The sequence below is a fragment of the Ruegeria sp. BE10 genome (assembly GCF_056538905.1).
Map to the genome: position 1 here is coordinate 167,285 of NZ_JBQFTX010000005.1, position 110,554 is coordinate 277,838.

General features: G+C 58.8%; 113 protein-coding genes (1 of these 113 only partly in view). 65 read left to right on the top strand and 48 right to left on the bottom strand.

Annotated elements, in window-relative coordinates; genetic code table 11:
- The first annotated feature begins 89 nt into the window (after positions 1-89).
- A complete protein-coding gene (locus ACR0M2_RS13175) occupies positions 90-554 on the top strand; it encodes a DUF1203 domain-containing protein (RefSeq protein ID WP_480705462.1) in 465 nt (154 codons plus the stop codon).
- Here the strand turns inward: ACR0M2_RS13175 and ACR0M2_RS13180 are convergent.
- A complete protein-coding gene (locus tag ACR0M2_RS13180; RefSeq protein WP_170550482.1) occupies positions 551-1,543 on the bottom strand; it encodes an ABC transporter ATP-binding protein in 993 nt (330 codons plus the stop codon). The two genes, ACR0M2_RS13175 and ACR0M2_RS13180, sit on opposite strands and share 4 nt — an antisense overlap.
- Positions 1,544-1,630: 87 nt before the next feature.
- Here ACR0M2_RS13180 and ACR0M2_RS13185 point away from each other — a divergent pair, with 87 nt between their 5' ends.
- The 3 genes from ACR0M2_RS13185 (at position 1,631) to polA (ending at position 5,396) form a co-directional block, all read left to right on the top strand.
- Entirely contained in the window at positions 1,631-1,810 is a 180-nt protein-coding gene (locus ACR0M2_RS13185; protein ID WP_170396688.1) for a zinc-finger domain-containing protein, read from the top strand.
- 34 nt (positions 1,811-1,844) lie between these two features.
- Positions 1,845-2,507: a YrbL family protein gene (locus ACR0M2_RS13190; protein ID WP_480705464.1), complete on the top strand. Its 663-nt coding sequence runs from the start codon at positions 1,845-1,847 to the stop codon at positions 2,505-2,507.
- Between the two features lie 90 nt (positions 2,508-2,597).
- Positions 2,598-5,396, top strand: coding sequence for a DNA polymerase I (gene polA, locus ACR0M2_RS13195; RefSeq protein ID WP_480705466.1), 2,799 nt, complete (start codon positions 2,598-2,600; stop codon positions 5,394-5,396).
- Between the two features lie 58 nt (positions 5,397-5,454).
- Here the strand turns inward: polA and ACR0M2_RS13200 are convergent, their stop codons facing one another.
- Both ACR0M2_RS13200 and ACR0M2_RS13205 read right to left on the bottom strand, forming a co-directional pair.
- Complete coding sequence (locus ACR0M2_RS13200) at positions 5,455-5,685, bottom strand: DUF2798 domain-containing protein (RefSeq protein ID WP_170349700.1); 231 nt, start codon at positions 5,683-5,685, stop codon at positions 5,455-5,457.
- A gap of 62 nt (positions 5,686-5,747) precedes the next feature.
- Positions 5,748-6,503: a hydroxypyruvate isomerase family protein gene (locus ACR0M2_RS13205; protein WP_480705468.1), complete on the bottom strand. Its 756-nt coding sequence runs from the start codon at positions 6,501-6,503 to the stop codon at positions 5,748-5,750.
- Between the two features lie 181 nt (positions 6,504-6,684).
- Here ACR0M2_RS13205 and ACR0M2_RS13210 point away from each other — a divergent pair, with 181 nt between their 5' ends.
- The gene (locus ACR0M2_RS13210; RefSeq protein WP_480705470.1) at positions 6,685-7,620 is read left to right on the top strand and encodes a DMT family transporter; all 936 of its coding nucleotides are present in this window, start codon (positions 6,685-6,687) and stop codon (positions 7,618-7,620) included.
- On the opposite strand, the gene ACR0M2_RS13215 is transcribed toward ACR0M2_RS13210, so the two are convergent.
- Positions 7,617-8,195, bottom strand: coding sequence for a DUF1285 domain-containing protein (locus ACR0M2_RS13215; RefSeq protein WP_170349702.1), 579 nt, complete (start codon positions 8,193-8,195; stop codon positions 7,617-7,619). The two genes, ACR0M2_RS13210 and ACR0M2_RS13215, sit on opposite strands and share 4 nt — an antisense overlap.
- A 64-nt stretch (positions 8,196-8,259) precedes the next feature.
- On the opposite strand from ACR0M2_RS13215, the gene ACR0M2_RS13220 reads away from it, so the two are divergent.
- From ACR0M2_RS13220 to ACR0M2_RS13235, 4 genes are read left to right on the top strand one after another with little or no spacing between them, the layout of a single operon-like run.
- Complete coding sequence (locus ACR0M2_RS13220; protein WP_170360874.1) at positions 8,260-9,267, top strand: AAA family ATPase; 1,008 nt, start codon at positions 8,260-8,262, stop codon at positions 9,265-9,267.
- The gene (locus tag ACR0M2_RS13225; RefSeq protein ID WP_170349704.1) at positions 9,264-10,139 is read left to right on the top strand and encodes a DUF58 domain-containing protein; all 876 of its coding nucleotides are present in this window, start codon (positions 9,264-9,266) and stop codon (positions 10,137-10,139) included. The genes ACR0M2_RS13220 and ACR0M2_RS13225 overlap by 4 nt, the downstream gene beginning before the upstream one ends.
- Positions 10,136-12,901, top strand: a complete 2,766-nt coding sequence (locus ACR0M2_RS13230) for a DUF4159 domain-containing protein (protein WP_480705471.1) — start codon at positions 10,136-10,138, stop codon at positions 12,899-12,901. Before ACR0M2_RS13225 ends, ACR0M2_RS13230 begins: the two co-directional genes overlap by 4 nt.
- Entirely contained in the window at positions 12,898-14,940 is a 2,043-nt protein-coding gene (locus ACR0M2_RS13235) for a hypothetical protein (protein ID WP_170360871.1), read from the top strand. Before ACR0M2_RS13230 ends, ACR0M2_RS13235 begins: the two co-directional genes overlap by 4 nt.
- Here ACR0M2_RS13235 and ACR0M2_RS13240 read toward each other — a convergent pair whose 3' ends face one another.
- Positions 14,941-15,789 (bottom strand): 2-keto-4-pentenoate hydratase, encoded by an 849-nt coding sequence (locus tag ACR0M2_RS13240; RefSeq protein ID WP_480705473.1) that lies wholly within the window; start codon positions 15,787-15,789, stop codon positions 14,941-14,943. It abuts the gene before it with no gap.
- 117 nt (positions 15,790-15,906) lie between these two features.
- Here ACR0M2_RS13240 and ACR0M2_RS13245 point away from each other — a divergent pair, with 117 nt between their 5' ends.
- Together ACR0M2_RS13245 and ACR0M2_RS13250 are read left to right on the top strand one after the other, a co-directional pair.
- Complete coding sequence (locus ACR0M2_RS13245) at positions 15,907-18,108, top strand: response regulator (RefSeq protein ID WP_480705475.1); 2,202 nt, start codon at positions 15,907-15,909, stop codon at positions 18,106-18,108.
- Positions 18,109-18,116: 8 nt separating this feature from the next.
- Complete coding sequence (locus ACR0M2_RS13250) at positions 18,117-18,575, top strand: VOC family protein (protein WP_480705477.1); 459 nt, start codon at positions 18,117-18,119, stop codon at positions 18,573-18,575.
- On the opposite strand, the gene yaaA is transcribed toward ACR0M2_RS13250, so the two are convergent.
- The 3 genes from yaaA to ACR0M2_RS13265 form a co-directional block, all read right to left on the bottom strand.
- Complete coding sequence (yaaA, locus tag ACR0M2_RS13255; protein ID WP_480705479.1) at positions 18,566-19,336, bottom strand: peroxide stress protein YaaA; 771 nt, start codon at positions 19,334-19,336, stop codon at positions 18,566-18,568. The two genes, ACR0M2_RS13250 and yaaA, sit on opposite strands and share 10 nt — an antisense overlap.
- Positions 19,337-19,369: 33 nt before the next feature.
- Positions 19,370-21,409 (bottom strand): DNA helicase RecQ, encoded by a 2,040-nt coding sequence (gene recQ, locus ACR0M2_RS13260; protein WP_480705481.1) that lies wholly within the window; start codon positions 21,407-21,409, stop codon positions 19,370-19,372.
- A 78-nt stretch (positions 21,410-21,487) separates the two neighbouring features.
- Complete coding sequence (locus tag ACR0M2_RS13265; RefSeq protein WP_170349712.1) at positions 21,488-21,775, bottom strand: YggT family protein; 288 nt, start codon at positions 21,773-21,775, stop codon at positions 21,488-21,490.
- Positions 21,776-21,905: 130 nt separating this feature from the next.
- Here ACR0M2_RS13265 and ACR0M2_RS13270 point away from each other — a divergent pair, with 130 nt between their 5' ends.
- The 10 genes from ACR0M2_RS13270 to smpB all read left to right on the top strand — a co-directional run bounded on the left by ACR0M2_RS13270 (position 21,906) and on the right by smpB (position 30,036).
- A complete protein-coding gene (locus ACR0M2_RS13270) occupies positions 21,906-23,273 on the top strand; it encodes an MFS transporter (RefSeq protein WP_170349713.1) in 1,368 nt (455 codons plus the stop codon).
- A complete protein-coding gene (gene mepA, locus ACR0M2_RS13275; RefSeq protein WP_170349714.1) occupies positions 23,270-24,133 on the top strand; it encodes a penicillin-insensitive murein endopeptidase in 864 nt (287 codons plus the stop codon). Before ACR0M2_RS13270 ends, mepA begins: the two co-directional genes overlap by 4 nt.
- Positions 24,106-24,987: an esterase-like activity of phytase family protein gene (locus ACR0M2_RS13280; protein ID WP_480705483.1), complete on the top strand. Its 882-nt coding sequence runs from the start codon at positions 24,106-24,108 to the stop codon at positions 24,985-24,987. Before mepA ends, ACR0M2_RS13280 begins: the two co-directional genes overlap by 28 nt.
- 93 nt (positions 24,988-25,080) lie before the next feature.
- Entirely contained in the window at positions 25,081-25,725 is a 645-nt protein-coding gene (locus ACR0M2_RS13285) for a queuosine precursor transporter (RefSeq protein WP_480705485.1), read from the top strand.
- Positions 25,726-25,988: 263 nt separating this feature from the next.
- The gene (gene arfB / locus ACR0M2_RS13290; protein WP_170360851.1) at positions 25,989-26,408 is read left to right on the top strand and encodes an alternative ribosome rescue aminoacyl-tRNA hydrolase ArfB; all 420 of its coding nucleotides are present in this window, start codon (positions 25,989-25,991) and stop codon (positions 26,406-26,408) included.
- Positions 26,409-26,462: 54 nt separating this feature from the next.
- Positions 26,463-27,209, top strand: a complete 747-nt coding sequence (locus ACR0M2_RS13295) for an SDR family oxidoreductase (RefSeq protein ID WP_170360849.1) — start codon at positions 26,463-26,465, stop codon at positions 27,207-27,209.
- Between the two features lie 9 nt (positions 27,210-27,218).
- On the top strand, positions 27,219-28,235 hold the full coding sequence (locus ACR0M2_RS13300; protein ID WP_480705487.1) for a P1 family peptidase: 1,017 nt from the start codon (positions 27,219-27,221) through the stop codon (positions 28,233-28,235).
- 112 nt (positions 28,236-28,347) lie between these two features.
- Entirely contained in the window at positions 28,348-28,761 is a 414-nt protein-coding gene (locus tag ACR0M2_RS13305) for a c-type cytochrome (protein WP_170349719.1), read from the top strand.
- Positions 28,762-28,969: 208 nt separating this feature from the next.
- Entirely contained in the window at positions 28,970-29,512 is a 543-nt protein-coding gene (gene idi / locus ACR0M2_RS13310) for an isopentenyl-diphosphate Delta-isomerase (RefSeq protein ID WP_170349720.1), read from the top strand.
- Positions 29,513-29,559: 47 nt separating this feature from the next.
- The gene (gene smpB / locus ACR0M2_RS13315; RefSeq protein ID WP_170360845.1) at positions 29,560-30,036 is read left to right on the top strand and encodes an SsrA-binding protein SmpB; all 477 of its coding nucleotides are present in this window, start codon (positions 29,560-29,562) and stop codon (positions 30,034-30,036) included.
- A 13-nt stretch (positions 30,037-30,049) separates the two neighbouring features.
- Here smpB and glpK read toward each other — a convergent pair whose 3' ends face one another.
- The 3 genes from glpK to panB all read right to left on the bottom strand — a co-directional run bounded on the left by glpK (position 30,050) and on the right by panB (position 33,275).
- Positions 30,050-31,528 (bottom strand): glycerol kinase GlpK, encoded by a 1,479-nt coding sequence (glpK, locus tag ACR0M2_RS13320; RefSeq protein WP_480705489.1) that lies wholly within the window; start codon positions 31,526-31,528, stop codon positions 30,050-30,052.
- 68 nt (positions 31,529-31,596) lie between these two features.
- Positions 31,597-32,439: a pantoate--beta-alanine ligase gene (gene panC / locus ACR0M2_RS13325; protein ID WP_480705491.1), complete on the bottom strand. Its 843-nt coding sequence runs from the start codon at positions 32,437-32,439 to the stop codon at positions 31,597-31,599.
- Positions 32,436-33,275, bottom strand: coding sequence for a 3-methyl-2-oxobutanoate hydroxymethyltransferase (panB, locus tag ACR0M2_RS13330; protein ID WP_480705492.1), 840 nt, complete (start codon positions 33,273-33,275; stop codon positions 32,436-32,438). Before panB ends, panC begins: the two co-directional genes overlap by 4 nt.
- 171 nt (positions 33,276-33,446) lie before the next feature.
- Here panB and ACR0M2_RS13335 point away from each other — a divergent pair, with 171 nt between their 5' ends.
- From ACR0M2_RS13335 to ACR0M2_RS13360, 6 genes are read left to right on the top strand one after another with little or no spacing between them, the layout of a single operon-like run.
- Positions 33,447-34,934, top strand: a complete 1,488-nt coding sequence (locus tag ACR0M2_RS13335; protein ID WP_480705494.1) for an ABC transporter substrate-binding protein — start codon at positions 33,447-33,449, stop codon at positions 34,932-34,934.
- A 55-nt stretch (positions 34,935-34,989) separates the two neighbouring features.
- Positions 34,990-36,057, top strand: a complete 1,068-nt coding sequence (locus ACR0M2_RS13340) for a ligand-gated ion channel (RefSeq protein WP_480705495.1) — start codon at positions 34,990-34,992, stop codon at positions 36,055-36,057.
- 40 nt (positions 36,058-36,097) lie between these two features.
- Complete coding sequence (locus tag ACR0M2_RS13345) at positions 36,098-37,045, top strand: ABC transporter permease (protein ID WP_170550037.1); 948 nt, start codon at positions 36,098-36,100, stop codon at positions 37,043-37,045.
- A complete protein-coding gene (locus ACR0M2_RS13350) occupies positions 37,042-37,857 on the top strand; it encodes an ABC transporter permease (RefSeq protein WP_480705497.1) in 816 nt (271 codons plus the stop codon). The genes ACR0M2_RS13345 and ACR0M2_RS13350 overlap by 4 nt, the downstream gene beginning before the upstream one ends.
- On the top strand, positions 37,854-39,452 hold the full coding sequence (locus ACR0M2_RS13355) for an ABC transporter ATP-binding protein (protein WP_480705499.1): 1,599 nt from the start codon (positions 37,854-37,856) through the stop codon (positions 39,450-39,452). The genes ACR0M2_RS13350 and ACR0M2_RS13355 overlap by 4 nt, the downstream gene beginning before the upstream one ends.
- A 31-nt stretch (positions 39,453-39,483) precedes the next feature.
- Positions 39,484-40,935 (top strand): aldehyde dehydrogenase family protein, encoded by a 1,452-nt coding sequence (locus ACR0M2_RS13360; RefSeq protein ID WP_480705500.1) that lies wholly within the window; start codon positions 39,484-39,486, stop codon positions 40,933-40,935.
- 3 nt (positions 40,936-40,938) lie between these two features.
- On the opposite strand, the gene pncB is transcribed toward ACR0M2_RS13360, so the two are convergent.
- Positions 40,939-42,231 carry a nicotinate phosphoribosyltransferase gene (gene pncB / locus ACR0M2_RS13365; protein WP_170376285.1) on the bottom strand — a complete coding sequence of 431 codons (1,293 nt, stop codon included), beginning with the start codon at positions 42,229-42,231 and terminating at the stop codon, positions 40,939-40,941.
- A gap of 166 nt (positions 42,232-42,397) precedes the next feature.
- Here pncB and ACR0M2_RS13370 point away from each other — a divergent pair, with 166 nt between their 5' ends.
- The gene (locus ACR0M2_RS13370) at positions 42,398-42,931 is read left to right on the top strand and encodes a hypothetical protein (RefSeq protein ID WP_170376283.1); all 534 of its coding nucleotides are present in this window, start codon (positions 42,398-42,400) and stop codon (positions 42,929-42,931) included.
- Here the strand turns inward: ACR0M2_RS13370 and pncA are convergent.
- Positions 42,928-43,521 carry a bifunctional nicotinamidase/pyrazinamidase gene (gene pncA / locus ACR0M2_RS13375; RefSeq protein WP_170349733.1) on the bottom strand — a complete coding sequence of 198 codons (594 nt, stop codon included), beginning with the start codon at positions 43,519-43,521 and terminating at the stop codon, positions 42,928-42,930. The genes ACR0M2_RS13370 and pncA overlap by 4 nt on opposite strands.
- Positions 43,522-43,638: 117 nt before the next feature.
- Here pncA and trhO point away from each other — a divergent pair, with 117 nt between their 5' ends.
- A complete protein-coding gene (trhO, locus tag ACR0M2_RS13380) occupies positions 43,639-44,544 on the top strand; it encodes an oxygen-dependent tRNA uridine(34) hydroxylase TrhO (protein ID WP_480688752.1) in 906 nt (301 codons plus the stop codon).
- Positions 44,545-44,619: 75 nt separating this feature from the next.
- Entirely contained in the window at positions 44,620-45,123 is a 504-nt protein-coding gene (locus ACR0M2_RS13385) for a potassium channel family protein (protein WP_170550021.1), read from the top strand.
- A 4-nt stretch (positions 45,124-45,127) separates the two neighbouring features.
- On the opposite strand, the gene ACR0M2_RS13390 is transcribed toward ACR0M2_RS13385, so the two are convergent.
- Positions 45,128-45,457 carry a hypothetical protein gene (locus tag ACR0M2_RS13390; RefSeq protein ID WP_170360821.1) on the bottom strand — a complete coding sequence of 110 codons (330 nt, stop codon included), beginning with the start codon at positions 45,455-45,457 and terminating at the stop codon, positions 45,128-45,130.
- 182 nt (positions 45,458-45,639) lie between these two features.
- Between ACR0M2_RS13390 and betB the strand changes: the two genes are divergently transcribed.
- The 3 genes from betB (at position 45,640) to ACR0M2_RS13405 (ending at position 51,022) form a co-directional block, all read left to right on the top strand.
- Positions 45,640-47,094, top strand: coding sequence for a betaine-aldehyde dehydrogenase (gene betB, locus ACR0M2_RS13395; protein WP_480662829.1), 1,455 nt, complete (start codon positions 45,640-45,642; stop codon positions 47,092-47,094).
- Positions 47,095-47,240: 146 nt separating this feature from the next.
- Positions 47,241-49,682, top strand: a complete 2,442-nt coding sequence (locus ACR0M2_RS13400; protein ID WP_480705503.1) for a GcvT family protein — start codon at positions 47,241-47,243, stop codon at positions 49,680-49,682.
- Entirely contained in the window at positions 49,679-51,022 is a 1,344-nt protein-coding gene (locus ACR0M2_RS13405; RefSeq protein WP_480705505.1) for an MmgE/PrpD family protein, read from the top strand. Before ACR0M2_RS13400 ends, ACR0M2_RS13405 begins: the two co-directional genes overlap by 4 nt.
- A gap of 65 nt (positions 51,023-51,087) precedes the next feature.
- Here ACR0M2_RS13405 and ACR0M2_RS13410 read toward each other — a convergent pair whose 3' ends face one another.
- Genes ACR0M2_RS13410 through ACR0M2_RS13430 form a run of 5 tightly spaced genes read right to left on the bottom strand, consistent with a single transcriptional unit; the run spans position 51,088 to position 55,722 of the window.
- Complete coding sequence (locus ACR0M2_RS13410; protein WP_480705507.1) at positions 51,088-53,232, bottom strand: hypothetical protein; 2,145 nt, start codon at positions 53,230-53,232, stop codon at positions 51,088-51,090.
- Positions 53,229-54,098 (bottom strand): flagellar motor stator protein MotA, encoded by an 870-nt coding sequence (gene motA / locus ACR0M2_RS13415; RefSeq protein WP_170360811.1) that lies wholly within the window; start codon positions 54,096-54,098, stop codon positions 53,229-53,231. The genes ACR0M2_RS13410 and motA overlap by 4 nt, the downstream gene beginning before the upstream one ends.
- Positions 54,099-54,136: 38 nt before the next feature.
- Entirely contained in the window at positions 54,137-54,712 is a 576-nt protein-coding gene (locus ACR0M2_RS13420; RefSeq protein ID WP_170550004.1) for a MotE family protein, read from the bottom strand.
- Positions 54,709-55,215, bottom strand: coding sequence for a hypothetical protein (locus ACR0M2_RS13425; RefSeq protein ID WP_480705509.1), 507 nt, complete (start codon positions 55,213-55,215; stop codon positions 54,709-54,711). Before ACR0M2_RS13425 ends, ACR0M2_RS13420 begins: the two co-directional genes overlap by 4 nt.
- Positions 55,216-55,224: 9 nt before the next feature.
- Positions 55,225-55,722: a flagellar basal body-associated FliL family protein gene (locus tag ACR0M2_RS13430; protein ID WP_480705511.1), complete on the bottom strand. Its 498-nt coding sequence runs from the start codon at positions 55,720-55,722 to the stop codon at positions 55,225-55,227.
- A 119-nt stretch (positions 55,723-55,841) separates the two neighbouring features.
- Here ACR0M2_RS13430 and fliF point away from each other — a divergent pair, with 119 nt between their 5' ends.
- The 4 genes from fliF to fliP are packed head-to-tail and all read left to right on the top strand — an operon-like array spanning position 55,842 to position 59,038.
- A complete protein-coding gene (fliF, locus tag ACR0M2_RS13435) occupies positions 55,842-57,431 on the top strand; it encodes a flagellar basal-body MS-ring/collar protein FliF (RefSeq protein WP_480705513.1) in 1,590 nt (529 codons plus the stop codon).
- Positions 57,431-58,027: a FliH/SctL family protein gene (locus ACR0M2_RS13440; protein ID WP_480705515.1), complete on the top strand. Its 597-nt coding sequence runs from the start codon at positions 57,431-57,433 to the stop codon at positions 58,025-58,027. Before fliF ends, ACR0M2_RS13440 begins: the two co-directional genes overlap by 1 nt.
- Positions 58,020-58,307 carry a FliM/FliN family flagellar motor switch protein gene (locus tag ACR0M2_RS13445; RefSeq protein ID WP_480705517.1) on the top strand — a complete coding sequence of 96 codons (288 nt, stop codon included), beginning with the start codon at positions 58,020-58,022 and terminating at the stop codon, positions 58,305-58,307. Before ACR0M2_RS13440 ends, ACR0M2_RS13445 begins: the two co-directional genes overlap by 8 nt.
- Positions 58,307-59,038, top strand: coding sequence for a flagellar type III secretion system pore protein FliP (fliP, locus tag ACR0M2_RS13450; RefSeq protein ID WP_480705519.1), 732 nt, complete (start codon positions 58,307-58,309; stop codon positions 59,036-59,038). The genes ACR0M2_RS13445 and fliP overlap by 1 nt, the downstream gene beginning before the upstream one ends.
- A 4-nt stretch (positions 59,039-59,042) precedes the next feature.
- Here fliP and ACR0M2_RS13455 read toward each other — a convergent pair whose 3' ends face one another.
- Together ACR0M2_RS13455 and ACR0M2_RS13460 are read right to left on the bottom strand one after the other, a co-directional pair.
- A complete protein-coding gene (locus ACR0M2_RS13455) occupies positions 59,043-60,494 on the bottom strand; it encodes a sensor histidine kinase (RefSeq protein WP_480658560.1) in 1,452 nt (483 codons plus the stop codon).
- Positions 60,491-61,228 carry a response regulator transcription factor gene (locus ACR0M2_RS13460; protein ID WP_170410803.1) on the bottom strand — a complete coding sequence of 246 codons (738 nt, stop codon included), beginning with the start codon at positions 61,226-61,228 and terminating at the stop codon, positions 60,491-60,493. The genes ACR0M2_RS13455 and ACR0M2_RS13460 overlap by 4 nt, the downstream gene beginning before the upstream one ends.
- A 219-nt stretch (positions 61,229-61,447) precedes the next feature.
- Between ACR0M2_RS13460 and ACR0M2_RS13465 the strand changes: the two genes are divergently transcribed.
- From ACR0M2_RS13465 to ACR0M2_RS13480, 4 genes are read left to right on the top strand one after another with little or no spacing between them, the layout of a single operon-like run.
- Entirely contained in the window at positions 61,448-62,692 is a 1,245-nt protein-coding gene (locus tag ACR0M2_RS13465; RefSeq protein WP_170349751.1) for an ABC transporter substrate-binding protein, read from the top strand.
- A gap of 57 nt (positions 62,693-62,749) precedes the next feature.
- Complete coding sequence (locus ACR0M2_RS13470) at positions 62,750-63,622, top strand: carbohydrate ABC transporter permease (protein WP_170349752.1); 873 nt, start codon at positions 62,750-62,752, stop codon at positions 63,620-63,622.
- On the top strand, positions 63,615-64,514 hold the full coding sequence (locus ACR0M2_RS13475; protein WP_170349753.1) for a carbohydrate ABC transporter permease: 900 nt from the start codon (positions 63,615-63,617) through the stop codon (positions 64,512-64,514). The genes ACR0M2_RS13470 and ACR0M2_RS13475 overlap by 8 nt, the downstream gene beginning before the upstream one ends.
- Positions 64,515-64,517: 3 nt before the next feature.
- Positions 64,518-65,615, top strand: a complete 1,098-nt coding sequence (locus ACR0M2_RS13480) for an ABC transporter ATP-binding protein (RefSeq protein WP_170349754.1) — start codon at positions 64,518-64,520, stop codon at positions 65,613-65,615.
- Positions 65,616-65,673: 58 nt separating this feature from the next.
- On the opposite strand, the gene ACR0M2_RS13485 is transcribed toward ACR0M2_RS13480, so the two are convergent.
- Positions 65,674-66,282 carry an MlaC/ttg2D family ABC transporter substrate-binding protein gene (locus ACR0M2_RS13485; protein ID WP_170349755.1) on the bottom strand — a complete coding sequence of 203 codons (609 nt, stop codon included), beginning with the start codon at positions 66,280-66,282 and terminating at the stop codon, positions 65,674-65,676.
- Complete coding sequence (locus ACR0M2_RS13490) at positions 66,272-67,051, bottom strand: MlaA family lipoprotein (RefSeq protein ID WP_170349851.1); 780 nt, start codon at positions 67,049-67,051, stop codon at positions 66,272-66,274. Before ACR0M2_RS13490 ends, ACR0M2_RS13485 begins: the two co-directional genes overlap by 11 nt.
- Positions 67,052-67,379: 328 nt before the next feature.
- Between ACR0M2_RS13490 and ACR0M2_RS13495 the strand changes: the two genes are divergently transcribed.
- Genes ACR0M2_RS13495 through ACR0M2_RS13510 form a run of 4 tightly spaced genes read left to right on the top strand, consistent with a single transcriptional unit; the run spans position 67,380 to position 70,122 of the window.
- Positions 67,380-67,835 carry a RidA family protein gene (locus ACR0M2_RS13495; protein WP_170396603.1) on the top strand — a complete coding sequence of 152 codons (456 nt, stop codon included), beginning with the start codon at positions 67,380-67,382 and terminating at the stop codon, positions 67,833-67,835.
- Positions 67,832-68,599 carry a glycerophosphodiester phosphodiesterase family protein gene (locus ACR0M2_RS13500; RefSeq protein WP_480705521.1) on the top strand — a complete coding sequence of 256 codons (768 nt, stop codon included), beginning with the start codon at positions 67,832-67,834 and terminating at the stop codon, positions 68,597-68,599. Before ACR0M2_RS13495 ends, ACR0M2_RS13500 begins: the two co-directional genes overlap by 4 nt.
- A 45-nt stretch (positions 68,600-68,644) precedes the next feature.
- A complete protein-coding gene (locus ACR0M2_RS13505) occupies positions 68,645-69,832 on the top strand; it encodes a GNAT family N-acetyltransferase (protein ID WP_480705523.1) in 1,188 nt (395 codons plus the stop codon).
- Positions 69,829-70,122, top strand: a complete 294-nt coding sequence (locus ACR0M2_RS13510) for a 4a-hydroxytetrahydrobiopterin dehydratase (protein ID WP_170349758.1) — start codon at positions 69,829-69,831, stop codon at positions 70,120-70,122. The genes ACR0M2_RS13505 and ACR0M2_RS13510 overlap by 4 nt, the downstream gene beginning before the upstream one ends.
- Here ACR0M2_RS13510 and ACR0M2_RS13515 read toward each other — a convergent pair.
- The 4 genes from ACR0M2_RS13515 to ACR0M2_RS13530 form a co-directional block, all read right to left on the bottom strand.
- A complete protein-coding gene (locus ACR0M2_RS13515) occupies positions 70,119-70,430 on the bottom strand; it encodes a hypothetical protein (RefSeq protein WP_170376246.1) in 312 nt (103 codons plus the stop codon). The genes ACR0M2_RS13510 and ACR0M2_RS13515 overlap by 4 nt on opposite strands.
- A gap of 15 nt (positions 70,431-70,445) precedes the next feature.
- Entirely contained in the window at positions 70,446-70,793 is a 348-nt protein-coding gene (locus tag ACR0M2_RS13520) for an EF-hand domain-containing protein (RefSeq protein WP_226689088.1), read from the bottom strand.
- A gap of 11 nt (positions 70,794-70,804) precedes the next feature.
- Positions 70,805-71,050, bottom strand: a complete 246-nt coding sequence (locus ACR0M2_RS13525; protein ID WP_058282649.1) for a glycine zipper 2TM domain-containing protein — start codon at positions 71,048-71,050, stop codon at positions 70,805-70,807.
- A 103-nt stretch (positions 71,051-71,153) separates the two neighbouring features.
- Positions 71,154-71,639, bottom strand: a complete 486-nt coding sequence (locus tag ACR0M2_RS13530; protein ID WP_170349761.1) for a peroxiredoxin — start codon at positions 71,637-71,639, stop codon at positions 71,154-71,156.
- A gap of 100 nt (positions 71,640-71,739) precedes the next feature.
- On the opposite strand from ACR0M2_RS13530, the gene ACR0M2_RS13535 reads away from it, so the two are divergent.
- The 4 genes from ACR0M2_RS13535 (at position 71,740) to ACR0M2_RS13550 (ending at position 74,431) form a co-directional block, all read left to right on the top strand.
- Positions 71,740-72,951 (top strand): NAD(P)/FAD-dependent oxidoreductase, encoded by a 1,212-nt coding sequence (locus ACR0M2_RS13535; protein ID WP_170349762.1) that lies wholly within the window; start codon positions 71,740-71,742, stop codon positions 72,949-72,951.
- Complete coding sequence (gene rsmD, locus ACR0M2_RS13540; RefSeq protein WP_480705525.1) at positions 72,948-73,505, top strand: 16S rRNA (guanine(966)-N(2))-methyltransferase RsmD; 558 nt, start codon at positions 72,948-72,950, stop codon at positions 73,503-73,505. The genes ACR0M2_RS13535 and rsmD overlap by 4 nt, the downstream gene beginning before the upstream one ends.
- Before the next feature lie 86 nt (positions 73,506-73,591).
- Complete coding sequence (locus ACR0M2_RS13545; RefSeq protein ID WP_480705526.1) at positions 73,592-74,227, top strand: HAD family hydrolase; 636 nt, start codon at positions 73,592-73,594, stop codon at positions 74,225-74,227.
- Positions 74,228-74,251: 24 nt separating this feature from the next.
- The gene (locus tag ACR0M2_RS13550) at positions 74,252-74,431 is read left to right on the top strand and encodes a hypothetical protein (RefSeq protein WP_170349765.1); all 180 of its coding nucleotides are present in this window, start codon (positions 74,252-74,254) and stop codon (positions 74,429-74,431) included.
- Here the strand turns inward: ACR0M2_RS13550 and map are convergent.
- Positions 74,419-75,231, bottom strand: coding sequence for a type I methionyl aminopeptidase (gene map, locus ACR0M2_RS13555; RefSeq protein WP_170349766.1), 813 nt, complete (start codon positions 75,229-75,231; stop codon positions 74,419-74,421). The two genes, ACR0M2_RS13550 and map, sit on opposite strands and share 13 nt — an antisense overlap.
- A 191-nt stretch (positions 75,232-75,422) precedes the next feature.
- Between map and ACR0M2_RS13560 the strand changes: the two genes are divergently transcribed.
- Positions 75,423-77,111, top strand: coding sequence for a tetratricopeptide repeat-containing sulfotransferase family protein (locus tag ACR0M2_RS13560; protein ID WP_480705528.1), 1,689 nt, complete (start codon positions 75,423-75,425; stop codon positions 77,109-77,111).
- 37 nt (positions 77,112-77,148) lie between these two features.
- On the opposite strand, the gene ACR0M2_RS13565 is transcribed toward ACR0M2_RS13560, so the two are convergent.
- Both ACR0M2_RS13565 and sfsA read right to left on the bottom strand, forming a co-directional pair.
- The gene (locus ACR0M2_RS13565) at positions 77,149-78,291 is read right to left on the bottom strand and encodes an amidohydrolase (RefSeq protein WP_480705530.1); all 1,143 of its coding nucleotides are present in this window, start codon (positions 78,289-78,291) and stop codon (positions 77,149-77,151) included.
- 105 nt (positions 78,292-78,396) lie between these two features.
- Positions 78,397-79,104 carry a DNA/RNA nuclease SfsA gene (sfsA, locus tag ACR0M2_RS13570; protein ID WP_480705531.1) on the bottom strand — a complete coding sequence of 236 codons (708 nt, stop codon included), beginning with the start codon at positions 79,102-79,104 and terminating at the stop codon, positions 78,397-78,399.
- A gap of 52 nt (positions 79,105-79,156) precedes the next feature.
- Between sfsA and ACR0M2_RS13575 the strand changes: the two genes are divergently transcribed.
- Genes ACR0M2_RS13575 through ACR0M2_RS13595 form a run of 5 tightly spaced genes read left to right on the top strand, consistent with a single transcriptional unit; the run spans position 79,157 to position 82,840 of the window.
- Positions 79,157-79,879 carry a competence/damage-inducible protein A gene (locus tag ACR0M2_RS13575; RefSeq protein ID WP_480658566.1) on the top strand — a complete coding sequence of 241 codons (723 nt, stop codon included), beginning with the start codon at positions 79,157-79,159 and terminating at the stop codon, positions 79,877-79,879.
- Complete coding sequence (locus ACR0M2_RS13580) at positions 79,876-80,604, top strand: GNAT family N-acetyltransferase (RefSeq protein ID WP_480705533.1); 729 nt, start codon at positions 79,876-79,878, stop codon at positions 80,602-80,604. The genes ACR0M2_RS13575 and ACR0M2_RS13580 overlap by 4 nt, the downstream gene beginning before the upstream one ends.
- Positions 80,601-81,173 (top strand): peroxidase-related enzyme, encoded by a 573-nt coding sequence (locus ACR0M2_RS13585; protein ID WP_170549945.1) that lies wholly within the window; start codon positions 80,601-80,603, stop codon positions 81,171-81,173. The genes ACR0M2_RS13580 and ACR0M2_RS13585 overlap by 4 nt, the downstream gene beginning before the upstream one ends.
- Positions 81,170-82,072, top strand: coding sequence for an OmpA family protein (locus ACR0M2_RS13590; protein ID WP_480705535.1), 903 nt, complete (start codon positions 81,170-81,172; stop codon positions 82,070-82,072). Before ACR0M2_RS13585 ends, ACR0M2_RS13590 begins: the two co-directional genes overlap by 4 nt.
- A gap of 48 nt (positions 82,073-82,120) precedes the next feature.
- A complete protein-coding gene (locus tag ACR0M2_RS13595; protein WP_170410774.1) occupies positions 82,121-82,840 on the top strand; it encodes an SDR family NAD(P)-dependent oxidoreductase in 720 nt (239 codons plus the stop codon).
- A 167-nt stretch (positions 82,841-83,007) separates the two neighbouring features.
- On the opposite strand, the gene ACR0M2_RS13600 is transcribed toward ACR0M2_RS13595, so the two are convergent.
- Positions 83,008-84,333, bottom strand: a complete 1,326-nt coding sequence (locus tag ACR0M2_RS13600; RefSeq protein WP_480705537.1) for a methyltransferase family protein — start codon at positions 84,331-84,333, stop codon at positions 83,008-83,010.
- A 24-nt stretch (positions 84,334-84,357) separates the two neighbouring features.
- Entirely contained in the window at positions 84,358-85,269 is a 912-nt protein-coding gene (locus tag ACR0M2_RS13605; protein ID WP_170349776.1) for a LysR family transcriptional regulator, read from the bottom strand.
- Positions 85,270-85,497: 228 nt separating this feature from the next.
- Here ACR0M2_RS13605 and ACR0M2_RS13610 point away from each other — a divergent pair, with 228 nt between their 5' ends.
- Together ACR0M2_RS13610 and ACR0M2_RS13615 are read left to right on the top strand one after the other, a co-directional pair.
- Positions 85,498-85,938 (top strand): DUF4399 domain-containing protein, encoded by a 441-nt coding sequence (locus ACR0M2_RS13610; RefSeq protein WP_170349777.1) that lies wholly within the window; start codon positions 85,498-85,500, stop codon positions 85,936-85,938.
- A gap of 78 nt (positions 85,939-86,016) precedes the next feature.
- Positions 86,017-86,625 (top strand): LysE family translocator, encoded by a 609-nt coding sequence (locus ACR0M2_RS13615; protein ID WP_170349778.1) that lies wholly within the window; start codon positions 86,017-86,019, stop codon positions 86,623-86,625.
- Between the two features lie 13 nt (positions 86,626-86,638).
- Here the strand turns inward: ACR0M2_RS13615 and ACR0M2_RS13620 are convergent, their stop codons facing one another.
- The gene (locus ACR0M2_RS13620; protein ID WP_480705539.1) at positions 86,639-88,666 is read right to left on the bottom strand and encodes a 2,4-dienoyl-CoA reductase FMN-binding domain-containing protein; all 2,028 of its coding nucleotides are present in this window, start codon (positions 88,664-88,666) and stop codon (positions 86,639-86,641) included.
- A 137-nt stretch (positions 88,667-88,803) separates the two neighbouring features.
- Between ACR0M2_RS13620 and ACR0M2_RS13625 the strand changes: the two genes are divergently transcribed.
- Positions 88,804-89,289 carry an RNA pyrophosphohydrolase gene (locus ACR0M2_RS13625; RefSeq protein WP_480705541.1) on the top strand — a complete coding sequence of 162 codons (486 nt, stop codon included), beginning with the start codon at positions 88,804-88,806 and terminating at the stop codon, positions 89,287-89,289.
- Here ACR0M2_RS13625 and ACR0M2_RS13630 read toward each other — a convergent pair.
- The gene (locus ACR0M2_RS13630) at positions 89,277-89,963 is read right to left on the bottom strand and encodes an NYN domain-containing protein (protein WP_480705543.1); all 687 of its coding nucleotides are present in this window, start codon (positions 89,961-89,963) and stop codon (positions 89,277-89,279) included. The genes ACR0M2_RS13625 and ACR0M2_RS13630 overlap by 13 nt on opposite strands.
- Positions 89,964-90,107: 144 nt before the next feature.
- On the opposite strand from ACR0M2_RS13630, the gene ACR0M2_RS13635 reads away from it, so the two are divergent.
- Both ACR0M2_RS13635 and ACR0M2_RS13640 read left to right on the top strand, forming a co-directional pair.
- Positions 90,108-91,481, top strand: a complete 1,374-nt coding sequence (locus tag ACR0M2_RS13635) for a radical SAM protein (protein ID WP_480705544.1) — start codon at positions 90,108-90,110, stop codon at positions 91,479-91,481.
- Positions 91,478-92,311: a DUF547 domain-containing protein gene (locus ACR0M2_RS13640; RefSeq protein ID WP_480705546.1), complete on the top strand. Its 834-nt coding sequence runs from the start codon at positions 91,478-91,480 to the stop codon at positions 92,309-92,311. The genes ACR0M2_RS13635 and ACR0M2_RS13640 overlap by 4 nt, the downstream gene beginning before the upstream one ends.
- 13 nt (positions 92,312-92,324) lie before the next feature.
- On the opposite strand, the gene ACR0M2_RS13645 is transcribed toward ACR0M2_RS13640, so the two are convergent.
- The 3 genes from ACR0M2_RS13645 to nth are packed head-to-tail and all read right to left on the bottom strand — an operon-like array spanning position 92,325 to position 94,835.
- The gene (locus tag ACR0M2_RS13645) at positions 92,325-93,176 is read right to left on the bottom strand and encodes a glycosyltransferase family 2 protein (protein WP_170549921.1); all 852 of its coding nucleotides are present in this window, start codon (positions 93,174-93,176) and stop codon (positions 92,325-92,327) included.
- Positions 93,177-93,204: 28 nt separating this feature from the next.
- Positions 93,205-94,194: an adenosine kinase gene (locus ACR0M2_RS13650; RefSeq protein WP_170349786.1), complete on the bottom strand. Its 990-nt coding sequence runs from the start codon at positions 94,192-94,194 to the stop codon at positions 93,205-93,207.
- Entirely contained in the window at positions 94,191-94,835 is a 645-nt protein-coding gene (nth, locus tag ACR0M2_RS13655; protein ID WP_170349787.1) for an endonuclease III, read from the bottom strand. The genes ACR0M2_RS13650 and nth overlap by 4 nt, the downstream gene beginning before the upstream one ends.
- 118 nt (positions 94,836-94,953) lie before the next feature.
- Between nth and ACR0M2_RS13660 the strand changes: the two genes are divergently transcribed.
- On the top strand, positions 94,954-95,805 hold the full coding sequence (locus ACR0M2_RS13660) for a methylated-DNA--[protein]-cysteine S-methyltransferase (RefSeq protein WP_480705548.1): 852 nt from the start codon (positions 94,954-94,956) through the stop codon (positions 95,803-95,805).
- Between the two features lie 52 nt (positions 95,806-95,857).
- On the opposite strand, the gene ACR0M2_RS13665 is transcribed toward ACR0M2_RS13660, so the two are convergent.
- Positions 95,858-97,297, bottom strand: coding sequence for an aldehyde dehydrogenase family protein (locus tag ACR0M2_RS13665; protein ID WP_480705549.1), 1,440 nt, complete (start codon positions 97,295-97,297; stop codon positions 95,858-95,860).
- 183 nt (positions 97,298-97,480) lie between these two features.
- Between ACR0M2_RS13665 and ACR0M2_RS13670 the strand changes: the two genes are divergently transcribed.
- On the top strand, positions 97,481-98,131 hold the full coding sequence (locus tag ACR0M2_RS13670) for a peroxiredoxin (RefSeq protein WP_170360748.1): 651 nt from the start codon (positions 97,481-97,483) through the stop codon (positions 98,129-98,131).
- A gap of 68 nt (positions 98,132-98,199) precedes the next feature.
- Here the strand turns inward: ACR0M2_RS13670 and ACR0M2_RS13675 are convergent, their stop codons facing one another.
- The 4 genes from ACR0M2_RS13675 to ACR0M2_RS13690 all read right to left on the bottom strand — a co-directional run bounded on the left by ACR0M2_RS13675 (position 98,200) and on the right by ACR0M2_RS13690 (position 100,647).
- Positions 98,200-98,931 carry a glycosyltransferase family 25 protein gene (locus tag ACR0M2_RS13675; RefSeq protein WP_480705551.1) on the bottom strand — a complete coding sequence of 244 codons (732 nt, stop codon included), beginning with the start codon at positions 98,929-98,931 and terminating at the stop codon, positions 98,200-98,202.
- A 71-nt stretch (positions 98,932-99,002) separates the two neighbouring features.
- A complete protein-coding gene (locus tag ACR0M2_RS13680) occupies positions 99,003-99,692 on the bottom strand; it encodes an outer membrane protein (RefSeq protein ID WP_170410732.1) in 690 nt (229 codons plus the stop codon).
- Positions 99,693-99,823: 131 nt separating this feature from the next.
- Entirely contained in the window at positions 99,824-100,351 is a 528-nt protein-coding gene (locus ACR0M2_RS13685) for a helix-turn-helix transcriptional regulator (RefSeq protein WP_170360743.1), read from the bottom strand.
- Between the two features lie 23 nt (positions 100,352-100,374).
- The gene (locus ACR0M2_RS13690) at positions 100,375-100,647 is read right to left on the bottom strand and encodes a PepSY domain-containing protein (RefSeq protein ID WP_170360740.1); all 273 of its coding nucleotides are present in this window, start codon (positions 100,645-100,647) and stop codon (positions 100,375-100,377) included.
- A gap of 252 nt (positions 100,648-100,899) precedes the next feature.
- On the opposite strand from ACR0M2_RS13690, the gene ACR0M2_RS13695 reads away from it, so the two are divergent.
- Positions 100,900-101,535: a DUF1326 domain-containing protein gene (locus tag ACR0M2_RS13695; protein WP_170360738.1), complete on the top strand. Its 636-nt coding sequence runs from the start codon at positions 100,900-100,902 to the stop codon at positions 101,533-101,535.
- A gap of 52 nt (positions 101,536-101,587) precedes the next feature.
- Here the strand turns inward: ACR0M2_RS13695 and ACR0M2_RS13700 are convergent, their stop codons facing one another.
- Both ACR0M2_RS13700 and pnp read right to left on the bottom strand, forming a co-directional pair.
- Positions 101,588-101,926 carry an NIPSNAP family protein gene (locus ACR0M2_RS13700; protein WP_170360736.1) on the bottom strand — a complete coding sequence of 113 codons (339 nt, stop codon included), beginning with the start codon at positions 101,924-101,926 and terminating at the stop codon, positions 101,588-101,590.
- 124 nt (positions 101,927-102,050) lie between these two features.
- A complete protein-coding gene (pnp, locus tag ACR0M2_RS13705) occupies positions 102,051-104,201 on the bottom strand; it encodes a polyribonucleotide nucleotidyltransferase (RefSeq protein ID WP_480705552.1) in 2,151 nt (716 codons plus the stop codon).
- Positions 104,202-104,483: 282 nt separating this feature from the next.
- Here pnp and ACR0M2_RS13710 point away from each other — a divergent pair, with 282 nt between their 5' ends.
- Together ACR0M2_RS13710 and ACR0M2_RS13715 are read left to right on the top strand one after the other, a co-directional pair.
- Positions 104,484-105,245, top strand: coding sequence for a DUF3299 domain-containing protein (locus ACR0M2_RS13710; RefSeq protein WP_480705554.1), 762 nt, complete (start codon positions 104,484-104,486; stop codon positions 105,243-105,245).
- 196 nt (positions 105,246-105,441) lie between these two features.
- Positions 105,442-107,043 (top strand): BCCT family transporter, encoded by a 1,602-nt coding sequence (locus tag ACR0M2_RS13715; RefSeq protein WP_170376187.1) that lies wholly within the window; start codon positions 105,442-105,444, stop codon positions 107,041-107,043.
- 117 nt (positions 107,044-107,160) lie between these two features.
- Here ACR0M2_RS13715 and ACR0M2_RS13720 read toward each other — a convergent pair whose 3' ends face one another.
- From ACR0M2_RS13720 to ACR0M2_RS13735, 4 genes are all read right to left on the bottom strand, one after another.
- Positions 107,161-108,282, bottom strand: a complete 1,122-nt coding sequence (locus ACR0M2_RS13720) for a Hint domain-containing protein (protein ID WP_480662789.1) — start codon at positions 108,280-108,282, stop codon at positions 107,161-107,163.
- Positions 108,283-108,536: 254 nt separating this feature from the next.
- The gene (gene rpsO, locus ACR0M2_RS13725) at positions 108,537-108,806 is read right to left on the bottom strand and encodes a 30S ribosomal protein S15 (RefSeq protein WP_008757925.1); all 270 of its coding nucleotides are present in this window, start codon (positions 108,804-108,806) and stop codon (positions 108,537-108,539) included.
- A 144-nt stretch (positions 108,807-108,950) separates the two neighbouring features.
- A complete protein-coding gene (locus ACR0M2_RS13730) occupies positions 108,951-109,979 on the bottom strand; it encodes a calcium-binding protein (RefSeq protein WP_480705557.1) in 1,029 nt (342 codons plus the stop codon).
- A gap of 94 nt (positions 109,980-110,073) precedes the next feature.
- Positions 110,074-110,554 carry the 3' portion of a DUF1643 domain-containing protein gene (locus tag ACR0M2_RS13735; RefSeq protein WP_480705559.1) on the bottom strand. Its footprint extends 23 nt past the window's final position, so 481 of the gene's 504 nt are visible here — the last part of the coding sequence; its start codon lies off the right edge, out of view — the gene reads right to left on this strand; its stop codon occupies positions 110,074-110,076.

Here is a 110,554-nt window from a genome sequence, read left to right on the forward strand (position 1 = left end):
ACGTTTTGTTCTTTTTCGAGTCCTTTGCGCAGGAAACGGGTCGATTGGGATTTTCCGGGTGGGCATGATTGGGCAAAAGGAGACGCAAAATGTTCAAGATCACCGCATTGACAACCGACGAAGTGCGCGCCCTTCAGGCTGGTCACCCGGATGCTTATGGTGCCACGCCAGAGCGCGCGACATCCACAGGCACAGGCAATCCATGCCGCCATTGCCTGCAGAATATTCCTGAGGGCGAAGAGATGCTGATATTGGCGCACCGGCCTTTTCTAGAGACACATCCTTACGCGGAAACGGGTCCGATATTTCTATGCGCTGCACAGTGTGAGCGGTACGAAGGGAAAGGGCTGCCTGAAATTCTGACCACGTCACCCGACTATCTGATCAAGGGCTACGGAACCGATGACCGGATCGTCTATGGCACCGGAGCGATCACACCCACAGACCAGATTGCCACTGCGGTCAGGGATATCTTTGCCCGCCCCGACGTGAGCTATATCCACGTCCGATCCGCGCGAAACAATTGCTACCAGGCTCGAATCGACCGGGTCTAAAGCTTGACCCGGTGCAGGCCCCGGCGCGGCTGATCCTGATCGTCTGCTGGGGTCTCATTCGCGCGGGATGAGGTAAGGGCGAGGAAGACATCCTCGAGATCAGCTTCTTCGGTACGAACATCGCGGATGCGGATGCCGGCAGAGCGTACGGATTCCAGAACCTGTTCGGCGCTGGTCTGGGCGCTGCGATAGCTCAATACCAGGGTGCCATCGTCTCGCAAAGCGGCTTCGACGCCTTCGGTCGTCGGCAAATCGGTCACCGGGCTATCCGGAGCAATCACCATGGTGCGACTGTCCACCCGGCCCAGCAGGTTGGCGGTGCTGTCCTGCGCGATCATTTCGCCGTGGTTGATGATGGCGATCTCGTCACACATTTCCTGTGCTTCTTCCAGGTAATGCGTGGTCAGGATGATGGTCATGCCCTGTTCGTTCAACTTGCGCACATTGGCCCACAGCATCTGACGCAGTTCGATATCCACGCCCGCCGTCGGTTCATCCAGCACAAGGATCTTAGGATGATGCACCAGCGCCTTGGCCAACAGCAGCCGCCGCCGCATCCCGCCCGAGAGGGTTCGCGCATAGGCCTCGGCCTTGTCGCTGAGGCCAACCAGCTCCAGGATCTCATCGCTGCGGCGCTGTGCTTTGGGCACGCCGTAAAGGCCAGCCTGTACCTCAAGCGCACCGCGCGGGGTGAAGAACGGGTCGAGGTTCAGTTCCTGCGGCATCACGCCAATGGAAGCACGGGACTGGCGCGGACTCTGGTCCTGATCGTAGCCCCAGATCGATACATGGCCCGAGGTTTTCACCACCAGCCCGGCCAGGATGTTGATCAGGGTCGATTTTCCGGCCCCGTTCGGCCCCAGCAGGCCAAAGACTGACCCTCGTGGAACGGTCAGGTCGATGCCTTTCAATGCGCTCTTCTCGGGCTGGCCCTTGCCGCCACGATAGGTTTTGCGCAGCCCTTCGATCCTGATTGCCGCATCGGCCATGTGACCCTTGCCCCCGGTTTGCTCATCGCTCATAAACGCAACTAATGCATGCCCGCGAGGCCGACAACCGAAGAAGGATCGCCAGCCGTGACAATCGAAGCGCCGGAAACCAAGATCGTCGAAACCGCCCGTGTCGCCTGTGACGGCGGCGAAGGCGCATTGGGCCATCCGCGCGTCTGGCTGCAAATCCCCGAGGATATCGGTTGGGTCGAGTGTCCGTACTGCGATTGCAAATATGTGCTGTCCGGCAGCCAGGCACAAAGCTGACAGAGTGGCAGGTGCCGCGCGAAACGGAGGCCGGATGCCATATGCAGTGCAGCTTTTGAGGCTATCGGATCAGGAGCCACTGGCAACAGGCGGCCACAGAAATGTGTATGCCTACCCGGATCAGCCCGCGCTTTTGATCAAGGTGACACGGCCCCGTACACGCCGGAACCGCTCGTTCTCTAAACGGTTGGTGCGGCGGATTTTGCCGGACACCGCCTTTCGCAACGCTTTGAAAGAGATCGAATGTGAGATGAAAGCCGCGCTGAAAAGCGGTGAGGAAATCGCGCAGCTGCCATTGGCACGGTCGTTCGGCGTTGTGCAGACAGATGTCGGGCCGGGGGTTGTGGTTGAACGGATTCAATCCAGCGATGGCCAGCTTGCGAACCATCTTTTGTCGATGTGCCGACAGCAGGGGCTGAGCGATCAGATGCTGGGTGACCTCAACCGTTTTGTGGAAAAGTTGTTCGAACTGCAGATTGTGGGCCGTGACATCCACGCGGAAAACATCGTCTACGGGTTGCGCGGTCAGACCCGGATGTTTCTTCTGATCGATGGGTATGGTGAGCGTAACCTTGTTCCCTTGCGGTCACTGAGCCGTCGTTTGAATGATCGGTCCCTAAACAAGCAGATGCAGCAAATCGCAGATCGTACAGGGCTGGTCTGGGATAAGGCGCGCAGGGTATTCAACCTCGGCTAAGCAAGCGGATCCGCAGTTTGTTTGTCTTCTGCGCTGGTCACCTGCACAACCCTGTGGCAGAACCGTTCCCAACCAGAACGGAGCGCGTACATGAGCAATTTCGGAAAAGGATGCCATCTGCATCTGATCGACGGATCAGCTTTTATTTTTCGGGCCTATCACGCGCTGCCCCCACTGACGCGGAAATCCGACGGGTTGCCGATTGGCGCTGTGTCTGGGTTCTGCAACATGCTGCAGAAATATGTCGAAGGAAACGCCGGGCCGGACGCGCCGACTCATGTAGCGGTGATTTTCGACAAGGGATCGCACACCTTCCGCAATGACCTGTATGACCAGTACAAGGCCAACCGCGAGGCGATGCCCGAAGATCTGCGCCCGCAGATGCCGCTGACGCGCGAGGCGACGCAGGCGTTCAACATCGCTTGCAAAGAGTTGGAGGGCTATGAAGCCGACGACATCATCGCGACCCTCGCCGTGCAGGCGCGCGATGCCGGCGGACGGGTGACAATCGTTAGCTCGGACAAGGATCTGATGCAGTTGGTCGGCGGCGGCGTGGAAATGCTGGACGCGATGAAGAACAAGCGCATCGACCGCGATGGGGTGTTCGAAAAGTTCGGTGTTGGGCCGGAACGGGTGGTCGACGTACAGGCGCTGGCAGGTGACAGCGTCGATAACGTGCCGGGCGCGCCTGGGATCGGGATCAAGACGGCGGCGCTGCTGATTAATGAATATGGTGATCTGGAAACCCTGTTGGACCGCGCCGAAGAGATCAAACAGCCCAAGCGGCGTCAGACGCTGATTGAAAAGCGTGATCAGATCGAGCTGTCGAAAAAGTTGGTGCAGTTGGACGAACAGACGCCGCTGGATTTCACCCTTGATGATCTTGAGGTGAAAGACCCCGAACCGGACACTCTGCTGGGTTTTCTGGCCGAGATGGAGTTCCGCACCCTGACCAAGCGCATCGCCGACAAGTTGGGGGCCGAGGCCCCGGTAATCGCTGATGCGCCCGCACCTGCGGTCGAAGAGGCCGAGGCTGAGGCCGTCCCGTTTGATGCGTCGAAATACGAATGCGTACGCGATGCCGGGGCGCTGCAAAAGTGGATTGATCAGGCGTATGAGCGTGGCTGGGTCGCGGTGGACACCGAAACCACCGGTCTGAATGAGATGATCGCTGAACTGGTCGGCATTTCGCTTTGCGTTGAGGCGGGCGAGGCCTGCTATGTCCCGTTGATTCACCGCGAAAGCGCAACAGATGATCTGTTCGGGTCGGATGCGTTGGCCGAGGGGCAGATGCCGCTGGATGAGGCTCTGAACCTGCTAAAACCGATGTTCGAAGACCCGTCGATCCTGAAAATCGGGCAGAACATGAAATATGATGCCAAGATTTTTAAGCGGTACGGCGTCGACGTGGCACCGATCGATGACACCATGCTGATGTCCTATGCGATGCATGGGGGCGAGCACGGACATGGTATGGATACCCTGTCCGAGCGGTATCTGAGCCACACGCCGATCCCGATCAAACCATTGCTGGGCTCGGGCAAGTCGGCGATCACCTTCGACAAGGTTCCGATTGATGAAGCTACGGCTTACGCTGCCGAGGATGCGGATATTACACTGCGCCTGTGGAAGCTGTTCAAGCCGCAGCTGCATCAGGTGCAGGTGACGAAGGTATACGAGACGCTCGAACGCCCACTGGTGCCAGTTCTGGCCGAGATGGAGATGCATGGCATCAAGGTCGACCGCGATGTGCTGAGCCGCATGTCCAACGCATTCGCACAGAAAATGGCCGGGTTAGAGGCTGAAATTCACGAACTGGCCGGTGAGAACTTTAATGTCGGCTCACCTGCGCAGCTGGGTGAGATCCTGTTCGACAAGATGGGTCTTGAGGGGGGCAAGAAGGGCAAGACCGGTAAATATTCGACCGGGGCCGATATCCTGGAAGATCTGGCAACCGAGCATGAATTGCCGCGTCGTGTGTTGGACTGGCGTCAGCTCAGCAAGCTGAAATCGACCTACACGGACGCGCTGCAAACTCATATCAACCCTGATACAGGACGGGTGCATACGTCTTATTCGATTACAGGAGCGAACACGGGGCGTTTGGCCTCGACCGATCCCAACCTGCAAAACATCCCGGTGCGCACGGAAGAGGGCCGCCGTATTCGCGAGGCATTCATTGCTGAGCCTGGCAATGTGTTGGTCAGTCTTGACTATAGCCAGATCGAATTGCGGATTCTGGCGCATATCGCCGATATTTCGGCTCTGAAAAAAGCGTTTTCAGATGGTTTGGACATTCACGCTATGACCGCGTCCGAGATGTTTGATGTGCCGCTGGACGAGATGACGCCGGATATCCGCCGTCAGGCCAAGGCGATCAACTTTGGTGTGATCTATGGCATCTCGGGTTTTGGACTGGCGCGCAACCTGCGCATCCCACGAGCCGAGGCGCAGGGTTTCATCGACCGTTATTTCGAGCGGTTCCCCGGTATTCGCCGCTACATGGACGACACCGTCGCCTTTGCTAAAGAGCATGGTTACGTGCAGACGCTGTTTGGGCGCAAAATCCATACGCCCGAAATCAATGCCAAGGGACCGCATGCAGGATTTTCACGCCGGGCGGCGATCAATGCCCCAATTCAGGGCACAGCAGCGGATGTGATCCGGCGCGCAATGGTTCGAATGCCGGATGCGATCAATGGGTTACCCGCAAAGATGCTGTTGCAGGTGCATGACGAATTGCTGTTCGAAGTGGCCGAGGACGCGGTGGATCAGGTGATCGACGTGGCGCGCGATGTGATGGAAGGTGCATCGGACCCGGCGGTGAAGTTGGATGTGAAGCTGAGCGTGGACGCGGGGCAAGGGGCCAACTGGGCCGAGGCGCACTAGCTGCTAAAAACAAGGGCGGCGCAGTTCATTAGGCCCGGCGGGCCCTCTTCACAGCGGGTCAGTCCTGTGGCCTGACCAGGCGGTTGACCAACCGTTGCACGGATGGGCCAAGCAGCAGTATGACGGTGAAGGCGATGGGCCAGCAAAAGGCCCAGGACGCTATCCAGTCGCTGACGGTGTTGGGGCCAAACCCGATGGCTTTTACCGTCGCGATCCCTGTCACCAGGCAGGACATGAGGCCCGACATGATCAGGCTGAACAAGGCGCGGGAAAAGCGGGCGGGGATCATTGCGGGCATCCTGATGGTCTTGTTTCCCCTGATGTGCTGTATTTTCCGTCAAAACGCCAGAGCTAGCCCCGCATCCAGTCAAGGCTGTCCGTTGTTCGTGACGTGGAGGCAATATATTCGGCGCTGACCCAGCCGGAATAACCCGTTGCGTCCATCGCTGCGAACAGACGTTGGAAATCTGTCGGTCCGCGCCCCGGTTCACAGCGGTCGGGGGCGGCGCCGATCTGGGCGTGAACGATCCGCGGGTGAAAGCGATTCCAGACAGTTTCCGCGTCATCGTGGATCATATGAGCATGAAAGCTGTCATATTGCAGGCCGACATTGGGGCGGTTCACATGGTCCAGCACCTGCATTGCCAGACCGTAATCGTTCAGAAAGTACCCGGGCTGGGAAACCGGATTCAGCGGTTCGATCGTGAACTGCTGTTGCGGGGCGAAATCGGCGGCCCATTGCAGGTTGCGCACGAAACAGTCCTGCGCGTCGGAACCCGTGGTATAACCTGACATGATGTGGATCAGCCCTGGTCGCAGGATCTCGGCATAGCGCAAGACACGGCGGATATCGGATTGAAACCGCGCCTCGCCGCCCGGAACTGCGGCATAGCCGGGCTCACCCCCGGTGTAATTGGGCGGCGGCGCGTTGATCAGAACAAGTTCCAGTCCATTTGCCAGCAGGGCGCGGCGCGTTTCCTTTGCAGCCAGTTCATAAGGAAACAGAATTTCGACCGCTTTGAATCCGGCGTCGGCCGCCGCCTGGAAACGCTCCAGATACGGAAGCTCGGCAAAGAGCAGTGAGATATTGGCAGCAAATTTGGGCATGGGCGGTCTCGGGCAGTTGTTGGCCGGACCTTAACGGGACGGCGATTTTTGGGGAAGGGGATCAAAAACGACAGATTGTCGAAAATCGGCCAGATCGCCTGGATCAAATCAGAGACTTTTGGGGCATCGCGGCGAATCATTTTTGCGCGCCGTGCCAACAGAAGGTTTGAACACGATGGCAATGAGCCCTGACCCCGTGCGCGGGAACGCCCTTACTGTGTCTGGCGGACGGACATCCGCGGTGTCTGGCAATGGTCTGGCGGTTGCATCCATGCTGACTTGGGCGGCGGGATTTCCGTCCGCCGAGGTGCTGTTGCAAAGCTGGCCTCCGGTGGCCCTGTTTGCCGCACGACTGGTATTGGCGGTGGCGTTTCTGGTTCCGGTCTGGTTGCTGATTGACGGGCCGTCACGCGTATTGCGCGCCCGTTGGGGACATGCGTTGTTTGTTGGCGGGACGCTGGGCGCTGGCATGTTCCTGATCATTGTGGCGCAAAAACTGACTGACCCGGTGACAGTGGCCATCATCGCCTCTTGCGCGCCTTTGTTCGCGACGCTGTTGGAACTGGCGACCGGCACACGGCGGTTGCGGTGGAATTTTGCGGTAGGTCTGGTCGTGTCGATCGTCGGCGGGCTGATTGCCACCAGTGCGGTAGCTCCGGCGCAGCTGGGGTTGGGTGCGGGCTGTGCCATCCTGTCAACCGGACTGTTTTGTTGGGCCAGCATGGCGACAGCGCGGGATTTCCCCGAACTCAGCCAGACCGGGCGCAGCACGATTACCTTGGTTGGGGGGCTGATCGTGGCTGCATTCCTGTTCTTTGCGGCGGGTCAGGCTGGCATGGATATCTTGCCCTCGGCACCGATTGATGTGCAGCAGATGGGGATGCTGGTCATCTATGCGCTGGTTTCGCTGGGGCTGAGTCAGGTGCTGTTCATCGCGTCGGTGGGCAAGCTGGGCGTGGCGTTGGCCTCGTTTCATATTAACATCGCGCCCTTCTATGTGATGCTGATCATGCTGGTATTGGGCGAAGAGTGGAATTGGACCCGCGCGCTGGGCGCGAGCATCGTCGCTGTCGCTGTGGTTCTGGCGCAGGATCGCCGGGTCCCGCGACGGGCTTAATCCGGCAGGTCCTCGGACGGAATCAAAGGAAAAAACCGCCCCCCCGACCGAACGCCGAACCAGCCATCCTGATGCTGGGCAAGGTCCACGAGGCGGTAAAAGCTTTTACGATCAATCCGCGCCTCAAGGTTTGTGCGCACCAATACATAGGGCGACGGCTCTTCTGTTTCCTCGTCGATGACAATGCGAATGGGATGATCCGGCCCCGCCACAGCCCGGTCACCGACATGCGTGCTAAAAGTCACGCTTTGCCCGTCACCTTCCCCCTCGACATCGAAATCGACGGCCACAAAGGGCGCATCCTCGACGGTGATTCCAACCTTTTCCACCGGGGTTACCAGGTAATACTTCCCGTCTTCTTTCTTAAGAATTGAGGAAAAAAGCTTCACAAGCTCGAACCGGTTGATGGGCGACCCTAAATAACTCCAGGTGCCATCTTTTGCGATCTTGATGTCCAGATCGCCGGAAAACGGAGGATTCCACAGGTGAACAGGCGGCAAACCCTTGGATTTGGTTGCTTTGACTGATGCAGCCAGACCATCAGGTGAAGGGGTCACAGGTTTTTGTCCGCTCATTGCTTTTGCCATTTCCTCTCAGCGCGATACACTTCAATCATAATAGTCCACGGAAGGGAAAGTCATGAGCGAACCTGCCGACCTCGTGTCCGAGATCGAAGCGCTGGAAAACAAGCTGCAAGAGGCCAAGGCCTCGATCACCCGTCGCTTTATCGGACAGGAACGGGTCGTTGACCTGACCCTGACTGCGCTGTTGTGCGGCGGTCACGCTTTGTTGATCGGCTTGCCGGGGCTGGGTAAGACGCGATTGGTTGAAACCTTGTCGACGGTGATGGGCCTGCATGGCAATCGTATCCAGTTCACGCCCGATCTAATGCCTGCCGATATTCTGGGGTCCGAGGTTCTGGACACCGCTGATGACGGCACCCGCCACTTCCGCTTCATCTCTGGCCCGATCTTCTGTCAGTTGCTGATGGCGGATGAGATCAACCGCGCCAGCCCGCGGACTCAGTCGGCTCTGCTACAGGCAATGCAGGAACGCACCGTAACCGTGGCGGGCGAAGATCGCTCGCTGGGCGAGCCGTTCCACGTTCTCGCCACGCAAAACCCGATTGAACAGGAAGGCACCTATCCCCTGCCTGAGGCGCAGCTGGACCGGTTCCTTGTTCAGGTCGATGTTGAATACCCTGACCGACAGACCGAACGAGACATTTTGCTTGCAACCACAGGGGTCGAAGAAGACGAAGCCCATCAGATTTTCACCAAAGATGAACTGCTGGCCGCGCAGGTTTTGCTACGTCGCATGCCGGTGGGAGAGTCGGTTGTGGAGTTGATTCTTGATCTGGTTCGTGCGTTCCGCCCAGAAGAGGCAGGTGCGTCCGAGCGCGTCGCAGAAACAGTTGCCTGGGGTCCAGGTCCCCGTGCGGCGCAGGCGCTGATGATGACGGTGCGGGCCCGCGCGATGTTGCAGGGGCGGTTGGCGCCAAATGCCGAAGATGTCCTGGACATGGCCCGCCCGGTGCTCAGCCACCGGATGGCGCTGAACTTCGCGGCGCGCGCGCGTGGTGATAGTCTGGCTGAGCTGATCGACTCGACGGCCGCCGGGTTAATCCGTACCGAGGCCGCGGCGTGAATGCCGCGCTGACCCTTCGAGAAAGATCCGAAGCCGAGGCATCCCGGCTACCGCCGCTGTTGGCGCGCGCCGAACATCTGGCCGGAACCGTTTTGCTGGGCGATCACGGGCGCAGGCGCTCGGGCCTTGGCGATGATTTCTGGCAATACCGCCCGGCGCAGATTGGTGACAGCCGCCGGATGATCGACCACCGGCGCTCGGCCCGCGGGGATCAGCAGTTTGTGCGTGAACGGGAATGGCAGATCGCGCAATCGGTGATGCTGTGGGTGGATCAGGGTGCCTCGATGCGGTTTGCGTCCAACAAGAACCTTCCCACGAAAGGTGACAGGGCCCGTTTGCTGGGTTTGGCAATCTCGATCCTGCTGGTACGCGGTGGAGAGCGCGTGGGCCTAACCGGCACCACGCTGCCGCCCCGGCGCGGAAACGCGCAAATCATCCGACTGGCGCAGGCCTGGTCAGGCGATGTGCAGGACGATTATGCCTCGCCCGAGCATCGCGCCATGATCCCGCGCGCGCGTGCCGTGTTCATATCGGACTTTCTGGGCCCGATGAGCGAGGTGGAACTGGCCCTGACCAAAGCTGCCGACCGTGGTGTGCGGGGCGTTTTGATGCATGTTCTGGACCCGAGCGAGGAATCTTTTCCCTATCACGGCCGCACCGTGTTCGAGAGTGTCGGACGAACCCTGAAACACGAGACACTGAAAGCTGGCGCTTTGCGTGGCCGGTACCTTGAGCGGCTGGCGGAGCGTAAGGAAGCGCTACAGCAATTGTGCCGGGCGACAAATTGGCAATATGGCCTGCACCACACTGAAGACAGCGCACAGGCGGCGCTGCTGTGGCTGTACCGCGCTTTGGACGGGAGCTTGCGATGACGGCATTTCTGTCAGTGATCAGCTTCACATCCCCTTGGGTATTGCTGAGCCTGCTGGCCCTGCCGATCCTGTGGCTGATTCTGCGCGCGGTTCCACCTGCACCGATCCGCCGCTTGTTTCCCGCGGTCACTTTGCTTTTGGGACAGAAGGACAAGGAAAGCGTTTCGGACCGTACCCCGTGGTGGTTGCTTTTGCTGCGGATGTTGGCAGTTGCCGCGATCATCATCGGATTAGCCGGACCGGTATTGAACCCGTCACGTATTCAGGCCGGGTCCGGCCCGTTGCTGTTGGTGTTGGATGCAAGCTGGGCCGGGGCTACGGGATGGCCAGCAACGCTGGAGCAAATTGACGCCCAGTTGGTTGAGGCCGGACGCGCGGGCCGTCGGGTATCCATTTTGCGCCTTACAGAGCCGGAAACCCCTGTCTTTCAGGCGGCAGAGGCCTGGCGCGGGCGGTTGCCGGGGATGGTTCCGGTGCCGTGGCAACCAAGCGAAATCCAGATCACGCAGGCAATTGACGTGCTGGATCAGATCGAAGAGGACTTTGACACATTCTGGTTCAGCGACAAGCTGGCTTACCCGAACAGCGCCCGAATTCTGGACACTTTGCAATCGCGTGGTGACGTGACGGTGTATCAATCTGCCGCCCCGGTGCTGGCGATGGTTCCGGCAGTGTATCAGGATGGGGTTATTCAACTGACTGCAAGACGATCTGAACCCGGGCCGGCGACGGCTGTCACGCTTGTGGCTCAGGGCCGCGACCCGGCGGGTGTCATGCGCATTCTGCACAGCGCTGATGCCGTTTTCGAAGAAAATGAAACAACTGCGCAGGTGGAGCTTGCCCTGCCATCCGAATTGCGGGGACGGATCACAAGGTTCGAGATTCAGGGGCAGCGTTCGGCCGGTGCGGTAACGCTAACGGATGACAGCCTTCGCCGACGCGAGGTCGCCCTGATCGCCGGAACGTTGAACCGTGAAGGGTTGGAACTGCTCTCACCGCTGCACTATCTGACCCAGGTCCTGAGCCCCACTGCGGATTTCGTGGATGGAGGGTTGCTGGAAGTTTTACCTGCCAATCCTGATGCCATTGTTCTGGCCGATGTGGCCAAACTGTCGCCCGGGGAACAAACGGCATTGGTGGAATGGGTCGAACAGGGCGGATTATTGCTGCGCTTTGCCGGTCCGCGCATGGCCGCCAGCGACCTGGGCCGCGATTCCGAAGATGTATTGCTGCCGGTACGTCTGCGCAGCGGCGGTCGCTCGGTCGGTGGCGCGATGAGCTGGGGTGAGGCCAAGGGGCTGGCACCCTTCCCGGAAAACTCGCCTTTCTACGGCTTGCAGGTGCCCGGCGATGTTACGGTCACAACACAGGTCATGGCGCAACCAGACCCTAACTTGGCGGATCGGGTGATTGCGTCGCTGTCCGACGGCACGCCCCTGGTCACACGCAAGGCGCTGGGCTTGGGTCAGGTGGTTCTGTTCCATGTGACGGCGGATGCAGAATGGTCCAGCCTGCCGCTTTCGGGGCTGTTTGTTGAGATGTTGGACCGTCTGGCCGTGGCCTCGGCTGCGAAATCCCGGCAGGATTCGCAGCTACAGGGCACCACGTGGGAGCCGTTGCAAGTGATGGACGGCTTTGGCGCCCTGTCCGATGCGGGCAATCTGGCTGGCGTGGACGGGGTCGAGCTGATCTCGGGCACAACCGGCCCCGATTTGCAGCCCGGCCTTTATGAAAGCGGCAAACAGAAGCTGGCCTTGAATGTTCTGTCGGAAGAAGTTGTGATTAGCCCGGCAATCTGGCCTTCGGATGTACCGATCAAAGGGCAGGAGGTGAACTCTGAGACACCTGTCGGGGGCATCCTGCTCAGCCTCGCTCTGCTATTGCTGACGATTGATGTGATCGCCTCATTGGCCTTGTCTGGCCGCCTTGGTCTGGCCAAAGCGGCGGCGGTTGCGCTGGGTGCCATGCTGTTGGTACCCGAGGCGCAGGCGCAGACGCCCGAGGATACAGAATTCGCACTGAATGCCACGCATGAGCTGGTGCTGGCCCATGTGCTGACCGGAAATGCGCAGGTTGACGATGTGGCAGGTGCTGGCCTGCGTGGCTTGTCGCAAACGTTGTTCTATCGCACATCGGTCGAACCTGCCGAGCCCTTTGGGGTGGATCTTGAGCGCGATGAACTGGCGTTTTTCCCGCTGCTGTATTGGCCGATCACTCCGGATCAGCCGCAGCCTTCGGCTGAGGCCTATGTTAAACTGAACGCTTATTTGCGGTCGGGTGGCATGATCCTGTTCGACACACGTGATGCGGATATCGCGCGCTTTGGGGCCTCGAGCCCCAATGGGCGCAAACTGCAACAACTGGCGGCTCCGCTTAATATTCCCGCGTTAGAGCCTGTTCCAGGTGATCATGTGCTGACTCGTGCCTTTTACCTGTTGCAGGATTTCCCGGGTCGCTACGCTGGTACAGAAATCTGGGTCGAGGCCGCCCCGGTGGATGCCGAGCAGATCGAGGGCATGCCATTTCGCAATCTCAACGACAACGTCACCCCGGTGGTGATTGGCGGCAATGACTGGGCCGGGGCTTGGGCAATTGACCGCAACGGACAGGCGCTGTTGCCAGTCGGGCGTGGTTATGCCGGGGAACGTCAGCGTGAACTGGCCAATCGCTTTGGGGTCAATCTGGTGATGCATGTGCTGACCGGGAATTACAAATCGGATCAGGTACACGTGCCTGCGCTTTTGGACAGGTTGGGACAATGACCGGAACAGTCATCTTTGATCCGCTGATCCCGTGGCCAGTACTGGCCATTGTCGCCGCGATTGCGGTCACAGGGGTTCTGCTGGCCCTATGGCGCGGCCTGTCTGGGTGGGCCTTGCGCGGGCTGGCGGCGCTGGTGGTGATCGCGGCCTTGGCGGGTCCGGTCTATCAGGTCGAAGACCGTGCGCCGCTGACTGATATCGTGCTGATGATCGAGGATGAAAGCGCCAGTCAGGCCCTTTCGGATCGCGCCGACCAAACAGCGCAGGCGGCCGAGGGTCTGGCTGCTGAAATCGAAGCCCGTGACAATACCGAGCTGCGCCGGATCAAGGTCGCCGACGGAGACGGTGACGAAGGCACGCAGGTTATGGCCGCGTTGAGCGCCGCACTGGCCGAAGAGCCGCGCGCACGGATTGCGGGTATTCTGGTGGTTTCAGACGGTCTGGTGCATGATGTCGAGCAGGCCCCCGACCTGCCCGCGCCGATGCACTTGCTGCAAACCGGACGTGAAAGCGACTGGGATCGCCGCCTGATCGTCCGCAATGCCCCCGCCTTTGCCATTATCGGTGAACCTGTCACCCTGACCTTGCGCGTGGAAGACAGCGGCGCTGCGCCTACCGGGGCGACCACTGCGCCGCTGGAGATATCAGTAGATGGGGCCGAGCCGGAACAATTCACCATTCCCATCGGCGTCGATGTCGAATTGCCCATCGCTCTGCCGCATGGTGGGCGCAATGTCATTCAGTTCACTGTGCCTCAGGCCGAGGGCGAATTGACCGACCGCAACAACACCGCGCTGATCCAGATGAACGGGGTGCGTGACCGGTTGCGTGTGCTGCTGGTGTCGGGTGAGCCGCATCCGGGTGGGCGGACCTGGCGCAATCTGCTGAAATCCGACAGCTCGGTCGATTTGGTGCATTTCACCATCTTGCGCCCGCCCGAGAAACAGGATGGCGTGCCGGTGGACGAGTTGTCCTTGATCGCTTTCCCAACGCGCGAGCTGTTTCTGGAAAAGATCAACGATTTCGACCTGATCATCTTTGATCGCTACAAACGGCGCGGCATCCTGCCCGCGATCTATCTGGACAATGTCACCAATTATATCAACGAAGGCGGCGCTGTTTTGATTGCGGCGGGGCCGGATTTTGCCAGCGCCGACAGCATCTTCCGTTCACCTTTGGCGCCGATTCTGCCGGCACAACCCACTGCCCGAGTGATCGAGGAACGTTTCGTGCCCATGGTGACCGATCTGGGCCATCGCCACCCGGTGACGACAGATCTGGGGGATTCCGAGGATTGGGGCGCATGGCTGCGCCAGATCGACGTCAACCACCGCACGGGTGAGCTGTTGATGACCGGTGTGGATGAGCGGCCCCTGCTGGTGCTGGACCGCGTGGGCGAAGGGCGCGTGGCGCTCTTGGCGTCGGACCATGCCTGGTTGTGGAGCCGGGGTTTTGAGGGCGGCGGGCCGCAATTGGAACTGTTGCGCCGTCTGGCCCATTGGATGATGAAAGAACCCGAGCTTGAGGAAGAAGCCTTATGGGCCGAAGCCAACGGGCAGGTCATGCGTATCATCCGTCAGACATTGGAGGATGAGGTCGGACCGGTGACCATCACCCGCCCCGATGGCGAAACGCTTGAAATAACGCTCGATGAGGTCTCCCCTGGGCGGTTCGAGGCGACCTATTTTGGACCCGAGATTGGCCTCTACCGTCTTCAGGAAGGTGACCAGATGGCAGTAATCGGGCTGGGCCCCGCTGCGCCGAAAGAGTTTGAGCGTACCATCGCCACTGATGAGGTGCTGAAACCCGTACTGGCCGAACTGCGCGGGGGTACAATCCGACTGGAAGACGGGTTGCCGTCTATCCGCAATGTCCGCGCCGGGCGCCCAGCTGCTGGGCGCGGATGGATCGGCCTGACCCCGCGAGAAGCCTATGAGACGCGCGATGTCACACAGGCCGGGCTTTTACCGCCCTGGCTGGTGCTGGTGCTGGCCGGTGGCTTCTTGCTGGCCGGATGGTTGCGCGAAGGGCGACGTTGATTACTCGAACACCACTCTGACCGTGGGATCACCGGGCAGACCCGCATAGGTGACGGACGCCCCGCCTTTTCCCTTTGCAGGCGGCACAAGCGGGCCGAAAGACCCGACGGAAATCAGGTCGCCGGCTTGAAACTCGATACCTTTCGACATCAGCCATAGGGCCGCATTTGCCGGGTGCCCCAAAACGGCCGCCCCTGGGGCTTGCGCCAGTACCTCGCCATCCGCGGCGCGGAGTGTGACCGTCATATCCTGCAACGCCTGCGTCATCGCTGTAGGATCGGATACGGGAATTTCAGAGCCTAACACGCCGAGTTTCGGGGCAACGCCAATGGCGGTTAGGGTAACCGGCGTGATTGGCTCACCCTCGGCCAGGGTAAGATCCGGCAGCTCGATAAAGGGGCGGATGGCTGAGATATGGGCAAGAACTTCGGCCGGGGTAGTCGCCTGATTGATGCCAGCGTCGCCGACAACCAGCACCAAATCGGCCTCAAAAACCGGACGCGCACCCCATGTGGCGGGTACAGTGGCCCCGTCGTCCAGCATCATATCGCGGTACAGAACGCCCTGAACCGGTTCAGATGCGCCGAACCGCTCTTGCGCGGGGGCGCTGGTCAGGCCTGCCTTATAGCCGATGATCGGCCCCAAATGTGGCTCTAACACACTGACTATCTTGGCCTGTGTACACAGCGCGTCTTCCATGCTGCCATCCGCAGAAAGGGCCGTCGTCGGTGTGTTGGTCAGATAGTCCTGCACATATTGGTCAATCTGCGCTTCTGTGGCGCAATCCGCCACCGCATGAGAACCCAGCGTGATGGCGCAGAGTATTGGCAAGTATGTTTTTCGCGGCATGGCAGACCTCCGGGTTTTCGAAAACTCTGGCACGATGGTCTGTGTTCGGGCAACGGCTTAAACACTTTTTCACGCTCTGTCGGGATGCTGGGCGCAAGTTACCTGGGATCAGAAACGATGAGTCTAGCAACCAAACTGGCACAGGAACGGCGTGCGCGGCTGGCGGCCGAGCGGCTGTTGGAAATGAAACAGGTCGAATTGTCAGCCGCCAATCGCAAGCTCGGTTTGCATGCGATGGCCCTGACCAAACGCATAGGTGAAACCCAGGCCGAGGTCGAAACGGTTCGGGATGAAAACGAAAAGGTCAAATCCGACCTGACCGAAGCCAATGCCAAGATCGAAGTGGCCGAGCGCCGCTTGTGGCATTCGATGCAGACCATTCAGGACGGATTTGCCTTTTTCGATGATCAGTGCCGCATGATTGGGGCCAATGGGGCTTATCTCAGCCTGTTTGATGGGTTGGATGAAGTGTCGCCGGGTATTTCCTATGCCCGTATCCTTGAGATTCTGACCGACGAAGGGTTGATTGACATTGGCGCGGAATCTCCAGCCGATTGGCAGGCCAGAATGCTGAATCGCTGGGCACAACCCCAGCCGGAATCGGTGGTGATCAAGCTGTGGAATGGTGAATACTTCAAGTTGATCGACCAGCGCGGCAATGGCGGTGACGTGGTCAGTTTGGGCCTGAACATCACCGCCTCGGTTCGGCATGAGGCTGAGTTGAAGGCCGCCCGCGAACGGGCCGAGGCCGCAAACCGGGCCAAATCTGCCTTTCTGGCCAATATGAGCCATGAAATCAGAACCCCGATGAACGGCATTGTCGGCATGACCGAGTTGATGTCGGAAACCCCGCTGGACGAGGAACAGCGGCTCTATCTCAACACCATCCGCAACTCGGGCGAGGCGTTGTTGGTGATCATCAACGACGTTCTGGATTATTCCAAGATCGAGGCGGACAAGCTGATCCTGCACCCTGAACAGTTCGATTTTGAACGCTGCATTCTTGAGGTTGCGATGCTGATGCAACCCAGCGTGCGCGACAAAGGGCTGTCCTTGTTGGTCGATTATGATTTGTTCCTACCGACCTTGTTCGTGGGCGATCCCGGTCGCGTGCGGCAAGTATTGACCAATCTGGTGGGCAATGCGGTCAAGTTCACCACCGAAGGCCATGTGTTGATCCGCGTCACTGGTGTGCCGAATGCAGACACGAACACATGCGATATTCACGTTGCGATCGAAGACACCGGTATCGGCATCGAAGAGGACAAGATCGGGCACATCTTCGGTGAATTCAATCAGGTCGAAGATGAAAAAAACCGCGCATTCGAGGGTACAGGGCTGGGGTTGGCGATCACCAAGCGGCTGATCACACTAATGGGCGGGTCGGTCTGGGTGGAAAGCGAACCTGAGCAGGGCTCCTGTTTTGGATTTCGCATCTCGTTGCCCACCATCGAAGGCCCGCAACCCACACCGCCTGATTTGGCTGGTCGGTTGCGCCACGTGGTCGTTGTCGAGGATCTGGCGGTGAACCGTGCCATCCTGTCGAAACAGCTAGGGCGATTGGGATCGAAAGTCACCGTTTGCGCCTCGGGGGGTGAGGCGCTGGCCGCTGTTGATGGCAGTGTGGACCTGTTGCTGTGTGATCACGACCTGACGGACATGGATGGGTTGGAACTGGCGACCACGCTGAAAGACCGGGGCTGGGGGGATTTGCCCGTGGTGGTGATGTCGGCCAATCCCGGTGTCATCCACGCCAACCCGGCACGTAACCTGATTGACGGGGTTTTGCAGAAACCTATTCCCCGCGCCGAACTGTTTTCGCGCTTGACGACATTGGGGCGGCTGCCTGTCACGCCTGAAGCTGCTTCAAGTGACCCCGAGGCCCCGTCAGAGCCGCAGGGTGAACGCCAGATGCGTGTTTTGGCAGCCGAGGACAATCGGACCAACCAGTTGATCTTGCAAAAGATGGTCAAGGATTTGAATATTGACCTGCAATTCGCCGCGAATGGGCTGGAAGCCGTGGACCAGCATCAGAAATTCGACCCGGACCTGATTTTCATGGATATTTCGATGCCCAAGATGGATGGGAAACAGGCCACGGCGGAAATCCGGCGGCGTGAGATTGACACGGATCGGCATGTACCGATTGTCGCATTGACGGCGCACGCCATGGCTGGGGATGATCAGGGCATTCTGTCGGCCGGATTGGATCACTATCTGACCAAACCGCTGCAAAAGCGGAGAATCCACCAGATGATATTGGACCATCAGCCCGAGGGTGTTTTGCCTGTCATTGCCGAAGATGCACAGGCTGAATAGGGTAAGCCATGACTGATCGTGGATTTCAGCCTCGTGCCTTGGGTGAGATTGCCATTCGCTGTGCCGATATGGACGCGATGGTGGCGTTTTATGAAGATGTGATCGGGCTGGAACGCCTGAGCGGTGATCACAACAGCGCCATCACCTTTTTCCGCATCGCCGAAGGGTTTGGCGGACATACACAGGTGTTGGCTTTGTTCCACCATGCGGCCGCCCCGCGGCCTGGGGTGCACCCGACCGGCGCCGACAAGCCCACTACCGGCGCCGGGTCATCGCTGCATCATATTGCTCTGTCATTGCCCTTTGCTGAGCAAGAGGCCGTGATGCGCTGGTATGACAAAATCAGTCAGCCTTACCGCGTTGAACAGTTCGGCTGGATCGGATGGCGCGGCATTTTCACCGAAGACCCCGAGGGCAACACGGTTGAGTTGGTTGCTTATGACCCATTGATGCTGGATCAGGCCTGATAAGGGCGCACGAAAACGGGTCTGTCCTCTTGCGACAGGTCTGAGCGGTATTCATATCCACCAGTGTCGAAATCCAGCAACCCTTTGGGGTCGGTCAGACGGTGTTGAACGATATATCGGGCCATCGCACCCCGCGCTTTCTTGGCGAAGAAGCTGACGATCTTGGGCGTACCTGCCTTGTCTTCCATAAAGACCGGCGTGACCACCCGCAGTTTTAGCGCCTTCAAGTCGACTGCGCCGAAATATTCCTGACTGGCGCAATTCACCAGAATGTCCGATCCAACCTCATCAGCTTGTGCGTTCAGCGCTTTGCTCAGTTGGTCGCGCCAGTATTCATACAGGTTCTTACCGCGCCGGGTTTTCAGCTTGCTGCCCATTTCAAGACGATAGGGTTGAATCGCGTCCAGCGGGCGTAACACCCCATACAGACCGGACAGGATACGCAGGTGTTCCTGCGCCCAGGCCATTTCTTCGGCATCCAGCGAGGTCGCTTCCAGCCCCTGATAGGTATCCCCAGCAAAGGCCAGCGCTGCAGGTCGGGTCAATTCAGCGCCCGGCGAGTCCGAAAATGCTCGATACCGGTCACGGTTCAGACGGGCCAGATCATCGCTGAGGTCCATCAGTTTCTTCAGATCGCCCAGTGTCAGATTGCGGGCGGTTTTCGACAGTCTGATCGCGTCGTCCTGAAAGTCGGGTTGCGTGACCTCAACGTCCCGCTCTGCCCAATCCAGCCGCTTGGCCGGGGAAACCACTACCAGCATATCCGCCCTCGTTTCTTGCCTGATGCAGGGTATCTAGCCCGCCTGACGCAGCACGTCCAGAAACGCGGCACCAAACCTTTCGTGACGACGGTTGCCCAGCACCTGTTCCATCCCGCGCGGGTCATTGGGGCGCAGTTGTGCGACCTTGGCCAGTTGTGAGGCCGAACAGGTCAGCGGTTTGTCAATCCCGTCGGAGCCGCGTGAAAGCCGTGTTTGAACCTCAAGCAGTCGGTCATAGATATCCCCTTGTTCGCGGCCCGCCAGTTTGCGGCGTGCTGGGTGCAATTCTTCAACCGCGCCGGTCAGCACCTCAAGGAAGGTGTCGCCGTACCGTTCCAGCTTTTTTGCGCCAACTCCGCTGATCCGGGCCATATCGTCCAAAGAGGCCGGGCGTTTTTCGGCCATTTCAATCAGGGTGCGATCGGGAAAGATAACATAGGCCGGAACTCGCGCGCTTTCCGCCAGCGCGCGACGTTTGGCCTTGAGCGCAGATAGCAGCGGCGCGTCTTCCTCGGACACCATCATCTTGACGGCGGGTCTCCGGGTGGCCTTGCGGATCGTGTCTTTGCGCAGGTTGATCTGCGCCTCACCCTTCAGGATCGGCTTGGCTGCTTCGGTCATGCGCAACGCGCCGTGGCGTTCGGGATCGGGGCGGACAAGGTCGTGCCCCATCATCTGTCGGAAGATCGCCTGCCATTGCGGGCGCGACCAGTCCTTGCCGATGCCCCATGTGGACAGGTTGTCGTGCCGCCGGGCGCGAATCTTGTCGGTTTCATTACCCAGCAGAATGTCGATCAGATGGCCCGCGCCGAACCATTCCTCGGTGCGCAGGATCGCCGACAAGGCCATGCGAACGGGGGTGGTGCCATCGAACACTTCCGGAGGGCTGTCGCACAGGTCGCATTTACCGCAAGGTTCGATCTGTTCTCCGAAATACCCCAGCAGGGTCTTGCGTCGACATTCGAGCGCCTCGGCCAGCCCGAGCAGAGCGTTCAGCCGCGCATGATCCGCCATGCGCCGTTCCGGTGGTGCGAGCCCCTCGTCGATCTGGGACCGGCGCAAGCGAATGTCGTCGGGGCCGAACAGGGTCAGGGTTTCAGCAGGCCCGCCGTCGCGGCCGGCGCGGCCGATTTCCTGATAATAGGCTTCGATGGACTTGGGCAGGTCCGCATGCGCGACCCAGCGGATATCGGGCTTGTCGATGCCCATTCCGAACGCAACGGTGGCAACCACGATCAGCCCATCCTCGCGGGCAAAGCGGGTTTCGACGATGCGGCGGTCTTCGGCCTCCATTCCGCCGTGATAATGACAGGCGGTGTGGCCTTCGGCGCGTAAGGCCTGGGCCAACACTTCGGTTTTGTTGCGGGTGCCGCAATAGACGATACCGGATTGGCCTTTACGCGCTTCGGCGAAGTCGAGGATCTGTTTGCGTGGGCCGTCCTTGGCAGCAAAGGCCAGATGGATATTGGGCCGGTCAAAGCCGCGCAGGAACTTACGCGGGGCGGTGCCGTCGAACAGTTTTTCGACAATCTCGTCCTGCGTTTCGGCATCCGCAGTGGCGGTGAAAGCGGCCAAAGGCACGTCCAATGCGCGTCGCAGCTCTCCGATCCGCAGATAATCTGGGCGGAAATCATGGCCCCATTGGCTGACGCAATGGGCCTCGTCCACGGCGATCAGGCTGACATTGATCCGACGCAACATGCCCAAGGCTGACCCGGCGGCCAGACGCTCGGGGGCTATGTAGAGCAGTTTCAGACGCCCGGCCTCCAACGCCTCCCACACGGCGTCGGTTTCTTCGGGGGTGTTGCCCGAGGTCAGCGCACCGGCCTCGACCCCGGCCTCTTGCAGCCCGCGCACCTGATCGCGCATCAGGGCAATCAGAGGAGAGATAACCACCGTCACCCCGTCGCGCATCAAGGCAGGCAGCTGAAAACACAGGGATTTGCCGCCGCCCGTGGGCATGATCGCCAGCACGTTTTCACCCAGCGAAACGGCGTCGACGATCTCTTCCTGACCGGGGCGGAAATCGTCGAATCCAAAGACATCTCGCAGCAAAGGCGCGGCGTCGAACATGTGCGGGGTTGCCCTGTTTTAAGGTTTATCTGCTCTTAAGACAGGACAATCACATACTAAGATTCGGTGAACAAGAGGTCAGACGAAATAGCCCATATTGTTAATTAGAATGATCCGCAGCGCGTAGACCCCGATCAGCACCACCAAAGGCGTCAGGTCCAGCCCACCCATCGCGGGCAGGACGCGGCGGATTGGGCCATAGATAGGCTCTAATATCCGGTTCAGGCCATACCAAATTTGCGCCACCAGTTGCTGGTGCAGGTTGAGAACCTGAAAGTTGATCAGCCAGCTCATGATCACATGGGCCAAAATGATGAACCAGACAATGTCCAGGATCAGCAGCAGAATTTGGATCAACGACAGCATGGGGCCTCCGGTAAATACGTGAGATGAGAGGTAAGCGCCCCCGCGACAAAGAGCAAGCCCGCGCCAACACAACGCTTGCGAATTGGGTTAAAGCCCCGTCTTATGAATGCAACAATAAACAGGGGCAGTTATGGCAGAGATTTCCAAGCGCAAGCGCATTTGGGGTTGGTGGTTTTTCGACTGGGCCAGTCAACCATATCACACCCTTCTGGTCACCTTTGTGTTCGGCCCCTATTTCGCCGGGGTTGCGGCGGGGTATTTTTCAGGAACCGGGTTGGATGCCGAGGCTGCGGCCGCGCGGGCGCAGACGGTTTGGGCCAATTGCCTGACCATCACCGGGTTGATCATCGCCTTTGGCGCACCTTTGCTGGGTGCGATGGCGGATGTGTCGGGGCGGCGCATTCCGTGGATCTTTGCCTTTTCGGCGATGTACGCGGTGGGATCTGCCGCGCTTTGGTACACGCTGCCAGATGGATCGAACATGTGGCTGATGCTGTCGGCCTTTGGGCTGGGTTTTGTCGGCGCGGAATATGCGCTGATCTTCATCAACTCTCAGCTGCCTGATCTGGGCAATGACAATGAAGTGGGCGAAATTTCGGGTTCGGGCTTTGCGTTTGGCTATTTCGGCGGGTTGATTTCATTGGCGATCATGCTGTTGCTGTTCGTCGAACAGCCCAACGGCAAGACACTGATTGGGATGGACCCGATGTTCGGGCTGGATGCGGCGAGCCAGCAGGGCACGCGGTTCGTCGGTCCCTTTACCGCCGGTTGGTTCATCCTGTTCATGGTGCCCTATTTCCTGTGGGTGCGTGATGACCCGGACAGTAACAAGACTGGCAGCCTGCGTGAGGCATTGCGACTGCTGGGCAAATCCATCTCAGACTTGCGGCACCGGGTCAGTCTGGCGACCTATCTGGGTTCCTCCATGTTCTACCGAGATGCGCTGAACGGGCTGTACAGTTTCGGCGGTGTCTATGCACGGCTGGTATTGGAATGGGGGCTGATCAAGATCGGAGTGTTCGGGATTGTCAGCGTTCTGGCCTCGGCCATCTTTGCGTGGGTCGGTGGCAAGATGGATAAGAAATACGGCCCTAAACCAGTTATTCTGGTCGCGATCTGGGTGCTGATCTTTGTCTGCATCACCGTGGTGTCGATGGATCGGACGCAGATTTACGGCATCTCCTTGCCCGAAGGGTCAGGCCTGCCGGATCTGGTGTTCTTTGGCTGCGGAGTTTTGATCGGCGGTATGGGCGGTATCCTGCAATCGGCCAGCCGATCCATGATGGTGCGCCATACCGACCCAAAAACGCCAGTCGAAAGCTTTGGCCTTTACGGCCTGTCCGGCCGCGCGACATCTTTTGCCGCGCCTTTGCTAATCGGGATTGCCACAACTGTTACGGGCAGTGCGCGGTTGGGGGTGTCACCGATCATTCTGTTGTTTATTCTGGGCCTGTTCCTAATGCGCTGGGTTAAACCGGAAGGGGATCAGAGCAGATGATTTTACTACGTTTTTTAGCAATAATCGCCGCGATGACATTGGCAGGAGCAGCCGGGGCGCAGCCCTTGGCCAAGCAATTGTTCGGGGCGCAAAAGCAAAGTTCACAGCAAAAACCAGCCGCGTTCGGCAGTTATTCGCGCGGATGTGCCGCGGGGTCGGTGCAACTGCCCGAAACGGGGCCGACATGGCAAGCCATGCGCCTGTCGCGTAATCGCAACTGGGGCCACCCGGAGGCGGTGGATTACGTACAGGACCTCAGCAAGTTTGCGGCTCGGCAACCGGGGTGGAATGGTCTCTATGTCGGGGATATCAGCCAACCGCGTGGTGGTCCGATGACTTCTGGTCATCGCAGCCACCAGTTGGGGTTGGACATCGATATCTGGATGCTGCCCGGCGACAACATGCGGCTGTCGCGCAAAGCGCGCGAGAATATCTCGTCGATTTCTCTGCGCCGCGCCAACGGGGCCTATGTGAATGGCAATTGGACGGCACAACACCACGCCGTGCTGCGTGAGGCGGCAAAGGACAAGCGCGTGGCGCGGATTTTCGTCTTTCCCGGCGCCAAGGTTCAGATGTGCAATGATGAGAAAGGCAACAAGGCCTATCTGCGCAAGATCAGGCCATGGTGGGGGCATCATTATCATTTCCACGTGCGTCTGAAATGCCCCAAGGGCTCGCGCGGCTGTGTCAATCAGGACGCGCCGCCCAAAGGTGATGGGTGTGCCGAGGCGCAGCAATGGGTGCGCAACATCCTCAACCCGCCGCCACCTGACCCGAACGCGCCTGCGCCGAAGAAACGCCGCGAGTATGTTCTGACCGATTTGCCCCAGCAATGCGCCGCAGTCTTGCAATCCAACTGATTGCTATTTTGCTGGCGGGTGCGGTTTGGGCGGTCGAGGTCAAGACGGCCACATACTTAAACAGCTTTGTCTGGCGCCACCCGGCGGAATGGTTTGGCGGGTTTTCGGCCCTGCATATCTCGGACAACGGTCGGCATATGTTTGCGCTTAGTGACCGTTCGGTTCTTGTCCGTGCGACCATTGCGCGGGATGAGGATGACGTTACAGGGGTCCGGATCACCGGGAACTGGCCGGTTCTCTCCAGCACAGGACGGCCCCTATCCGGCGAAGCAGGGGATTCCGAAGGCATTGCGGTCGCACCGGACGGTAGCCATTACATCTCATTTGAGTCAGTGCATCGCGTTGCCCGATACGCGACTCCCGACGCCGAAGCGCGGGTGCTGCCGCGCCCAAAGGCGTTTGAAAATCTGAAACTCAATGGGTCGTTCGAAGCCTTGGCAATCGACAATCAGGGGTGGCTGTATACCCTTCCCGAAAGAAGCCGGACCGAAGCAGGCGACATCCCCGTTTATCGCTGGGACGGGCAGGGTTGGTCGACCCCTTTCGTGTTGCCACAGCGGGGCAAATTCTTGCCTGTATCTGCCGATTTTGGTCCCGATGGTCGGTTCTATTTATTGGAACGAGCCCTGTCCCTGACAGGGTTCCGCACCCGCCTGCGGCGGTGGCAGGTCACAGAGGATTCAGTCGGTGCCGAAGAAAACCTGTTTACGACCGGCACAGGCACGCATGACAACCTCGAAGGGTTGTCAGTTTGGCGCGATGATCAGGGGCAGTTGCGCGCCACGATGATCTCGGACGACAACTTTCTGGTCCTTCAGCGCACTGAACTGGTGGAGTATCTGCTACCGGATTGACTCATCCCAACCAAAGGTCTAAACGCACGGCTTGCCTTGGGACGGTCCCTTGGCCAAGTCGCCGCTACCTTGTCAAAACGGGCATCTGAAAACATGCAACGCGCTTATATACCCGGCATTATTGCCATGGCCGCCATTGTTGTGGCCTCGAACATTCTGGTTCAGTTCCTGATTTTTGACGGGCTGCTGACCTGGGGTGCTTTTACCTATCCGCTGGCCTTTCTGGTCACCGACATCATGAACCGCGTCTATGGCGTGGCCACGGCCCGCAAGGTGGTGTTCGCCGGGTTTGTCACCGGCATCATCTGTTCGCTGATCGGCAGCCAGATCATACTGCAAGGTGACGGGTTCACCTATGCCGCCGTACCGCTGCGGATCGCTGTTGCCTCGGGGACGGCGTTTCTGATTGCACAGCTGACCGATGTCACCGTGTTCAATTCGCTTCGCGGTGGTCGCTGGTGGCGCGCGCCGCTGGTGTCGACCCTGGTTGGCTCGGCGCTGGACACTGCGCTGTTTTTCACCATCGCATTCTCAGCTTCTGTCACGGTTTTCGGTGCCAATGCTGATGCGGCGATCAACTGGGCGTGGGAGCCTGTGCCCTTCATGTTGACTGGTCCGATGGTGCCCCTGTGGGTGACGCTGGCCTTTGCTGACTGGCTGGTGAAGTTGTCGCTGGCGATGATTGCGCTGATCCCGTTCAAGGTGATCGTTGCGCGGTTGACCGCGCAGCCTGCGTAAAAAAGTGCTTTGAGAATGGCGCATCTTGTGTCAGGCTCAAAGTTAACCGCAACAGATAGAAAAGGAGGTGATCCAGTGTCGAGAAAGAGATTGGAGAGAGGTGTCGGAACAACCGGGGGGATCGCCTGTTAGGGCAGCCCTTGGCGGAGCGCTCGCTCCGGCTGGTCGATTGATCTAACCGACCCAACCTCCTGTACTTTCGAAGGGCCGTCCCGCCGGGGCGGCCCTTTTTGTTTCTGCTTGTGCCGGATAAGGTCCACTTCATGTTGCGCATCACCGACGATATCACCCTGCAGGACTGGGAAATGACCGAGAGCTTTGTCCGCTCGTCCGGTCCCGGTGGTCAGAACGTGAACAAGGTCTCGACCGCAGTTGAGCTGCGGTTCGAGGCTGCGCGCTCGCCCTCCTTGCCCGATCCGGTCAAAAACAGGCTGAAACGGTTGGCCGGGCGGCGCTGGACCAAAGATGGCGCGATCATCATTCAATGCGAAGAAACCCGCAGCCAAGCCCGCAACCGCGAGATTGCCCGCGCCCGTCTGGCTGAACTGATTGTCCGCGCGCTGGTGAAACCCAAGCGGCGGATTGCGACGAAACCCACCTATGGCTCGGTCAAACGGCGGCTGGCGGCCAAAAAAGCGCGCTCGGATGTGAAGGCGCTGCGCGGCAAGGTCGCAGAAGATTGAACTGGCAGTTTCACGGTGCCTTGCTAGTTTGAAAAGGCAAGGGAGAGCAAGATCATGAGGTTAGAGGGGAAAACCGCGATTGTAACCGGTGGCGCGTCTGGCTTTGGTGCCGGGATCGTGCAGAAATTCCTGTCCGAAGGCGCGCGGGTCATGATTGCCGATATCAATGGTGACGCGGCCGAGGTTCAGGCAAATCAGCTTGGGCCGAATGCGATTGCTCAGATGGTCGACGTGGCGAATGCAGTCTCGGTGCAGGCCATGGCGGATATGGCGATGGATCGGTTCGGGCAATTGGATATTTTGGTGAACAATGCCGGTGTCACGCATCTGCCGACGCCGCTAGAGGATGTCACCGAAGAGGAATTTGACCGCGTCTTCAACGTGAACATGAAATCAGTCTATCTGACCGCACGGGCGCTGGTGCCAGCGATGAAAGCGCGCGGGGCGGGTGCGATCCTGAACGTGGCCTCGACCGCGGGGCTATCGCCACGTCCGAACCTGAATTGGTACAACGCGTCCAAGGGCTGGATGATCACGGCCACCAAGACAATGGCGGTGGAACTTGCGCCTTCGGGTGTGCGTGTAAACGCGCTCTGCCCGGTGGCCGGGGAAACACCACTGCTGAAATCCTTCATGGGAGAAGATACGCCTGAAATGCGTGCCAAGTTCCTGTCGACCATCCCGCTGGGGCGTTTCTCGACCCCCGACGACATGGCCAACGCCGCCTGTTTCCTGTGTTCGGACGAGGCGAGCATGATCACCGGCGCTGCATTGGAGGTCGACGGTGGCCGTTGTATCTGAGGTTTATCCATGATCCCCGGACCCCGTAATCTGATCACTGATGTCCCTGGCCTGAGGGTCGGAAATGCGCAGGACGCTGCGTTGAAAACGGGAACAACTGTCCTGACGGCAGATCAGGCCTTTACCGCCTCGGTTCACGTGATGGGGGGCGCACCGGGCACGCGGGAAACCGATCTGCTGGCGCCGGATAAATCGGTCTCGCAAGTGGATGCAATTACTTTGTCCGGTGGGTCGGCCTTTGGACTGGATGCCTGTTCTGGCGTCTCGGATGCATTGCGGTCGCGGGGCAGGGGGTATCCAGTGGGCGATACCGTGGTGCCCATTGTGCCCGGAGCGATCCTGTTTGATTTGTTGAACGGCGGAGACAAGGATTGGGTTGAAAACCCATATCGCGCGCTGGGACGAGCGGCTTTTGACGACGCAGATGTGGATTTTGCGTTAGGCACAGCGGGGGCCGGAACCGGCGCTTTGGCGGCGCGGCACAAGGGGGGGCTCGGGTCCGCCTCATTGGTTCTGGACAATGGGGTGACCGTCGGTGCCCTGGTTGCGGCCAACCCGTTGGGCAGTGTGACAACACCCGGCGACCGCCATTTCTGGGCAGCGCCGTTCGAGTTTGGAGACGAATTTGGCGGTTTAGGATCTGATTCAAGTGCCGGTCTTGGCTTTCCTGCTCCCAGCCTCAAGGCGCAGGCGATGCGACTTGCCGAGCCGGATAAGGGCAACACGACAATCGCTATTGTGGCCACGGATGCTGCCTTGTCGAAATCGCAGTGCCAGCGACTGGCAGTGGCAGCACATGATGGCATTGCCCGCGCCATTCTGCCGGCACACACACCAGGGGACGGAGATCTGGTCTTTGCGGTCAGCACTGGCGCGCAGACTATCGACGCCGAAGCCGGCTTGGGGCTGATCGGACATGCGGCCTCGGTCTGTCTGGCACGAGCTATTGCGCGGGCTATTTATCTGGCGACCCCGGCAGCGGGCGATCTATTGCCCTGTTGGACCGCACCACATGACAAAAGTTAAGGACTGTCTTTATGCCGCAGGGCACATTACCCTCGCGCGGCAATCTGCGCGTTGACTCTTTTTTGCGCCGACGGTCCATTCGGTGCAGCCAATTCGTATCGGAGCAAAACTCATGAATCGTATCCTCGCTACCGCAATTGTCGGCCTGCTGGCCCTTCCTGCCTATGCGGAAGGTGACGCCGAGGCCGGCAAAAAGGCCTTCAATAAATGCAAATCCTGCCATCAGATCGCTGACCCGGCCGGTGAAGTCATCGTCAAGGGCGGTAAGACCGGTCCGAACCTTTACGGTATCGCGGGCCGCACCGCGGGTACCGTCGAAGGGTTCAAATACGGAGACAGCATCGTTGAGGCTGGTGAAAACGGTCTGGTCTGGGATGAAGCCACCTTTGTCGAATACGCGCAGGATCCCAAGGCGTTTTTGAAAGATTACCTGGGTGAGACATCGGCCAAGTCGAAAATGACCTTCAAGTTGAAGAAGGGCGGCGAAGACGTCTATGCCTATATCGTCAGTGTCTCGGGCGAATAACGTCTGAAAAACCAGACCATTCGAAAGATTGCAAAAGGCCGCAGCCCCCTGCGGCCTTTCGTGCGATTGATAACAGCTTGGATCAAGGTCACCTTGGGGATACGCGGTTCATCATGCCCTTGCATGACTTCGCAAAGCCAAGCCGGTCCGGCGGCAGCCAATTCCATACATCCCGCCGCCCTGGCGGATCGGCAGCAGGAGACGACAGATGGGAATCATGATCCCGGCCTGGGTTGATGGTGAATTGACCCCCGTGGACAAGCTTGAGGCGCATGAAAAGGGCCTGCGGCACAAGGCAGTGTCGGTCTTTGTCGTGCGCGGCACCGAGATCTTGATGCAACGCCGGGCTTTGGGCAAATACCATACGCCGGGCCTGTGGGCGAATACCTGCTGCACCCATCCCGATTGGGGCGAGACGCCCTCGGAATGTGCCGTGCGTCGTTTGCGCGAAGAGCTGGGGATCACCGGCTTGTACCCGGAATACCGGCACCGGCTGGAATATCACGCCGATGTTGGCAACAACATGATCGAACACGAAGTGGTCGATATCTTTCTGGCTCATGTTCGTGGGCCGCTTAAAATCGAGCCTAATCCAGACGAAGTCATGGATATCCGGTGGATCGACTACCATGATCTGCTGGCTGAAGTGCAACGACATCCGCAGCGGTTCACGCCGTGGCTGAAGATCTATCTGCACAGTCACGCCGACACGATTTTCGGTCCTGATCTGATCATCTCGGCCACGTCCTGACCGCAACGGCTTGCAAGGGCCGCCCAAGCCGCCTAAATCAACGCGTCATGGCCAAGCAAAAGACAGACCCGAATTACAAAGTTATCGCCGAAAACCGGCGTGCGCGCTTCGATTACGCGATCGAGGACGATATCGAGTGCGGCATCGTGCTGGAAGGGTCCGAGGTCAAATCCCTGCGCGTTGGTGGGTCAAACATTGCCGAAAGCTATGCTTCGGTCGAGGATGGCGAGCTGTGGCTGATCAACAGCTATATCGCGCCTTATGAGCAGGCGAAGGTTTTCAAGCACGAAGAACGCCGCCGCCGCAAGCTGCTGGTGTCGCGCAAAGAGCTGTCGAATCTGTGGAATGCCACCCAGCGCAAGGGCATGACGCTGGTGCCGCTGGTTTTGTATTTCAACCACAAGGGCCGGGCGAAGCTGAAGATCGGCATCGCCAAAGGTAAAAAGCTGCACGACAAGCGTGAGACTCAGGCCAAGCGGGACTGGTCACGGCAGAAACAGCGGCTGATGAAGGATCACAGCTAATCCTTCGCCCGGTTCAGAACGCCATGGCTGCGGAAACGGCGCGTTTCCAGCGCTGATAGGCGGCGTCGCGTTCCTCGGCGGACAGTTCCGGTTCAAAACGGCGATCCAGCGCCCAGGTTTCCGAAAAGCCCTGTTGATCCGGGTAAACCCCTGCGCGCATTCCAGCCAACCAGGCCGCGCCTAATGCAGTGGTTTCCTGCATCACCGGGCGGTCGACTTCGGCCCCCAGATAATCCGACAGCCCCTGCATCGCCCAGTCCGAGGCGCTGGCCCCGCCATCCACGCGCAGTGTCACGTCGGTATCCGCGCCCCAATCGCCCTGCATGGCGTGCCAAAGGTCGCGCGTTTGATAGGCAATGCTTTCCAGCGTGGCCTTGGCGAATTCTGCGCGGCCGGAATTACGGGTCAGGCCAAATATCGCGCCACGGCAATCAGGTTTCCAATAGGGCGCGCCAAGGCCAGTAAAGGCGGGGACCAACACGACATGCTGGTTCGGATCGGCTTGTTGCGCCAACTCGCCGCTTTCGGGGGCCGATTCGATGATCTGCAGCGCATCGCGCAGCCATTGCACGGCGGCCCCAGCGACAAAGATCGACCCCTCCAGCGCATAGGTCCGCTTACCGTCCAACTGATAAGCGATGGTGGTCAGCAGGCGGTTCTTCGATTCAACCGGTTTGTCTCCGGTGTTCAGCAAGGCAAAGCAGCCCGTGCCATAGGTCGATTTCATCATTCCGGGCTGGAAACAGGCCTGCCCGATAGTGGCAGCCTGCTGATCCCCCGCCACGCCTAGAATCGGGATATTTCCCCCAAATAGGGTCGTATTTCCGAAATCCGAGGCGCAATCGTGTACCTCTGGCAGCATGTTCATCGGCACGTCCAACAGATCGCAAATCTCGGCGCTCCACGCGCCTTTGTTGATGTCGAACAACAGGGTGCGTGCAGCATTGGTGGCGTCAGTGGCGTGGCTGCGCCCCTCGGTCAGACGCCAGATCAGGAAACAGTCGATGGTGCCGAACATCAACTCTCCGGCCTCGGCGCGGTCGCGTGCGCCGGGCACGGTGTCCAGCAGCCATTTGACCTTGGTGCCCGAGAAATAGGGGTCCAGCAACAGCCCGGTCTGGGCGGTCACGTCATCTTCGCACCCCGCCCGTTTGTAGCGCGCGCAAATTTCGGCGGTGCGGCGGTCCTGCCAGACGATGGCGTTGTGGAGTGGTTGACCGGTGGCGCGGTCCCAGACCACAGTGGTTTCGCGCTGGTTAGTGATGCCGATGCCTGCGATCTGGTCGGCGGTGACGCCGGTGGTTTCCATCACCTCGCGGCAGACGCGTAGAACGCTCTCCCAGATTTCTTCGGCGTCGTGTTCGACCCAACCTTCCTGCGGGAAATGCTGTGTGAATTCGTGCTGCGCGGTGCCTGCGCGCTGCATTTCCGCGTCAAACAATATGGCCCGTGATGATGTGGTGCCCTGATCAATGGCAAGAATATAGGTCACGCCTGCGCCCCCCTCCGGTCTGGTTTTGCCGGACTTTAGCGCAAACAATGACGATCGTGCCAGAGCGTTCAGACAGGAATATTGTCGATCAGCCGCACGCCATCCGCCCAAGCCGCCGCAAACAGCCGGGCGGGCCGTGTGGCATGGGTCAGCGGGTCCAGTGTGTCGGCGCAGCGCAGTTGAATATATTCAACTTGAGTGAAGCCTGCCGCCAGCAGATCAGACTCGGCCCGCGCGGCCACAGTTTCAAACGCGGCCCCCGCTTTCAGCGACTGGACCACACCCTGCATGATCCGGTGCTTGTTGGCCGCAATGTTCAACCCCTCGGGCGAGAGGAGGAGGTTGCGCGATGACATCGCCAACCCCGAGGGTTCGCGCACCGTGGGGCAGCCGATCACCTCGATGGGGATGTCCAGATCGCGGGCCATGCGGCGGACGATCATCAATTGTTGATAGTCTTTTTCCCCGAAATAGGCTCGATCTGCCTGCGTTTGCAGGAACAGCTTAGCGACAACAGTGGCAACGCCATCGAAATGGCCAGGGCGGAATTCACCCTCCATCACATCGGTCAAACCGGCGACTGATACGGTGGTGGCAAAGCCCTGCGGATAGATCTCCTCGGGATCGGGGACATAGATCGCGTCGACACCGTAAGGGGCCAGTTTCTGCGCATCTTCGTTCTCGGTCCGCGGGTAATTGGCCAGATCGTCGGGGTTGTTGAACTGTTTGGGGTTCACAAAAACCGTAACGATCAGCCGGTCGGTTCCGGCCTTCGCGGCCTCGGCCAATGAAAGATGCCCCTGATGTAGCGCGCCCATGGTGGGGACGACGCCGATCGTTTCGCCGTTGCCGCGCCATTTGGTCGTCAGCGCGCGCAAATCACTTAGGCGGCGCAGAATGGGTGCGGTCATGTCTTAGGTCCTTTGGACGGAGCCTGATCGGCAAAGACATGTTCATCCGCTGGAAAGCTGCGGGCGCGCACATCGGAGGCATATTCCGCGATGGCGGCCTCGGCTTGCGGACCAAGTTCGGCATAGCGTTTGACAAATTTCGGTTTAAACGCGGTGAAAAAGCCCACCATGTCGTCCACGACCAGAATCTGCCCATCACATCCGGCTGAGGCGCCAATGCCGATGGTCGGAATCGCGACCTCGGCGGTGATCTGATCAGCCAGGCCTTGCGGTACCTTCTCAAGCACAACGGAAAATGCACCAGCCTCGGCCACCGCATGGGCATCGGCCAACACCGCCTTCGCCTGTTCGTCGCGACCCTGCACCTTGTAGCCGCCCAGCGTGTTGATCGATTGTGGCGTCAGGCCGATATGCGCCATCACCGGGATACCGCGCTTGACCAGAAAGCGGATGGTCTCGGCCATTTCCACGCCGCCTTCCAGCTTGACCGCGCCTGCGCCGGTTTCGGCCATCAGGCGAGCGGCATTCTTGAAGGCATGGGCCGGGTCGTGTTCGTAACTGGCAAAGGGCATATCGATAACCATCATCGCCCTGTCCAGACCGCGCGCAACGGCCTGACCATGCATCACCATCATCTCCATCGTCACACCCAGGGTCGAGGTCATCCCGTGCAGAACCATACCGACGCTGTCGCCGACCAGAACAAAGTCGCAATGGGCATCCATCAGCCGCGCCATCGGTGTGGTATAGGCGGTCAAACTGACCAATGGTGTGCCGCCTTTGCGGGCGCGGATATCCTCGGCATTCGGGGCTGTTTTGCGGGCGGTGGCGCTCATGATCGCTCCTGCGGGGTTCATGTTGCAGTGCGGCATAGCAGATTGCACAAGGTTATAGAAACCCCGGTTGCGCGAACATTTCCTTGATTGACCCGAGGTTTAAAGGGACATTGAATGCAGAAAAGCCTGTAAAACAGCCGGTTCCAAGGATTCAAACAGGGAGAGTTTTTCATGACAAAGCAGATGTTTCGGAGCATTGCGTCGGCTCTGGCGGTGGGCGCCAGCCTGTTTGCCTCGCAGGCTTTGGCCAAATCGGACATTACGATTGCGATGCAGTTGGAGCCGCCACACTTGGACCCGACCAGCGCCGCCGCGCAGGCCATTGATTCGGTGGTTTACACAAATATCTTCGAGGGTCTGACCCGCTTTATGGGTGACGGCTCGGTCGTGCCCGGCCTGGCCGAAAGCTGGGAAATTTCCGAGGACGGTACGGTCTATACATTCAAGCTGCGCGACGGGGTGACTTTTCATGACGGCACCGTCATGGATGCCGAGGACGTCAAATTCAGCCTCGACCGCGCCACGGCAGAAGACAGCGCAAATGCACAAAAGGCGCTGTTTGCAGGCATCGAAAGCGTTGAGGTTGTGGACCCGCTGACCGTAAAGGTTACCCTGTCCGAGCCGAACGGCAATTTTCTGTTCAACATGGCTTGGGGGGATGCAGTGATCGTCGCGCCCGAAAGCATCGACAACATCAAGACCAACCCGGTGGGGACCGGTGCCTTTACCTTTGGTGACTGGGTACAGGGCGATAGCATCACGCTAAACCGGAACCCCAACTATTGGGGCGAACAACCTGCGCTAGAGACTGCTACGTTCAAATTCATCTCGGACCCCACTGCCGCCTTTGCCGCGGTGATGGCCGAAGATGTGGACGTCTTCGACAACTTCCCCGCACCCGAAAACCTGCCTCAATTCGAGGCTGACCCGCGTTTTCAGGTGCTGGTGGGGTCGACCGAGGGGGAAACCATCCTGTCGACCAACAACAAGAAACCTCCGTTTGATGATATCCGCGTGCGGCAGGCGCTGGCCCATGCCATCGACCGGCAGGCGGTGATTGACGGGGCGATGTTCGGCTATGGCACGCCCATCGGCACTCATTTCGCACCGCACAACCCTGCCTATATCGATCTGACCGGCACCTCGGCCCATGACCCGAAACAGGCCGCCAAACTGCTGGCCGATGCGGGGTATGAAGAGGGGTTCGAGACCACCCTGCACCTGCCGCCGCCCTCTTATGCCCGACGCGGAGGCGAGATCATCGCCGCGCAACTGGCCGAGGTTGGCATCAAGGCCGAGATCATCAATGTGGAATGGGCGCAGTGGTTGGAATCTGTGTTCAAGGGTAAGGATTACGGCCTGACCATCATCAGCCATACTGAGCCAATGGATATCGGCATCTATGCCCGCCCCGACTATTATTTCCAGTATGACAGTCTGGATGCCCAGACGTTGATGGAGACATTGAACGCGACCACCGATCCGGAGGAGCGTAAAAAGCTGTTGGGCGATATGCAGCGCCTGATCGCCACGGACTATGTCAACGGCTACTTGTTCCAATTGGCCAAGCTGGGGGTCGCCAAGGCCGGCGTTCAGGGCCTGTGGGAGAACGCGCCAACGGCCGCCATCGACCTGACCCAGATCAGTTGGTCCGAATAATCGGGTCCGGGGCCGATATCGGCCTCGGATTACCTGTTTCCGAGTGAGCCTGAAAATGAATCTGGTCCGTTTCTTGTGTTTTGTTGCTGTGACTGCCTGCCTGTGTGCGCTGGGCGGCAAGGGACAGGCGCAGAATGTGCTGGATGGCGGGCTCGGTGGTTTGGTTGGCACGCCGGAAAACCCGCTAGAGGTGGGGATCGGCATCCGTATCGATCAGGTTACCAGCGTGGATCAAAAGGCCGAGAATTATGGCGCCGTCGTCGTATTGCGCGCCGAATGGACCGATCCCGCGCTGGCCTTTGACCGCGACACTGTCGGGCGCGAGTTTCAGGTTTTCAATCCGAGGACGCTGGCTGAACATGCCACGGATATCGGGGCGGTGGTTCCGGCGTTTGTCATTCACAACCAGCAATCCAACAAATGGATACATGAATCTGCAGCCTCGCTGCACTATGACGGGCATGTGGTCTATGTCGAGAAGTCCTCTCTGACGTTGCAGGCCCCGCATTTCGATTTCCGAAAATACCCGTTCGACACCCAGGAGTTTTTCTTCGAAGTTGTTTCGATCTTCCCGTCCGAATACGTATCCTACTATCCGCTGGAAAAGTATTCTGGCCTGGGTGATCTGCTGGGCGAGGAAGAGTGGATACTGGACAACCCACAAGTCCTGCATTCGACGGTCATTGGCCTTTCGGGCCGGGACAGCGATCAGGTTGTGCTGGCGTTCGAAGGAAAGCGGCATCTGACTTATTATGTGATCCGGGTGTTCCTGCCGATGCTGGTTCTGGTTTCGGTGGGTTGGGCGCTGTTTTTCCTCGACGAATACCGCCGCCGGATCGAGATTGCCGGGGGCAACCTGCTGGTCTTCGTAGCCTTCAACTGGGCGATCTCTGCTGACCTGCCCAAGCTGGGCTACCTGACGTTTCTGGATTTCATCCTGCAATGCATGTTCCTGATGACAGGGGCACTGATCGTGTTCAACGTGGCCTTGCGCAAACTGAAAGTGTCCGGGCATGAGGACGGGGCCAGAAAGCTGGACAATTACGCAATTAAGTGGATTTATCCGCTGGGCTATGCGTCCATCGTCGCTTACGCGGTTTTTGCCTATCTGTTGGTGCCTTAGGTGCTGGACCCGCGCGATATGTGATCCTAACGTGGCCTCAATGCTCCGCTATGCCCTGAAACGTCTGATATCGCTGTTTATCAGCCTTGTGGTCGCCTCGGTGGTCATCTTCGCCGTGATCGAGGTGGCGCCAGGCGATCCGGCCTCGTTCATGTTGGGCGTCAACGCGCAAGAGGACACACTGGCCGCCCTGCGGGCCGAGCTGGGATTGGACGGGTCCAAGATCCAGCGCTATTTCAACTGGGTTGGCGGTATGATGGTGGGGGATTTTGGGACCTCTTACACCTATCGAACACCGGTGTCGCAGATGATTTCGGACAGGCTATGGGTGTCATTGCCGCTGGCGCTTTATGCCCTGACCTTATCGACCCTGATTGCCTTCCCCGCCGGTATTTACGCCGCAGCCCGTCGTGGCAAGCCGGGGGATCTGACGGTGATGGGGGTGACGCAATTAGGTATCGCAGTACCGAATTTCTGGTTCGCGATGATGCTGGTGCTGATCTTTGCCATCAACCTTCGCTGGTTCAACGCCGGAGGTTTTGCGGGTTGGGACAAAGGCGTCTGGACCGGCCTGCATTCTCTGACATTGCCCGCCATTGCGCTGGCCTTGCCGCAGGCGGCGATCTTGGCGCGGGTCATGCGGTCTTCGCTGCTGGATATACTGGGTGAAGATTTCATGCGCACTGCCCGCGCCAAGGGATTGTCACGCCGTCAAGCACTGTGGCGGCACGGTGTGCGCAACGCGCTGATCCCGGTTCTGACCATCATCGGGCTGCAGTTCTCGTTTCTGTTGGCGGGGTCGATCATTATCGAGCAGGTGTTTTATCTGCCCGGACTCGGGCGGCTGGTGTTTCAGGCGATCTCGGCCCGCGATTTGGTCGTGGTGGAATCGGTGGTCATGTTGCTTGTTTTTGCTGTCATCACCGTGAACTTTCTGGTCGATCTCGCTTATGCCGCCGTGGACCCAAGGTTGAGAGGTCGGTCATGAGCCGCAACCTGCTTCTTGGTTCATTATTGTCCTCGTTGGTCTTGCTGGCGGCGCTGATGTCCTTTGTCTGGACGCCGTATGATTATGCGGCGCTGGATATCCCCAACAAGCTGGAGCCGCCTAATGCACAGCATTGGTTCGGCACAGATCATTTCGGGCGTGACATGTTCTCGATGATCATGGTGGGGGCTCGTACGTCCATCGCGGTGGCATTGGTGGCGGTGGGGATCGGTATGGCGCTGGGCGTACCGCTGGGCCTGACGGCGGCAGCGCGTAAAGGATCATGGCTGGATGAGGTGATCATGCGCGGCAACGATTTGGTCTTTGCCTTCCCCTCGCTAGTCATCGCCATTCTGATCACAGCGGTGTTCGGAGCAGGCGCGATCAACGCGATCATCGCGATCGGTATTTTCAACATTCCCGTCTTCGCCCGCATCACCCGTGGCGCGGCCTTGTCCCTATGGGAACGCGAGTTCATTCTGGCCGCGCGTGTCGCGGGCAAAGGCGCAGCGCGGATATCGGCAGAACATATTCTGCCCAATGTTGCGAACCTGCTGATCGTTCAGGGGACCATCCAGTTCTCGCTGGGTATCCTGGCCGAGGCGGGCTTGTCTTATGTCGGTCTGGGTGCGCAGCCGCCGACACCCAGTTGGGGTCGAATGCTGGCTGATGCGCAGACAATGGTCAGTTTTGCCCCGCATTTGGCTCTGATTCCGGGGCTGGCAATTATTGTCACTGTGCTGGGACTGAACCTGTTAGGCGATGGGTTGCGCGATTGGCTTGATCCCAGAATACGAGTCGCGCGCGCATGAGCTTGCTGGAGATCGAAAACCTTTCTCTGACCATCCATGAGACCGAGATTCTGAAGCGGGTCAGCTTGTGTATTGGTGCCGGACAAATTGTTGCCGTGACCGGTGAAAGTGGCTCGGGCAAGTCGCTGACCGCGCTGGCCGTGATGCAATTGCTGCCAAATGGCGCAAAGACAGAAGGCGCGATCTGGCTGGTACGTCAGAATCTGCTGAAACAGTCTGAACGCGAAATGTGCGCCCTGCGCGGGGCCAAAATTGGGATGGTGTTTCAGGAACCCATGACTGCCTTGAACCCGGTCAAAACCATTGGCGATCAGGTGATCGAAACCATTCTGGTCCACAAGGCCATGTCGCGCACCAAAGCGTCGGCCCGCGCACACGAGGTTCTGAGCCGCGTTGGCCTGCCACCTGACCGTTTCCCGCTGTCGCGATATCCGCATGAACTGTCCGGCGGTCAACGGCAGCGTGTGGTAATCGCCATGGCAATCGCACTGCGCCCCAAATTGTTGATCGCGGATGAGCCGACAACCGCGCTGGATGTGACGACACAGGCGCAGATACTCGACCTGCTCAAAGGGCTGGCGCGCGAATATGGCATGGGGCTGCTGATGATCACGCACGATCTGGCGGTGGTGGCAGACATGGCCGACCAGATCGTCGTGATGCGCCATGGAGAGGTGGTCGAAAGCGGTGCAACCACTGACCTGCTGCACAATATGCAGCACCCCTATACACGGAAGCTGTTTCAGGCCTCGGGGCATCAGGTTTCGCTGCCTGAACCGCCCGAGTCCCAGCCATTGCTAGAGGTGAGAAATGTGGTGCGCGACTATAGCTTGCCGCGAAAAGGTCTGTTTAGCAGGCCGGATCACCACCGCGCGGTCGATGAAGTCAGCTTTACCCTGCACCGGGGTGAGCGGTTGGGCCTGGTCGGAGAATCTGGTTGTGGAAAATCGACCCTAACACGGGCAATTTTGGGTTTGGAGGACGTGCAGAGCGGTGAAATTTTACTGGACAACCAGCCTGTCTTTGCCGGTCACAAGCCGAACCCCGTTGTGCGACGTAAGATGCAGGTGGTGTTTCAGGACCCCTATGGCAGTTTCAACCCGCGCCACCGCGTCGCCCGCCTGATCACCGAGCCGTTTCACCCGTTGGACAACCCGCCCACCGGCACAGAGCGGCAAGACCGTATCGCCGAAATGCTGACCGCCGTGGGCCTCAGCCCGGATGATGCGAACAAGTACATCCATGAATTCTCGGGCGGGCAACGACAGCGGATTGCCATTGCCCGCGCCTTGATCATTCGCCCCGAACTGATCGTGTTTGATGAGGCGGTCTCGGCCTTGGATGTATCGGTCCGGGCGCAGATTCTGGACCTGCTGGCCGAACTGTGCGCCACATACAATCTGACCTATCTGTTCATCAGCCACGACCTAAGCGTTGTGCGCACGATCACCGACCGGGTGATGGTGATGCAGGCGGGCAGAATTGTTGAACAGGGTGAGACCGAACAGGTATTCTCTTCCCCGCGGCACGCTTACACTCGGACCCTGATCGATGCCGCACCGGTCTTGCCCGGTATCGGTGCAAATGTCGCGTAATTCCTTTGTTAGAGTCGAAATGGAGGCCAAAATGCCCAATTCTCTCTGGTTCAATCCCGGCCTTTGCCTGATCGGCGGCGATTGGGTCGCGCCTGCGTCACAGCAGACGATTTCGATGATCAATCCATCTGACGGATCCGAGATCTGCCGGATTGCCCGCGCGAATGCCCCAGATATAGATGCCGCTGTGCAGGCCGCCCAAACGGCGTTGGATGGGGATTGGGGGCGAAAGACGGCGTTGGAGCGCGGCCGCGTCCTGACCCGACTTGGCCAACTGGTTTTGGAACGCGTAGAGGACTTGGCGCAGCTTGAGGCGATGGATGTAGGAAAACCGCTGACACAGGCCCGTGCGGATGCCGTGGCGTTGGCGCGGTACTGCGAATTCTACGGCGGCGCGGCGGACAAGGTGATGGGCGAGACGATCCCCTATCTGGACGGCTACACCGTGTACACGCTGCGCGAACCGCACGGGGTGACCGGGCATATAGTGCCGTGGAACTATCCGATGCAGATCATTGGCCGCTCTGTCGGGGCAGCTTTGGCGATGGGCAACGCCTGCGTGCTAAAGCCAGCGGAAGAGGCGTGTTTGACCGCGCTTGCCTTTGCCCATCTGGCGCAACAGGCGGGCCTACCTGCCGGAGCGCTGAACGTGGTGCCGGGGTTGGGGGCTGAGGCCGGGGCGGCATTGTCAGCGCATCCAGGCGTGCAGCATATCTCATTCACAGGGTCAGTTGCCACCGGCGCGCTGGTGCAACAGGCGGCGGGGCGCAACGTGGTGCCGGTGACGCTGGAACTGGGCGGTAAATCGCCCCAGCTGGTATTTGACGATGCCGATCTGGATGCCGCACTGCCGTTTCTGGTGAACGCGGGTATTCAGAATGCCGGGCAGACCTGCTCGGCCTCGTCCCGTATTCTGGTGCAGCGTGGGGTGTATGAGCTGGTCAAAACCCGCATGGCAGCCGCCTATGCCGATCTGACTGTTGGTCCAGCACCCGAAGATTTGCGGGTCGGCCCCCTGATCTCGGCCCGTCAGAAACAGATCGTCGAGGGGTTTTTAGCCGAAGGCGCGGACCTAAACATCGCAGGACAAGGGCGTATCGTAGATCATGCACCCGGCGAGGGAGCATATGTGCAGCCAACCCTTTTTGCCGATGTCCCGTCAGATCACCTTCTGGCTCGGGATGAAATTTTTGGACCGGTGCAGGTTCTGATCCCCTTTGAAACCGAGGAGGAGGCGGTTCAGATCGCCAACGCCACCGAATACGGGTTGGTTGCCAGCATCTGGACCCGCGACGGTGCGCGGCAGATGCGGTTGGCGAAACAGCTGCGTTCAGGACAGGTGTTCATCAACAATTATGGTGCGGGGGGCGGGGTAGAGTTGCCGTTTGGCGGTGTCGGCAAGTCCGGTCATGGCCGCGAAAAGGGGTTCGAGGCGCTGTTTGGGTTCTCGCAGGTGAAAACAGTAGCGGCTTACCATGGTTAGGGTCTAAACAATCACTTCGATCGACTGTTGTGCACCCACACCGAAGACGCGCTTATAGCGCTCGATCTCATCCTTTGGGCCCATCGCTTTTTCCGGGTTGTCGGACAGTTTCACGGTTGGTCGGCCATTGGCGGATACCGCCTTGCAGACCAGCGAGAACGGTGCCAGCGCGTCTTGTGGGACCAGCCCACGGAAATCATTGGTCAGCAAGGTGCCCCAACCAAACGAGACCTTCGTGCGATGAGCGAACTGGCTGTGTAGTTCGTGGATTTTGTCCACGTCCAGCCCGTCCGAGAAGATTACCCGCTTTTGCAGCGGGTCCTCACCGCGCGATTTCCACCAGTTGATGGCAATCTCGGCACCTGTTGCCGGATCTCCGCTGTCGACACGAATACCGGTCCATCCCGCCAGCCAATCCGGCGCATTGTCCAAAAAGCCCTGCGTGCCATAGGTGTCGGGCAGGATGATGCGCAGATTGCCGTCATGTTCCTCGTGCCAGTCGCTGAGGACGTCATAGGGTGCCTGCGCCAGTTCGGTGTCGGATTCCGCCAGCGCGGAATAGACCATGGGCAGTTCATGGGCATTGGTGCCGATCGCCTCAACCTCGCGCCGCATCGCGATCAGGCAGTTCGAGGTGCCGGTAAACGCGGGCCCCAGCCCTTCGATCATCGCCTGCACGCACCAGTCCTGCCACAGGAAGGAATGCCGCCGACGGGTGCCGAAATCAGCAATGCCCAGCCCATCGATGCTGCGCAATTGATCGATTTTTTCCCAAACGCGGGTCATGGCACGGGCATAAAGCACCTGCAGTTCGAACCGGCGCATATTGTTCAGAACGGCCCGGGATCGCAGCTCCATCAGCACCGCAAGCGCCGGGATTTCCCACAGCATGACCTCGTGCCATTTGCCCTCGAAGGTCAGTTCGTACTGATCGCCTTTGCGCTCAAGGTGGTAGGGCGGCAGGCGCAGATTCTCGAACCACTCCATGAAATCCGAGCGGAACATCTGCCGTTTCCCATAGAACATATTGCCGCGCAGCCAGGTGCTTTCACCCCGGCTGAGGCTAAGAGACCGGATATGATCCAGCTGTTCGCGCAGCTCACCCTCATCGATCAATTTGGCCAGTGGAATGTGATTCGACCGGTTGATCAGCGAAAAAACCACATCCGTTTGGGGCTTATTTCGAAACACTGACTGGCACATCAGCAGTTTGTAGAAGTCTGTGTCGATTAAAGACCGTACAATCGGGTCAATCTTCCATTTATGATTGTACACGCGCGTCGCAATATCGACCATGGCAGAACTCCTGCGATTTCTGTTGTTAGATCAATAGGTGCATGAATTGGCAAGAGTCGCTAGATTGAAGACAATGACAAGGTGAGGTCACAAATCGAGCATATTGTGTAATCTTTTCATTGGTTAGTGAAAAGAAGGGGTTGGAAGAACAAGGTTTAGTTGGTGAATGGGTCTCGAGTACGACTTTGATATTGTAGCGATTGCGCCTGATGAAGTGGATCCGGAACATGGCATGGCTGCCGTGACGGGCCACCGCGCCGTTCGCGCGACCTTTCGCAATACTCAGACTGTTGAGGCCTTGCACAGTGCATCCCCCAAGATTCGTCGTATTTTTCTGGAATCGGGCTTCAGCCTGGAATCCAAGGGTGGCAGCCTTCCACATGGTTATTTCCTGTCCGAAGATGCACCGGATCGTGAACGCATCCTGAAACGGCTGTTTTCGAATATCCGCAATATGGGTGTTCAGGGGGAATATTGTGGTGATTTCGACTTTTGGCATTTCCTGGACGACGTAAGGCGGGCCCGCCCCCGGGCAAATGCCACGCGCGAGTTGCAGGAATTGACGCCAAGCCCTAAAGCGCCTGATGTGGTCAAACCAAAACGACGCTCGGTTCAGGGGCGTATCGGGTTTGCGCTTGGTCTGGCCGTGGTTGTGATTGTCGTGCTGAGATACCTGGCGTCCGAGGGGTCTGCCCCCTAGGCCAGGATAACGCCGGCTTCCCGCATTGCGGTTTCAGCAGCGGCCAGTGATCCATCCATATCGATAGCTCGGCACGCATCCATTCGGACCGTGACGTCAAAACCCAGACGTGCTGCGTCGATTGCGGAATAGTACACACAAAAATCAGTGGCCAAGCCGACGAGCGTCAGTTTCGTGATTCCGCGCGACTTAAGATACCCCTCCAACCCTGTTGGTGTTTTCTGGTCATTTTCGAAAAACGCCGAGTAGCTGTCGATACCGCTACGAAAGCCCTTGCGAAGGACAAGATCCGCATGGGTGTTCAGATCCGGATGGAAATTGGCGCCCTCGGTTCCCTGAACGCAGTGATCCGGCCAAAGTACCTGCGGGCCGTAGTGCATTTCCGTCATGTCAAACGGGTTCTTGTCGTCATGCGACCCGGCGAAGGACGAATGACCCGCCGGATGCCAGTCCTGCGTCAGGATCACGGCATCGAATTCGTCCATCATGGCGTTGATCGGGGCCACGATCTCATCCCCTCCGGGTACGGCCAGCGCGCCGCCGGGGCAGAAATCGTTCTGGACGTCGATCACAAGCAGGGCGTGGGTCATCGCGGTTTCTCCTTAGGTTGCTCTATCGGTAGGGCGCGCAGGCCCAATCGTCAATCTGGCTGCGAAGCGTCAATTCGATCCCTTGCGACTCTGTTGCGTCAGGTTTAGACCGCGCGCATGTATACCATCGCTGCTCTCTATCACTTCACCCGTTTCCCGGATCACGCTGCCCTGCGCGAGCCTTTGTTGGACCTGTGCCGTACGCAATCTGTCAAAGGCACATTGCTGCTGGCGCAAGAGGGGATCAATGGCACCATTGCCGGCCCCCGCGCCGGGATCGATGCGGTGCTGGCGCATATCAAAGCGCTGCCCGGCTGTGCCGATCTGGACTGGAAAGAGGCCACCGCCGATCACCCGCCTTTTGGCAAGATGAAGGTGCGCTTGAAAAAAGAGATCGTGACCATGGGGCAGCCGGATATCGATCCGCGCGCCCGTGTCGGCAACTATGTCGAGCCTGAGGATTGGAACGATCTGATCCGCTCGGACGACGTGGTGGTGATCGACACCCGCAACGATTATGAGGTGGCGATTGGCACGTTTGAGGGCGCAATAGACCCTGAAACGGCCAGTTTCCGTGAGTTCCCGGCTTGGTGGGAAGAGAACAAAGAGCGGTTCCACAACAAGCGCGTCGCCATGTTCTGCACCGGTGGTATTCGCTGTGAGAAATCCACCAACTTCCTGCTGGGGCAGGGGGTTGAGGATGTGTATCACCTGAAGGGCGGCATCCTGCGCTATCTTGAGGAAATGCCAGCTGATGACAGCACCTGGCAGGGCGAGTGCTTTGTGTTCGACAACCGTGTGTCCGTTGGGCACGGGCTGGTCGAGGGGCCGCATAACCTGTGCCACGGTTGCCGCCGTCCGATTCTGCCCGAGGATATGAAGCGCCCTGAATACGAGCATGGCGTGTCCTGCCACCGGTGTGTTGACGAAACCTCTGAAGCCGACAAAATGCGGTTCCGTGAGCGGCAAAAGCAGATCGGTCTGGCGCGTCAGCGCGGGCAAGAGCATCTGGGCGCCGACTAACTCTCTGATAAATAAGGTTGCAGGCGCGGGTCGGAATGTCGATCATTGAACCTGCATCACCGTATCGGAGGTTTAATGCACCGCGACCCGACAACTCTGGATGAGTGGAAATCGACCTTGGTCGCGGCCTTGGGTCTGGTGATCGTCAGCTTTGTTGCCTGGTATGGCCTGTCGCGGCTGAGCGAGACCGCTGCTGGCGACAAAATAGGGACTGCAACAACCGTAGGGTTGACGATCTGGCTGGTGTCGCAGACCTGGTACTACATGACCCAAGTGAAATCCCCAAAGCGCCAGCTGTTGCTGATGGGGATCTCCTTTATTCAGGTCGTGCCTTTCTTGTTCGCAGCCGTTTACGGCTCGTTCGGGTATAACGATCTGTGTGTGGTCGGGGCCAAAGGGCCGTCAGACGTTTTGTATTTCTCATATGTCACATTCACGACGGTTGGGTTCGGAGACCTGCATCCCGCAGGCCTGTGCCGCGGGCTGGCCGTGGCTGAGGCGATCACCGGGTATATCCTGCTGGGCCTGTTCGTAGCGGCGGCCGTGGGCATTTACGCGCGCGGACACAGCCAGAATTGAACGGTCACTTGTTGTGGTCGATCCACTGGGACATTGCGTATTTGTCGCGAAAACACTCAGACGGGATTGGCCTGCGTTTGCTGCGCGAAATCCGTTCGGCAAAGGCGACCTGCTTGCCTGTGGGATAATTGGCAAAAGGTGACGGATCGTGTGGTTTATGTGCCGAAATCCAGGCTGACATTGATCGGCGGTCGCGTTGTGCTTCGACCGGGATTTCCAGCGCCGACTGTTCCGCAATAGCGCGGGCAAAGCGCATCTGCCGGTCCGTGACGGGCAGCAGGTGATAGTCGTTTGTCGGGCCGCTTGGGGCGGAATTTCGCAAGTTCTGGGTCATCGGATATTCCCCTGACTATGTAGAACATAAATGGAACATTAACTTCTAATTTCAAGAGAGGGGGCTGCGACTCGGCGGGATGTTGCCTGTCACGGCTTTTATTGACTGACCAATCAATAAAAGCTAAATCCGCGGATAACGCTCTTTGCCCGACGCGGGTGCAATCAAGAAAAGGACGCGGCATGAAGTTTCAGCCCAAGGCCAGCCATTTCATCAACGGTGAATATGTCGAAGACACCAATGGCGCCCCCATCGACGTCATCTACCCGGCCACTGGCGAGGTCATCGCGCGGCTGCATTCCGCCACGCCAGAGATTGTAAATCAGGCTCTAAACAGCGCCAACGCGGCGCAAGCGGAATGGGCCGCGATGTCCGGAACTGAACGTGGCCGGGTTCTGCGCCGCGCCGCCGATATCATGCGTGAGCGTAATCGTGAGCTGTCGATCCTCGAAACCCACGACACCGGAAAACCGCTGCAAGAGACCTTGGTGGCCGATGCAACCAGTGGCGCCGATGCGCTGGAATATTTCGGTGGGCTGACGGCGTCGCTGACGGGTGAGCATATCCCGCTGGGCGGTGGCGATTTCGTCTACACCATCCGCGAGGCGCTGGGTGTCTGCGTCGGAATCGGTGCGTGGAACTATCCGACCCAGATCGCTTGCTGGAAGGGTGCCCCTGCGCTGGCCTGCGGCAACACGATGGTGTTCAAACCCTCTGAGACCACGCCCCTGTCGGCCTTGAAGGTGGCCGAGATTCTGATCGAAGCCGGCGCGCCCAAAGGCGTCTACAACGTGGTGCAGGGCTATGGCGATGTAGGTGCGTCACTGGTGACCGACCCGCGCGTGGCCAAAGTATCGCTGACCGGGTCCGTTCCGACGGGCCGCAAGGTCTATGCCGCCGCGGCGGATGGCATGAAACACGTGACCATGGAATTGGGTGGCAAGTCCCCAATGATCGTGTTCGATGACGCCGATATCGAAAACGCCGTGTCGGGTGCGATTTTGGGCAATTTCTATTCCTCGGGTCAGGTCTGTTCCAACGGCACCCGCGTGTTCGTGCAGAAAGGCATCAAGGAGACCTTCCTGAACCGTCTGTCCGAACGTCTGGCAACGGCGAAAATCGGCGATCCGCTGGATGAAGAGGTCAATTTCGGCCCCATGGTCAGCGAAAACCAGATGAATATCGCGCTGGGTTATGTCGAAAAGGGCAAGGCCGAGGGCGCACGGCTGGTCTTTGGCGGTGAGCGCATCGAAGGTGACGGGTTCTATATGCAGCCTACAGTTTTTGCCGATGTCACCGATGATATGACCATCGCGCGCGAAGAAATCTTTGGCCCGGTCATGTCGGTGTTGGATTTCGACACCGAGGAAGAGGTACTGGCCCGCGCCAACGACACAGAATTCGGCTTGGCCGCCGGTGTGTTCACCAACGACCTGACCCGCGCCCACCGCATTGTGGCCGGGTTCGAGGCGGGCACCTGTTATATCAACACCTACAACCTTGCTCCGGTCGAGGCACCGTTTGGCGGGTCGAAAATGTCGGGTGTCGGACGTGAAAATTCGAAACTGGCGATCAACCATTTCAGCGAGATGAAGACGGTTTATGTTTCAATGAACGATGTCGAGGCACCGTATTAACTCATCTCTGCGTGAAAATTATTCATACCGAGAATACTCTGTTCCCGACATTTCGCGTCGGGAACAGAGCATAAGCCACTTTTGACCTGTGGCTGACTTTCCTGACAGGGTGCGGTTCATGCGCCCGCCAGCAGGAGGTCACACCCATGAAAACCCACGCCCAGGCCGTTGTGATCGGAGGAGGCCTTGTCGGCTGCTCGATCCTTTATCATCTGGCCAAGCTCGGCTGGACCGACGCGGTGCTGCTGGAGCGGGATGAGCTGACCTCGGGTTCGACCTGGCATGCGGCGGCGAATATTCATGGGCTGCACGACAACAACAACATCACCCGCATCCAGCATTATACGATGAACCTGTATAAAGAGCTGGAAAAGGAAACCGGACAGGGCTGCGGCGTGTTCCAGTCGGGCTCGCTGTATCTGGCGCAGACCGAGGACCGCGAACACCAGCTGCGCCTGCAAGAGGCCAAGGCAAAATTCTACGGCCTGAACTTCTATGAGATCAGCTGCGAACAGGCGATGGAACTGCATCCGCTGGCGCAGTTCGACGATATCCGCTGTATCATGTTTGAACCCGATGGCGGCAACGTCGATCCGTCGGGTGTGACTCACGCCTACGCCGCAGGCGCGCGCGCGATGGGGGCAACGATTGAGCGGTTTTGCCCTGTAATAGGGACTGAACAGAAATCTGATGGCTCGTGGATCGTGCGCACCGAAAAGGGTGATATCCACACGCAATGGGTGGTTAATGCCGGGGGTCTGTGGGGGCGAGAAGTCGCGGCGCTGGCCGGAATCGAACTGCCACTGCAACCGACCGAGCACCAGTATTTCGTGACCGAGGCGATTGACGAGGTTGCGGAACTGGGCCGTCGCCTGCCCTCGATCGCCGATCGGGATGGTGAGTATTATTTCCGTCAGGAAGGAAACGGCCTGCTGATCGGAGCCTATGAGAAAGACATGCGGTTCTGGGCCGAAAACGGCACGCCGCTGGACTTCGCCCATGACCTGTTCCCCGACGATCTGGATCGGATCATGGAAAACGTGATCCGCGCCACCGAACGTGTGCCGGTGGCGGCAACGGCGGGGGTCAAACGGGTGATCAACGGCCCGATGATCTGGTCGCCGGACAGCAACGCGATCTGGGGGCCGGTGCCAGAACTGAAGAACTATTTCTGCTGTACCGGTATCATCCCCGGCTTCTCGCAATCCGGTGGCCTCGGGCTGTTGGCGGCGCAATGGATGGTCGAGGGTGAGCCGCAATATGACATGTTCGCCTGGGATCTGGCGCGGTTCGGCGACTGGGCCGATAAGAAATTCACCAAGGCGCGGGTCGAAGATGTCTACACCCATCGATTTGCCATCCATTTCCCGAACGAAGAACGCAGCGCTGGCCGTCCCGCCCGTGTGCGCCCCGCTTACGAGATGCAGAAAGATATGGGCTGCGTCTTTGGACTGAACTGCGGTTGGGAACACCCGCTTTGGTTCGCAGATCACCCCGGGGCGACTGAAACCAACGGCTTCACTCGCCAGAATTGGTGGGAGCCAGTTGGCCGCGAAGTGCAGATGCTGCGCGATCATGTGGGCGTCATCGATATCTCGAACTTTGCCAATTACGTGGTCAAAGGGCCGGGCGCGTATGACTGGCTGGATCGTCTGGTGGCCAATCGGGTGCCGACTGCAGTGGGACGGTCCTGCCTGACGCCACTGATCTCGGTTCGCGGTGGCGTGGCCGGTGATTTCACCATCACCAAAGTGGCAGAGGATGAGTATATGATGATCGGCTCTGGCATGGCGGAACGCTATCATCAGCGCTTTTTCAACATGGTCGATCTGCCCGAAGGCACCACGTTCGAGGTTGCCACCAATCGCATTGCCGGCTTCAACGTGGCCGGTCCAAAATCGCGCGATCTGCTGCAACGGCTCACCAATGCGAACCTATCAAACGAAGCGTTCCGCTTTATGCGGTCCCAAACCATCGAGGTGGCCGGGGTCACTTGTCTAGCCATCCGCGTCAGCTTCACCGGTGACTTGGGGTGGGAGCTGCACTGTGCGGAATCCGATCAGATCAGGCTCTATTCAGCGCTTTTGAACGCGGCGAAAGAGTTAAACGGTGGCCCGGTTGGCGGCCGCGCGTTGGGATCGCTGCGCATCGAAAAAGGCTACGGCTCTTGGGGCCGGGAATATTCTCAGGAATACTGGCCGCAAGAAGTCGGGTTGGCCGGCCTGATCAAACTGGACAAGGATTTCCTGAACAAAGACGCCTATCTGTCCATCAAAGATAATTCTGCCCGCGAAATGCTTTCGATCTTTGAGGTTGATGCCATTGACGCTGATGCCACCGGAGGTGAGCCGATATTCATGCCCGATGGTACGCCTGTGGGCCGGGTGACCTCGGGTGCCTATGGCTATTCGGTGGGCAAGTCCCTGGCCATTGGGTATGCCGACCCCAAGGTGGCCGGCCCCGGCGATACGGTCGAAATCTACATTCTGGGCAAGCCGCACAGCGCCAGAATCCTCTCGGAACCGCCTTTCGATCCCAATGGTCACAAGTTGCGTGAAATTCAGCCGGTCGCCGAAGGCGTCTCATGACTGGAACCTTCGCCCGCGTTGCAGATTTTGCCCTGAACCGATCTGCCGATCAGATGCCCGACAGCGCCAAGGAAGCGGCTGCGCTGATGATGCTGGATACGATGGGCATCCTGATCGCCTCTGGCCCGATGGAGGCCGGGGTGATCGCACGCGACACGGCGGCCCTGCTCTATGGCAGCTCTGATCCGGACTACAGCGCCCGGATGATGTTCGACGGGCGTCCGGTCAGCATGGCCGGGGCGGCTTATGCGGCGGCGACCCAGACGGATAACCTGGATGGGCATGACGGTTATAACCCGACCAAGGGGCATATTGGTGTTGTGGTTTTGCCCGCACTGGTCGCCATGGCCGCCCATCGCCCGGATCTGACGGGCGCCGAAGCACTGGCGACGGTGATCACCGGCTATGAAATTGCCGGGCGCGCGGGGTTGTCGCTGCATGCCTCGGTCAGTGACTACCATACGTCAGGTGCATGGAACGCGTTGGGCGTAGTCGCGATGGCCGCCCGTCTGCGCGGCCATTCGCAGGATCAGATGCGGCAGGCAATGGGTATCGCCGAATATCACGGTCCCCGCAGTCAGATGATGCGCGAGATTGCCAACCCCACGATGCTGCATGACGGATCGGGTTGGGGTGCGCTTGTCGGAGTTTCAGCCGCTATTCTGGCCGAACGTGGCTTTACCGGTGCCCCCGCCATCACGATCGAGGCAGAAACCGCCGCGCCTCATTGGGCCGATCTAGGCCAGTTTTGGCAGGTCGAGCATCAATACGTGAAACCCTACCCAATCTGCCGTTGGGCCCATGCCGCAATCGACGGTGTCCGGGCGGTAATGCGGGACAATGACCTGTCTCATGCGCAAATCCGGTCTATTCAGATCAACACATTCCATCAGGGTGCTTGCCTGTATGCCGGAATGCCCGGCACGACCTCTCAGGCACAGTATTCGTTGCCTTTCGCGGTGGCCGTGCAGGCGCTTTACGGTCGGATCGGGGTCGAGCATATTTCCGGTTCCGGTCTTTCTGACCCGGCAGTGGCCGCGCTGATACCCCGTATTCACGTGGCCGAGAGTGATCGTCACAATGCCCGCTTCCCCAAGGGGCGTTGGGCCGATGTCAGTATCGAAACCACGGATGGGCAGATTTTCGACTCTGGAGATGTCCACGCCCGAGGCGGTCCCGAGGCCCCCATCAGCCGCGAAGAAGTGATCACCAAGTACTTGGAATTCGCAAAGCCAGTCATCGGCCCGACCCGGGCTGCGGCAATTCGGGATGCAATTTTGGGCTGGGTCGCGCCGGACTCTCGGATGTCTGACTTGTCTCCGTTGATATTTGATCCTTAGAAAATGTGTCGCTTACGTCGCGCGTGTCGACAAATTTCAGGAAAGTGTCCGCGTTAGAGCCGTACTCACGGCTGACTCAATATGGCAAACAACTCCGCAATCCTGTTGCGGGTTTCCACGCTGTCCCTCAATAGGTTCTCCGCGTCGGCCAGGGGCGTTTCAGGAAGTCGGGCCGGTGCGGCTGTTAGACCTTGGGATGTCTGGACGACCTGATCGAATTTGGTGTGATTTTCCAAATTCACTTGCTCTGGTAGATCGGCCAACCAGAACAAGCGGTTTGCTTCATCCTCACGACCTGAGTTGCGCATCAGATCACCCGCCGCCGCAAAATCCTCTGCTGCAATCAGGGCTTCAGTCCGTAGCATAATCGCTGCGTCCGTCTGATCATCGTCCAGTTCCAGCATCGCTTGATGCGGACGCTGATCCAATAGCGCGGCTTTGGCCCGCAGACGGGCACGCTCACCCCGCCTCAGCCTGTCCTGAGGACGCTTTGCTAGTGCGTATGCATGTTGTGAAAACCCAAGCTTTGCCAGTCGGTCAGCAACGGCAAGGGCTGTGTCGGTTGTCAGATTTTGAGAATGCTTATGTGACAAGATCAGGACGCGGCGCAAAAAGGTCGCATCATCAGCGCGTTCGGTCAGGATAAGCACCGCACGGTTCAGAGCGTCCGCGGATTCCGCCTCCTCTGACAGCTCTGCCACCAAATCCAGAGAGGCATCGAATTCCTGACTCAGGCTTAGCGCGACCATATGGGTTTGTTTCATCAGGGGGCCGATGTCAGAACGGCGAAACTCAATCGTGTAGGATTCCGCCAGAGCCAGTTCCTGAGGAGAGATTGCGCCACGTTCCAGCCAACGTTTGTCGACCAGTCGGGCCAGTGCCAACGGCGCCTCAAGTGTGGCGTCTGACGCTTCGATCGCTTCAGTCAGCAAGACTTCGGTCCGGGGGGCGTCACCTTCGGCCGCTGCAACCTTGGCCTTTGCCTGCGCGACATTTGCGCTGGTTTGCGTCTTGACGCGATCGACCGAGCGCAAGATCCGCCGGGCGGCTTCTAACTCGTCCCCGTCTACTAGAATGTCCGACAAAGCCGGGCCGACATGGCGCCGCAGATGGTCCGGTAAGCGGGCAAAAGACTGTTCGATAGCCGTTAGATTGGCCTCGCCTTGCAAGTCGCCCTCACTCAGCGCCGCCCACAAAGCCGCATCGCCCTCGCAACGCTGCAAGCCCTGGAATGGATTGTCTTCGATCAGCGGCCCATCATCCAGAACACGGGCAATGGCCGCGATGTGTTCGGTTTCCAAAGATCGCTCGTCCAGCAGGTTCAACGCCCGGATCGCTTCGGCGCCAAACCCGGAATGCGCGTACAGTTTTGCCAGTTTCAGCGCGCTCTCTTTGTCGATGGTATCGAATTCTTGGAACAGTTCTGATCGAAGCTGCGCGGCTTGTTCTGGAAACGGACGCTCGTCAGACCAACGGTCAAAAGCCAGCTCGGCGCTGGATACGCAGGGTGGGCGCCGTTCCACTTTTGGAACATCCGGACCCAAAAGCCCGTTCAAACCGTCCAAAATCGAAGTCACTTGAACATTCAATTCAACACCGGCTGGCAAAAATACGCTTTGATTCCCGTTGGATGCGCGTGGCCCCACCGGCGCAATGTTCAGATCAATGATTCCGCGGTCCGCCCCCTGCAGCAGCCGGGTCGAAAGCTGGTCTTCGAATCCGTTCGCGTTGAGGTTCAACAACGGCAGGGCCAGTGCATCAATGGTCTGCTCCGGGCCTGTCGTTTTGATTTCTTTTGGGGTTTTGGGCAGGACCGGGGCCGGAATATCACTGGTGAGCGGCGGCAGGAAGGTGCCGGGTGCGATATCAATCACAATCATCGTACTTTTGAAAAGAAAGGCCGAAGCGACACAATTGCAACCGAACTCCAGTTCCAGTGCACCGCCTGGTTCGGCCTGCGAAATCGCGGCAAGTCGGTTTTGCGTCAGGCGTTGGAAGACGGTGCCGGTTCGGTATGTCACATCCTTCAGCGCGACGTTCAGGCGTGCGCCGTTTTTTGTCTGTTTCAGAACCCAATCGGTGTCTTGAGGCACTTGAACCACCAATCTGGTATAATCTTCATGCTCACCCGAGCGCACCGTCAGATCTTGCGCTGCGGCTCCGCTGGCCCCGGCGATGAACGCCGAGAATAAGAATGCAAACCGTGTCATGCGGCTGCCTGTTTGAGTTCTTTCAACGCTTCTTCCAACTCGGTGAAATCAGGGCGGTTGTGGGTTGGGGTGTTCTGACGCCCAACCTCAATGCACATGGCAGCGTTGTGGTTGCGCAGATTGGCGACCAACACTTCTTTGATCAGCTGGTAGAAGTGGTTGTCTTCTTCGACGACAGCTTTCAGTTTGCCCGCGAAAGGTCCGACCAGGCCATAAGCCAGAAACACCCCAAGAAAGGTCCCCACCAGGGCGCCGCCGATCAATTTACCCAGCACTTCGGGGGGCTGGTCAATCGAACCCATCGTCTTGATCACGCCAAGAACCGCCGCAACGATGCCCAAAGCGGGTAGGCCATCCGCAACCGTCTGCAAGGCGTGGCTGGAATGCATGGCATGGTGGAAGTTCGCCTCCATCCGCTTTTCAAGAACTTCTTCCACCTGATGCGGATCATCATAGTTCATCGAGGCGGCGCGCATCGTATCGCAGATCAGGTCAACGGCCTCTTTATCTGCCTGAATTTTCGGGTAAGCCGAAAACAGAGATGAATTTTCCGGGTCTTCGATATGTTGTTCCACCTCGACCGGGTTGGCCTTGGCAATACGGATCAGCGAGAACAGCAGGCACAGCAGGTCGCGGTAGTCCTCAGGTTTCCATTTTGGTCCTTTGAACACTTTGCCCATGTCTTTGAGGGTGTGTTTGACTGCGCTCATGTCATTGCTGATCAGGAAAGCGCCAACAGCGGCACCGCCGATCATCATCATCTCAAAAGGAAGCGATTTCAAAATGATGGTCATTTTGCCGCCCGCAGCCAGATAACCGCCGAACACCATGGCGAAAATGACGACAATTCCGATTATTCCGATCATGGGTGATCTCCAGCAAAATCCTGTGCGGGGTTAGAGTTTTATTCCTGTGGGGCGGCGGCGTTGCGGCCTGCCATTATGACGCTGATGGTATAGGCGGCTTCGGGGCGCAGCCCGGCCAGAACACCAGCAGCCGCATCGGGCGGCATGCGAGACAGGAATCCGGCGGCAAAGCTTGGGTCCATCGTCTCAAACAACGCTGCGGCGTCCTTGGGTTTCATGCTTTGATAGACATCCGTCAGGCGCGTCAGATCGGTCTCGGCAGCTTTTTCGGCAATGGCGAGCGTCGCGCGCAGGGCCTCTTCGGCCTCTTGCAGGGCAACCAGTCGCGTCTCGATCGCCTGATCCGCAATGGCCAATGCCTTTTCCTTGTCAAGCGCTGCTGCCTCGCGCTTTTTCAGCGCTTCTTCCCGGCGCAGCAGTTCGGTCAGCAGGACCTGTGCGCCGGGCAGATCGGCCTGTGCGTGTTTGACTTTGGGAGCATAAGGTTCGGCAGTTTTTGCCAACGCTGGTCCTGCTTCCAGCCCAAGACGAATCGCGGCAGACCCGATCATCAGCAAAGAGATGACGGCCAGCACGCCACCTTTTGGGCGCCTATCGGCTTTCCGGCGGGTCATGATGCGACCTCACCCTGAGAGCGATCGTGGCGGAAGAACATCAAGCCGCCCGGCCGCTTGGCCGGTTCTGGGGCGGTCGCGTCCTTTTTTGGCTTCTCGGGCGCTTCGATCGTTTCAGCGACTTCATCTGACTTAGCCACGGCGGATTCCGCCTGTTCCCCGGGTGCGGCGCTGATATCTTCTTCGAGGTCGGTCGACTGGTCGGGTTTATCTTGCGATGGAACGACGTCGTGCATCGAAGCCATCATCAGCTCTAACCGCTGCGCCACCGATTCTGCCCGCTGCGTCAGCTCTTTCAATTCCGCACCGGACTGGTCTGAGGCTGCTCGTGCGGCACCCAGGGATTTCTTAAGCTCATCCGCCTGGGTCGACAGAACAGCAACCGCGCCGCCCACGCCTTTTTCCAGATCGGTGAAGCGTTTCAGCCGCCGGGACAGCACGAAACAATACAGACCCGCACCCAGCGCGCCGGCGACCAGCAAAATATCTGCAATCAGCTCCAATTTCGCCTCCTAGTTCAAAACGAATTCCATCACGAGAACGTCGCGCACGCGGCCTTCTCCGACGACGATTTCAATGCGGCGCAGCAGATGGCCGCGGATGCGCATCAGGGCCAGAGAATCTTCAAGGTCCGAGACTTCGACCGCGCGTAGATACCCGTTCAGGATGTCCATGATTCGGGGTTTCATCTTTTCGACATCGGCGGCGTGTTCGCTGTTCACCTCTAGCTGAGCGTGAAATTTCAGATGCCGCGAATCGCCTGCGTTCACCGACACGATCACCGCCGGCAGATCGATGAATCCCACTTGCGGCAGGGCCTTTACAGCCTTGCCGTTATCCGTTTCCTTGACGTCTTCCATTGCGGGCTTGCCACCAAAAGGAAACAACCCGGAGGTGGTCAGAAAATAGCCACCAGCCGCCCCGGCCACGGCCAGAATCACCCCTATGATCATCCCTTTTTTTCCATATTTTTCTGGTACTTCTGCCTGTTCTGCAGTCGCGTCAGTCATGACGTCCTCATTTGTCCGTTCTGCAATCGTCATAACCCGGCAGGGACTAACCGATTGTTAAGGGCAATCGTTCAAACAAGGGATGCGCCGGGCAGAATGTCGGCGAGTCGGAGGTGATCGTGCAGCAGATCGGAACTGTCTGGGCAAATTTGGACAGGCGTAAACAAATCATCGTCGCCGGTGCAGTAGTGCTGGTTTTTCTTGGGGTCCTTGCGATGTCGCGGATGGTCACGGCGCCGTCGATGACCTTGCTTTATGCCGGGCTGGAAAGTGGCGCGGCGGGCGATGTCGTCCGCTCGCTGGATCAGCGCGGGGTGCCTTATGAGATTCGGGGCGGCTCGATCTACGTGCCCGGATCACAGCGAGATGAGCTGCGCATGACACTCGCCAGCGAGGGGATGCCCGCCAACGGCAATCAAGGCTATGAGCTGCTGGATTCACTTAGCGGGTTTGGCACCACCTCGCAGATGTTCGATGCCGCCTATTGGCGCGCAAAAGAAGGTGAGCTGGCCCGAACCATCGTTGGCAGCCCTCATGTCAGCCAGGCACGGGTTCATATTGCCAACGGATCGAACAACCCGTTTCAGCGCAGCGTGGCGCCGACGGCCTCGGTCTATCTGGTGCTGTCAGGGGCGCAGATCACATCCGATCAGGGCAAGGCGATCCGGTTTCTTGTGGCGTCTGCCGTCAGTGGTCTGGCGCCTGAGAATGTCACCGTGGTCGATTCGAACGGGGCGGTGATCGGCGCGCAGGAGACCGCAGTCGCTGAGGATACGGCAGATGACAAGGCGCGCCAGTTGCGCGAGCGTGTGATGCGATTGGTCGAGGCGCGCGTCGGCACGGGCAATGCTGTCGTTGAGGTCAGCGTCGACACCGTGACCAAGACCGAATCCATCCGCGAACGCCGTTTTGACCCCAATGGCCGCGTTGCCATCAGTACTGATGTCGAGGAACGATCGGACAGCGCCCGCAATCAATCCGCCGATGTCACCGTGGCGTCGAACCTGCCGGATGGCGATGGCGCGGGTGGGGACGAATCGAATTCGAACGCGACGCAGACGCGGGAACGGGTGAATTACGAGGCCTCGGAAACCGAATTGGAAGTCCACAATGCCCCCGGTGCGATCAAGCGTCTGACGGTTGCGGTTCTGGTCAACGGCACACGGTCCGTGGATGCGACCGGAGTCGAGACATTTGAGCCGATGCCCGAAACCGAGATGGAGGCCTTGAAGGAGCTTGTGGCCTCGGCCGTGGGGTTCGACGCCGAACGCGGGGACGTCATCACCCTGAAATCGCTGGACCTGCCGGTGGTAGAGCCGCAGGGCACATTGGTAGCGGCCTCGATCTGGCAAAAGGTTCATTTCGACGCGATGTCGTTGATCCAGATGGCAGTGTTGGCGATTGTCTCGCTGGTGCTTGGGCTCTTCGTGATCCGTCCGATCCTGACCAAACCGGCGATGGCCCCGGCCTTGCTGCCCGCCGGGGCACCTCCTGAGCCCGAGGCCATTCTGACCGGCGAGATAGCGACTGACGAAAACGGACAATTTAGCGCGCTGCCGGGCCAGACTGCCGCTGGCGACGTCCCGGCGCTGGCCGCGCAGGCGGGCGCTGATCCGGTCGACCGATTGCGGGCTATGATCGGCGATAAACAGGAAGAGACCGTCGAGATCCTGCGCAGCTGGCTTGAAGAAGGTGAGGAGCGTGTCTGATGTCGATTGCCCATCTTCTTGAGGATTTCACGCTGCAAGCCGGGGGCGGCAAGCTGCACCTGCTGGACGAGGACGCGCTGGAGGAACAGCGGCTGGCAGCGTTCGAGCAAGGCTATAGCGCCGGTTGGGAAGACGCGCTTCAGGCGCAAGAACAAAGCCGAGGTCAGGTCTCAGACGGGCTGGCCAGATCGTTGGAGGACATGTCCTTTACTTATCATGAGGCTGTCACCCGCATGACATTGTCGCTGGACCGGATGTTCCAGAGCCTGGTGGACACTGTCCTGCCCGAAACGCTGGATCGCGGTTTTGCTGTCCGGTTGGCCGAACAGCTGACCGAAATGGCGCGGGAAAAGATTGGCCAGCCGATGCAAATCTTCGTGCCCAAGGGCCGCGCGGCTGAGGTAGAGGCCCTGCTGCCGCAGGAACTGTCCTCACCCACTCGCGTGATCGAAGACCCTTCGTTAGAGCCAGGACAGGCCCGGTTGCAGGTCGGCACAACCCAGCGTGAGGTGGATTGCAGCGGTCTGCTCGCCACGGTCGCGGGGGCATTTGACGCTTATGTATTTGAGGCAAAAGAGGCAGTGAACCATGAATGATCCCCAAACTCTGAAACCCGAAAAAGCCAATCCGTTCGAGGCGGTTCCGATTGAGGTTACGGTTTCGGTCGGGCGTGCGCGCCCGCTGATCCGCGACCTGCTGAACATGGGTGAGAACGCCGTGCTGACGCTGGACAAGCGGATCGAGGACCCGGTCGACCTGTATGTCGGAGACCAACTGGTCGCCCGCGGCCTGCTGGAGGAGATGGAGGGCGATCAGGCCGGGCAGCTTGCTGTGCGCCTGACAGAGATTGCGGATTTGCAGAACGGGATCGGTTGATGCGGCTTCTGCTTTGGTTGGTTGTTGCGCTGGCGACACTGTCCCCGTCTCTGGCTGCGGCGCAAGAGCTGTCGCTGTCATTGGGCGAGGGGGGGGCGATCTCGGCGCGGACCATCCAGCTGATCCTTCTGATCACGATCCTCAGCCTGGCACCTGGGCTGGCGATCATGGTCACCTGTTTTCCGTTTCTGATCACCGTTCTGGCCATTCTGCGTCAAGGGATCGGATTGCAGCAATCGCCACCGAACATGCTGATCGTCAGCCTGGCGATGTTCCTGACTTACTTCATCATGGAGCCCGTATTTTCCGAGGCCTGGGCCACCGGTATTCGACCGATGGTCGAAGAAACCATGGCGGTCGAACCCGCGTTGCAGATTGCCATTCAGCCCTTCCGAGCCTTTATGGCCGCGCGGCTGGACCCGGATACGTTTCACGCGATGGCGGCCTTGCGACCTGACGGTGACGCTATCGCCCTGACGCCCGAGGCGCCGCTGTCGATCCTGATGCCGTCCTTCATGCTGTCCGAGATTGCACGCGCCTTTCAGATCGGCTTTCTGATTTTCCTGCCATTTCTGATCATTGATCTGGTTGTGGCGGCGGTGCTGATGTCGATGGGAATGATGATGGTGCCGCCTGCGACGGTATCGCTGCCATTTAAGCTGGCGTTTTTTGTTATTGCGGATGGATGGTCTCTGATCGCTGGGGCGTTGGTGCGCAGCTATATGACATGAGATATCACTGCCGGGTGATTTGCAACCGCGCACGCAAGCCCTGATCCCCGGCCTCGAAGCTGAGGGAGCCCCCATGCTGTTCGGCAATCGTAGCCACGATTGTCAGGCCCAGACCGAACCCGTCGGATGACCCGGTGTTCGACCCGCGCCGGAACGGTGCCATCAGGTTTTCGATATCAGTGACGGACAGATCGGCACCCTTGTCCTCGACCGTGATGGTCGCGGTGCGGGCGTCGGTTTCCAGCTGCACCTCGGCATGGCGGCCGTATTTCAGGGCGTTGTCGATCAGATTTGTTAACGCCCGTTTCAGAGAGATTGGCCGCCCCATCACCAGCATCCGCCGTGTCTCGGGCAAGGATCCATGCCCGCGTCGGGACATGAAGACCGATGGCGCGCCTTCGACTGCGACCGGGGCGATTTTCTTCAGGGTCACCGGCAGGTCCATGTCCTGATAATCAGCGACCACAGACTCGACCAGCGCGGTCAGGGAAATCTGACGGGGGTCTTCAACGCTGAGTTCCGAGCGTGTGTAAGTCAGCACGCTTTCGATCATGCCCGTCATCTGATCCACATCGGCCTCAAGCTTTTCGCGCAGTTCGTCATCGGCGATCAGGGCCGCGCGCAGGCGAACACGCGTGGCAGGGGTGCCAAGATCGTGACTGACACCGGACAGAACGGTAGCGCGTTTTTCAAGCTGCATGCGCTCTGCATCCAGATGGTCGTTCACGGCTGACACGATGTCGCGCAGTTCCGCCGGGCCGTCGGCATCATAGCTGCTCGGCCCGCCCTGGCGTTTGCGGCCGCGCAGGGCGTTGGAAAACCGGGTGAAACTGTCCGAGACATTGCCGATCGATGTCAGGATGACCGCCAAAGCCACGATGGCGGCCAGAATGGCGGGCAGGCGCAGGTCGCCAGGGGCGGCCTTGCAACCCCAGATATCGGTGCCGTCCACCTGCTGCCAGCCTCTGTGTCCGAACCGGGCGACCAGGATTGGCTCGCTGCAATAGGTGGCCAGAAGGCGGGTCAGATTGCCCATCTTCTCGGCCCCGGTCTGATCAACGCGGGACAGAAGATCAGACACCGGATAAACCAGCCGGTCGGACATCACCGCCAGCGTCAGTTCGCGCCCGGCCAGGGGGGCGGTGTTGTCGGTCAGGATCGACAGGTTGGTGACAAAGCTGCGATCCGACAGGCCGGGCAGCTGCTCGAACCGCCCGGCATCGGCCAACTGCGCAGCTTCGGGGGACAAGGGGGTGATCGTGATCCCCGGCGGCGGGATTTTGCTGACCCGCAGCTCTTCATAGACGGAAAACCCTGCGACATAGGCGCGGGTTAGAAAGTTGTCCCAGGCGCGGGCCGAAGAAAACCACAGCCCGGCGGAGAGAAGCCCCGAGGCAAAGGCGGCCCCTGTCCAGATCCAGCCCAGACTGCGCAGGCGCGGGGCGCGTGTGGTCATGCGTCCTCTTCCACCGACACTTCGGCCGCAAAGACATAGCCGACCCCGCGTTCGGTACGCAGCATCTGCGGGTCTTTCGGGTTGACCTCGATTTTCGAACGCAACCGACCAACCAGCATGTCGATGGCCCGCCCTTGCGCCTCGGGTTTGTCGGCGCTGCCGGTGACGTCCAGCGCAGCGGCGATTTCATCCCGGGTCAGGGGGATATGCGGGTTGGCCAGCAAAACCTTGAGCAGCGCAGTTTCCCGTTGCGACAGAGGAACCAGGTAGCCTTCGGGTGAATGCACCTCATCCCGTTTGCCGTCATAGGCCCAGTCGTTGAAACGAAAGCTGTGTGTGCGGCGGCGATAGGCCAGCGACGGCGTACGCCGGGCGCGTTGCATCACCGCACGAACCCGCGCCAGCATCAGCTGCGGGTTGAAAGGCTTGGCGATATAGTCGTCGGCCCCGACCTCGTACCCCGCCATGCGCTGATGGTCGGCTGACAGGGCCGAAACCAGAATGATCGGCACGTCCTGTTCAGCCCGCAGGCGGGCGCAGATCTCGACTCCGTTCTCATCCCCAAGCATCACATCCAGCAGGATCAGGTCGATCCGTCCCGCTGTCAGATGGTTGCGGATTTCAGCCTCGGAACTGGCGGGCAGGGCGACGAACCCGTTCTGATGCAGGAATTGGGTCATCATCGACCGCATTTCAGGGTCGTCATCCACCACCAAAAGTCGCGGAATGCTCACGCGGTTTGTCCTCCCAGTTTCTGCTGCTCCGACATCATCCATTGTAACGAACGGAAACAGATTCAATGTCAACGTAACACGCTGTAACAAAAGCAGTGAATTTTTGGGTGGTTGCCGGGCTTTGGCGCGGATTCAGCGTTGCCAGATGGCGAACTGGTCTCAGAATAACGGGCATCGCTGCATCAGCAGTCACTAAGTTCTCTAGGGAGGAGACAGACAATGAAGCATTTTGCATTCGCCACCGTTTCGACATTGGCCGTTGTGGCCGGGTCGTCGGTTCTGGCCGAGCCACAGGCCGAGGTTCTGCATTGGTGGACGTCGGGTGGTGAGGCCAAGTCGGTCGCCGTACTGCAGGAAGAGTTCGCGTCGAATGGCGGAACCTGGACCGATATGCCGGTTGCAGGTGGTGGCGGTGACGCGGCCATGACCGCGTTGCGTGCCCGGGTGCTGGCCGGAAACGCGCCGACCGCAGTTCAGCTGAAAGGCCCCGCAATTCAGGAATGGTACGAAGAGGGCGTTCTGGCCGACATCTCATCCGTGGCCGACGCCGAAGGCTGGGCGGATGTGCTGCCCGCATCCATCGCAGGTCACATGAAGTGCGAGGGCACATGGTGCGCCGCACCAGTGAACGTACATCGCGTAGACTGGATCTGGGCCAATGCTGATGTTCTGGCCGCAAATGGCATCGAAATGCCGACCACCTGGGACGAGTTCAACGCTGCTGCTGATAAGCTGCAGGCTGCCGGTGTGATCCCGCTGGCCCATGGTGGTCAGTCATGGCAGGACGCGACCGTCTTTGAAACTGTGGTTCTGGGTATCGGCGGGCCCGAGTTCTTCCAGAAAGCGCTGGTCGATCTGGACCCGGAGGCGCTGACCTCGGACACGATGGTTCAGGTCTTTGATCAGATGCGTACCCTGCGCGGCTATGTCGACGAGAACTTCTCGGGCCGTGACTGGAACCTTGCCACTGCCATGGTCATGAACGGCGAAGCAGCCTTCCAGATCATGGGTGACTGGGCCAAGGGTGAGTTCCTGGCGGCCGGCAAGAAGCCCGGCGAAGATTTCCTGTGCGCCTCGACCCCCGGCGACGGCTATCTGTACAACGTTGACAGCTTTGCCATGTTCGACGTGGACGGAGATGACAAGAAAGCCGGTCAAGACCTGTTGGCCAAGCTGATCGTGGCGCCGAACTTCCAAAAGGTGTTCAATCTGAACAAAGGCTCGATCCCTGCCCGCACCGACGTGGCGCTGGATGATTTTGACATCTGCGCCAATCTGTCGGCTGAAGACATGGGCTCGACCTCGGACGCTGGTTCGCTGTTGCCGTCCTATGCCCATGGCATGGCGCTGCGCGGGTCGCAGTCCGGTGCGATCACCGACGTTGTGACCGCGCATTTTAACTCGGATATGTCCTCGGCTGACGCGGTTCAGCAACTCGCGGACGCGGTAGCAAACAGCTACTGATCCAATACGCTCTGCCCCCTATAATGCGGGGCAGAGCATCTTTCCCCGGAGGCTAAAATGTCCGAATGGCTGGAAAACCACCTGCCCAAGGTGGTGCTGGCACCGTCGTTCATCGCCGTATTGATCTTTGTTTACGGATTTATCGGATGGACCGCATGGGTGTCGCTGACACGATCTAAACTACTGCCGAAATATGAGATCAACGGGTTCATCCAATATGAGCGCCTGTTTGATTCACCCCGCTGGGATACGGCAATCAACAACCTTTACATCTTCGGTGCTCTGTTCATCGTGATCGCGATGGTCCTGGGTCTGCTGCTGGCCATCCTGCTGGATCAGAAGATTCGCGTCGAAGGAGCGATCCGGACGATTTACCTGTACCCGATGGCGCTGTCGATGATCGTGACTGGCACGGCTTGGAAGTGGATTTTGAACCCCGGGTTGGGCATTGAATCCATGGTGCAGGGATGGGGCTTTCCGAATTTCGAGTTCGACTGGCTGGTGAACCCTGACTACGCGATCTATACGATCGTAATCGCTGCTATCTGGCAGAGCTCGGGCTTTGTCATGGCGTTGTTTCTGGCAGGTCTGCGGTCTGTGGATGGCGAAATCATCAAGGCCGCGCAGGTCGATGGTATTCCCACTTGGCGCATCTATACGGCGATCATCATCCCGTCGATGGCTCCGATCTTTCTGTCGGCGTTCATCGTACTGGCGCACCTTGCGATCAAGAGCTTTGACCTGGTCATCGCCCTGACAGGCGGCGGTCCGGGCTACGCGACCGATCTGCCTGCCACTTACATGTATGCCATGGCGTTTTCGCGCGGCGATATCGGTCAGGCGGCATCCTCCGCGATGATCATGATGCTTGTCGTCTTTGCCATCGTGGTTCCCTATCTTTACTCAGAGCTGAGGGCGAAAAATGACTGATCTGTCGATGCCCCAAACCCAAACCCGCACCCAAAGCGCCACGGGCAAGATCGCCTTGCGCTGGTTGCTGTATGTCCTGCTGGGCCTGTTCGCGCTGTATTACCTGATGCCGCTCTTCGTGATGTTGACCACGTCGCTTAAAAGCCTTGAGGAAATTCGCACAGGCAGCCTGATCTCGCTGCCGCGTGAGGTCAGCTTTGACGCCTGGAAAACCGCGTGGTCCGGGGCTTGCACCGGTATCCAGTGTGAAGGGCTGCGGCCTTACTTCTGGAACTCGGTCCTGATCGCGGTGCCTGCGGTGGCCCTTTCGACCCTGCTGGGCGCGCTGAATGGCTATGTCGTGGCGCAATGGCGGTTCAAAGGCGCTAATATCATCTTCTCGCTGATGCTGTTTGGTTGCTTCATCCCGTTTCAGGTTGTGCTGCTGCCGATGGCGCGTCTGCTGGGCATGATGGGGATCGCCGGGACCATTCCGGGTCTGATCTTCGTCCACGTGATCTATGGCCTCGGTTTCACCACACTGTTTTTCCGCAATTACTATGTCACCATTCCGGCCGAGCTGACCAAAGCCGCTCGGGTCGATGGGGCCGGTTTCCTGCGGATTTTCTGGTCGATCTTCCTGCCGCTGTCGCTGCCAATCATCGTGGTGACCGTGATCTGGCAGTTCACGCAGATCTGGAACGACTTCCTGTTCGGCGTGTCGTTCAGCCAGGCAGGCACACAGCCCGTGACCGTGGCGCTCAACAACATCGTAAACTCCACCACCGGCGTTAAAGAATACAACGTCGACATGGCCGCCGCGATCATCGCGGGGCTACCGACGCTGCTCGTTTATGTCGTCGCCGGTAAGTATTTCATCCGCGGTCTGACCGCTGGCTCAGTGAAGGGATAACCCATGGCTCCCATCCTCGATATCAACAATCTGTACAAGAATTACGGCGCAACCGAGGTTCTGAAGGACATCAACATTTCGATCGAACCGGGTGATTTCCTGGTGTTGGTCGGCCCCTCGGGTTGCGGCAAGTCCACCCTGCTGAACTGTATTGCGGGGCTGGAGGAAATTACCGGCGGCACGCTGTCCATCGGGGGCAAGGACATGACCCATGTCAGCCCCAAGGATCGCGACATCGCGATGGTGTTCCAGTCCTACGCCCTGTACCCGACAATGTCCGTGGCCAAGAACATCACCTTTGGCATGAAGGTACGCGGGGTCGATCAGGCGACGCAGGAGGCCAAGCTGAACGAGGTTGCCTCGTTGCTGCAGATCGAGCCGCTGCTGAACCGCCGCCCCAGCCAATTGTCAGGCGGTCAGCGTCAGCGGGTGGCGATGGGCCGGGCACTGGTGCGCGATCCCAAACTGTTTCTGTTTGACGAGCCGCTGTCGAACCTTGACGCGAAGCTGCGGGTCGAGATGCGAACCGAGATCAAGAAACTGCATCAGACGCTGGATGCCTCGATCGTCTACGTGACCCATGACCAGATCGAGGCGATGACGCTGGCGACCAAGATCGTGGTTCTCAAAGGTGGAATCGTGCAGCAGATCGGCAGCCCGGCTGAAATCTACAACAACCCGGCCAACCTGTTTGTGGCTGATTTCATGGGCTCACCGGCGATGAACCTGATCCCGGCGCAAGCGTCCAAGACCGGCCCGGGCACGCAGATCGCCATTGCACGTGAAACGGGCGAGACACTGGTTCTGAACGATGCCCGCGATCTGTCACTGCCCGAGGATGTGATTCTGGGCCTGCGCCCCGAAGACATTGCCGAGGCCGGGTTCCGTGCCGGTGATGGTGTGCAAGAGGCCTCCTGTATGGTCGACATGGTCGAACCGGCGGGGGCTGATACTTATGTGGTCTCGGAACTGGGCGGCAAACAGGTCACTGCGCGGCTGCACGCGGAAACCAGTGCGCAGGCGGGCAAGATGTTGAACCTGGCCTTTGACATGAGCAAGGTGTCCTATTTCGCCAAGGAAACTGGCGAACGCCTGAACTAAAACCAAAAAAGCGCCGCGCGAAACCAATCGCGCGGCGCTTTTTCATTTGTGAACCGGATCAGCTGAGCTTGTTTCGGCTCATATCCTTGATCAGGCGGTTCAGATCGCCCCCACGCGCATCCAGCATGGCGCCGACCTCGGTCCGTTCGGTCAGCAGCATGTTCACCCCTTCGATGAACATGTTGAAGAACTTGTCGCGGCCCGATTTGTCCGACACCAGGAATGTCACTTCAAACGGGGAAGACCCCTGCAACTTGACCGAGGTGCGCACCTCGTAGCCCGCCTTGATTTTGCGGGCATTGCGAACTGTGACTTGGCCACCAATGAACTCGCGGAAGCGGCGGCCATATTTGTTGGAAATATAGCCCTGAAACGCTTTGGTGAATTGCTTGATCTGCGAGGGGCTGGCTGAGCGGCCATCTGCCCCCAGCACATAGCGCGCCATGATCGGCACATCGGCATATTGCACGAAGATCTTTTCAAAATCGCGGATCATCGCCTTTTCGGATTTGCCCGAGGCGATCACTCGGTTGATATCGTCCACGACACTGACAACCAGTGCCTTAGCGCTGGCTTCGGTCTGGGCAAAGGCGGGCAGGGCGGTCAGCATCGCACTGGCCAGGCCAGTGGCGATAAAACCACGTCGGTTCAGATGGTTATTCGGCATAGGGGTCCTCGTAGGGGTCTAGGTAGGGGTCCCTGACTGGGTCAGTCCCGATATCTGCATAAGGGTCATCGTACAGACCCAGATAGGCGTCCTCATCGTCGCGTGCCAGTTCAAAGCGGCGGTTTTGGATGTAAATTGTCTGTGCCTGCGCATAGCTGTCGGCGCTTTCATACAGGATTGAATCCACCGTATCCGAGAACCGGCCCCGATCACCCATGCGGCGGACGACCTCAGCATATACGCCGATATTGTCCACCGGACGGACCGGTGTGAAATTGATCGGATTCGAGAATAGATTGACTACAACACCAATCGCATCCCGTTGGGTTGACGGGCCATAGAAAGGCAGCTCGACATAAGCGCCCTCGCCAACGCCCCAAACATGCAGGGTCTCGCCGAAATCGGTATCCACCGGCGGCAGGTTCAACTCGGCAGCGGGGTCAGACAGGCCCAAGCCGCCCACAGTGGTATTGACCACAAAGCGCAGCAAAGCGTTGCCGGATTGTTTGACATTGCCTTGCAACAGGTAGTCCAGCGCCTGCCCGGGCATCGTCAGGTTTTCGGCGAAATGGTTAAAGCTGGTCACCATCGGATCGGGTACGATCTTGACATAGCCTTTCGAGGCCGGACGGAACAGAAACCGGTCAACGCCCAGGTTGAATTTGTGAATGCCCCGGTTGGTGTTCTCATAGGGATCGAACACCTCATTCGACGGGGTCCCCTCCGGCGGTCGCGTGGCGCAGGCGCTAAGGAATGCCATCACGGACATGACGATAAGGTGCTTCAGGCGGGGTCTGCTCAACACGGTCTTTGCCACTCCTAAACGTTCGGGTTCCACACGCCCGAACTGTCAATCAATACTGCCCGTGGCCACATAGCATGGCCCAATCCGATGTCACATATACGTTTCGCAACCAGTATGAAACAAAAAGCGTTTAACCTGTACGACGTACTTACGTAAAGTGGTACAGGTTCAACTGTTCGGCATAGGAAGAGTTACGCTGACCGCTCTGGGTCGTCTATCCCCGTTTTCGTGCTTTCCGATCCCGGTCTTCCCGGTTAGCTTCGCCCCGACTCAAAGATTGGGAGGAAACTTCATGAGCATCGCAGCAAAACTGGAAAGCCTGGGCGTCAACCTACCGGACGCGCCTGCGCCAGCGGCGAACTATGTACCCTTCGTTCGGGTGGGCAACATCGTCTATGTCTCGGGTCAGATTTCCAAGGATGACGATCTGATCACCGGCAAGCTGGGCGATGACATGGAAATCGAAGCCGGTGCCGCGGCGGCAAAGGTTTGCGCCATCAATCTGCTGGCGCAGGTCAAGGCAGCCTGTGGCGGTGACATCAACAAACTGGTGCGCGTGATCAAGCTGACTGGTTTCGTGAACTCGACCGCCGATTTCACAGCACAACCGCAGGTGATCAACGGGGCGTCGGATTTCCTGGTCGAAGCCCTGGGTGAGGCTGGCCGTCATTCCCGCTCGGCCGTCAGCGCCGCGGCACTGCCGCTGGGCGTGGCCGTCGAAATCGAAGGTATTTTCGAGGTTCAATGACACCGACCTTGCCGTCAGTTTTCCTGCAGGCCCCGATTGCGCATCGGGCGCTGCATGACCTTTCGGATAACCGCCCGGAAAACAGCCGGGCGGCCATCCGTGCGGCTGTCGAGGCCGGGTACGGGATCGAGATTGATTTGCAGCGAACTTCGGACAGCCGGGCAATGGTGTTTCATGATTACGACATGACACGCCTGACCGGGCAGCCCGGCCCTATTCAGCAAGTGACAGCGACACAGGCGCAGGCGACGCAGCTGCTGCATGCTGATGATGGTATTCCGACGCTGGACGACGTGCTTGCACTGGTGGACGGCAAGGTTCCCCTGCTGATCGAGTTCAAGGATCAGGACGGCGCAATGGGTCCCAATGTCGGATCACTTGAGGCTGACGCAGTGCGGGCCTTGCAGGGGTATGACGGACCGGTGGCCTTGATGTCTTTCAATCCCAACAGCGTGGCCGAACTGGCGCGTCTTGCCCCCCATTTGCCGCGCGGGTTGGTGACTTGTTCTTACCAGCCCAAGGTCGAGCTGCTGCCACAGAAGGTCTGCGATCACCTGCGCGACATACCCGATTTTGACAGGGTCGGCGCCAGCTTTATCAGCCATGAGGTCGCCGATCTGACCCGCCCCCGCGTGGCCGAATTGAAAGCGCGCGGCGTGCCGGTTCTGTGTTGGACCGTACGCTCGGCCGAGCAAGAAGCTCAGGCCAGAAGGGTTGCCGATAACGTGACCTTCGAAGGGTATTTGGCCCCACATCCGGGTTGAACCTGCCCCTCGGTGTCACAGATAAAGATCAGACGCGGAGGGCACATGGATCAGGCGCAAATCGAAGTTCAGGTTCTGAGATCGCTTTCGCAGATTTCTGCGACCGAATGGGATGCCTGCGCCTGCCCCGAGGCCGCCGATGGCGGGCGGCCGCTTGATCCCTTTACCACGCATCGATTTCTGCTGGCGCTGGAAAACAGCGGTTCGGTTGGGCCGGGCACTGGCTGGCAACCGCAATACCTGACCGCATATCTGGATGGGATGCTGATCGCGGCCGCGCCGATGTATGCCAAATCGCACAGTCAAGGCGAATACATCTTCGACCACAGCTGGGCCCATGCTTATGAAAACGCAGGCGGGCGGTATTACCCCAAACTGCAGATCGCGGTGCCGTTCACTCCGGCCACCGGGCGGCGGTTTCTGGTGCGACCGGGGTACGAGGTGCCGGGCATGTCGGCCCTGGTGCAAGGGGCCGTGCAGATTGCAGCCGATAACCGGGTGTCTTCAGTTCATGCCACGTTCTGCACCGAGGACGAAGCGCTGGCGGGCGAACAGATGGGTCTGTTGCTGCGTCAATCACAGCAGTTTCACTGGCTTAACGACCAATATGCGGATTTTGATGGGTTTCTGGCCGCGCTGTCCTCGCGCAAGCGCAAGAATATCCGTAAGGAACGCGCGCAGGCCTGTGAATTTGGCGGAGAAATTCACACCTATTCCGGTGATGATCTGCGCCCTGAACATTGGGATGCGTTCTGGCGGTTCTATCAGGATACCGGCGCGCGGAAGTGGGGATCGCCTTACCTGACGCGACAATTCTTTGATATCGCTCAGGAAACCATGACGGATGATATGGCGTTGGTTCTGGCGGAACGCAATGGCTATCCGATTGCCGGGGCACTGAATTTCATTGGACGCGAAACGCTTTATGGCCGCTATTGGGGCTGCGTCGAAGATCACCCCTGCCTGCATTTTGAATTGTGCTACTATAGGGCGATCGACTTTGCCATTGCCGAAGGATTGGCCCGTGTTGAGGCCGGCGCGCAAGGCGAACACAAGCTGGCGCGGGGCTATATGCCTATGCGCACGCATAGCTTGCATTGGGTCGCCGACCCCGGCTTTGCCGATGCGATCAAGAAATATCTGGACGCCGAGGCCCACGCAGTGGGACAAGAGATTGAGATTCTGACGGAATACGGCCCGTTCAGGAAATCGAACCCGGAGGAACAGCAATGACCGAACTACTGTCGCCCGAGACCCGCGGACCGCTTCTGGACCCGCTGTTCAACAACGGCTGGACCATGGTCGAAGACCGGGATGCGATCACCAAGACCTTTATCTTCGAAGATTTCGTGCATGCCTTTGGCTGGATGACGCAGGTGGCGATTTTTGCCGAAAAGTGGAATCACCACCCCGAATGGTCCAACGTCTACCGCACCGTCGAGGTGACGCTGGCCACCCATGATGTCGGTGGCATTTCGGCGCTGGATGCAAAGCTGGCGCGCAAGATGGACAGCCTGGTTTAGCCTCTGTCGCTCCGCGAACCTTCTCCGCCGGCCAGGGATGCAGCAATGCCCAATTGCCGGAACTCATCGGGTGTCACGGTTCCGTCGCTGACGTTGATATTGCCGGGAATTTGCGTCGTCCGATTGCCGATTTGGCGCACACTGCGGGCCGCCGGATTAATATCCAGACACTTGGTATTGTAGCAAGTCAGCCCGGAAGTGTTGATCTGGATAAATGTCTGCCCGTCCGGTCCGGTCACAACCGGCGCCTGCGGTACATCGCAGGCCGCCACCAGTAAAAGCGCACCCAAACGGATCCATTTGTTCATCGTGCGCTCCTGTTGCTAGTCCAGTTGACCGTTGCCGTTCTTATCCGCCGCGTTGAAATCGTCGTTCATCTGCGCGTCGTATTCCGCCCGAGAAATAAAGTCGTCATTATCGCGGTCAACGTCCTGAAACTGTTTTATGTCCAGAAACGGCTTGGCTTCGTCCAATCCCAGCGTGCCGTTCTTGTCGTCATCCATTTCCTGAAAGGCATAATCGGAAAAGGCATCGAACTCATCGCGGGACAAGAAGCCGTCATTGTTCTTGTCGATGGCCTTCAGTTCGTTTTCATGCAACTCGCCCACGGTCTCGGCTGTGGCCGCACCGGCCAGTATAAGGGCCGCAGCAATCAAAATTCCACGTGTCATCTCGGCTCTCCTCAGCATGCGTATCTGTTGCCTTCAATCGCGCCAGCGGCTGCGCCTGCCGCAGTCAGGATGGATTTACCTGATCCGCCACCGAATTGGTTGCCGATCGCGCCGCCGATCAATGCACCGCCCAGTGATCCGCTGAGACATGCGATTTCATGCTGCCGCGCCGCCTGTTGCTGAGGGGTGGGTGCCGGGCCGCAGGCGGCCAATGCGCCCGCTGTGCCCAGTAATAGAGTGAATACTTTGAGTTTCATCAATGAACTCCCTAATTGTATGCCACAACTATTGGCTGATCAGGGCGTTGCATCAAGTTAAATGCGTTTACGGCCCCGAGGTGACCCGGGGCCGCGCGCAGGATCAGATCGCGTCCAGCAAAGTTTCGCCTGCCGAAATCTCGCAAGTGCCGGGGCTTTCTTCCAGGTTCAGCGCAGTGACCTTGCCGTCTTCGACCAGCATGGCATAGCGTTTGGACCGCGCATACAGTCCGGCGGGCGGGGCGTCAAATTCCATGCCAATGGCCTTGGTGAATTCGGCTGAGGCATCGCCCAGCATGGTCAGGCCTGCATCGGCCGCGCCTGTGGCCTCGCCCCAGGCTTTCATAACAAACGGGTCGTTGACCGAAACGCAGATGATCTCATCCACGCCATTGGCGGTAAACTGGTCTTTGGTGCGAATGAAGCTGGGCACATGGGCCGAACTGCAGGTCGGCGTGTATGCTCCGGGCACCGCAAAGATCACCACTTTGCGCCCTTTGGTTTTGTCTGAAATCCGCACCTCTTCGGGGCCGTCTGCACCCAGTTGCGTCAGTGTGGCGTCGGGCAGTGTCTCACCTGTTGAAATCATTTTTTAAGCTCCTGTCATTTGGATTTGCAGAGTCGGGCTCAGCCGCAATATAGGTGGTCGCGTGGATGAGACCACGGGAATTCGACACGGTGGGAGGAACATGAGCCATATTGTCGTCATCGGTGCCGGGCAGGCGGGGTCGTCGCTTGTTGCCAGGCTGCGCAAAGACGGGTTCGAAGGGGACGTCACTCTGATCGGGGCCGAGCCGCATCTGCCTTATCAGCGCCCGCCGCTGTCCAAGGCTTATCTGCTGGGTGAAATGGAGCTTGAGCGCCTGTTCCTGCGGCCCGAAAGCTTCTATGCCGAGAACAATATCACCTTGCGTTTGGGTCAGCGCGTGACGGCGATTGATCCGCAGGCCAAAACCGTGACCGTAGGGGATGAGGTCATCGCATATGACGAACTGGCCCTGACCACCGGGTCGGACCCGCGCTACCTGCCTGCCGCGATTGGCGGTGATCTTGAAGGTGTCCACGTAGTACGCGATCTGGCCCATATCGACGAGATGGAGCCCCGCGTGAAAGATGGCGCGCGCGCCCTGATCGTGGGCGGCGGCTATATCGGGCTTGAGGCCGCGGCTGTCTGCGCCAAGCGCGGGGTCAAGGTGACTTTGGTCGAGATGGCCGACCGCATCCTGCAACGGGTCGCCGCGCCCGAGACCAGCGATTACTTCCGCGCATTGCACAGTGAATATGGCGCCGATATCCGCGAAGGTGTCGGGCTGGATCGTCTGGTGGGCGACAACGGCAAGGTGGTTGGTGCGGTTCTGACCGACGGCACCGAGATCGAGGTCGATTTTGTTGTTGTCGGTGTCGGCATCGTCCCATCTACTCAACTGGCCGAGATCGCAGGGCTTGAGTTGGAGAACGGCATTAAGACCGATGCGCATGGTCGAACCTCTGATCCGGCGATCTGGGCGGCGGGCGACTGCGCGTCCTTCCCACATGGCGATGCCCGTATTCGTCTGGAAAGCGTGCCGAACGCGATTGATCAGGCCGAGATCGTGGCCCAGAACATGCTGGGCGCAGCCAAGGACTATGTGGCGACGCCGTGGTTCTGGTCGGATCAGTATGACGTCAAACTGCAGATCGCGGGCCTGAACACCGGCTACGACCGCGTGGTGACCCGTCAGGGTGACGGTCAGACCGTGTCCTTCTGGTACTACAACGGCGATCAGCTGATCGCCGTTGACGCGATGAATGATCCTCGCGCGTATATGGTTGGCAAGCGCCTGATTGAGGCGGGCAAAACCGCTGATCCGGCCGTGGTCGCCGACCCTGACGCGGATCTGAAACCGCTGCTCAAGGCGTGAGGATCATCGCCGGAGAGTTCCGGGGCCGGGCCTTGGCGTCGGTCGGCAAAGGGGATGCGGGCGCTCATTTGCGCCCCACCACCGACCGGGTGCGCGAAAGCCTGTTCAACGTGTTGGGTCATCAGATCGACTTTGACGGGCTGCGCGTTCTGGACCTGTTTGCCGGAACCGGCGCGCTGGGGCTTGAGGCGCTGTCGCGCGGTGCTGCACAGGTGACCTTTGTGGATGACGGGCGGGTGGCGCAGGGGCTGATCCGCAAGAATATCGACCTGACCCGCAGCGCCGATCGCACAACCTTGATCCGTCGGGACGCCACGCGGCTGGGCGAAAATTCAGGCGAGCCCTATGATCTGATCTTTCTGGATCCACCTTATGGAAAATCCATGGGGCAAAAGGCCATCGCTGCCCTGTCCCATGGCTGGATCGCCGACGACGCGTTGATCGTGTGGGAGGAAAACAGCCCCATGGCAGCTCCGCAGGGGTTCGACCTGCAGGACAGCCGGAAATACGGTGACACGCATATCTCGTTGATGTGGCGAAATGTTTCAGGCTGAAACCCTGCGGGCAAGGTTCTGCTGACACCCGGTTTGCACCTGCGCGCACGGTTGGTTAGGCACAGTGCAAAACAACGAGGGCAGGCATGCACGATCTGGTCATTTTCGATTGCGACGGTGTTCTTGTGGACAGTGAACCGCTGTCCAATCAGGTGCTGGTCGACAATCTTGGACGGTATGGGCTGAACTTGACGCTGGAAGACAGTGTTGCGTTCTTTCTTGGGGGTACAATGACCGGAGTGCGCGACAAGGCCCGCGCGCTGGGCGCAAACCTGCCCGAAGATTGGGTCGATGAGGTTTATGCAGAAACCTATGATCGTTTGCGGCAGGGCGTGGAACTGGTTTCGGGTATTCCGGAACTGCTGACCGCGTTGGATGCCAAGGGCATCCCCTTCTGTGTGGCGTCAAATGGAAGTCCCGACAAAATGCAGATCACTCTGGGCCAGAACGGTTTGTGGGAGCGTTTTAGCGGCGCAATGTACTCCGCCCATGTCTTGGGAACCGCCAAGCCTGATCCGGTCATGTTCCAGACGGCCGCCGATCAATTCGGGGCCACCGCACCAGTGGTGATCGAAGACAGCCAGAACGGCGTAATGGCAGCCAAACGCGCGGGCATGCGCTGTCTGGCCTACGCGCCGCATGGGCAGGGCGAGAAGCTGGCGGAACTTGGGGCCGAAGTCTTTACCGATATGGCCGAGGTCCCGACGCTTTTGGGAATCTGACCCGGACGTGCTAGCATTCGGGGCATGGACCGTACCTTAAATCCCCCGATCTGGACCCTTTCAAAGGATACGGAATCGACTACCGGCCCCGAACGCAATCCCATGCGCGCACCGGTATTCATCCACGACGCAGTGACGCCGTGGCGGGATGAGACATTGCTGCTGAAGCTATTGCGAGATCAGGCCGTCAATCAGGACGAATAGGTTGGGTGAAACTTGTTGCCCGGTGACAGGGTAAAGATCTCAACCCCATCTGCCGTGACACCCACCGAATGTTCGAACTGCGCCGACAGTGACTTGTCACGGGTCACGGCGGTCCAGTCATCGGCCAGCGTTTTGGTCTCGGGGCGGCCCAGATTGACCATCGGCTCGATGGTGAAGAACATGCCTTCTTCCAGCTTCGCTCCGGTCCCCGGACGGCCATAGTGCAGCACGTTGGGCGGGGCGTGGAACACACGACCCAACCCGTGGCCACAGAAATCGCGGACAACGCTCATCCGGTGCGCCTCGACATAAGCCTGAATCGCGTGGCCGATATCGCCGAAGGTGTTGCCCGGCTTGACCATCTCAATGCCTTTGAACAGCGCATCATGGGTCACCTGAATCAGACGCTCTGCCTTGCGGGGCAGTTTACCGGCCACGAACATGCGCGAAGTATCGCCGAACCAGCCGTCAACGATGACGGTAACGTCGATATTCAGGATGTCGCCATCCTTCAGGCGCTTGTCGCCTGGGATGCCGTGGCAGACCACATGATTCACGCTGATACAGCTTGCGTGCTGATAGCCCTTGTAGCCTATGGTGGCCGACGTTGCGCCTGCATCCTCGACCATCTGAGTGATCAGGCGGTCGATCTCACCGGTTGTTTGGCCGGGAAAGACATGATCCGCAATATCGTCGAGTATCCGCGCCGCCAGTGCCCCTGCCGCGTGCATGCCGGCAAAGTCACCCTGTTCATAGATGCGGATGCCATCCTTGGTCAGACGGCCACGATGTTCTTTCATGGATGCGAGGCTCCAAATGTTTCGCGCAGCACTCCTTTTACGCTGCTTGTGCAGAAAGTACCAGAGGGCGTTGGGTCGTAATGTCAAGTCCGCGCCCGGTCTGGTACCTGATCGCATATAGACCCTCAGGTAATTTTCAACTAGCACAAAGCAAGGCTGCGCGGGTGCGCGAAACAGGAGAAGGCGTGCAAATGCAAAGAAAAGCAGACCAGTTGAGGGCCGAGATCACCAATATCAGCGCGCTTCTCCAGGCTGGTCGGCTGGATCAGGCCTTTAAACGCGCCACCAAGGCGGCCAAGAAATGGCCTAAGGCTGCGGCGTTGCCCCGAATTGCCGGTCTGTGCGCAATTCAGCAGCAGAACTTCAAGCAGGCCCAGATTTATTTTGAACGCGCTTGGCGGCTGGACCCCGGCAATGCCGAACTGATCCAGAACTATGGCCTGAGCTTGATTCAAGGCGGCGAACCGGCTGCTGCCTTGAAGTTTCTGGAAAAAATCAGCGCACGTGGTCCTCTCAGCCCGGCGCAGCTGTTCATTCAGGCGTTGGCCCTGCTGCAAGAGCAAGAAGCGGAAATGGCCCTTGTAGCCATCGAACAAGTCCTGAAGCGCGAACCCGCCAATGTGAATGCGCAAATTCTGAAGGCGGACATTCTGGACGCGTTGCAGCAATGGGATAGTGCTGTAGACATGTTGAATACGCTGGTTCGAAAAAACCCGCGGTTTCTTCCCGGCCTGTTGCGTCTTGCCAGATCTCAGTTGGGTTTGGGCCAGCTTGGCGAGGTGTTAAAGAACCTACGCGCAGCCCTGGTGCTAGCGCCTGGTCACCCCGAGGCGCTTGAGATGATGGCGGGGTTGCCCAACCTGACCTTCGAGGATGCCGCAACGCTGAAGACGCAGATCGCAGCTGCGCTGGAGCGCGGCGTGCCAAACCCTAAGGATGCTGTGATGGTATGCTTTGCTGCGGCCAGCCTGGCACGCCGCGAAAAGAACACACCGCTTGAAATGCAGCACCTGTCTGAGGCTCATTTGATGCAGCGTGCGGGGTTTGACTCTTGGGAAGAACGCAGCGTGCAGGAATGCGATAAACGGCTGGCTGCGCCATTGCCCGCTGCCCAGCCCAAACCATCCAAGGGCAGTACCCGGCCGATTTTTGTGGTTGGTCTACCCCGGTCGGGCACCACGCTGGTCGAGCGTATTCTGGGCCGTCACTCTGCTGTTCAGGGTTTGGGTGAGCTGGCATCAGTACACCAATGGGCCAGACAGGCCGAAGCGCAACCACCCGAATGGCGCGAGGCTCATAATCTGGCCGATTTCTACACGGGTAAGCTGCCTTCGTTGACAAATGGCGCAGTGGCTTTTGTGGACAAAGCACCGGGCAACTACGCTTTTTTGGGTGAGATTGCGCAAGCTTTCCCCAATGCCGTGATTTTTAACGTGCTGCGAGACCCGCGCGATGTCGCGCTGTCCATGTGGCGCGCGAATTTTGGCGCGGGCGGGTTGTATTTCACCCATGACCTGGACTGGATGGCGGCCGAGGCCAACCGGTATCAGCGCTATATGCGGCACTGGCACAAGGTACTGCCCGGGCGCATTCACGACGTTCGGTACGAGACGTTGGTAGGCAATCTGGAAGAAACCGCAAAAGAACTGGCTCAGATTTGCGATCTGTCCTTTGAGGACGCGATGCTGTCACCGGACAAGTCCCCGAACGCGATTAAGACGGCCAGTAACCTACAGGCGCGCAAGCCGGTCAATGCCGCCTCGGTCGGGGGCTGGCAGGCGGTGACAGATGAGTTCGAGCCGTTTGTGAACGGCCTGGATGCCGAGTTGTGGGCAGAGTTTCTGGATGCGCCAGGCGATGCTGAGGAACAGCAAGCCTGAAACCGGTTGCGCCCTCAACCATTGGGGCCGCTTCGGTTCAGTCCCTTGCGGGCAAACGATCGCGCGCAAGCGCAGTCCAGAAATCGACCCCCAAGGGTAGCAATTCATCATTGAAATCGTAATCGCTGGAGTGCAGCGGTTGCCCATGCGGTCCGGTTTCGCCATTCCCCATCAGCAGAAAACAGCCCGGAACGGCCGCGCTGAAATGGGCGAAATCTTCGGAAAAGCTCATGGGCTGGCGGTCGGGGATGGTGTCGGCGCCGATGGATTGTGCGGTCCGAACAACGGCCTGTGTGGGTTCCTCGGCATTGATTGTTTCGATGAATTCCGTGTTGAACATGACATCGACCGAGACCCCGTGGGCGATGGCCACACCGCGTGCGATTTCGCGCATCAGGCCCTCGATAGTGATGCGGTCTTCGGGGCTGCGGGCGCGGACGTCGCCTTTCAAGGTCGCATGTCCCGGCAGAACATTGCGCTGCCCATCGGTCAGAAACTCGGTCACTGACACCACGGCCCCGGCACCGGGGGCAAGTTTGCGCGATACGATGGTCTGCAATGCCTGCACCATGTCCGCGCCAATGGTGATCGCATCGCGCCCTGCTTGCGGCATCGAGGCATGACCCCCCTGACCGGTGATGGCAATCTCGAACAGGCTTTCTGAGGAACAGATCAACCCGGTCCGCGTCGATATCTGCCCGACAGGGGCACCGGGAAGGTTGTGAATGGCATAGATCTCGTCCACCGGAAACTGTTCCAGAATCCCTTCATCAATCATCGCCCGCGCGCCGAGCCCATGTTCTTCATTGGGCTGGAACAAAAAAACTATAGTGCCATCGAAACCGGGATCAGCAGCCAGTTCTTGCGCGGCGCCCAGCAACATGGTCATGTGGCCGTCATGCCCACAGGCATGCATCACGCCGTCGGTCTCCGAGGGGTAATCGTGCTGGCTGGTCTCATGAATCGGCAGGGCATCCATATCAGCGCGCAGCCCGATGGCCCGGTTGCCTGGACCCGCCTTCAACACCCCCACGACGCCGACGCCCTCGTGAACGTCCAATCCGAGATCGCGCAGAAATTCCGCTACTTTGGCCTTGGTACGTGTCTCATCGAACCCAAGTTCCGGAAAGCGGTGAAAATCTTGCCGCAAGGCAACTAGCTTTTCTTGATTGGACTCCAAGTGCGTTCCCCTGACTGGTTGGTAAATCGTTGGTGCGGGTGACCCGGGCATAGTCAAACGCGCGGACCGGGAAATGGCAACGGGCGCAACAGATAAAATCCGGCCTTATCCGGGTTGCGCCCGAATCCTTTCGCCGACCGTGATTTCGGTGGGTGCAATGCGCGTGCCGTAAATCAGCCGCTCGACCCCTTGCCCCTGCGCGATCTCGAACGCGGCCGCGTAGGCTGGGTCGATATCCGCGGCCAGCGCGAACCGGTCGCAATCGGTGCGCTGCACCAGATACAGCATGATCGCGCGGTGCCCCTGCGCCGCCATCGCCGCCAGTTCACCCAGATGCTTGGTGCCGCGGGCGGTGACACTGTCCGGGAATTCGGCCAGTCCCGGTTGGCGAGACAGGGTGACGCTTTTGACCTCGACATAGGCATCTGGCAGGCCCGGTTGGGTCAATAAAAAGTCGATGCGGCTGTTTTCGCCGTATTTCACCTCGGGGCGGACGGTCCTATAGGCCGCAAGTTCCGGAATCTCACCAGCTTCCAGTGCCGCGCGCAGGGCTTTGTTGGGAACCGAGGTGTCGACCCCGGTAAAGTGTCCATTTTCATGATCGACCAAACGCCAGCCGTATTTCAGTTTCTTCTTCGGGTCGTCATTGGGTTCAAGCCAGGTTTTCTCGCCCGGCTCCGCCAGACCCATCATTGAGCCCGGATTGGCGCAGTGTGCGGTCACCTCGCGCCCGTCCTCCAACGTGCAATCGGCCAGGAAGCGTTTGTAGCGTCGGATCAGGCGGGCGGGGACAAGGGGGGTTTCAAATTTCATGCCTCAGGGCCTATACCTGCCCCAAAGGTCGATCAAGAGGGAGGCACGCGCCATGGCCAATCCAACCGCTGCAATGCTGGTGATCGGGGATGAAATCCTTTCAGGCCGCACCCGAGATGCGAATATGCATTACCTCGCCGGTGAACTGACCAAACATGGCATCGATCTGAAAGAGGTGCGCATTGTCAGCGACGACGCATCCGCCATTGAAACAGCGGTCAAGGCGTTGTCGGAAGCCTATGACAATGTCTTTACCAGCGGTGGGATCGGCCCGACCCATGACGATATCACCGCCGACAGCATTGCCCGTGCGTTCGACACGCCTATCGACGTGCGCGAGGATGCGCGCGCTTTGTTGCAGGCCCGCTATGACAAATCCGGGCAGGAGTTGAACGCGGCCCGCCTGCGTATGGCGCGCATTCCGGACGGGGCGGCGCTGATCGACAATCCGGTTTCGACCGCGCCGGGGTTCACCATTCAGAACGTGCATGTGATGGCCGGGGTGCCCTCGGTGTTTCAGGCGATGGTTGCCAGCGTGTTGCCCGGCCTGACCGGTGGCAGCCCGTTGTTGTCGCAAACCCTGCGCGTGGAACGTGGTGAGGGTGATATCGCGGGACCGCTGTCCACCTTAGCTGAAGATTTCTCGGACCTGTCCATCGGCAGCTACCCGTACCAGATCAACGGCGTGTTTGGGGCGAACGTGGTTGTGCGCGGCACAGACGGGGCACGGATCGACGCGGCTGTCACCCGGTTGGCGAAAGAGCTTGATCTGTGAGCGTCAACTGGTCCGACATCATTGACGGCACCTGGCCCGCTGCGGGCTATGAACGGCTGGGGCCGTTTCAGCTGCGACAAGGGCAGGGAGGCGGATCGCGGGTGTCAGCGGCCAGTGCACTGGGCCCGGTGACCGAAGCTGATATCAGCGCCGCCGAGGCTGCAATGCAGGCAATGGGGCAAAAGCGCCTTTTCTGTCTGCGTCCGGGGGATGAGGCGTTGGATGCTCAGCTTGCTTTGCGCGGGTATGCGGTAAAGGACCCGGTTAACATCTTTGCCTGCCGGGCAAGTCACCTGACCGATACACCGATCCCGCGCGTGATGGTCTTTCCAACACCGGAACCCCTTGCGATTATGCGCGAGATTTGGGCGCAGGGTGGAATTGGTCCGGCACGTGTTGCGGTGATGGAGCGGGCGAAGAGCCCGAAAACCGGGCTACTGCTGCGCCGCGACGATCAGCCCGCCGGTACTGTATTTGTCGCGATTCAAGACGGTGTTGCAATGGTTCACGCGCTTGAGGTTCTGCCGCAGCACCGGCGATACGGGTTGGGTGCCTGGGCGATGCGCGCGGCAGCCTTTTGGGCACAGGAAAACGGTGCCGAAAAACTCAGCGTGATCTGCACCAAGGCGAACGCTGCGGCCAACGGGCTTTATCACGCACTTGGGATGGAGATTGTCGGCGAATACCACTACCGTCAGCTTGTCCAAGGAGAGAGCCTGACGTGACCGACCAGAATATGCCCACCGCGCTGAATTTGCCGATGGTGGACCCGCTGCCGCCCGAGACGCAGAAGTATTTTGATATCTGTGTGGAAAAGCTGGGCTTTGTACCGAATGTGCTGCGGGCCTATGCGTTTGATATCGACAAGCTGAACGCATTTACGGCGACGTATAACGATCTGATGCTGGGCGACAGTGGGCTGAGCAAGCTGGAACGGGAAATGATCGCCGTGGTCGTGTCGGCGATCAACAAATGCTTTTACTGCCTTGTGGCCCATGGCGCAGCGGTGCGGCAATTGTCGGGCGATCCACAACTGGGTGAGATGCTGGTGATGAACTACCGTGTGGCGCCACTGGACCCGCGACAGCGCGCGCTGCTGGATTTCGCCGCCAAAATGACGACTTCCAGCGCCGAGATCGAAGAGCCCGATCGCCAACACCTACGGGATGTCGGGCTGACAGACCGGGATATCTGGGACCTTGCCAATGTCACCGGATTTTTCAACATGTCGAACCGGGTTGCCAGCGCTACGGCCATGGCCCCGAACGACGAATATCACGCGCAGGCCCGATGACCCGAATTGCCTTTCTGATCCTGGTGTTGCTGGCCGGACCGCTTGCCGCGCAAGACCTGACCCTGCCTAGCGGCGCACGTCAACTCAGCGACCGTGTCAGCCCCTTGGACAGTTACGATCTGCCAACTGGCCCCTTTGCCGATGGCAGCCTGCCCGTGCGCCACGTCGAAGGGCAGATTGAGCGCATCACATGGCGTGTGCAATCGGGCTCTAGCACCACGTTGCAATTGTTGGCGCCATTGCGTGAACAGATCATCGCGCAGGGCTATGAGGTTTTGTTCGAATGCGAGGCTCGGAACTGCGGCGGGTTCGATTTCCGCTTTGGGACCGAGGTGGTGCCGACCCCCGACATGTATGTCTCGATCCAGGATTACCGCTTCTTGGCTGCCACGCGCGGGGATGAGGTGCTGAGCCTGCTGGTCAGCCGCAACCCGCCCAGCGGCTATGTGCAGATGATCCGTGTCACCCCGGTTGGTGTCGCTGCTCCGCCGCCACTGGTGATCGAGGAAACGGTCAGTGGTTCGGACGGCCTGCTGAGCGAATTGGCCCAGAACGGGCATGTGATTCTGGACGACCTGCATTTCCGTACCGGTGAGATCACGCTGGGTGACGGGCCCTTTGCCTCTCTGGATTTGATTGCCGGGTATTTGGCCGACAATCCGGGTACGCGGCTGGCGTTGGTGGGCCACACAGATGATACCGGCGCGCTGGATGCTAATATCTCGGTTAGCACGGGTCGGGCGCAAGCGGTGCGAACCCGCCTGATCGAGGCGCATGGGGTTGCCGCCGACCGGCTTGAGGCGCGGGGGATTGGGTATCTGGCGCCGTTGACGTCGAACACGACCGCCGAAGGGCGCGACCTGAATCGCCGGGTTGAGGCTGTATTGCTGGTCAATTGATCGCACCGACTTAGGTCAGTGAGAGGACCAAGAGTGAAGGAGCCCGCCATGGCCGATCAGACACAAACCCCTCAGGCGTTGATCATCGGCGCGGGGGCAGGCTTGTCGGCCTCATTCGCGCGGGCCTTGGCTCGGGATGGATATGCGCTGCACTTGACCGCGCGCGATATCGCGAAACTGGAACCTCTGGTTGCCGAAACGGGTGCGACGCTTCATCAGCTGGACGGTACGGATGCCACGGGCGTGGCGGCGTTGGTCGCCGATCTGCCGGGTGAATTGCGTGTGGCCTGTTACAACCCCTCGGCCCGGCAGCGTGGTCCCATTACCGATCTGGACCCCGAAACGGTACGCAAGGCGGTTGAAGTAACGGCCCACGGGGCCTTTTTGTTAGGACAGGCCGCTGCCCGCCGCATGCTGGACCAGCCGATGCGGGACAACCGGCGCGGAACGATTCTGTTCACCGGTGCCTCGGCTGGGGTCAAAGGCTTTCCGCTGTCCGCACCCTTTGCCATGGGCAAATTTGCACAACGCGGATTGGCGCAATCCATGGCGCGCGAGTTGCACCCCAAAGGCATCCACGTGGCGTGGGTCAATATCGACGGTGGCATCCGCAATGCGTCCCGTCCGGAACGGGTTGAGGCCACGGACAACCCCGACAGCATGTTGGACCCGGACGCCATCGCGCGGGAATACTTGCATTTGGTACATCAGGACCGATCCGCCTGGAGCAACGAGCTGACCTTGCGTCCTTGGGTCGAGCGTTTCTAAAAGACAATCAAGAAAAAAGACCCGCACTGATGCGCGGGCCGTCGAGGTTCACCGGGGAGATATTTCCTGTTACTTGCACTATCACTGGCAAAAGAGACGATTTGCCGACAAAACGAAGACGATCTGTGGTTGTTCTTCGACTAATCGCTTTCGGTTGGCTCTGACCGTCAGGGTTTCTGACTGCGACGTTGATTTCGCAAGCGCGCAATCAGGCCATTTTCCGCGATCCAGTCAGCATAGGCGTGATAGTCTTCGTCGGTCATAAGATGCTTTTCTTCCGTCTTGGCGCGCGCGTAATACAGTGCATTCACCCCCAACAACAAAATGCAGCTTTGAAGGGCGGCCGCTGGTCCGACGGCCGAAAGAAATGGCATGTAAAGCATCCACCACATGATGTTTTTGGACAGATAGGCAGGATGCTTGGAATAACGAAACGGCCCGGTCGTGATAATCCCGCGATGGGTCAGGTTTGAAAAACGAAGCCCGAACGCAGCGGTTGCCCAGGCATAGATTATGGCAAGCAACAGAATTACGCCGCCCCAAACAATCAAAAGCACAGGCTGATCCGACAGCCAATCCGTCCATGATTGCGTGCCTGCGCGATAGTCGAGCGGGCCGCCAGTGGTCATCAACGCGAAGGGGGGATAACACACCAGCGCCGCGACCCAGGCAGACAGATACGGGTTCGCAGTTCTAATATGTGAATCGAGAACCCGGAAGGTGCAGACATAGCCAATCGACCCGATGCACACATCCACAAGAAAGGAAACCTGGATCAAGAGCAGGATGAGCGAAACTGGATCGGCAAAAAAGCTCTCTAGATCCGCGTTGGTCACGAAACTGACGATCTGCGGTAGGATGGTGATCATGAAGGCCAGGAAAAACCCTTTGACCAGCCATGTCCTGCAATGGTCTTTGATCTTTTCAGAATCCACGACGGAAAGCTGCAGGGTGATCAGCTTACCAAAGTGCCAAAGTTCGTCGCGCGGTTCGACCATGTGGCGGGTGGTGAAGGCAATATAAGCTGGGGACAGAATCCAAATTATAGGAAACCACGCAAGGGTCAGTGCGCGAACCAGCTCGTATTTCGACGAGTCGTAGGTCGGAATGATCTGGTAGGCCATGGCGATGACGAAAAAGGTCGCCCCAAGGCCCAGGGTCTTTGTTACCGTGATTGAGACAACATCTGAAGAGTGCCTCCTGAGCCCATAATCCAATCCTGTTGAGGCGCGCAAATGGGCCTTGTCCAGCAGGATAGACGACACAATCATCGGAAGCGCGGCACCCGCCAACAACAACTGAATGGACTGCAACAACGGCGTGTCGAAATAGACGGCTGCCAATGTTGCTGCAAAAAGGCCGACTACGCCAATCAGGCCAGTGATTTCGCTTACGGCTGAAACCGGGGGCGTTTTCGACCCTGTTGACGATGCAGGACGTGCGTCGCCATCGGCGTGCTCGGTGCTATTCTCGGTCTGAATAGCTGTATTCATTTGTTCAGCCTGTTGAGCATCGGGTCAGTCCACCCAATCCATCAGGCCTTTTTCCGCAAAGGACTGAACCAGGAAATCGATGAACGCGCGTACTTTGGGCTGCGTGAAGCGGCCGGGTGGATAGACGGCATAGATACCCTGCACCTCATCGGGCAATGACGGCATCGCATCCAGTACCTCGCCGGATTTCAGCGCTTCGGCATACAGGTAGCTGGGCAGATATGCGATCCCCAGCCCCGAGATCGCGGCGTTCAACAGCGACTGACCGTCATTCACGCTGAGCCAACCGGCGGTGCGCACTTGTCTTTTTTCACCTGACGGTGCCGTCAACCTCCAGACATTGCCCGAGGATTGGCTCGAGTAATGCAGCAGCTTGTGTTCATTCAGATCGTCGATTTTCTGCGGACGACCGAATTTCTCGATATAGCTGGGCGCGGCGACCATCCGTTTCACGGTTTCGGTCAGTTTACGTGCGCGCAGGGTGCTGTCCTCAAGCTCACCAATGCGTACGGCGACGTCGAAGCCTTCGGAAATCAATTCCACGTAACGGTTGTTCAGAACCATATTCACGGTGATATCCGGGTACGCGGCCAAAAAGTCCGACAGCACCGGCGACAGATGGTTCACCCCGAAATCCGTCGCCACGCTGATTCGCAGCAGGCCAGAAGGTGCCGATTGCATTGAGGTGACCAGCGCATCCGCTTCGCCCGCGTCATTCAGTACACGGCGCGCGCGGTCGTAATAGGCCAGCCCGATCTCGGTCGGGGATACCCGACGCGTGGTGCGGTTCAGCAATCGTGCGCCCAGCCGTGCCTCAAGGCTTGATACATGCTTTGATACTGCAGATTTAGAAATACCCATCTTCTTGGCCGCATCGGTGAACCCACCCTGATCCACCACATTGGCAAAGGCTTCCATTTCGGTCAGTCGGTCCATACTCGTTCCCCGGGTGTTTTGTCTCTGCCTGACTTTGGCGCCCAATCTGGGCGGAAACGGGGCAGACATGGGATAATATCAGGGATTTTATTGCTATCGTTTGCAGATGGGAAACGCGGAAACAATAGTTTCCAAGGTGACTACACCCCAAAAAAGACAAAGGGTTTAGGGGCATTGGCGCGAATATGCTAAGATGAGAATGGCAAATTTGTGACCACGGAGGAGATCATGAAAGCCTTTTTCGCCCTTGCTGCCCTGTGCCTGTCCGCAACCCTTGCGTTGGCCGGTGGAGAAACGCCATCCAACCCCGAAGCAAAGGTTTATTTCGTCAATCTGGCGGACGGGGATACCGTCAAGTCCCCTGTGACGGTGGTCTTTGGTCTTAGCGGCATGGGCGTGGCCCCGGCTGGGACCGAGAAGGAAAACACCGGTCACCATCATTTGCTGATTGACCGCCCACCGCTAGGTGAGGGCGAAGACGGCGCGGATGAGCTGGCCTATGGTTTGCCCGCAGACGACAATCACCTGCATTTTGGTGGCGGTCAGACCGAAGTGGCGCTGGACCTTGCCCCCGGTGAACACACGCTGCAACTGGTGTTGGGCGATGCAGGCCACGTGCCGCATGCAACGCCAATTGTGTCCGAGGTGATAACGATTACGGTGGAGTAGTCACCAGAACTGCCAGCTAAAACGGTTTACATTAATTTGATTGTCGGAAACTCTGCCTCGGAACAAGTTGGAGGCGGCATGTCGCTTGAGTTTTTTCTGACATCCCTAATTGTGGTGCTATTGCCGGGGACCGGTGTGATATACACGCTGGCCGTTGGTCTTGGGCGCGGTTTTCGCGCCAGCCTTGCGGCCGCAGTTGGATGTACAATTGGAATCGTTCCGGCAGCACTTGCCAGTATCATCGGGCTTGCCGCGCTTTTGCATACCAGCGCGCTGGCGTTTCAGCTCATCAAGTATCTGGGTGTCCTTTATCTGTTTTATATGGCTTGGGGGATTCTCAAAGATGGCGGCGCATTGGAGGTCAATGCCGAGAAATCCTCGGTAAGCCACGTCAAAATCGCGGTGACCGGAACTTTGATCAATGTTCTGAACCCCAAACTATCCTTGTTCTTTCTGGCCTTCCTGCCACAGTTCTTACCGGCGGGTACGGCGAACGCAGGGCTGGAACTGATCAAGCTCGCCCTTGCCTTCATGGCACTGACCTTTGTGGTCTTTGTTGGATACGGAGCCTGCGCGGCGCTGGCGCGGGATTATGTCATTCACCGACCATCCGTCATGACCTGGATCAAGCGGTGTTTCTCAACCGCGTTTGGTGCGCTGGGCGTCAAGCTCGCGCTTTCTGAGTAACCTTTGTACGAACTCAGAGGCTAGCCGCCAACCGTGTGCCCTGATTGATCGCCCGCTTGGCGTCCAGCTCTGCCGCTACATCCGCGCCACCAATCACGTGCGGGGTGATGCCGCGATCGATCAGCGCGTTGGCAAGGCAGCGTTCAGACACCTGACCAGAACACAGAACAATCGTATCCGCTGGGATGACAGTCGGATCAGTGCGTTCTTCGCCAAAGGTTACATGCAGGCCGTCCTCGTCGATGCGTTCATAGTTCACGCCGCCTACGAAATTGACGTTTTTCATCTTTAGCGTTGCGCGGTGAATCCATCCCGTAGTTTTGCCCAGCCCTTTGCCGTGTGCCTGCTTCTTGCGCTGCAACAGGGTGATCTGCCGCTTGGGAGCCTCGGGCTGCGGGCCTTCGGGGGCCAGGCCCGAGCGGTGATCCTCGGGGTCGGTCACACCCCATTCCTTCATCCAGACGGGCAAGTCGGTTGTGGGGCTATGTCCGTCTTCAATCAGGAATTCGGACACATCAAAACCAATGCCGCCTGCGCCGATCACGGCGACGGACGCGCCGACCTCGGCCTTGTTGCGCAGCACGTCGATATAGCTGAGGACGTTGTCCCGATCCTGTCCCGGTATCTGCGGATCGCGAGGGGTAACACCGGTGGCGATGATCACCTCGTCAAAACCGGTCAGGTCATCGGCACTAACCTCGCGGTTCAGTTCCACTTTCACACCCAGATCAGCCATCATGGTGCGGTACCAGTCGACCAGGCCCCAGAACTCTTCTTTACCCGGTACCTGTTTGGCCATGTTCAGCTGACCGCCAATTTCACTGGCGCGGTCGAACAGGGTGACCTCATGGCCGCGCTGGGCGGCGGTCATGGCGGTGGACAGGCCAGCCGGGCCAGCACCGACAATAGCCACCGTCTTGACCGTATCTGCCTTGGCAATCTCCAACTCGGTCTCGTGGCAGGCGCGCGGGTTAACCAGGCATGAGGTCAGCTTGCCGCTGAACGTGTGATCCAGGCAGGCCTGGTTGCAGGCGATACAAGGCGCGATCTTGGCGCTGTCCCCGGCAATCGCTTTGTTCACGAAATCCGCATCCGCCAGCATTGGGCGGGCCATTGAGACCATATCGGCGCAGCCTGTCGCCAAAACCTCTTCTGCCACTTCCGGTGTATTGATCCGGTTTGAGGTGATCACGGGGATCGAGACCTTGCCCATCAGCTTTTTGGTCACCCACGCAAAGGCGGCGCGGGGAACACTGGTCGCAATCGTCGGAATCCGTGCCTCGTGCCAACCGATGCCGGTGTTGATGATCGTCGCACCGGCCTGTTCGACCCGCCGCGCCAATTCCACCACCTCATCATGGGTCGAGCCGTTGGGGATCAGGTCAATCATCGACAGGCGGTAGATGATGATGAAGTCCGTTCCCACCGCCTCGCGCGTGCGGCGTACGACTTCGATGGGCAGGCGCATCCGGTTCTCATACGACCCGCCCCAACGATCGGTGCGCTTGTTGGTGTGGGTTACAAGGAACTGATTCAGGAAATACCCTTCAGAGCCCATGATCTCGACCCCGTCATAGCCTGCCTTCTGGGCCAATCGGGCAGCGTTGACGATATCGCTGATCTGTTTCTCGATGCCGTCTTCGTCCAACTCGTTTGGCGGAAACGGCGAGATCGGAGACTTCACAGGGCTGGGGGCCACACATTTCGGGCCATAGGCATAGCGGCCCGCGTGCAAGATCTGCATGGCGATCTTGCCGCCTGCTTCGTGCACGCGCTGCGTCACGATGGAATGGTTCGCCACTTCTTTGTCGTTGGTCATCATTGACGCACCCGGCAGGACCGAGCCTTCAAGGTTCGGGCCAATCCCGCCTGTCACCATCAGTGCCACGCCACCCCGCGCACGGTCGGCATAGAACTCGGCCACGCGGTTCCAGTCGCCGGTTTCCTCAAGCCCTGTATGCATCGAACCCATCAGCACGCGATTCTTCAGCATGGTAAAACCCAGATCCAGCGGAGCCAGCATGTTTGGGTACGCAGTCATGGCGAAACTCTCCCTCACGAAATTGCACTCTAAATTGACGTGCGCGTAAACTTTGTCACGCGAAACCTAACGTCACCCCCTTTGCGGACCCTGCGGCGCTTGTTAGAGGTTTCCTGAACAACCCCATGAGGCCACGCATGACCCCCGAAGAAATCGCCAAACTGCCCTATCGCCCCTGCGTCGGGCTGATGCTGATGAATGCTGAGGGCAAGATTTTTGTCGGCCAGCGTAATGACCGCCATAAGGACGCGTGGCAGATGCCGCAGGGTGGGGTGGACAAGGGTGAGGACCCCCGCGATGCAGCTCTGCGTGAGCTATGGGAAGAAACAGGCGTGACCGCTGATCTGGTCAAGGTAGTGGCCGAGACCGATGGCTGGCTGCCTTATGATCTGCCGCATGAGATCGTGCCCAACATCTGGAAAGGCCGTTTTCGCGGGCAGGAACAGAAATGGTTCCTGCTGCGCTTTACCGGCAGCGACGATCAGATCAACATTGCAACGGATCACCCGGAATTCACCCGCTGGAAATGGCAGGAGCCGGACAAGCTGATCGCGGAAATCGTGCCCTTCAAGCGTGAGGTCTATGAGCAGGTGGTGGACGCGTTTGCCGACTATTTGAGCTGAGGGTATCTTGCGAAGCCTTCCGGTTTGAAGCGTACATGTGCGTCTTGCCCTGCCTTATCCAATTCGTATAGGTCCGGTTTAGACTGCAGGTATTGTCGCCAGGTCTTTTCCTTGCGTTCGCTGATCTTGATTCCATGTTGTCGGTGCATTTTTGCCCCCAGAATGGTCAGACGCATACCAGCACCGTTCTTGCTGTTGGCGGCAATGATTTTACGAATCTGGCAATCCATATCCGTGGTTTCCGCGCTGTTTTCTGCTGCCCCCACAGCATTATTTGGGGAAGAAAGCTCGGTGAAATGCGAGCAAGCGCTTCGTGTGTTTTCTGGGGTCTTGGCCTGGCCCATGCCAATGGTCGTCACCCCGTGCTCCCGCAGACGTCGATGTAGATGCACGAAATCCCCGTCCGAACTGGCAATGACCACGGTTTCAATGTTGTGCCGCAAGGCCAGTTCAACGGCATCTATGGCCAGCAGAATGTCAGTCGCGTTCTTGCCGGTGCCACTGTGAATCAGATGAAAGCTGCGCGCATCGTGCCAGGCTGAGTTTTGTTTCGCGTTCATATAGACTCGGGCGATGTCGACGCGACCGAATTTAAATGCAGTCGTGAAAATCTCTGCTGCGTAGGTCGGGCTGATATTGTCGCCATCCACCAATACAGCCGTGCGGCGTGTCATGTATTCCAAATCCTCATGTTCAATCCGATTTTCTTAGTGTCGTTTTGAGGCGAAACTTTGGCGTGCTGCGTCGCTGATCACCCTGCGACAACTTGCCGTGAGGGGGCGTGGCCGCATGTCCGCGCCCTCTCTAGCTTGGTGCGTATGAAAGACACCGCGCATCCCCAGCCCGCCATTGCCCCCGCCGGACGCAAGTTCACAGGCACCGACCGTCGTGCCCCCTTGCGTGGCGGTTTACTAAGTTGCGGTGAATTTGGTGCGGGACAGACAGCGGGGCGGTTTTACCCCATCGCCTGCGTCGCGCTTGAGGTCACCCAGCACTGCAATCTGGATTGCACGCTATGCTACCTCTCGGACCGGGCCGAGATGACCTTTGACCCACCGCTTTCGGTTCTGTTTGCACGGCTCGCCACGATCCGCAGCCACTATGGCACAGGTGTCTCGGTACAACTGACGGGCGGTGATCCGACCCTGCGCAAAGTCGAAGATCTTGAGGCCCTGTGCCGCGAGATCCGCCGTCTGGGCATGCGGTCCTGCCTGATGACCAACGGTATCCGCGCCAGCCGGGCTTTTCTGACGCGGCTGGCAGCGGCAGGGTTGGATGATGTCGCCTTTCACGTCGACCTGACCCAGGAACGAAAAGGGTTCAGCACCGAGGTCGAACTGAACACCGTGCGCCGCGCCTACATCCGCCGCGCGCGCGGGTTGGGGTTGCGTATCCTGTTCAATACCACCGTGTTTGGCGGCAATTTCGGCGAGATACCGAAATTGGCCCGGTTTCTGCGTGACCGCCCCGAGGTTGCCTTTGTGTCGTTCCAGATGCAGGCCGATACCGGGCGCGGTGTTATGCGCGTGCGGCCCGATGCGATCACGCAGGACAGTGTGACGCGCGCGATCGAGGCAGGCTACGGCACGCCGCTGCATTTCGACACTGCTGCCGTTGGGCATTCCAAATGCAATCGTTATGCCAGTGTGGTCACCGCCGGAGGACGCGCTGTCTCGTTGCTGTCGAACCATCGGCTGGTGCATCGGGTGATCGCCGCGCTTGAGGGCGTTGACGATAAGCAGGACGCGCATATCCGCATCCACCCCAAACTGCGGCGCATGATCCGGCGGCACCCGCTTCTGGCCTTGCGGGCGCTTGGTCATCTGGCGTTAAGCGTGGTGCGTCTGGGATCAGGGCTGCTGCGCGGCCCGGTGCGGCGGCAGGCCGTGTTCATCCATAACTTCATGGCGGCGGATGCGCTTGAGGAGGATCGCTGCGCCTCATGCGTGTTCATGGTCGCGACGGCTAACGGACCGCTGTCGATGTGTGAACACAATGCGCAGCGCGATATGCATCTGGCCAGCCCGGACCGGATCGAAGGCCCGACCGGCCCAAGCTGGTGGAACGCCGCCGTGCCGCGTCTGTCTGGTGGGCCGGATCTGCCCGAGCTTGGCGACCCCTCGCTTGCCCCGCTGAAGCGGCTCAAGGGTCAGATGCGGGCCCTGCGCCAGATTCGGAAGGACGCGTCATGAGATACCTGCTGATCCTGCTGCTGCCCTTGCTGGCCGCCTGCGCCAGTGTTGAGCGTTTGGCGCTGCCCGCGCCCGAGGCCTTGCCGGGGCAGACCTTGACCAGCTTCGCGCCACTACCCGGACAATGGGTTGATCACAGTGATTGGACGGCTTTCCTGTCCCGTTATGTCGCGCCGGATGCGCAAGGTGTAAATCGGCTGGCTTATGGGCAGGTGACGCAGGCCGACCGGGCGCGGCTGGATGGTTATCTGACCGATTTGCAAGCCGTGGATCCGATGCAACTGACCCGCGATCAGCAGCTGGCCTATTGGATCAATCTCTATAATGCGGTGACGGTGGATGTGGTTCTTGATAACTATCCCGTCGCCTCGATCCGCGACATCAAAGACGGGCCGCTGTCGATCGGCCCCTGGAACCGGCCTCTGGTTGAGGTGGCGGGGCAGACGCTGACCCTGAACGATATCGAGCATCGCATCATCCGACCCACATATGATGAGCCCCGTATCCACTATGCGTTGAACTGCGCGGCCGTGGGTTGTCCCAATCTAATGAGCCGCGCTTGGCAGGCCGAGACCTTGGAGCAGGACTTTGCCGCGGCCGAGCGTGCCTATGTCAATGATCCGCGCGGGGTGCGGTTCAATGATCGCGGGAGGCCTGTCCTGTCAAAAATCTACATCTGGTTCCGCGAAGATTTTGGACCAAATGAACAGGCCGTGCTGTCCTATATTCGAACGGTCGCCGATCCCGACTTGCGGTCCCGACTGCAGCAAACACAGCGGGTCAGGGCGTATGATTACGATTGGCGGCTGAACGACGCGGCCGGTTCATAGCACGATCTTCCGATCACACCTGGCCGAGAATACCCTGCGGGAGTTCCACGACGCGGTTCATGTCGGGTGTCGCAACAGGCACAAGGATACCGCGCCGATACCAGGCCGGTCTGTGGCGATTGCTTTGAACGTTCCGGACGTGACTGAGATGAGCATCGCTATCATCGACCTGACCCAAAGCAATGTGGTCAAGAATAATCCGTTCCCACTTGTCCAGATTCTTCCACGAGCGCGGCGCGTTCTTCATCATGATCTTTCGGTCACGATGGGCCTGATGCACGGCGTTCGAACACATCCGCATGTGCAGCAGATACAGCCCTTCAGGCATGTTTACAGTGTAGGAAGATGACCCTCGAGGGTTTATGTGAACCCCATGGTTTTCCAGCCGCATGCCATTTCGTACCGCAAACGCCTTGGAATACCTGGCAAGAACCAGACCATAGCGCCGCTGGGCGGTGATAGGGTCTGGCGTCAGTTCCTTTTCGCTTTCGTGCTGGAAAACCTCAAGGCCGAGAGCAAAGGCGAACGGAACATCCTGACGCTGCAGGATCTCGGGCACGGTTCCATATGCCCTGTCCGCGACAATGAACTCATCCGAATCCGTGCGAATGACCCATTCATAGGAACTGGACAGAAATTGAACGAAGCGATGCAGCATTTCGAACCGCCACGTGTCGAAATTCGCGACCGGCTCCCTTGGGACAGTGATGCAGTTGCACCCTTGGGCAATCTCACGGTGCCGTGGGTCGGCACCATGAGAGACGATAAAAAGGTTTTCGCGGCCCAGCATGTCGCCGTAATAATCGCACCAGCGCGCCAGCATTTCATAGTCGCGGTACACCATCGTCAGCGCAGCTATTTTCATGCGATGCCCTCTGTCCGGCCCTGACTTTTTACAGCAAGCCTGCGGCGCGCAGCAGTTCCTGCATATTTGCTTCGGGCCTTGGGCCGATATGGCTGATCACTTCGCGGGCGCAGACATTGCCGATGCGGGCGCAGGTCTCATAATCGCGACCGGTGGCCATGCCATACAGAAACCCGGCGGCAAACTGATCGCCCGCGCCGGTCGCGTCCACCGGCACCACCTTTTCCACCGGAACATCGGTGCGTTGGCCGTCATATAGAACCGTTACCCCGTCACCCGACCGGGTACACACAACCAGAGGGCAGATCGCGGCGGTCTTTGCTAGCGCTTCTTCCAGATCGTCGGTTTCGAACAGCGACTTGATCTCGGCCTCGTTGCCGATGACGAAATCCAGCTCGTTCTCGATCAGCAGCAGAAAATCGACCCGGTGACGTTCCACGCAGAACGGGTCCGAAATAGCGATGCCCGCCATTCCGCCGCCTTTGTGACAGTTTCGCGCAGCCTCAAGAAACGCCGCCTTGCCCTTTTCCTTGTCGAACAGATACCCCTCAAGGAACATAAGCTGGCTGTTGCCTGCCACGTCAGCAGAGACGTCCGCCGAGGACAACTCGGACGAAATCCCCAAATAGGTGTTCATCGACCGTTCCCCATCGGGCGAGACAAAGATCATTGAGCGCGAGGTCGGCAGTTCGCCACCCGGCACCGGCGGGTTCACGAAATCCACGCCATCCTCGTTCATCGCATCCGCATAGAACCGGCCCAGCGCGTCATCATGCACTCGTCCGATAAACGCGGCATCCAGCCCCAGTGCGCCGGCCCCGGCGATGGTATTTGCCACAGACCCGCCCGGCGTCTGAACCCGACCTTCCATCGAGGCATACAGCACCTCGCCGCGTTCCTGTTCGATCAGCTGCATGATGCCTTTTTCGATGCCCATCAGTTCCAGGAAACTGTCATCGGCCTGGGAAATCACGTCCACAACGGCGTTTCCGATGCCAACAAGCTGGTAGGTTTTCATAGATTCTTGTCCTCAAATTCGCAGAGATCGCGGATGATACAGGTGCCGCACATGGGTTTGCGCGCCTTACAGTGATAGCGGCCATGCAGGATCAGCCAGTGATGTGCATGCAGCTGGAAATCGGTTGGAATGTTGTCTTCGATGGCACGCTCGACCGCGTCCACGTTTTTGCCCGGGCAGATGCCGCTGCGATTGCCGACGCGAAAGATATGGGTGTCCACCGCCTGCGCCGGATAGCGCCACCACATGTTCAAAACCACATTCGCCGTCTTGCGCCCCACCCCCGGCAGTGATTGCAAGGCCGCACGGGAATTGGGTACTTCGCCGCCATAGTCTTCGACCAGAATACGGCTGAGCTTGATGACGTTCTTGGCCTTTTGTCGAAAAAGACCGATGGTTTTGATGTGTTCGATCAGGCCGTCTTCGCCAAGATCCAGCATCTTTTGCGGCGTGTCGGCAACCTTGAACAACGCGCGTGTGGCTTTGTTGACGCCCGCGTCCGTCGCCTGCGCAGACAGCGCCACAGCAACGACCAAGGTGTAGACGTTGACGTGCTCCAACTCGCCCTTGGGTTCGGGGTCGGCGTCATGGAAACGCGTAAAGATCTCGCGGATCGTATGATAATCGAGTTGTTTTGCCATCTGGGCCTTAATGCCGCCCGCTGGCCCGTGACACAAGCCCAAAGCCAATGCGCAAGTTCCGGGTCGCTTGGACGTGGCCTGCGCGCTATGGTTTACCCCAGATAATGAGGTGAAAGACATGAACGTCCAGACTCCTGAAAGCGGCTATCACTACAACGTCATGCGACGCGCGATCGAGTTGATTGATCAGGGCGGAGAGCCCCTCAGCCTGGATGAGCTGGCCCGCCAGATGGACATGAGCCCGGCACACTTCCAACGCCTGTTCTCGCGCTGGACCGGCGTGTCACCGAAACGGTACCAGCAATACCTGACTTTGGGTCACGCTAAGGCGCTGTTGCGCGAACGGTTCACGACGCTGGAGACCGCCCACAATGTGGGCTTGTCCGGCTCTGGCCGCCTGCACGATTTGTTCCTGAAATGGGAATCCATGAGCCCGGGCGAATACGCCCGCAAAGGCGCAGGGCTGACGATTTATTGGGGCTGGTTCGAAAGCCCCTTTGGCCCGGCGTTGGTGATGGGTACCGACAAAGGTATCTGCGGCATGGCCTTCGGCGCCGAGACCGGTGAAGAAGGCGCGATGGAGGATATGCTGTCGCGCTGGCCGCAGGCGGACTTTGTCGAGGACCCGATGCGCCTGCGCCCGTGGGTGCTAAGCGCGTTTGGATCGGTCAGTGACCGCTTGGAGCCGACGCCCCTATACCTGATCGGCTCACCCCTGCAGATCAAGGTGTGGGAGGCACTGATGCATATACCCTCGGGCCAGGTCACCACTTATTCCGAGATCGCGCAACGGGTAGGGTCCCCGCAAGCGGTGCGTGCGGTTGGCACGGCTGTGGGGCGCAACCCGGTCAGCTGGCTGATCCCCTGCCACCGGGCGCTGCGGAAATCTGGCGGTTTGGGCGGCTACCATTGGGGCCTGCCGGTCAAACGCGCCATGCTGGCCTATGAGGCTGCACAGGCGGAAGCCTGAAAACAGAGCGAGGCACCGTAAGGTGCCTCACAATTGGATTAATCAAACTTGATTACTCTGCGGCCCAGCCACCGACGGATTTGACTTCCAAAAAGTCCTCCAAGCCCCAAACGCCGCCTTCGCGTCCGTTGCCGGATTGCTTCATCCCACCAAACGGTGATCCGGCACTGCGTGACTGGCCATTCATTTCAACCATGCCCGACCGCAGCACCCGCGCCATACGATTGGCGCGCGCGGGGTCTTGTGTCTGGACATAGTTGGTCAGACCATAAGGCGTGTCATTGGCGATCTCGACGGCATCTTCTTCGGTGTCGAAGGGCATCATGGTCAGGACCGGGCCAAAGATTTCTTCACGCGCGATAGTCATCTGATTATTGGCGTCGGCAAAGACGGTGGGGCGGACGTAGTACCCTTTGTTCAGCCCCTCGGGCCGTCCGGTGCCACCTGCGACCAGACGCGCGCCCTCATCAATGCCTTGCTGGATCAGGTCCTGAATTTTAGTCCATTGCACTTCGTTCACTACAGGACCGATATGGCGGCCTTCCTCAAGCGCCGGACCAACGGTGACCTTGTTGGCCACTTCTGCCGCTATCTCCACCGCCTGATCATAGATCGGGCGCTGGACCAGCATGCGGCTGGGCGCGTTACAGCTTTGGCCGGTGTTGTTCATCATGTGCAGCACACCGCGTTTAACGGCCTTTTCATCGGCATCGGCAAAGATCACGTTCGCGCCTTTGCCGCCCAGTTCCAGATGCACTTTCTTCAGCGTTTCGGCCGCAGCCTTGGAAATCGCGGTTCCGGCACGGGTCGATCCGGTAAAGCTGACCATATCCACATCTGGGTGTGCCGAAAGTTGCGAGCCGACGCCCACCCCATCGCCATTCACCAGATTGAACACGCCGGGCGGAAAGCCTGCGGCGTCCATCATCTCGGCAAAGATCATCGCGTTCAGTGGGCTTTGCTCGGACGGTTTCAGCACCATTGTGCAACCCGCAATCGCCGCAGCACCGACTTTGAGCGTGATCTGGTTCATCGGCCAGTTCCACGGTGTGATCAGGGCCGCAACGCCGACGGCCTCGTGAATGATGCGGTCATTGGGGGCATGATCGCCCAACGGGCGTTCGAACGGGAAATCCTTTGCGGCGCGGATGAAGTTCTTGAGGTGATAGATGCCTGCACCCGCTTGCGAACTGCGTGACATATCCAGCGGCGCGCCCATCTCAAGCGACATAGCCTGCGCCAGATCTTCCGAGCGGGTTTGATAGACCTCGACAAGTTTTTCCACCAGCGCGATCCGTTCCGCAACCGGAGTGGCCATCCAGCTCGGCAGAGCCGCCTTGGCCGCAGCGACGGCGGCATCCGTATCGGCCTGCGCGCCCAACGAGATCACCGCGCAGGGTTCCTCGGACGAGGGGTTGATCACGTGAAAGTCATTGGCCGCCGACGGGGCGACCCACTGACCGTTGATATAGAAATCGCGTTTTTCGATCATGGCGCATCCTCCTGTGCCAACAGCCCGAAGCCGGGATTCGCGGCCACTCTGTCACCGGGGCAAGGGCACGGCAAGGAAAAATTTGATCAAATTATTTGACGCCCTTATGTGGTTTAACAATCGCGCAAAGTGTTTAGGTTTACGGCAACCGACTCGGGTTTTTCACAATAAAGGAGATTCGCCATGGGTTTGCGCATCAATGATACGGTTCCGAACTTCACTGCAGAGACGGATCAGGGCACCATTCAGTTCCATGATTGGATCGGTGACAGCTGGGCGATCCTGTTTTCGCACCCCAAAGATTTTACTCCTGTTTGCACCACCGAGTTTTCGGCTGTGGCGCAGCTGAATGACGAATGGGCGGCTCGCAATACCAAGGTTCTGGGCGTGTCGGTCGACGGGGTCGAGGATCACAAGAAATGGAAAAAAGACATCGAGGCTTACGGCAACGCCAACCCCGGCTTTCCGATCATTGCCGATGACGGGCTGGCGGTGTCCAAGGCGTTCGACATGCTGCCAGCCGAGGCGTATCTGCCCGACGGTCGCACGCCTGCAGACAGCGCCACGGTGCGCTCGGTCTTTATAATCGGGCCGGACAAGCAGCTGAAACTTTCGATGACCTATCCGATGACCGTGGGCCGGAACTTTGCCGAGATTCTGCGCGCGCTGGACGGATTGCAGATGTCGGCCAAGGGCGTTGCGACGCCTGCTAACTGGGTGCCGGGTGAAGACGTGATCATCCCGCCTGCCGTGTCCAACGATGAAGCAAAAGAAAAGTTCGGCGAGTTCGAAACGATCTTTCCCTATCTGCGCAAGACCAAGGCACCGTCGTAAGGCGGCACCGGGTCTGGGGGGCTGTCTGCCCCCCTCGCGCCTAACGGCTACTTCCCTCTAAGGTATCTTCAGCCAGATGAAGTACGCGGGCGCTGCGGGTGCAGGTGCAGCTTTGCCCGATAAGCTGCGCGTTTGAATTCGCGGGTCAGTTTATCCGACGCCGGCGGTTTGGTTTGGATGGTCGACCCACCGATTTCGCGCGCCACCTCTTGATTACCACTGCCCAGCAGGGCGTGGATGGGTTGGCCGGTCAGCCAGTGCATTTGCATGAAGGTATCTACCGGGCGGTCAATCTGTTCGGTGGCGGCAAGCAATCGTTTGGCCGCGTGTCGACCCACCATCTGACAGACGCATTGCAACCCGATCACCTTGGGCAGGATCAGCCGAAGCCCGTTCTGTTCGGCCAGAGTCTGAACCGGGACCTCGCGCTGCTTTACCGGAATGCGGATATAATGGTCGGGTGTGGCGATCGGGGCCAGAACCTCTAGCGTCTCGGCCATGCGGGCGGGGTCGATACGCAGGTCATCTTCGGTGATGATGGCCAGATCAATTTCTTCATCGACCAGCTTGCGCCAGATGCGGCGATGGCTTTCGAACACGCCGATTTCAGCCGGACGGAGGGGAAAGGGGTAATGCGGGCGGTGCAGATTGCCGGGATGAAGCTGAACACCGGCGATCTGTTCAGGATCACGGCCATTCACGGCCTCGAACAGTTCGGCATTTGGCAGATCGGCGCACAGCTTGTCGGCATTGGGTCGCCGGGCGGTGCTAGAGGACATATGGATGATAAAAGATCGCATGATCCCGTGCATAGAACACGGGACCATGCGGGGGAAGAGGAACCGGATAGAAACTCTGCCCCCGTGCGCACTCAGAACCCGTAGCGCAGGCCGACATTGACACTGAACGTGTCGATATCGTCTTCGACAGAGCCGGTGGAGGCTCCGTTGGGTGCCACGCGGTTGGTTGAGACGTCGAAGGCGCGAGAATAGCGGGTATCGAGGGTTAATGCAGTGGTTTCGTTGACCTCATAAGCCACGCCGGCGATGACTTGGGCTGCAAAGTTCGTCTCACTGTCGTCCAGCCGCACGCCCGGCCCGTAAGAGATGTCGATATCGGAATAGGTTACGCCAAGACCCAGACCCACATAGGGTGTGAAAGCGCTATTTTGCTTGATGTCGAATAGCACATTGCCAAACAGCGAGGTCTGCGTGATATCGCCCGATGTATTTCCCTCATTTCCGGGTCCGTTGCCCGAGAAATTGACGCCGTCCACGTCGTTGTCGCGGTAGGACAATTCCAGTTCGACCCGGGTGCCGATGCGGTCATTAGACCATTGTGGAATTTCCTTGCCAACGGCGATACCCAGCCCATAGCCCGCGTCAAAATCGGTGTCCACGGATTGTGGCGATCCGTTGATCGTGCCGCCGAAGTCGCTGTCTTGCAATTGGCTGTAGCCTGCGAAGCCCTGAATATAAAGGCCATCAGTCAGGCTTTGGGCAGCCAGTGCCGACGCGCTGACCGTCAGGGCCGCCGAGGCGAGAATGAGACGAGAAACCATAACCATGTCCTTTGTTCCGAATTGGGTACAAGGCACATGTGGGCAATTGAGACGCGAAAAGAAGGCGCTGGAGCTTCACGTTGAGTCACAGGTTATTTGCACGGTGTGAGTGAATAAATCCGCCTTGAATTTCAGATTTGATCTTTTCTGGGCTTGGGCGCTTTGGGCTCGTTCATCAGCGGAGCGGTCAAAAGCTCTTCGACAAAGAAACTGAGCAGTTGAAGCCGCCCCGTGACATCTGCCTTACGATAAATCGCTGCGCTTTGTGCCTTGATCGTCCCTTCTTTGGTCTGCCTGAGTTCGGCGATTTCTGCGATGGACAGCCCTTTGATGGACAGCAGCGCGACATCACGTTCAGCGTCGCTGAGTTGCCATTCGCTGAACTGGTTGTCGATGATTTGGGCAAAGGCACCCTGCGCCACACCAAGCTGGCGCTGCATTTCGCGCACACGTCGGTTTTGCGTGCGTATAAGGGTAATGGTTGCGGCCAGCCCCCCCATCAGCGCCAGCGACAGAACCAGTTCAAACCCGTGCAGATGGCGGAACCCGGCACTTTCGCCTCCGGTCCAATCCAGGATCGCGTCGGTCAAGAAAAAGGCGGCGCAGAGGGCCTGCACCACCAGAAGGAGCCAGAGTAAAGACGTCTGTGAGAGCTTCATGGCGCTCCTTTGATTTCGCGCGGTCAGTCGTCGTCTTTTTCGATTTCGATGGCGGTCACCTCGCCATTCGTCTCGGTCAGGACCAGTTCAGTTTCCACGCCATCCTTGCTGAGTTCAACCTCGATCTCACCATCTTCGAACTCGATCTCCTCGATCTGGTATCCCTGCGCCTCTAGGGTCGCCCGGATTTCGGCCTCGCTGGTTCCCAGTTTGTCGCCAAGCCCTACGTTAGCCAGAGCCAGGGCCGGGGCAGTTACGATCAGGCCGGTCAGTGTCAGCATCTTGAAGGTTTCCATATCGCATCTCCTTTTGTGCATTGCGTCGATGCGATCGAACTGGGGATGGCCCCCGGCTGCTGCGATTGGATTTTGGTTGAAACTGGCGGGTTTAAACCAAGGTTTACGCCGCAATTTCAACGAAACAGGGGCATTTAGGCCTTACGGTTCTGAACGCAACCAATTTGTGGTAGGGTGTTGTCGGGGGAATAATCTACAGGCATGCGACCAACGACGTCGGGATTTTCAGACTGTGCATAACAGGAGAAGACGATGGGTTTTACTGATTGGTACATTGAAGGCGATGCTTTTGGGAACTGCAATTGCGGGTATGCATGCCCTTGCCAGTTCGAAGAATTGCCAACCCATGGCCATTGCCGCGGGTTTGAAGTGTTGGAAGTTTCAAAGGGGCATTTTGGCGACACGGATCTAAGTGGTACGAAGGCTGCTCTTATCTATGCCTGGCCGGGTCCCATTTTCGAAGGCGGCGGTGAGATGCAGGTGATCATCGATCCAAGTGCCTCGGACGCCCAACGCGCCGCATTGGAAAAGGTCTTTCACGGCGAAGAGACCGAGGAAATGGCGACCCACTGGCACGTTTTCCGTACGATGTGCGACAACGTTCATGAGACTCTGTATGTGCCGATTGATTTTGAGATGGACATGGACGGGCGTACGGCCCAGGTCACCATCGGGGATGTGCTGAAATCTTCCGGCGAACCGATTCAGGCACCGCATGGCGGTGGCCCGCATCGCGTACGGATCGATATCCCCGGCGGTATCGAATTCACCCTGGCCGAGATCGGCAGCGCGTCCACCAAGGCAGACGCGGCGATCAAACTGGACCTGAACGACAGCTACGGTCAGTGGCATGTCATGAAGCACGGGCCGACAGGGGTGGCGCACTGATTGTCGAGCAGCGCCTCATTTGTCCAAAACCCGAATTGCGGCCCAGTTCTCACTACATATCGAGTGTTCGAGCGCCTTTGAATGTCTCGAACCCGTTGGTTGTCTCGGTCAGTTCTGCCTCGTAATGGGCAATCATTGACATTGCGATGGGCTCGATCTGCTCGTGCCAGACTGGCCCTTCGTAGAAGTCATTCTTTATCCGCTCTCTTGCTTCCAAAGAGGGGAAAGCGCGCATCCAGTGTACTTTGTTGGCATCCTCCAGATCGCGGAGTGGCCCAAAAACAAGCATGCCTGCATCGCGCAGAGCAGAGCGGTTATGCTTTTCAAAAAACGCAATAAATTCCTCTCGGAGGCCGGGTTTCAGCGTGTAATGACGAATTTCCAGGATCATTGCATTGCCTCACAGAAGAACTCTTTAACTGTCGCCATGCTTCGAGGACGTTTCAAGGGCAGCCCAAACAAAAAAAGACCCCGGCTGAAACCGGGGTCTTTCCTGTTCGAAATAGAAAGGCAGATTACTCTGCGCTTTCCTCTTTCTTTTCTTTCTTCTCGGGAACGATCTCTTCACCGGTTTCCTGATCGACCACTTTCATCGACAGGCGCACCTTGCCGCGATCGTCAAAGCCCAGCAGCTTGACTTTCACTTCCTGACCTTCCTTCAGCACATCTGACGGATGGTTCAGGCGGCGGTTTTCGATCTGGGACACGTGGACCAGACCGTCGCGCTTGCCAAAGAAGTTCACAAAGGCACCGAAGTCGACGATCTTGACCACTTTACCGGTATAGATCTGGCCCTCTTCGGGTTCTGCGACGATCGAGTGGATCATCTCATAGGCCTTCTTGATCGATTCACCGTCGGGCGAGGCGATCTTGATCACGCCGTCGTCGTTGATGTCGACCTTAGCACCCGACACTTCGACGATTTCGCGGATTACCTTACCGCCCGAACCGATCACTTCACGGATCTTGTCGGTCGGGATGTTCATGGTCTCAATGCGCGGTGCGTGGACCGAGAATTCGTTGGTCTCGGACAGGGCTTTGCCCATCTCGCCCAGGATGTGCATCCGGCCGTCCTTGGCTTGCGCCAGGGCTTTTTCCATGATCTCGGGTGTGATGCCCGCAACCTTGATGTCCATCTGCAGCGAGGTGATGCCGTTTTCGGTACCCGCAACTTTGAAGTCCATGTCGCCCAGGTGGTCTTCGTCACCCAGAATGTCCGACAGGATGGCGTATTCGCCGTCATCTTCCAGGATCAGACCCATGGCCACACCGGCAACCGGTGCTTTCAGCGGAACGCCCGCATCCATCATCGACAGCGAGCCGCCGCAGACCGACGCCATCGAGCTGGAGCCGTTGGATTCGGTGATCTCCGACACGATGCGGATCGTGTAGGGGAAGTCGGTCGCCGCAGGCAGAACCGCCTGCAGGGCGCGCCACGCCAGCTTGCCGTGGCCGATCTCACGACGGCCCGGGCCACCCACGCGGCCAACTTCACCTACCGAATACGGAGGGAAGTTGTAGTGCAGCAGGAAGTTCGATTTGAAGTTGCCGTGCAGCGCGTCGATGAACTGTTCGTCGTCGCCGGTGCCCAGCGTGGTCACGGCCAGCGCCTGTGTCTCACCACGGGTGAACAGGGCGGAACCGTGCGTACGCGGCAGCATCGAGGTTTCCGCAACGATCGAACGGATATCGGTGGTAGAACGACCGTCGATCCGCTTGCCGCCTTTGACGACGTCGCCGCGCAGAATACCTGCTTCCAGCTTTTTCATTGCCGAACCGAGGTTGCCGTCTTCCAACTGCTCTTCGGTCAACGCTTCCTTGATCGCTTCACGGGCAGCGGCAACAGCGGCGGTGCGCTCCTGCTTGTCGGTGATCGCGAAGGCGGTGCGCATCTGCTCTTCACCGGCGGCCTTAACGGCAGCGGACAGCTCGGAGTAATCCGGCGCCTGGAAGTCAAACGGCTCTTTCGCGGCTTCTTCGGCCAGCGAGATGATCAGATCGATGACCGGCTGAATCTGCTCATGCGCAAAGTTGACCGCGCCCAGCATTTCCGCCTCGGACAGCTCGTAGGCTTCCGACTCCACCATCATCACGGCGTCTTTGGTGCCAGCAACAACCAGATCCAGACGCTGTTCGGGGTTCAGGCGCAGGTCCTGCATATCGTCCACGGTTGGGTTCAGGACGTATTCGCCATCCTCGAAACCAACGCGGGCACCGGCGATCGGGCCGCGGAACGGCGCGCCGGAAATGGTCAGAGCAGCCGAGGCAGCGATCATCGCAACGATGTCGGGATCGTTGACCAGATCGTGGCTCAGCACGGTGCACATCACCAGAACTTCGTTTTTGAAGCCGTCAACGAACAGCGGGCGGATCGGACGGTCGATCAGACGCGCGGTCAGCGTCTCTTTCTCGGTCGGGCGCGCCTCGCGCTTGAAGAAGCCACCCGGAACCTTACCGGCGGCATAGTATTTTTCCTGATAATGCACGGTCAGCGGGAAAAAGTCCTGACCGGGTTTTTGTGCCCGCGCAAAGGTCACGTTTGCCATGACGCTGGTTTCGCCCAGCGTGGCAATCACACTGCCGTCCGCCTGACGGGCAACTTTGCCGGTTTCCAGTGTCAGCGTCTCTTCGCCCCACTGCATAGATTTCTTTGTTACATCAAACATATGCGTATCCTAGATGGGAGCGCTCCCGGCCCTCCGGGTCTCCCGTTTGCATGGCGGCCCCATTGCCGCCGACCCCATTTTTACTTTCGTCTGAGTGCCGGGGTCAGGGCACAACGTCTCAGATATCGCGCGCATACATGAGATTGCGTCCAAAGGAAAGCGAAACCGAACCGGGTTGGCGGTCTGCCGCCCTGCTGAATTCGTGATGATGCCGGCATGGACCTGGGGTGGTACAGGCCGCTAAGGTACAGGGGCATTTCGGGTTTCGGGCGGAGAATGCAGATGACGGCCTGGCTAAAGATTTTACCGCTGGCATTGCTGGGTTTCATCGGCCCGGTTTCGGCCGCGCCAGGTGCTGCGTTGGATTGGGCCGCACTGCCGGACCCGTCGGTCCAGAATTTTGACGACCCGTTTCGCGCGCTTACCCCCGAGCAATTTGATGATCTGTTATTCGCGGTCCGCCTGCGCAGCAGATTGCAGCAAGACGTCGGCAGCGCGGAAGACCGCCAGAAATGGCAAACACTTCTGATGGAAACCGAAGATGCCCTTGCCGCCGACCAGATTGACGTCGACTGGCTGCTGTCCCAGCGCGAATACGTGTCCGAGCGCCGAAACAGGGCCAACACAAGCGGCAATCCCGGTCTTGACGGTCAGACGGTGACCCTGATGGGTTATGCCATTCCTGCGCCATCGGATGAAGATGGCCAATCGGTGGCCTATCTGGTGCCTAAGCCCGGCATGTGCAGTCACCTGCCACCACCCGCGCCGAACCAGATGATCCGGTTGAAATTGCGCAACGGCTGGACACCGGCCTATACGCATGAGCCGGTGCGCCTGACCGGGCAACTGGTAATCGATCCTTCGGACCATGAGATGAACGTCGTTGACGGGCTAATGCCGATGCGTGCCACATTCCGGATGGATGTCGACCTTGTCGAGACGCTGGAAAATCAAGAGGGTCAATCCACCTGGACGCCATCCCTAAGGGACCGGTTGCGCGCGGCGGGCAGTCGTAAAACCCGTGGGGCGCCGTTACAGGATTAATTACCCGTTTTTCCGTTTTTGGCAGTAAAACCCCGAAAATTGCGCGGATTTTGCGAAATTTTGATGATCGTGTAAGCTCTTACCAGAAGACTCGCGGTCGACATGACGGGAAACGCGCCAAGGGAAAACCAGAACACTTGCCGTCCACCGACCGAAGACCTTGGCGTTTGCACACAGCAAACTGAGGGAAAGTCGAATGGCACAAACCAAGAAAATGCTGGATCCGGATCCACGGATCTATGATTTCGAGACCGAATATGAACTGGGCCAGGATAATGTCCGGCCCTTCGGTCTGGATATCCACAACCCGGTCTTTCTGATCTCAAGTATCCTGATCTTTGCCTTTGTTCTGATCGCCTTGGCCAACCAAGAGGCCGCAGCGACGTTCTTTGGTTGGCTCCGGCCCTGGCTGACAAGCACGTTTGATTGGTTCCTGGTCCTGTCCGTGGACGCGATCACGCTGTTCTGCCTGGTGCTGATCATCCTGCCCGTGGGCAAGGTCCGGATCGGCGGCAAAGACGCCAAGCCCGATTACTCCTATGCAGGTTGGATCGCGATGATGTTCGCCGCCGGCATCGGCATCGGCCTGCTGTTCTTTGGCGTAATGGAGCCGGTCTATTACAACTTTGCCGAGGACGGGAACGCCGTGCCATTGGGTATCGATATCGCGGTACCAGGCAATGAATATGCTGGTGTCGTCGGCACCATTCACCATTGGGGTCTTGAAGGTTGGGCGGTTTACGCCGCAGTGGGTCTTAGCCTTGCGATCTTCAGCTACAACCTGGGCCTGCCGTTGACCCTTCGGTCTGCGTTCTATCCGATCCTGGGTGAGCGAGTCTGGGGCTGGTGGGGCCATTTCATCGATACGCTGGCCGTCTTTGCCACCCTGTTCGGCCTGACCACATCATTGGGTCTGGGCGCGCAGCAGGTTGCGGCGGGGCTGTACGAAGTGTTCGGCATCGAATCCAGCCCGACCGTCGTTGTCCTGCTGATTATTGGCATCACCATGATTGCACTGGGCTCGGTCCTGATGGGTATGGATGCAGGCGTCAAACGGCTGAGTGAGATCAACATGATCATGGCCGTAGGGCTGTTCATTTTCGTCATTGTTGTCACTGGAATTGGCACAGCCATCTCACGGTATTTCAACGTGATGACGGATTATGTGCTGCACCTTCCAGCGCTGTCCAACCCGTTCGGACGTGAGGATACCAGCTACTTCCATGGCTGGACCACCTTCTACTGGGCGTGGTGGATCGCATGGTCACCGTTTGTGGGCATGTTTATTGCCCGTATCTCGAAGGGCCGCACGGTACGTGAATTCGTCATCTGCGCCCTGCTTGCGCCGACAGCGGTTTGCGCCCTGTGGATGTCGACATTTGGCGGTGCAGCCATCGACATGCTGAACGCAGGCGGAGCGGAAGGTGTTCGCGCCACGGTGATCGACAGTTATGCCCCCGAAGGCGCGCTGTTCGGCTTCCTGAAAGAGCTGCCACTGTATAGCATCGTGGCCCCAATTGCGCTGGTCCTGATCGTGGTGTTCTTTGTGACCTCGTCGGACTCGGGTTCGCTGGTGATCGACACGATCACGGCGGGCGGCAAGATGGACGCCCCCGTCATCCAGCGCGTGTTCTGGTGTACGCTAGAAGGTCTGGTCGCCATCGCATTGCTGTTGGGCGGTGGCCTTGCCGCCTTGCAAGGCGCAGCGGTGTCGACAGGTATCCCCTTCACGCTGGTGGTTCTGATCATGTGCTATTGCCTATGGCTGGCACTGAAATCAGAGAAGGCGAAGATGTGAGGTAATCCCTGACACAACGGAAGCGCTCGCCAACAGGCGGGCGTTTTTTTGTTGCGCCTTAGGTCGGTTCTCGGCCTAAAATCTTAAAGCTTTGTTTTGCTATCAAACAGAAGAATTCTAAGCGGGGAATTCGCCGAACAGAGGTTTTTGATTGCTCTGATGCCGCTGGACAAGCTTTCGCATTTGTTTGCCCTTTTGGGGAATATAACGTGCCGACAGCGCCCGAACCTGCGGGTCGCCGCATCCGGGAAACAAATCCATTATCTCTTGCCGGGCCTCTTCCGAGACTGATTTTATGGCTTCTGGCCCTGTAAAAAGGCTTTCCGTTGGTGTGCCGTTGGACCAGATGATTTCATGCGTATCGAACAGAAGATGGAAATACACCACCCCGTCTGATGTGTTTTCCAGTGTCTCAACGCCGTCAAGCGGAAGAAGCTTGTTCGCCGGGATCAAGATATCCTTACAATCAAACATGCGCAGAGCGACCGTTGAGGAAACAAGAACACGATGCTGTGGTGAGACGACAAGATCCTGCTTGGGGTATCCTGCCCCCAAGGCACCGGCGCGGATCAGAATCGGTTTAAGTCTCGGCTGGGCCTCCAGTTCAGCGTTGCTGAGACAGCGTGACCCGATCCATCGGATAGGTTTATGGCCATGATCATAAGTCAGAACCTGATCTGACACTTGCAGGTCCTCGACCCGCCTTGGACCCTGAAGCGTTTCAATAAGGGTTCCGGACGCAAAGCATAGCACGTCCACAAACTCGCCGCTTGCGTTTGTTGGGCCCGTTTGTGACTGGTTGATGTCAATTTCGTTTTGCCCGCTATCATTCCAAGCCGCAGCAATTGCATCGGTGTTTACGGTCAATCCATTGAACAGCGCCAGCGGTTCCAGCGGCCCATTGTTCACCTTCACACCAAACAGCGCGATGGTTCCGTCCGGATTTACCTCTAACCGGACGACGGGTTCCCCATTCGTGTTTCCCAGCTGCCAAACGGCAGGTGTGTCGATCTCATACCTGTCACCGTCAGCAAACTGAACCGTTTGGCCCGCGGTTCCAGGTATCTGAAATTGAAGCTCATTTGGGGCTCCGGCAGGCCCGCCGACAAACAGATCGACGTCATTGATCTGAAGACTGAAACTGTTGTCCAGACTATCGAAGTCAATAACGAATCCGCCACCAGGGGACGTATCTGTAAAGTCGGTGGAGCCACCACCACTGATGCTGAAGTCTGTCATTTAATTTCTTCGGTCCCAAATCTTACGCGGACACAAAATCCATGTGCGGGGGTTCAATCAAGGCCGCAATTAGGTCATTTCGCGGCATCGGGAAAGTGTGTTCCGACGCTAAGGTTGGCGAAGTGTAAAGAAAAACTGTATTCGTTTCAGCACGTTCGCGATTCATGCGCTTTACCATCACTGGCAAGGGTAAAACAAAAAAACGCCCGCCAAAAAGGCGGGCGTCTGAATTGTACCAGCTGTACAGTCCGATCTTAACGGCGGATGCCCAGCTTTTTGATCAGGTCCTGATAGCGTGCTTCTTCCTTGCCCTTCAGGTAGTCCAGCAGCTTACGGCGCTGGGCGACCATTTTCAGCAGACCGCGACGACCGTGGTTGTCTTTTTTGTGGGTCTTGAAGTGCTCGGTCAGGGTGGTGATGCGCGAGGTCAGGATGGCAACCTGGACTTCTGGCGAACCGGTGTCGCCGTCCTTGGTTGCGAATTCTTTCATAACGCGTGCTTTTTCAGCGGCAGTAATCGACATCGGGGTCTCCTTTAAAAGGTTAGAGTTGATGGCGCAGGCCGGGATGTCGTCCAGCACAGGCCCATGGAGAAGACCGCACCGATTCCGATGCGGATGCGCGCGTATAAGCGTAATTTTGGCGAATGGCAAAAGGATTCTTCGGGCTCAGCCCAATGCGATCAGCTGTGCCAGATCGATCTCAGAGATCAGCTGAATGTCGTCGGCCGTCAACCCTTCGGCCCCCAGCAACTGCGCCACATCCTGCCCGTCGATCAGCACATGGGTCAAATTCTCGTTTTCAGCGTCGGTTTCGATCTGAATATCGGGGTCTTCCTGACCATCCCATGATACAAACAGCTTGTCCTGACCGGGTTGGAAATCCATCACGGTCACCGCTTCATCCTCGGCTTCGGGGGTCAGGATAATCTCATCCGCGCCGTCGCCGCCGGTGACGATGTCGCCGCTGTCGGCCAGAATCGTATCCTCGCCAGCGCCGCCGTTTAGGAAATCGACAGCGTCTTCTTCTTCTTCGCCGGTCAGGATGTCGTCGCCGTCGCCGCCAAACAGAACGTCCTCACCCTCGCCGCCGTCCAGCATGTCGTCGCCATACCCGCCGTGCAGCGCATCATCGCCTTCACCACCGTCCAACGCGTCATCGTCCTGCCCGCCATAGAGCGTATCTTCACCCTCGCCCCCTTCCAGCTGATCTGCGCCGGAATGACCATAAAGCATGTCATCGTCTTCACCCCCGGTCAGCAGGTCATCCCCGTCCTCGCCATGCAGAATATCGTCACCCGCGCCACCTGACACGAAATCCGCCCCTTCACCGGCGAACAGCACGTCATTGCCGGCACCGCCGTCGATGGTGTCATCCCCACCATATCCATTGACTTGGTCGTCCCCGTCCTGACCGGTCAGCACATCCGCCTCTTCGGTTCCGGCAATCACCAGATCACCATCGAATTCGGACAGTATGGTTTCGGTCGATGGTTCCTGTTCATCCGCGGTGTCTTGGGACGTGGTCGGGTCTTCGTCGGTTTCATCGATCTCAAGGTACTTGCCGTCAGAGACCTCGTCAGGCTGATCGTCAATGCTGTCTTCATCTTCGGGCGCGTCTTCGGGGACAAACGCGTCGCTCATGGCTAAGGCTGTGCCACCGACAGCGGCCAGACTTAGGAATCCGATCAGAAACATGGGAACCCTCCGTAAACGTACTGCCCCGAGGGTAAATGTCTCATACGGTCAAGCACTTGGTCAAAGCCAAGCTGATCTCGTGGTTAACCTTTTGTCACCACGGTTCGGGTTGTTGAGTATAGGCGATATAGAGCGGGTGTTTCGGGTGTCCGCCCTTGGTCAGCCCCAGGTGAAACAGTGGTTGGCCGGTGCCGCGCAGCAAGGTTTCCACCGCCGGGCCGCGCTCCAGATGCGCACCATGGGTGCCCCAGGCGGCAATGACCTGATCGGCCCATTCGACGCCGTCCAGAATCGCCGCGTCATTCGCAGGCCCGACCGGATCGGTGGCGGCGCGCATCTTGCGCGGATCTGTGTCGCGCCACGCAAAGATGTTGGTGACCTGAAACGCCCCGAACCCCAGCGCCCGCGCCCGCCGTTCACAGCGTTCGACGGTGGGGTCGTTCTGCACCTCGGTCGCGGTTGAGGGGTTCAGCATCACGAACAGCGCCTTGCATCCCTCCGGGTCCCAGATGCGGGTCAGGCTATAGCGATACTTCTCGCAATCGGAATAAATGGCGGTCGAGGGCGCATCGCCC

What these genes read in the sequence shown, in the direction of transcription:
- ACR0M2_RS13175 (WP_480705462.1), top strand. Translation starts at nt 90, where the DNA reads ATGTTCAAGATCACCGCATTGACAACCGACGAAGTGCGCGCCCTTCAG.
- ACR0M2_RS13180 (WP_170550482.1), bottom strand. Translation starts at nt 1,543, where the DNA reads ATGGCCGATGCGGCAATCAGGATCGAAGGGCTGCGCAAAACCTATCGT.
- ACR0M2_RS13190 (WP_480705464.1), top strand. Translation starts at nt 1,845, where the DNA reads ATGCCATATGCAGTGCAGCTTTTGAGGCTATCGGATCAGGAGCCACTG.
- polA (WP_480705466.1), top strand. Translation starts at nt 2,598, where the DNA reads ATGAGCAATTTCGGAAAAGGATGCCATCTGCATCTGATCGACGGATCA.
- ACR0M2_RS13200 (WP_170349700.1), bottom strand. Translation starts at nt 5,685, where the DNA reads ATGATCCCCGCCCGCTTTTCCCGCGCCTTGTTCAGCCTGATCATGTCG.
- ACR0M2_RS13205 (WP_480705468.1), bottom strand. Translation starts at nt 6,503, where the DNA reads ATGCCCAAATTTGCTGCCAATATCTCACTGCTCTTTGCCGAGCTTCCG.
- ACR0M2_RS13210 (WP_480705470.1), top strand. Translation starts at nt 6,685, where the DNA reads ATGAGCCCTGACCCCGTGCGCGGGAACGCCCTTACTGTGTCTGGCGGA.
- ACR0M2_RS13215 (WP_170349702.1), bottom strand. Translation starts at nt 8,195, where the DNA reads ATGAGCGGACAAAAACCTGTGACCCCTTCACCTGATGGTCTGGCTGCA.
- ACR0M2_RS13220 (WP_170360874.1), top strand. Translation starts at nt 8,260, where the DNA reads ATGAGCGAACCTGCCGACCTCGTGTCCGAGATCGAAGCGCTGGAAAAC.
- ACR0M2_RS13230 (WP_480705471.1), top strand. Translation starts at nt 10,136, where the DNA reads ATGACGGCATTTCTGTCAGTGATCAGCTTCACATCCCCTTGGGTATTG.
- ACR0M2_RS13235 (WP_170360871.1), top strand. Translation starts at nt 12,898, where the DNA reads ATGACCGGAACAGTCATCTTTGATCCGCTGATCCCGTGGCCAGTACTG.
- ACR0M2_RS13240 (WP_480705473.1), bottom strand. Translation starts at nt 15,789, where the DNA reads ATGCCGCGAAAAACATACTTGCCAATACTCTGCGCCATCACGCTGGGT.
- ACR0M2_RS13245 (WP_480705475.1), top strand. Translation starts at nt 15,907, where the DNA reads ATGAGTCTAGCAACCAAACTGGCACAGGAACGGCGTGCGCGGCTGGCG.
- ACR0M2_RS13250 (WP_480705477.1), top strand. Translation starts at nt 18,117, where the DNA reads ATGACTGATCGTGGATTTCAGCCTCGTGCCTTGGGTGAGATTGCCATT.
- yaaA (WP_480705479.1), bottom strand. Translation starts at nt 19,336, where the DNA reads ATGCTGGTAGTGGTTTCCCCGGCCAAGCGGCTGGATTGGGCAGAGCGG.
- recQ (WP_480705481.1), bottom strand. Translation starts at nt 21,409, where the DNA reads ATGTTCGACGCCGCGCCTTTGCTGCGAGATGTCTTTGGATTCGACGAT.
- ACR0M2_RS13265 (WP_170349712.1), bottom strand. Translation starts at nt 21,775, where the DNA reads ATGCTGTCGTTGATCCAAATTCTGCTGCTGATCCTGGACATTGTCTGG.
- ACR0M2_RS13270 (WP_170349713.1), top strand. Translation starts at nt 21,906, where the DNA reads ATGGCAGAGATTTCCAAGCGCAAGCGCATTTGGGGTTGGTGGTTTTTC.
- mepA (WP_170349714.1), top strand. Translation starts at nt 23,270, where the DNA reads ATGATTTTACTACGTTTTTTAGCAATAATCGCCGCGATGACATTGGCA.
- ACR0M2_RS13280 (WP_480705483.1), top strand. Translation starts at nt 24,106, where the DNA reads ATGCGCCGCAGTCTTGCAATCCAACTGATTGCTATTTTGCTGGCGGGT.
- ACR0M2_RS13285 (WP_480705485.1), top strand. Translation starts at nt 25,081, where the DNA reads ATGCAACGCGCTTATATACCCGGCATTATTGCCATGGCCGCCATTGTT.
- arfB (WP_170360851.1), top strand. Translation starts at nt 25,989, where the DNA reads ATGTTGCGCATCACCGACGATATCACCCTGCAGGACTGGGAAATGACC.
- ACR0M2_RS13295 (WP_170360849.1), top strand. Translation starts at nt 26,463, where the DNA reads ATGAGGTTAGAGGGGAAAACCGCGATTGTAACCGGTGGCGCGTCTGGC.
- ACR0M2_RS13300 (WP_480705487.1), top strand. Translation starts at nt 27,219, where the DNA reads ATGATCCCCGGACCCCGTAATCTGATCACTGATGTCCCTGGCCTGAGG.
- ACR0M2_RS13305 (WP_170349719.1), top strand. Translation starts at nt 28,348, where the DNA reads ATGAATCGTATCCTCGCTACCGCAATTGTCGGCCTGCTGGCCCTTCCT.
- idi (WP_170349720.1), top strand. Translation starts at nt 28,970, where the DNA reads ATGGGAATCATGATCCCGGCCTGGGTTGATGGTGAATTGACCCCCGTG.
- smpB (WP_170360845.1), top strand. Translation starts at nt 29,560, where the DNA reads ATGGCCAAGCAAAAGACAGACCCGAATTACAAAGTTATCGCCGAAAAC.
- panC (WP_480705491.1), bottom strand. Translation starts at nt 32,439, where the DNA reads ATGACCGCACCCATTCTGCGCCGCCTAAGTGATTTGCGCGCGCTGACG.
- panB (WP_480705492.1), bottom strand. Translation starts at nt 33,275, where the DNA reads ATGAGCGCCACCGCCCGCAAAACAGCCCCGAATGCCGAGGATATCCGC.
- ACR0M2_RS13335 (WP_480705494.1), top strand. Translation starts at nt 33,447, where the DNA reads ATGACAAAGCAGATGTTTCGGAGCATTGCGTCGGCTCTGGCGGTGGGC.
- ACR0M2_RS13340 (WP_480705495.1), top strand. Translation starts at nt 34,990, where the DNA reads ATGAATCTGGTCCGTTTCTTGTGTTTTGTTGCTGTGACTGCCTGCCTG.
- ACR0M2_RS13345 (WP_170550037.1), top strand. Translation starts at nt 36,098, where the DNA reads ATGCTCCGCTATGCCCTGAAACGTCTGATATCGCTGTTTATCAGCCTT.
- ACR0M2_RS13350 (WP_480705497.1), top strand. Translation starts at nt 37,042, where the DNA reads ATGAGCCGCAACCTGCTTCTTGGTTCATTATTGTCCTCGTTGGTCTTG.
- ACR0M2_RS13355 (WP_480705499.1), top strand. Translation starts at nt 37,854, where the DNA reads ATGAGCTTGCTGGAGATCGAAAACCTTTCTCTGACCATCCATGAGACC.
- ACR0M2_RS13360 (WP_480705500.1), top strand. Translation starts at nt 39,484, where the DNA reads ATGCCCAATTCTCTCTGGTTCAATCCCGGCCTTTGCCTGATCGGCGGC.
- pncB (WP_170376285.1), bottom strand. Translation starts at nt 42,231, where the DNA reads ATGGTCGATATTGCGACGCGCGTGTACAATCATAAATGGAAGATTGAC.
- ACR0M2_RS13370 (WP_170376283.1), top strand. Translation starts at nt 42,398, where the DNA reads ATGGGTCTCGAGTACGACTTTGATATTGTAGCGATTGCGCCTGATGAA.
- pncA (WP_170349733.1), bottom strand. Translation starts at nt 43,521, where the DNA reads ATGACCCACGCCCTGCTTGTGATCGACGTCCAGAACGATTTCTGCCCC.
- trhO (WP_480688752.1), top strand. Translation starts at nt 43,639, where the DNA reads ATGTATACCATCGCTGCTCTCTATCACTTCACCCGTTTCCCGGATCAC.
- ACR0M2_RS13385 (WP_170550021.1), top strand. Translation starts at nt 44,620, where the DNA reads ATGCACCGCGACCCGACAACTCTGGATGAGTGGAAATCGACCTTGGTC.
- ACR0M2_RS13390 (WP_170360821.1), bottom strand. Translation starts at nt 45,457, where the DNA reads ATGACCCAGAACTTGCGAAATTCCGCCCCAAGCGGCCCGACAAACGAC.
- betB (WP_480662829.1), top strand. Translation starts at nt 45,640, where the DNA reads ATGAAGTTTCAGCCCAAGGCCAGCCATTTCATCAACGGTGAATATGTC.
- ACR0M2_RS13400 (WP_480705503.1), top strand. Translation starts at nt 47,241, where the DNA reads ATGAAAACCCACGCCCAGGCCGTTGTGATCGGAGGAGGCCTTGTCGGC.
- ACR0M2_RS13405 (WP_480705505.1), top strand. Translation starts at nt 49,679, where the DNA reads ATGACTGGAACCTTCGCCCGCGTTGCAGATTTTGCCCTGAACCGATCT.
- ACR0M2_RS13410 (WP_480705507.1), bottom strand. Translation starts at nt 53,232, where the DNA reads ATGACACGGTTTGCATTCTTATTCTCGGCGTTCATCGCCGGGGCCAGC.
- motA (WP_170360811.1), bottom strand. Translation starts at nt 54,098, where the DNA reads ATGATCGGAATAATCGGAATTGTCGTCATTTTCGCCATGGTGTTCGGC.
- ACR0M2_RS13420 (WP_170550004.1), bottom strand. Translation starts at nt 54,712, where the DNA reads ATGACCCGCCGGAAAGCCGATAGGCGCCCAAAAGGTGGCGTGCTGGCC.
- ACR0M2_RS13430 (WP_480705511.1), bottom strand. Translation starts at nt 55,722, where the DNA reads ATGACTGACGCGACTGCAGAACAGGCAGAAGTACCAGAAAAATATGGA.
- ACR0M2_RS13440 (WP_480705515.1), top strand. Translation starts at nt 57,431, where the DNA reads ATGTCGATTGCCCATCTTCTTGAGGATTTCACGCTGCAAGCCGGGGGC.
- ACR0M2_RS13445 (WP_480705517.1), top strand. Translation starts at nt 58,020, where the DNA reads ATGAATGATCCCCAAACTCTGAAACCCGAAAAAGCCAATCCGTTCGAG.
- fliP (WP_480705519.1), top strand. Translation starts at nt 58,307, where the DNA reads ATGCGGCTTCTGCTTTGGTTGGTTGTTGCGCTGGCGACACTGTCCCCG.
- ACR0M2_RS13455 (WP_480658560.1), bottom strand. Translation starts at nt 60,494, where the DNA reads ATGACCACACGCGCCCCGCGCCTGCGCAGTCTGGGCTGGATCTGGACA.
- ACR0M2_RS13465 (WP_170349751.1), top strand. Translation starts at nt 61,448, where the DNA reads ATGAAGCATTTTGCATTCGCCACCGTTTCGACATTGGCCGTTGTGGCC.
- ACR0M2_RS13470 (WP_170349752.1), top strand. Translation starts at nt 62,750, where the DNA reads ATGTCCGAATGGCTGGAAAACCACCTGCCCAAGGTGGTGCTGGCACCG.
- ACR0M2_RS13475 (WP_170349753.1), top strand. Translation starts at nt 63,615, where the DNA reads ATGACTGATCTGTCGATGCCCCAAACCCAAACCCGCACCCAAAGCGCC.
- ACR0M2_RS13480 (WP_170349754.1), top strand. Translation starts at nt 64,518, where the DNA reads ATGGCTCCCATCCTCGATATCAACAATCTGTACAAGAATTACGGCGCA.
- ACR0M2_RS13485 (WP_170349755.1), bottom strand. Translation starts at nt 66,282, where the DNA reads ATGCCGAATAACCATCTGAACCGACGTGGTTTTATCGCCACTGGCCTG.
- ACR0M2_RS13490 (WP_170349851.1), bottom strand. Translation starts at nt 67,051, where the DNA reads ATGTCCGTGATGGCATTCCTTAGCGCCTGCGCCACGCGACCGCCGGAG.
- ACR0M2_RS13495 (WP_170396603.1), top strand. Translation starts at nt 67,380, where the DNA reads ATGAGCATCGCAGCAAAACTGGAAAGCCTGGGCGTCAACCTACCGGAC.
- ACR0M2_RS13500 (WP_480705521.1), top strand. Translation starts at nt 67,832, where the DNA reads ATGACACCGACCTTGCCGTCAGTTTTCCTGCAGGCCCCGATTGCGCAT.
- ACR0M2_RS13505 (WP_480705523.1), top strand. Translation starts at nt 68,645, where the DNA reads ATGGATCAGGCGCAAATCGAAGTTCAGGTTCTGAGATCGCTTTCGCAG.
- ACR0M2_RS13510 (WP_170349758.1), top strand. Translation starts at nt 69,829, where the DNA reads ATGACCGAACTACTGTCGCCCGAGACCCGCGGACCGCTTCTGGACCCG.
- ACR0M2_RS13515 (WP_170376246.1), bottom strand. Translation starts at nt 70,430, where the DNA reads ATGAACAAATGGATCCGTTTGGGTGCGCTTTTACTGGTGGCGGCCTGC.
- ACR0M2_RS13520 (WP_226689088.1), bottom strand. Translation starts at nt 70,793, where the DNA reads ATGACACGTGGAATTTTGATTGCTGCGGCCCTTATACTGGCCGGTGCG.
- ACR0M2_RS13525 (WP_058282649.1), bottom strand. Translation starts at nt 71,050, where the DNA reads ATGAAACTCAAAGTATTCACTCTATTACTGGGCACAGCGGGCGCATTG.
- ACR0M2_RS13530 (WP_170349761.1), bottom strand. Translation starts at nt 71,639, where the DNA reads ATGATTTCAACAGGTGAGACACTGCCCGACGCCACACTGACGCAACTG.
- ACR0M2_RS13535 (WP_170349762.1), top strand. Translation starts at nt 71,740, where the DNA reads ATGAGCCATATTGTCGTCATCGGTGCCGGGCAGGCGGGGTCGTCGCTT.
- ACR0M2_RS13545 (WP_480705526.1), top strand. Translation starts at nt 73,592, where the DNA reads ATGCACGATCTGGTCATTTTCGATTGCGACGGTGTTCTTGTGGACAGT.
- ACR0M2_RS13550 (WP_170349765.1), top strand. Translation starts at nt 74,252, where the DNA reads ATGGACCGTACCTTAAATCCCCCGATCTGGACCCTTTCAAAGGATACG.
- map (WP_170349766.1), bottom strand. Translation starts at nt 75,231, where the DNA reads ATGAAAGAACATCGTGGCCGTCTGACCAAGGATGGCATCCGCATCTAT.
- ACR0M2_RS13560 (WP_480705528.1), top strand. Translation starts at nt 75,423, where the DNA reads ATGCAAAGAAAAGCAGACCAGTTGAGGGCCGAGATCACCAATATCAGC.
- sfsA (WP_480705531.1), bottom strand. Translation starts at nt 79,104, where the DNA reads ATGAAATTTGAAACCCCCCTTGTCCCCGCCCGCCTGATCCGACGCTAC.
- ACR0M2_RS13575 (WP_480658566.1), top strand. Translation starts at nt 79,157, where the DNA reads ATGGCCAATCCAACCGCTGCAATGCTGGTGATCGGGGATGAAATCCTT.
- ACR0M2_RS13590 (WP_480705535.1), top strand. Translation starts at nt 81,170, where the DNA reads ATGACCCGAATTGCCTTTCTGATCCTGGTGTTGCTGGCCGGACCGCTT.
- ACR0M2_RS13595 (WP_170410774.1), top strand. Translation starts at nt 82,121, where the DNA reads ATGGCCGATCAGACACAAACCCCTCAGGCGTTGATCATCGGCGCGGGG.
- ACR0M2_RS13600 (WP_480705537.1), bottom strand. Translation starts at nt 84,333, where the DNA reads ATGAATACAGCTATTCAGACCGAGAATAGCACCGAGCACGCCGATGGC.
- ACR0M2_RS13605 (WP_170349776.1), bottom strand. Translation starts at nt 85,269, where the DNA reads ATGGACCGACTGACCGAAATGGAAGCCTTTGCCAATGTGGTGGATCAG.
- ACR0M2_RS13610 (WP_170349777.1), top strand. Translation starts at nt 85,498, where the DNA reads ATGAAAGCCTTTTTCGCCCTTGCTGCCCTGTGCCTGTCCGCAACCCTT.
- ACR0M2_RS13615 (WP_170349778.1), top strand. Translation starts at nt 86,017, where the DNA reads ATGTCGCTTGAGTTTTTTCTGACATCCCTAATTGTGGTGCTATTGCCG.
- ACR0M2_RS13620 (WP_480705539.1), bottom strand. Translation starts at nt 88,666, where the DNA reads ATGACTGCGTACCCAAACATGCTGGCTCCGCTGGATCTGGGTTTTACC.
- ACR0M2_RS13625 (WP_480705541.1), top strand. Translation starts at nt 88,804, where the DNA reads ATGACCCCCGAAGAAATCGCCAAACTGCCCTATCGCCCCTGCGTCGGG.
- ACR0M2_RS13630 (WP_480705543.1), bottom strand. Translation starts at nt 89,963, where the DNA reads ATGACACGCCGCACGGCTGTATTGGTGGATGGCGACAATATCAGCCCG.
- ACR0M2_RS13635 (WP_480705544.1), top strand. Translation starts at nt 90,108, where the DNA reads ATGAAAGACACCGCGCATCCCCAGCCCGCCATTGCCCCCGCCGGACGC.
- ACR0M2_RS13640 (WP_480705546.1), top strand. Translation starts at nt 91,478, where the DNA reads ATGAGATACCTGCTGATCCTGCTGCTGCCCTTGCTGGCCGCCTGCGCC.
- ACR0M2_RS13645 (WP_170549921.1), bottom strand. Translation starts at nt 93,176, where the DNA reads ATGAAAATAGCTGCGCTGACGATGGTGTACCGCGACTATGAAATGCTG.
- ACR0M2_RS13650 (WP_170349786.1), bottom strand. Translation starts at nt 94,194, where the DNA reads ATGAAAACCTACCAGCTTGTTGGCATCGGAAACGCCGTTGTGGACGTG.
- nth (WP_170349787.1), bottom strand. Translation starts at nt 94,835, where the DNA reads ATGGCAAAACAACTCGATTATCATACGATCCGCGAGATCTTTACGCGT.
- ACR0M2_RS13660 (WP_480705548.1), top strand. Translation starts at nt 94,954, where the DNA reads ATGAACGTCCAGACTCCTGAAAGCGGCTATCACTACAACGTCATGCGA.
- ACR0M2_RS13665 (WP_480705549.1), bottom strand. Translation starts at nt 97,297, where the DNA reads ATGATCGAAAAACGCGATTTCTATATCAACGGTCAGTGGGTCGCCCCG.
- ACR0M2_RS13670 (WP_170360748.1), top strand. Translation starts at nt 97,481, where the DNA reads ATGGGTTTGCGCATCAATGATACGGTTCCGAACTTCACTGCAGAGACG.
- ACR0M2_RS13675 (WP_480705551.1), bottom strand. Translation starts at nt 98,931, where the DNA reads ATGCGATCTTTTATCATCCATATGTCCTCTAGCACCGCCCGGCGACCC.
- ACR0M2_RS13680 (WP_170410732.1), bottom strand. Translation starts at nt 99,692, where the DNA reads ATGGTTTCTCGTCTCATTCTCGCCTCGGCGGCCCTGACGGTCAGCGCG.
- ACR0M2_RS13685 (WP_170360743.1), bottom strand. Translation starts at nt 100,351, where the DNA reads ATGAAGCTCTCACAGACGTCTTTACTCTGGCTCCTTCTGGTGGTGCAG.
- ACR0M2_RS13690 (WP_170360740.1), bottom strand. Translation starts at nt 100,647, where the DNA reads ATGGAAACCTTCAAGATGCTGACACTGACCGGCCTGATCGTAACTGCC.
- ACR0M2_RS13695 (WP_170360738.1), top strand. Translation starts at nt 100,900, where the DNA reads ATGGGTTTTACTGATTGGTACATTGAAGGCGATGCTTTTGGGAACTGC.
- ACR0M2_RS13700 (WP_170360736.1), bottom strand. Translation starts at nt 101,926, where the DNA reads ATGATCCTGGAAATTCGTCATTACACGCTGAAACCCGGCCTCCGAGAG.
- pnp (WP_480705552.1), bottom strand. Translation starts at nt 104,201, where the DNA reads ATGTTTGATGTAACAAAGAAATCTATGCAGTGGGGCGAAGAGACGCTG.
- ACR0M2_RS13710 (WP_480705554.1), top strand. Translation starts at nt 104,484, where the DNA reads ATGACGGCCTGGCTAAAGATTTTACCGCTGGCATTGCTGGGTTTCATC.
- ACR0M2_RS13715 (WP_170376187.1), top strand. Translation starts at nt 105,442, where the DNA reads ATGGCACAAACCAAGAAAATGCTGGATCCGGATCCACGGATCTATGAT.
- ACR0M2_RS13720 (WP_480662789.1), bottom strand. Translation starts at nt 108,282, where the DNA reads ATGACAGACTTCAGCATCAGTGGTGGTGGCTCCACCGACTTTACAGAT.
- rpsO (WP_008757925.1), bottom strand. Translation starts at nt 108,806, where the DNA reads ATGTCGATTACTGCCGCTGAAAAAGCACGCGTTATGAAAGAATTCGCA.
- ACR0M2_RS13730 (WP_480705557.1), bottom strand. Translation starts at nt 109,979, where the DNA reads ATGTTTCTGATCGGATTCCTAAGTCTGGCCGCTGTCGGTGGCACAGCC.